This window comes from Pseudomonas sp., assembly GCF_030683065.1.
GTDB lineage: Bacteria > Pseudomonadota > Gammaproteobacteria > Pseudomonadales > Pseudomonadaceae > Aquipseudomonas.
The window spans coordinates 1-114,662 of the sequence record NZ_JAUXMX010000024.1; the positions used below are offsets into that span (position 1 = coordinate 1).

111 protein-coding genes, 1 tRNA gene and 2 pseudogenes (1 of these 114 running past the window's edge) are annotated in these 114,662 nt (G+C 59.3%); 41 read left to right on the forward strand and 73 right to left on the reverse strand.

Annotated elements, in window-relative coordinates; translation table 11 throughout:
• Positions 1-445: 445 nt before the first annotated feature.
• Positions 446-778, reverse strand: a complete 333-nt coding sequence (locus tag Q8K09_RS05245) for a hypothetical protein (RefSeq protein ID WP_305253934.1) — start codon at positions 776-778, stop codon at positions 446-448.
• Positions 779-1,834: 1,056 nt separating this feature from the next.
• Between Q8K09_RS05245 and Q8K09_RS21230 the strand changes: the two are divergent.
• Both Q8K09_RS21230 and Q8K09_RS21235 read left to right on the forward strand, forming a co-directional pair.
• Positions 1,835-2,611 (forward strand): annotated as a pseudogene (locus tag Q8K09_RS21230) (PAS domain-containing protein); the annotation flags it as partial.
• A gap of 102 nt (positions 2,612-2,713) precedes the next feature.
• Positions 2,714-3,154, forward strand: a pseudogene (locus Q8K09_RS21235) (methyl-accepting chemotaxis protein); the annotation flags it as partial.
• A 45-nt stretch (positions 3,155-3,199) separates the two neighbouring features.
• On the opposite strand, the gene Q8K09_RS05255 reads toward Q8K09_RS21235, so the two are convergent.
• Positions 3,200-3,475 (reverse strand): hypothetical protein, encoded by a 276-nt coding sequence (locus tag Q8K09_RS05255; RefSeq protein ID WP_305253936.1) that lies wholly within the window; start codon positions 3,473-3,475, stop codon positions 3,200-3,202.
• Positions 3,476-3,860: 385 nt separating this feature from the next.
• Here Q8K09_RS05255 and Q8K09_RS05260 point away from each other — a divergent pair, with 385 nt between their 5' ends.
• The gene (locus tag Q8K09_RS05260; RefSeq protein WP_370869487.1) at positions 3,861-5,219 is read left to right on the forward strand and encodes a diguanylate cyclase domain-containing protein; all 1,359 of its coding nucleotides are present in this window, start codon (positions 3,861-3,863) and stop codon (positions 5,217-5,219) included.
• A gap of 84 nt (positions 5,220-5,303) precedes the next feature.
• Here Q8K09_RS05260 and Q8K09_RS05265 read toward each other — a convergent pair whose 3' ends face one another.
• Complete coding sequence (locus Q8K09_RS05265) at positions 5,304-5,450, reverse strand: hypothetical protein (RefSeq protein WP_305253938.1); 147 nt, start codon at positions 5,448-5,450, stop codon at positions 5,304-5,306.
• Positions 5,447-6,652 (reverse strand): alkane 1-monooxygenase, encoded by a 1,206-nt coding sequence (locus Q8K09_RS05270; RefSeq protein ID WP_305253939.1) that lies wholly within the window; start codon positions 6,650-6,652, stop codon positions 5,447-5,449. Before Q8K09_RS05270 ends, Q8K09_RS05265 begins: the two co-directional genes overlap by 4 nt.
• Positions 6,653-6,879: 227 nt before the next feature.
• Here Q8K09_RS05270 and Q8K09_RS05275 point away from each other — a divergent pair, with 227 nt between their 5' ends.
• Both Q8K09_RS05275 and Q8K09_RS05280 read left to right on the forward strand, forming a co-directional pair.
• The gene (locus tag Q8K09_RS05275) at positions 6,880-7,938 is read left to right on the forward strand and encodes an AraC family transcriptional regulator (RefSeq protein WP_305253940.1); all 1,059 of its coding nucleotides are present in this window, start codon (positions 6,880-6,882) and stop codon (positions 7,936-7,938) included.
• A gap of 133 nt (positions 7,939-8,071) precedes the next feature.
• Positions 8,072-8,758 (forward strand): GNAT family N-acetyltransferase, encoded by a 687-nt coding sequence (locus Q8K09_RS05280; RefSeq protein WP_305253941.1) that lies wholly within the window; start codon positions 8,072-8,074, stop codon positions 8,756-8,758.
• Between the two features lie 112 nt (positions 8,759-8,870).
• On the opposite strand, the gene Q8K09_RS05285 is transcribed toward Q8K09_RS05280, so the two are convergent.
• Positions 8,871-9,062: a CsbD family protein gene (locus Q8K09_RS05285; protein WP_305253942.1), complete on the reverse strand. Its 192-nt coding sequence runs from the start codon at positions 9,060-9,062 to the stop codon at positions 8,871-8,873.
• A 325-nt stretch (positions 9,063-9,387) separates the two neighbouring features.
• Between Q8K09_RS05285 and Q8K09_RS05290 the strand changes: the two genes are divergently transcribed.
• Positions 9,388-9,687 (forward strand): hypothetical protein, encoded by a 300-nt coding sequence (locus tag Q8K09_RS05290; RefSeq protein WP_305253943.1) that lies wholly within the window; start codon positions 9,388-9,390, stop codon positions 9,685-9,687.
• Between the two features lie 302 nt (positions 9,688-9,989).
• Here Q8K09_RS05290 and Q8K09_RS05295 read toward each other — a convergent pair whose 3' ends face one another.
• From Q8K09_RS05295 to Q8K09_RS05310, 4 genes are all read right to left on the reverse strand, one after another.
• Positions 9,990-11,099: an NADH:flavin oxidoreductase gene (locus tag Q8K09_RS05295; RefSeq protein ID WP_305253944.1), complete on the reverse strand. Its 1,110-nt coding sequence runs from the start codon at positions 11,097-11,099 to the stop codon at positions 9,990-9,992.
• 57 nt (positions 11,100-11,156) lie between these two features.
• Positions 11,157-11,750 (reverse strand): TetR/AcrR family transcriptional regulator, encoded by a 594-nt coding sequence (locus Q8K09_RS05300; RefSeq protein WP_305253945.1) that lies wholly within the window; start codon positions 11,748-11,750, stop codon positions 11,157-11,159.
• 283 nt (positions 11,751-12,033) lie between these two features.
• A complete protein-coding gene (locus Q8K09_RS05305) occupies positions 12,034-12,516 on the reverse strand; it encodes a glutathione peroxidase (protein ID WP_305253946.1) in 483 nt (160 codons plus the stop codon).
• Between the two features lie 329 nt (positions 12,517-12,845).
• The gene (locus Q8K09_RS05310; protein WP_305253947.1) at positions 12,846-13,331 is read right to left on the reverse strand and encodes a peptidylprolyl isomerase; all 486 of its coding nucleotides are present in this window, start codon (positions 13,329-13,331) and stop codon (positions 12,846-12,848) included.
• Between Q8K09_RS05310 and Q8K09_RS05315 the strand changes: the two genes are divergently transcribed.
• The 4 genes from Q8K09_RS05315 (at position 13,300) to Q8K09_RS05330 (ending at position 18,425) form a co-directional block, all read left to right on the forward strand.
• Positions 13,300-13,659, forward strand: coding sequence for a DUF3565 domain-containing protein (locus Q8K09_RS05315; protein WP_305254028.1), 360 nt, complete (start codon positions 13,300-13,302; stop codon positions 13,657-13,659). The two genes, Q8K09_RS05310 and Q8K09_RS05315, sit on opposite strands and share 32 nt — an antisense overlap.
• On the forward strand, positions 13,660-14,847 hold the full coding sequence (locus Q8K09_RS05320; RefSeq protein ID WP_305253948.1) for an acetate kinase: 1,188 nt from the start codon (positions 13,660-13,662) through the stop codon (positions 14,845-14,847).
• Between the two features lie 19 nt (positions 14,848-14,866).
• Complete coding sequence (pta, locus tag Q8K09_RS05325; RefSeq protein WP_305253949.1) at positions 14,867-16,960, forward strand: phosphate acetyltransferase; 2,094 nt, start codon at positions 14,867-14,869, stop codon at positions 16,958-16,960.
• Between the two features lie 538 nt (positions 16,961-17,498).
• A complete protein-coding gene (locus Q8K09_RS05330; protein ID WP_305253950.1) occupies positions 17,499-18,425 on the forward strand; it encodes an acyltransferase in 927 nt (308 codons plus the stop codon).
• Between the two features lie 131 nt (positions 18,426-18,556).
• On the opposite strand, the gene Q8K09_RS05335 is transcribed toward Q8K09_RS05330, so the two are convergent.
• Both Q8K09_RS05335 and Q8K09_RS05340 read right to left on the reverse strand, forming a co-directional pair.
• A complete protein-coding gene (locus tag Q8K09_RS05335; RefSeq protein ID WP_304864506.1) occupies positions 18,557-19,213 on the reverse strand; it encodes an OmpA family protein in 657 nt (218 codons plus the stop codon).
• Between the two features lie 113 nt (positions 19,214-19,326).
• The gene (locus Q8K09_RS05340) at positions 19,327-19,971 is read right to left on the reverse strand and encodes an MBL fold metallo-hydrolase (protein WP_305253951.1); all 645 of its coding nucleotides are present in this window, start codon (positions 19,969-19,971) and stop codon (positions 19,327-19,329) included.
• Between the two features lie 334 nt (positions 19,972-20,305).
• Between Q8K09_RS05340 and hsdR the strand changes: the two genes are divergently transcribed.
• The 11 genes from hsdR to nicB all read left to right on the forward strand — a co-directional run bounded on the left by hsdR (position 20,306) and on the right by nicB (position 32,456).
• Positions 20,306-22,669 (forward strand): EcoAI/FtnUII family type I restriction enzme subunit R, encoded by a 2,364-nt coding sequence (gene hsdR / locus Q8K09_RS05345; protein WP_305253952.1) that lies wholly within the window; start codon positions 20,306-20,308, stop codon positions 22,667-22,669.
• 175 nt (positions 22,670-22,844) lie between these two features.
• Positions 22,845-24,329 carry a class I SAM-dependent DNA methyltransferase gene (locus Q8K09_RS05350; protein ID WP_305253953.1) on the forward strand — a complete coding sequence of 495 codons (1,485 nt, stop codon included), beginning with the start codon at positions 22,845-22,847 and terminating at the stop codon, positions 24,327-24,329.
• The gene (locus Q8K09_RS05355) at positions 24,326-25,909 is read left to right on the forward strand and encodes a restriction endonuclease subunit S (protein ID WP_305253954.1); all 1,584 of its coding nucleotides are present in this window, start codon (positions 24,326-24,328) and stop codon (positions 25,907-25,909) included. The genes Q8K09_RS05350 and Q8K09_RS05355 overlap by 4 nt, the downstream gene beginning before the upstream one ends.
• The gene (locus Q8K09_RS05360) at positions 25,909-26,616 is read left to right on the forward strand and encodes a DUF3800 domain-containing protein (RefSeq protein ID WP_305253955.1); all 708 of its coding nucleotides are present in this window, start codon (positions 25,909-25,911) and stop codon (positions 26,614-26,616) included. Before Q8K09_RS05355 ends, Q8K09_RS05360 begins: the two co-directional genes overlap by 1 nt.
• A complete protein-coding gene (locus Q8K09_RS05365; protein ID WP_305253956.1) occupies positions 26,613-27,098 on the forward strand; it encodes a hypothetical protein in 486 nt (161 codons plus the stop codon). The genes Q8K09_RS05360 and Q8K09_RS05365 overlap by 4 nt, the downstream gene beginning before the upstream one ends.
• A 227-nt stretch (positions 27,099-27,325) precedes the next feature.
• On the forward strand, positions 27,326-27,874 hold the full coding sequence (locus Q8K09_RS05370) for a hypothetical protein (RefSeq protein WP_305253957.1): 549 nt from the start codon (positions 27,326-27,328) through the stop codon (positions 27,872-27,874).
• On the forward strand, positions 27,871-28,221 hold the full coding sequence (locus Q8K09_RS05375) for a hypothetical protein (RefSeq protein ID WP_305253958.1): 351 nt from the start codon (positions 27,871-27,873) through the stop codon (positions 28,219-28,221). Before Q8K09_RS05370 ends, Q8K09_RS05375 begins: the two co-directional genes overlap by 4 nt.
• A 45-nt stretch (positions 28,222-28,266) precedes the next feature.
• Complete coding sequence (locus Q8K09_RS05380) at positions 28,267-28,968, forward strand: hypothetical protein (protein ID WP_305253959.1); 702 nt, start codon at positions 28,267-28,269, stop codon at positions 28,966-28,968.
• A 59-nt stretch (positions 28,969-29,027) separates the two neighbouring features.
• On the forward strand, positions 29,028-29,417 hold the full coding sequence (locus Q8K09_RS05385) for a hypothetical protein (RefSeq protein ID WP_305253960.1): 390 nt from the start codon (positions 29,028-29,030) through the stop codon (positions 29,415-29,417).
• A 103-nt stretch (positions 29,418-29,520) separates the two neighbouring features.
• On the forward strand, positions 29,521-31,146 hold the full coding sequence (locus tag Q8K09_RS05390) for an MBL fold metallo-hydrolase (RefSeq protein ID WP_305253961.1): 1,626 nt from the start codon (positions 29,521-29,523) through the stop codon (positions 31,144-31,146).
• A gap of 347 nt (positions 31,147-31,493) precedes the next feature.
• A complete protein-coding gene (nicB, locus tag Q8K09_RS05395) occupies positions 31,494-32,456 on the forward strand; it encodes a 6-hydroxy-3-succinoylpyridine 3-monooxygenase (RefSeq protein WP_305253962.1) in 963 nt (320 codons plus the stop codon).
• 55 nt (positions 32,457-32,511) lie between these two features.
• On the opposite strand, the gene Q8K09_RS05400 is transcribed toward nicB, so the two are convergent.
• The 10 genes from Q8K09_RS05400 to Q8K09_RS05445 form a co-directional block, all read right to left on the reverse strand.
• Positions 32,512-32,832 (reverse strand): hypothetical protein, encoded by a 321-nt coding sequence (locus Q8K09_RS05400; RefSeq protein WP_305253963.1) that lies wholly within the window; start codon positions 32,830-32,832, stop codon positions 32,512-32,514.
• A 146-nt stretch (positions 32,833-32,978) separates the two neighbouring features.
• Positions 32,979-33,725, reverse strand: a complete 747-nt coding sequence (locus tag Q8K09_RS05405; RefSeq protein WP_305253964.1) for a TIGR00266 family protein — start codon at positions 33,723-33,725, stop codon at positions 32,979-32,981.
• A 455-nt stretch (positions 33,726-34,180) separates the two neighbouring features.
• The gene (locus tag Q8K09_RS05410) at positions 34,181-35,476 is read right to left on the reverse strand and encodes a flavohemoglobin expression-modulating QEGLA motif protein (protein WP_305253965.1); all 1,296 of its coding nucleotides are present in this window, start codon (positions 35,474-35,476) and stop codon (positions 34,181-34,183) included.
• A 153-nt stretch (positions 35,477-35,629) separates the two neighbouring features.
• Positions 35,630-36,181, reverse strand: coding sequence for a hypothetical protein (locus tag Q8K09_RS05415; protein ID WP_305253966.1), 552 nt, complete (start codon positions 36,179-36,181; stop codon positions 35,630-35,632).
• A gap of 318 nt (positions 36,182-36,499) precedes the next feature.
• On the reverse strand, positions 36,500-38,017 hold the full coding sequence (gene lysS, locus Q8K09_RS05420) for a lysine--tRNA ligase (RefSeq protein WP_305253967.1): 1,518 nt from the start codon (positions 38,015-38,017) through the stop codon (positions 36,500-36,502).
• A 153-nt stretch (positions 38,018-38,170) separates the two neighbouring features.
• Positions 38,171-39,266 (reverse strand): peptide chain release factor 2 gene (gene prfB, locus Q8K09_RS05425; RefSeq protein WP_305253968.1). Its coding sequence is split into 2 segments (ribosomal slippage): positions 38,171-39,193 and positions 39,195-39,266, totalling 1,095 coding nucleotides; the frame shifts between segments, so codons are not numbered across the junction.
• 114 nt (positions 39,267-39,380) lie between these two features.
• Complete coding sequence (locus tag Q8K09_RS05430) at positions 39,381-41,036, reverse strand: GMC family oxidoreductase (protein ID WP_305253969.1); 1,656 nt, start codon at positions 41,034-41,036, stop codon at positions 39,381-39,383.
• A 311-nt stretch (positions 41,037-41,347) separates the two neighbouring features.
• The gene (locus Q8K09_RS05435) at positions 41,348-42,076 is read right to left on the reverse strand and encodes a tellurite resistance TerB family protein (RefSeq protein WP_304864547.1); all 729 of its coding nucleotides are present in this window, start codon (positions 42,074-42,076) and stop codon (positions 41,348-41,350) included.
• 301 nt (positions 42,077-42,377) lie between these two features.
• The gene (gene recJ, locus Q8K09_RS05440; protein ID WP_305253970.1) at positions 42,378-44,090 is read right to left on the reverse strand and encodes a single-stranded-DNA-specific exonuclease RecJ; all 1,713 of its coding nucleotides are present in this window, start codon (positions 44,088-44,090) and stop codon (positions 42,378-42,380) included.
• 217 nt (positions 44,091-44,307) lie between these two features.
• Positions 44,308-44,847 (reverse strand): YaeQ family protein, encoded by a 540-nt coding sequence (locus tag Q8K09_RS05445; protein WP_305253971.1) that lies wholly within the window; start codon positions 44,845-44,847, stop codon positions 44,308-44,310.
• Between the two features lie 95 nt (positions 44,848-44,942).
• Between Q8K09_RS05445 and Q8K09_RS05450 the strand changes: the two genes are divergently transcribed.
• Together Q8K09_RS05450 and Q8K09_RS05455 are read left to right on the forward strand one after the other, a co-directional pair.
• Entirely contained in the window at positions 44,943-46,142 is a 1,200-nt protein-coding gene (locus Q8K09_RS05450; RefSeq protein WP_305253972.1) for a CaiB/BaiF CoA-transferase family protein, read from the forward strand.
• Positions 46,143-46,161: 19 nt separating this feature from the next.
• Positions 46,162-46,425, forward strand: coding sequence for a hypothetical protein (locus tag Q8K09_RS05455; RefSeq protein WP_305253973.1), 264 nt, complete (start codon positions 46,162-46,164; stop codon positions 46,423-46,425).
• 69 nt (positions 46,426-46,494) lie between these two features.
• Here the strand turns inward: Q8K09_RS05455 and thrC are convergent, their stop codons facing one another.
• From thrC to ffh, 8 genes are all read right to left on the reverse strand, one after another.
• A complete protein-coding gene (gene thrC, locus Q8K09_RS05460) occupies positions 46,495-47,904 on the reverse strand; it encodes a threonine synthase (protein WP_305253974.1) in 1,410 nt (469 codons plus the stop codon).
• Between the two features lie 74 nt (positions 47,905-47,978).
• Positions 47,979-49,283 carry a homoserine dehydrogenase gene (locus Q8K09_RS05465; protein ID WP_305253975.1) on the reverse strand — a complete coding sequence of 435 codons (1,305 nt, stop codon included), beginning with the start codon at positions 49,281-49,283 and terminating at the stop codon, positions 47,979-47,981.
• 119 nt (positions 49,284-49,402) lie between these two features.
• Positions 49,403-50,128 (reverse strand): DsbC family protein, encoded by a 726-nt coding sequence (locus Q8K09_RS05470; protein ID WP_305253976.1) that lies wholly within the window; start codon positions 50,126-50,128, stop codon positions 49,403-49,405.
• Positions 50,129-50,356: 228 nt separating this feature from the next.
• Positions 50,357-50,707: a 50S ribosomal protein L19 gene (rplS, locus tag Q8K09_RS05475; RefSeq protein ID WP_304864565.1), complete on the reverse strand. Its 351-nt coding sequence runs from the start codon at positions 50,705-50,707 to the stop codon at positions 50,357-50,359.
• Positions 50,708-50,749: 42 nt separating this feature from the next.
• Positions 50,750-51,502: a tRNA (guanosine(37)-N1)-methyltransferase TrmD gene (gene trmD / locus Q8K09_RS05480; RefSeq protein WP_304864566.1), complete on the reverse strand. Its 753-nt coding sequence runs from the start codon at positions 51,500-51,502 to the stop codon at positions 50,750-50,752.
• 5 nt (positions 51,503-51,507) lie between these two features.
• The gene (rimM, locus tag Q8K09_RS05485) at positions 51,508-52,044 is read right to left on the reverse strand and encodes a ribosome maturation factor RimM (protein WP_305253977.1); all 537 of its coding nucleotides are present in this window, start codon (positions 52,042-52,044) and stop codon (positions 51,508-51,510) included.
• 8 nt (positions 52,045-52,052) lie between these two features.
• Positions 52,053-52,304 (reverse strand): 30S ribosomal protein S16, encoded by a 252-nt coding sequence (gene rpsP / locus Q8K09_RS05490; RefSeq protein ID WP_305253978.1) that lies wholly within the window; start codon positions 52,302-52,304, stop codon positions 52,053-52,055.
• Between the two features lie 200 nt (positions 52,305-52,504).
• The gene (ffh, locus tag Q8K09_RS05495) at positions 52,505-53,878 is read right to left on the reverse strand and encodes a signal recognition particle protein (protein WP_304864572.1); all 1,374 of its coding nucleotides are present in this window, start codon (positions 53,876-53,878) and stop codon (positions 52,505-52,507) included.
• A 158-nt stretch (positions 53,879-54,036) separates the two neighbouring features.
• Between ffh and Q8K09_RS05500 the strand changes: the two genes are divergently transcribed.
• On the forward strand, positions 54,037-54,837 hold the full coding sequence (locus Q8K09_RS05500; RefSeq protein WP_305253979.1) for an inner membrane protein YpjD: 801 nt from the start codon (positions 54,037-54,039) through the stop codon (positions 54,835-54,837).
• Positions 54,838-54,846: 9 nt separating this feature from the next.
• The gene (locus Q8K09_RS05505; RefSeq protein ID WP_305253980.1) at positions 54,847-56,136 is read left to right on the forward strand and encodes an HlyC/CorC family transporter; all 1,290 of its coding nucleotides are present in this window, start codon (positions 54,847-54,849) and stop codon (positions 56,134-56,136) included.
• Between the two features lie 8 nt (positions 56,137-56,144).
• Here the strand turns inward: Q8K09_RS05505 and Q8K09_RS05510 are convergent, their stop codons facing one another.
• The 5 genes from Q8K09_RS05510 to Q8K09_RS05530 are packed head-to-tail and all read right to left on the reverse strand — an operon-like array spanning position 56,145 to position 59,484.
• Positions 56,145-56,900 (reverse strand): SGNH/GDSL hydrolase family protein, encoded by a 756-nt coding sequence (locus Q8K09_RS05510; RefSeq protein WP_305253981.1) that lies wholly within the window; start codon positions 56,898-56,900, stop codon positions 56,145-56,147.
• On the reverse strand, positions 56,897-58,078 hold the full coding sequence (gene purT / locus Q8K09_RS05515; protein WP_305253982.1) for a formate-dependent phosphoribosylglycinamide formyltransferase: 1,182 nt from the start codon (positions 58,076-58,078) through the stop codon (positions 56,897-56,899). The genes Q8K09_RS05510 and purT overlap by 4 nt, the downstream gene beginning before the upstream one ends.
• Before the next feature lie 48 nt (positions 58,079-58,126).
• Complete coding sequence (locus tag Q8K09_RS05520) at positions 58,127-58,318, reverse strand: DUF1289 domain-containing protein (RefSeq protein WP_304864899.1); 192 nt, start codon at positions 58,316-58,318, stop codon at positions 58,127-58,129.
• Entirely contained in the window at positions 58,315-58,839 is a 525-nt protein-coding gene (locus tag Q8K09_RS05525) for a gamma carbonic anhydrase family protein (RefSeq protein WP_305253983.1), read from the reverse strand. The genes Q8K09_RS05520 and Q8K09_RS05525 overlap by 4 nt, the downstream gene beginning before the upstream one ends.
• Positions 58,840-58,881: 42 nt before the next feature.
• Positions 58,882-59,484 (reverse strand): CoA pyrophosphatase, encoded by a 603-nt coding sequence (locus tag Q8K09_RS05530; protein ID WP_305253984.1) that lies wholly within the window; start codon positions 59,482-59,484, stop codon positions 58,882-58,884.
• A gap of 173 nt (positions 59,485-59,657) precedes the next feature.
• Here Q8K09_RS05530 and Q8K09_RS05535 point away from each other — a divergent pair, with 173 nt between their 5' ends.
• Positions 59,658-60,215: an NUDIX hydrolase gene (locus tag Q8K09_RS05535; protein WP_305253985.1), complete on the forward strand. Its 558-nt coding sequence runs from the start codon at positions 59,658-59,660 to the stop codon at positions 60,213-60,215.
• Between the two features lie 15 nt (positions 60,216-60,230).
• Entirely contained in the window at positions 60,231-60,734 is a 504-nt protein-coding gene (locus tag Q8K09_RS05540; protein ID WP_305254029.1) for a murein L,D-transpeptidase family protein, read from the forward strand.
• A gap of 46 nt (positions 60,735-60,780) precedes the next feature.
• Here Q8K09_RS05540 and Q8K09_RS05545 read toward each other — a convergent pair whose 3' ends face one another.
• The 3 genes from Q8K09_RS05545 to purL form a co-directional block, all read right to left on the reverse strand.
• Positions 60,781-61,098 (reverse strand): YqfO family protein, encoded by a 318-nt coding sequence (locus Q8K09_RS05545; protein ID WP_305253986.1) that lies wholly within the window; start codon positions 61,096-61,098, stop codon positions 60,781-60,783.
• A gap of 157 nt (positions 61,099-61,255) precedes the next feature.
• Positions 61,256-61,525: a CDGSH iron-sulfur domain-containing protein gene (locus Q8K09_RS05550; RefSeq protein ID WP_305253987.1), complete on the reverse strand. Its 270-nt coding sequence runs from the start codon at positions 61,523-61,525 to the stop codon at positions 61,256-61,258.
• Positions 61,526-61,543: 18 nt separating this feature from the next.
• On the reverse strand, positions 61,544-65,437 hold the full coding sequence (gene purL, locus Q8K09_RS05555) for a phosphoribosylformylglycinamidine synthase (protein ID WP_305253988.1): 3,894 nt from the start codon (positions 65,435-65,437) through the stop codon (positions 61,544-61,546).
• A gap of 224 nt (positions 65,438-65,661) precedes the next feature.
• On the opposite strand from purL, the gene mltF reads away from it, so the two are divergent.
• Positions 65,662-67,122 (forward strand): membrane-bound lytic murein transglycosylase MltF, encoded by a 1,461-nt coding sequence (gene mltF / locus Q8K09_RS05560; RefSeq protein WP_305253989.1) that lies wholly within the window; start codon positions 65,662-65,664, stop codon positions 67,120-67,122.
• A 303-nt stretch (positions 67,123-67,425) separates the two neighbouring features.
• On the opposite strand, the gene tadA is transcribed toward mltF, so the two are convergent.
• The 4 genes from tadA to guaB all read right to left on the reverse strand — a co-directional run bounded on the left by tadA (position 67,426) and on the right by guaB (position 72,689).
• Positions 67,426-67,908 carry a tRNA adenosine(34) deaminase TadA gene (gene tadA / locus Q8K09_RS05565; RefSeq protein WP_304864597.1) on the reverse strand — a complete coding sequence of 161 codons (483 nt, stop codon included), beginning with the start codon at positions 67,906-67,908 and terminating at the stop codon, positions 67,426-67,428.
• Positions 67,909-67,975: 67 nt separating this feature from the next.
• Positions 67,976-69,346 (reverse strand): multicopper oxidase family protein, encoded by a 1,371-nt coding sequence (locus tag Q8K09_RS05570; RefSeq protein ID WP_305253990.1) that lies wholly within the window; start codon positions 69,344-69,346, stop codon positions 67,976-67,978.
• A gap of 172 nt (positions 69,347-69,518) precedes the next feature.
• Complete coding sequence (gene guaA, locus Q8K09_RS05575; protein WP_305253991.1) at positions 69,519-71,099, reverse strand: glutamine-hydrolyzing GMP synthase; 1,581 nt, start codon at positions 71,097-71,099, stop codon at positions 69,519-69,521.
• 120 nt (positions 71,100-71,219) lie between these two features.
• Positions 71,220-72,689, reverse strand: a complete 1,470-nt coding sequence (guaB, locus tag Q8K09_RS05580) for an IMP dehydrogenase (RefSeq protein ID WP_304864604.1) — start codon at positions 72,687-72,689, stop codon at positions 71,220-71,222.
• Between the two features lie 169 nt (positions 72,690-72,858).
• Here guaB and Q8K09_RS05585 point away from each other — a divergent pair, with 169 nt between their 5' ends.
• Positions 72,859-74,976 (forward strand): TonB-dependent siderophore receptor, encoded by a 2,118-nt coding sequence (locus Q8K09_RS05585; protein ID WP_305253992.1) that lies wholly within the window; start codon positions 72,859-72,861, stop codon positions 74,974-74,976.
• A 40-nt stretch (positions 74,977-75,016) separates the two neighbouring features.
• Here the strand turns inward: Q8K09_RS05585 and Q8K09_RS05590 are convergent, their stop codons facing one another.
• Positions 75,017-75,568: a sugar ABC transporter ATPase gene (locus Q8K09_RS05590; protein WP_305253993.1), complete on the reverse strand. Its 552-nt coding sequence runs from the start codon at positions 75,566-75,568 to the stop codon at positions 75,017-75,019.
• A 107-nt stretch (positions 75,569-75,675) separates the two neighbouring features.
• On the opposite strand from Q8K09_RS05590, the gene xseA reads away from it, so the two are divergent.
• The 5 genes from xseA (at position 75,676) to leuA (ending at position 81,818) form a co-directional block, all read left to right on the forward strand.
• Positions 75,676-77,055 (forward strand): exodeoxyribonuclease VII large subunit, encoded by a 1,380-nt coding sequence (gene xseA, locus Q8K09_RS05595; RefSeq protein ID WP_305254030.1) that lies wholly within the window; start codon positions 75,676-75,678, stop codon positions 77,053-77,055.
• 51 nt (positions 77,056-77,106) lie between these two features.
• Positions 77,107-77,931 carry a peptidoglycan DD-metalloendopeptidase family protein gene (locus Q8K09_RS05600; RefSeq protein ID WP_305253994.1) on the forward strand — a complete coding sequence of 275 codons (825 nt, stop codon included), beginning with the start codon at positions 77,107-77,109 and terminating at the stop codon, positions 77,929-77,931.
• A 45-nt stretch (positions 77,932-77,976) separates the two neighbouring features.
• Positions 77,977-78,519, forward strand: coding sequence for an isochorismatase family protein (locus tag Q8K09_RS05605; protein ID WP_305253995.1), 543 nt, complete (start codon positions 77,977-77,979; stop codon positions 78,517-78,519).
• 78 nt (positions 78,520-78,597) lie between these two features.
• A complete protein-coding gene (locus Q8K09_RS05610; protein ID WP_305253996.1) occupies positions 78,598-79,845 on the forward strand; it encodes a mechanosensitive ion channel family protein in 1,248 nt (415 codons plus the stop codon).
• 302 nt (positions 79,846-80,147) lie between these two features.
• Positions 80,148-81,818: a 2-isopropylmalate synthase gene (gene leuA, locus Q8K09_RS05615; protein WP_304864614.1), complete on the forward strand. Its 1,671-nt coding sequence runs from the start codon at positions 80,148-80,150 to the stop codon at positions 81,816-81,818.
• A gap of 57 nt (positions 81,819-81,875) precedes the next feature.
• Here the strand turns inward: leuA and Q8K09_RS05620 are convergent, their stop codons facing one another.
• Positions 81,876-82,244 carry a winged helix-turn-helix transcriptional regulator gene (locus Q8K09_RS05620; RefSeq protein ID WP_370869488.1) on the reverse strand — a complete coding sequence of 123 codons (369 nt, stop codon included), beginning with the start codon at positions 82,242-82,244 and terminating at the stop codon, positions 81,876-81,878.
• Between the two features lie 121 nt (positions 82,245-82,365).
• Between Q8K09_RS05620 and Q8K09_RS05625 the strand changes: the two genes are divergently transcribed.
• Positions 82,366-83,466, forward strand: a complete 1,101-nt coding sequence (locus Q8K09_RS05625) for an alkene reductase (protein ID WP_305253997.1) — start codon at positions 82,366-82,368, stop codon at positions 83,464-83,466.
• A 39-nt stretch (positions 83,467-83,505) separates the two neighbouring features.
• Here Q8K09_RS05625 and Q8K09_RS05630 read toward each other — a convergent pair whose 3' ends face one another.
• The 21 genes from Q8K09_RS05630 to trmJ all read right to left on the reverse strand — a co-directional run bounded on the left by Q8K09_RS05630 (position 83,506) and on the right by trmJ (position 102,125).
• Positions 83,506-84,297 carry an amidohydrolase gene (locus Q8K09_RS05630; protein ID WP_305253998.1) on the reverse strand — a complete coding sequence of 264 codons (792 nt, stop codon included), beginning with the start codon at positions 84,295-84,297 and terminating at the stop codon, positions 83,506-83,508.
• Positions 84,285-85,433: a pyridoxal phosphate-dependent aminotransferase gene (locus Q8K09_RS05635; RefSeq protein WP_305253999.1), complete on the reverse strand. Its 1,149-nt coding sequence runs from the start codon at positions 85,431-85,433 to the stop codon at positions 84,285-84,287. The genes Q8K09_RS05630 and Q8K09_RS05635 overlap by 13 nt, the downstream gene beginning before the upstream one ends.
• Positions 85,434-85,554: 121 nt before the next feature.
• Positions 85,555-87,027, reverse strand: a complete 1,473-nt coding sequence (gene der, locus Q8K09_RS05640; RefSeq protein ID WP_304865563.1) for a ribosome biogenesis GTPase Der — start codon at positions 87,025-87,027, stop codon at positions 85,555-85,557.
• Between the two features lie 128 nt (positions 87,028-87,155).
• The gene (gene bamB / locus Q8K09_RS05645; RefSeq protein WP_305254000.1) at positions 87,156-88,307 is read right to left on the reverse strand and encodes an outer membrane protein assembly factor BamB; all 1,152 of its coding nucleotides are present in this window, start codon (positions 88,305-88,307) and stop codon (positions 87,156-87,158) included.
• Positions 88,300-88,944 (reverse strand): tetratricopeptide repeat protein, encoded by a 645-nt coding sequence (locus Q8K09_RS05650; protein WP_305254001.1) that lies wholly within the window; start codon positions 88,942-88,944, stop codon positions 88,300-88,302. The genes bamB and Q8K09_RS05650 overlap by 8 nt, the downstream gene beginning before the upstream one ends.
• Before the next feature lie 38 nt (positions 88,945-88,982).
• Complete coding sequence (gene hisS / locus Q8K09_RS05655) at positions 88,983-90,272, reverse strand: histidine--tRNA ligase (RefSeq protein ID WP_305254002.1); 1,290 nt, start codon at positions 90,270-90,272, stop codon at positions 88,983-88,985.
• A gap of 18 nt (positions 90,273-90,290) precedes the next feature.
• Positions 90,291-91,403 carry a flavodoxin-dependent (E)-4-hydroxy-3-methylbut-2-enyl-diphosphate synthase gene (gene ispG, locus Q8K09_RS05660; RefSeq protein WP_305254003.1) on the reverse strand — a complete coding sequence of 371 codons (1,113 nt, stop codon included), beginning with the start codon at positions 91,401-91,403 and terminating at the stop codon, positions 90,291-90,293.
• A gap of 1 nt (position 91,404) precedes the next feature.
• A complete protein-coding gene (locus Q8K09_RS05665) occupies positions 91,405-92,349 on the reverse strand; it encodes a RodZ family helix-turn-helix domain-containing protein (protein WP_305254004.1) in 945 nt (314 codons plus the stop codon).
• The gene (gene pilW / locus Q8K09_RS05670) at positions 92,349-93,107 is read right to left on the reverse strand and encodes a type IV pilus biogenesis/stability protein PilW (protein WP_305254005.1); all 759 of its coding nucleotides are present in this window, start codon (positions 93,105-93,107) and stop codon (positions 92,349-92,351) included. The genes Q8K09_RS05665 and pilW overlap by 1 nt, the downstream gene beginning before the upstream one ends.
• A 13-nt stretch (positions 93,108-93,120) precedes the next feature.
• Positions 93,121-94,284: a 23S rRNA (adenine(2503)-C(2))-methyltransferase RlmN gene (gene rlmN, locus Q8K09_RS05675; RefSeq protein ID WP_305254006.1), complete on the reverse strand. Its 1,164-nt coding sequence runs from the start codon at positions 94,282-94,284 to the stop codon at positions 93,121-93,123.
• Between the two features lie 24 nt (positions 94,285-94,308).
• On the reverse strand, positions 94,309-94,740 hold the full coding sequence (gene ndk, locus Q8K09_RS05680) for a nucleoside-diphosphate kinase (RefSeq protein ID WP_304865578.1): 432 nt from the start codon (positions 94,738-94,740) through the stop codon (positions 94,309-94,311).
• Positions 94,741-94,912: 172 nt separating this feature from the next.
• The gene (gene iscX, locus Q8K09_RS05685) at positions 94,913-95,113 is read right to left on the reverse strand and encodes a Fe-S cluster assembly protein IscX (RefSeq protein ID WP_305254007.1); all 201 of its coding nucleotides are present in this window, start codon (positions 95,111-95,113) and stop codon (positions 94,913-94,915) included.
• 17 nt (positions 95,114-95,130) lie between these two features.
• Positions 95,131-95,469 (reverse strand): ISC system 2Fe-2S type ferredoxin, encoded by a 339-nt coding sequence (fdx, locus tag Q8K09_RS05690; RefSeq protein WP_305254008.1) that lies wholly within the window; start codon positions 95,467-95,469, stop codon positions 95,131-95,133.
• Between the two features lie 2 nt (positions 95,470-95,471).
• Positions 95,472-97,337, reverse strand: coding sequence for a Fe-S protein assembly chaperone HscA (gene hscA, locus Q8K09_RS05695; RefSeq protein ID WP_305254009.1), 1,866 nt, complete (start codon positions 97,335-97,337; stop codon positions 95,472-95,474).
• A gap of 54 nt (positions 97,338-97,391) precedes the next feature.
• The gene (hscB, locus tag Q8K09_RS05700) at positions 97,392-97,913 is read right to left on the reverse strand and encodes a co-chaperone HscB (RefSeq protein ID WP_305254010.1); all 522 of its coding nucleotides are present in this window, start codon (positions 97,911-97,913) and stop codon (positions 97,392-97,394) included.
• Between the two features lie 12 nt (positions 97,914-97,925).
• Positions 97,926-98,249, reverse strand: coding sequence for an iron-sulfur cluster assembly protein IscA (gene iscA, locus Q8K09_RS05705; protein ID WP_304865588.1), 324 nt, complete (start codon positions 98,247-98,249; stop codon positions 97,926-97,928).
• A gap of 11 nt (positions 98,250-98,260) precedes the next feature.
• A complete protein-coding gene (gene iscU / locus Q8K09_RS05710; protein WP_304865590.1) occupies positions 98,261-98,647 on the reverse strand; it encodes a Fe-S cluster assembly scaffold IscU in 387 nt (128 codons plus the stop codon).
• A 41-nt stretch (positions 98,648-98,688) separates the two neighbouring features.
• On the reverse strand, positions 98,689-99,903 hold the full coding sequence (locus Q8K09_RS05715; protein WP_305254011.1) for an IscS subfamily cysteine desulfurase: 1,215 nt from the start codon (positions 99,901-99,903) through the stop codon (positions 98,689-98,691).
• A 49-nt stretch (positions 99,904-99,952) separates the two neighbouring features.
• Positions 99,953-100,444 (reverse strand): Fe-S cluster assembly transcriptional regulator IscR, encoded by a 492-nt coding sequence (iscR, locus tag Q8K09_RS05720; RefSeq protein ID WP_305254012.1) that lies wholly within the window; start codon positions 100,442-100,444, stop codon positions 99,953-99,955.
• A gap of 126 nt (positions 100,445-100,570) precedes the next feature.
• On the reverse strand, positions 100,571-101,353 hold the full coding sequence (cysE, locus tag Q8K09_RS05725; RefSeq protein ID WP_305254013.1) for a serine O-acetyltransferase: 783 nt from the start codon (positions 101,351-101,353) through the stop codon (positions 100,571-100,573).
• Positions 101,346-102,125, reverse strand: coding sequence for a tRNA (cytosine(32)/uridine(32)-2'-O)-methyltransferase TrmJ (trmJ, locus tag Q8K09_RS05730; protein WP_305254014.1), 780 nt, complete (start codon positions 102,123-102,125; stop codon positions 101,346-101,348). Before trmJ ends, cysE begins: the two co-directional genes overlap by 8 nt.
• Positions 102,126-102,270: 145 nt before the next feature.
• On the opposite strand from trmJ, the gene suhB reads away from it, so the two are divergent.
• Positions 102,271-103,086 carry an inositol-phosphate phosphatase gene (gene suhB, locus Q8K09_RS05735; protein ID WP_305254015.1) on the forward strand — a complete coding sequence of 272 codons (816 nt, stop codon included), beginning with the start codon at positions 102,271-102,273 and terminating at the stop codon, positions 103,084-103,086.
• An 87-nt stretch (positions 103,087-103,173) separates the two neighbouring features.
• Here the strand turns inward: suhB and Q8K09_RS05740 are convergent, their stop codons facing one another.
• The 6 genes from Q8K09_RS05740 to queA all read right to left on the reverse strand — a co-directional run bounded on the left by Q8K09_RS05740 (position 103,174) and on the right by queA (position 109,215).
• A complete protein-coding gene (locus Q8K09_RS05740) occupies positions 103,174-103,710 on the reverse strand; it encodes a glycine zipper 2TM domain-containing protein (RefSeq protein ID WP_305254016.1) in 537 nt (178 codons plus the stop codon).
• 106 nt (positions 103,711-103,816) lie between these two features.
• Positions 103,817-104,722 carry a protein translocase subunit SecF gene (gene secF / locus Q8K09_RS05745; RefSeq protein WP_305254017.1) on the reverse strand — a complete coding sequence of 302 codons (906 nt, stop codon included), beginning with the start codon at positions 104,720-104,722 and terminating at the stop codon, positions 103,817-103,819.
• A gap of 9 nt (positions 104,723-104,731) precedes the next feature.
• The gene (secD, locus tag Q8K09_RS05750; protein ID WP_305254018.1) at positions 104,732-106,600 is read right to left on the reverse strand and encodes a protein translocase subunit SecD; all 1,869 of its coding nucleotides are present in this window, start codon (positions 106,598-106,600) and stop codon (positions 104,732-104,734) included.
• Positions 106,601-106,663: 63 nt separating this feature from the next.
• The gene (gene yajC, locus Q8K09_RS05755) at positions 106,664-106,996 is read right to left on the reverse strand and encodes a preprotein translocase subunit YajC (protein ID WP_305254019.1); all 333 of its coding nucleotides are present in this window, start codon (positions 106,994-106,996) and stop codon (positions 106,664-106,666) included.
• 39 nt (positions 106,997-107,035) lie between these two features.
• A complete protein-coding gene (tgt, locus tag Q8K09_RS05760) occupies positions 107,036-108,151 on the reverse strand; it encodes a tRNA guanosine(34) transglycosylase Tgt (protein ID WP_305254031.1) in 1,116 nt (371 codons plus the stop codon).
• 14 nt (positions 108,152-108,165) lie between these two features.
• The gene (gene queA, locus Q8K09_RS05765; RefSeq protein ID WP_305254020.1) at positions 108,166-109,215 is read right to left on the reverse strand and encodes a tRNA preQ1(34) S-adenosylmethionine ribosyltransferase-isomerase QueA; all 1,050 of its coding nucleotides are present in this window, start codon (positions 109,213-109,215) and stop codon (positions 108,166-108,168) included.
• A 112-nt stretch (positions 109,216-109,327) separates the two neighbouring features.
• On the opposite strand from queA, the gene Q8K09_RS05770 reads away from it, so the two are divergent.
• The 5 genes from Q8K09_RS05770 to Q8K09_RS05790 all read left to right on the forward strand — a co-directional run bounded on the left by Q8K09_RS05770 (position 109,328) and on the right by Q8K09_RS05790 (position 113,036).
• Positions 109,328-109,412 (forward strand) — tRNA-Leu (locus tag Q8K09_RS05770).
• Positions 109,413-109,619: 207 nt separating this feature from the next.
• Positions 109,620-110,828, forward strand: coding sequence for an integrase arm-type DNA-binding domain-containing protein (locus tag Q8K09_RS05775; RefSeq protein ID WP_305254021.1), 1,209 nt, complete (start codon positions 109,620-109,622; stop codon positions 110,826-110,828).
• 89 nt (positions 110,829-110,917) lie between these two features.
• Complete coding sequence (locus Q8K09_RS05780; protein ID WP_305254022.1) at positions 110,918-111,727, forward strand: hypothetical protein; 810 nt, start codon at positions 110,918-110,920, stop codon at positions 111,725-111,727.
• A 93-nt stretch (positions 111,728-111,820) separates the two neighbouring features.
• Entirely contained in the window at positions 111,821-112,078 is a 258-nt protein-coding gene (locus Q8K09_RS05785) for an AlpA family transcriptional regulator (protein ID WP_305254023.1), read from the forward strand.
• Positions 112,079-112,514: 436 nt separating this feature from the next.
• Positions 112,515-113,036: a hypothetical protein gene (locus Q8K09_RS05790; protein WP_305254024.1), complete on the forward strand. Its 522-nt coding sequence runs from the start codon at positions 112,515-112,517 to the stop codon at positions 113,034-113,036.
• Positions 113,037-113,212: 176 nt separating this feature from the next.
• Here the strand turns inward: Q8K09_RS05790 and Q8K09_RS05795 are convergent, their stop codons facing one another.
• The 3 genes from Q8K09_RS05795 to Q8K09_RS05805 all read right to left on the reverse strand — a co-directional run.
• Positions 113,213-113,497, reverse strand: coding sequence for a hypothetical protein (locus Q8K09_RS05795; protein ID WP_305254025.1), 285 nt, complete (start codon positions 113,495-113,497; stop codon positions 113,213-113,215).
• Between the two features lie 75 nt (positions 113,498-113,572).
• The gene (locus tag Q8K09_RS05800; protein ID WP_305254026.1) at positions 113,573-114,541 is read right to left on the reverse strand and encodes a metallophosphoesterase; all 969 of its coding nucleotides are present in this window, start codon (positions 114,539-114,541) and stop codon (positions 113,573-113,575) included.
• Between the two features lie 23 nt (positions 114,542-114,564).
• Positions 114,565-114,662 carry the final stretch of a hypothetical protein gene (locus Q8K09_RS05805; RefSeq protein WP_305254027.1) on the reverse strand. The gene runs 160 nt beyond the window's last position, so only the last 98 of its 258 coding nucleotides appear in the window; the start codon falls outside the window, past its right edge; its stop codon occupies positions 114,565-114,567.

The following is a 114,662-nucleotide window of genomic DNA, read 5'->3' on the forward strand; positions in this document are numbered from 1 at the left end:
ATGAACCCTGCGAAACGCGCCACAAGGGCAAAACCATGCATTTGAAGGTGGCAAATGGCTTAGTTTTCGATTGAGACGCTGTTTTTTCGAGTTATTGAGGAAATCAGTCCGGGAAATGGCACTACTTCAGACCTTCCTTAGCCATGATAGTTCCTTAAGTGTGTCTATATTAAGTATATTAAATAGTTATTAGTCTATACCGCCAAGCATCTATTTATGAATCTAGAATAGAGCGAAACGAACCAATGTTCAACATGCACAACATAAAGACATAAAAGGCACTATTAAAAATTAAAGATACTGATAATTAGAAAGATTATCAAATAACAATGATTATGGTTATTAGCCTCTGCGGCTCCGCCTGAGTATGTCTAACAGCGCGCTAACAATCAGGGTGATTACAGTCAGTTGCCCAGCATGTAATTCTGCGATGGTAAACGTACAGCTAAACGCGGCTCCAGTGCTGGAAATGAATTCTGGGACTGTTCGCAGTATCTGAAGTGTCGTGGTGTCGTTCCGGGTAGAGCCCGATCGGCTCTTGGCCGAGCAGCTGACCGTCCGCGTCTTGGGTGGCGAACAAGTAGGCCTTCATATGGAAGCTGCTGCCGGCGCTTTCGTAGACGCGCACCTGGGCGCCGTCATCCTGCAGCAACATCAGGCTGCGCAGCGCTTCGGGGTCGGTGACGTCGAGGTAATCGCTGGTGACCACGCGCACCCGGGCGGGTAGCCCGCCCTCCTCGCCCGGCTTTAGCCGCGCCAGCAAATCGGGCAACAACAACGAAGCTGCGCACCGCCACAAGCTGACCGAAGTGCTGGCTGGCCAGCGCCGCCAGCGGGTATCGCTTCGAGAAAGCGCGCATACAACGCGCTCATGTCCACGGCGCTGGTATCGGCAAAAAACTGCTCGGCGTTCTGCTCATAGTAGCTGTGCGTGTCGCTCAAACTTCGCTTCTTTGTGCAACGACTAATACCGGGATGTCGAGGGTGCAGCGTACGTGATCGCCACTCGCTGAAGGCTGCCCTTTTAGCACAATGCGCATCGCCTGCTTAGCGCTTAGCCATCCGCATGCCTTGCTCAACCGTTGCCTCTGATTGCTTGCAGAGTGCCACCGCTTGCCTCCGGCGCTGGCCATAGACTCGGCGTAAAGCTGAGTCAGGTGGTCCTTAGTAGCAAGCCCAGGCCAGCTTTCTAATGAGCCATGCAAGCATGCGATGTCGTGATCCTGTACGCATCTAGAGTGTTTACTCGTACAGGTAAAGTTTTCGCACAGGTGCGGCAGGCCCCGAAGGGCTGCGCCTGAAGTATCTGGCTACTTGCTGGATCGGCCTGCATAGCGAGCCACACCGGTATGCACCGGCATGTACGTGCCTGCCGCGGAGAGCACCGCACTTGCGCGCACGAGGAGGTACTGGAATGGGCTCATATCGATTTCCCCCGTCGCCCGCCCCTTCTAAACATTGATCGTTCAGGCAGTCAGATGCACATGCCCTCTACGCCGCGTGCCTGCCTGTAAAACCACGGGTATTCCCGCTAGCATATCTGGGCTGGCATGCAGTTTTAAGGTAGCAGCGCGTCGTGATTTTCGACGATATTGGCGGGCGGCTGGCGCTAGGAATGTGCTGCAAGTTGGGCCGAGGTACAACGTGACTAAGCCCAAGGTGTGATGCCAGTGCCTACCGGGCTTCGCTACGCTCCATGCCAACCTACCCGTTGCCGCAATACCCAACAGCTGCACAGTCTAAAAATAATCTGCGGCTAGCCGATATGCTGCTCGTGACAATAAGAATTTATCTGCTGCGCCTTGGCAAAAGGGTGCGCTTTCGAGGCCTTTATATGTTCAATTCAACGCTTCGCAGTGAGTTACAACAGTGCCAACAGGAGTTAGCTGCGTACCAACAAGTGGTGGGGGCGATTCGCCACACATTTGCCGTGATCGAATTCACTGCTCAGGGCGAAATCCTGGATGCCAATCAACCCTTTCTCACGGTCATGGGCTATGGCTTGGACGAGCTTCGAGGCCAGCATCACCGCATGTTTTGCAGCCCAGAGCAGTCGGCCAGCGCTGCCTACGCGCAGTTCTGGCGACGCCTGGCCGGTGGCGAGAGTTTCAGTGATCGCTACATGCGTATTGCCAAGGGTGGCCGCGAGGTCTGGTTAGAGGCGCGCTACCTGCCGGTGCACAATGCCCAGGGGCAGGTGAGCCGAGTGATCAAGCTAGCAACCGATATCACCGAGCACATGCACGCTGAGTTTCAGCAGAAGAGTCATCTGAATGCGATCAACCGTTCAATGGCGGTGATCGAGTTCAACCTGGCCGGTGAGGTGCAAACCGCCAATGACAATTTCCTCAGCACCATGGGTTATCGGCTGGAGGAGATTCGCGGCAAACACCATCGCCAGTTCTGCACGCATGAAGAAGCCAGCAGCGAGACGTACCGTGGTTTCTGGCAGCGTTTGGGTCGTGGCGAAGTATTCTCTGGCCGCTACCAACGGGTCAGCAAGAGTGGCAAGGACGTTTGGTTGCGCGCGACTTACAACCCGCTGTTTGATGCCAACGGTCGTCAGTATGGGGTCGTCAAATTTGCCAGCGACATTACCGAGCAGGTTGAGCAGCGCGAAGCCGAATCAGCGGCAGCCCGTTTGGCCTATGAGATAGCCCAGCACACGGGCAGCAGTGCCGATGCTGGCAGCGAGACTGTCAGGGAGGCTGTGCATGTTGTGCACGGTGTGGCGCAGGAGCTGGTTGACGTGGCGCAGCGCATCGAAGCCCTGGGCGCGCAATCCGAACGCATCAGCAGCATTGTGCAGGTGATTCGAGGGATTGCCGAGCAAACCAACTTGCTGGCGCTGAACGCGGCCATCGAAGCGGCGCGAGCCGGTGAGCAAGGACGCGGTTTTGCCGTGGTGGCAGATGAGGTGCGTAACCTGGCGGCGCGTACCAGTCAGGCTACGGTTGAGATCAATGATGTAGTGCGCCTCAATCATGATCTGGCGTTGCAGGCGGTCAGTGGTATGGCTGGCAGCAAGGCGCAAGCAGAAAAAGGGGTGCTGCTGGTCAATCAGGCGGGCGAGATGATCCTGAAAATTCGTGAAGAAGCGCAGCGTGTAGTCGATGCCATCGGCCAGTTCAGTGACGTGGTTAAGGACGAATAACGTCTGCACCTAGACACCCTGGGCGGTTAACCGCCCGGCGTGACACTAGCCCCGGCCTGCCTCATTCAAAACCGCCTGCAGCAGCACAACCTTTCTCTGCAGTTGCGCCACATGCGCACGTTCGGCGCGGACGGCGCAACGCAGTTCCTGGTCGTTGCGCTGTAGCAGCTGCAGGCAGTCACTTTGCCGGGCGCTATGCCGGCACTGGGCGCCCAGCAGCGCTTGCAGATGGTTGCCGTGTACCAGCAGCACTGCGGCGAACAGGCCGAGCACCAGCAAGCCGCAGCCGGCGATCCCCATCAGTGCCCAGTTTGCTGTCATGCCTGCCCCTCCTGCAGCCGGGCTCTCACTTCAACCCGACACAATGCTATGTCGTGATTCTTTACGCATCTATATTGTTTACTCGTACAGGTAAAGTTTTCGCACAGGTGCGGCAGGCATGCAGCACAAGCAATCGGCCGTAGGCCGGGCACGCAAAGTACGGCAACGGGCCAACAGATCGGCGAGTAAACATCGACGGTATGCATGCAGCATCGGTTGAAGCGTTGCAGGTGAGTGGAGGGAGCGCTGACCGCGGGACAAGTAATACGTGGCAAACCACGCTTTCCATGAGGCGCTATTGCAGGCGTGAGTCTTGTGCCGGGTCACTGTGATCGAGAATCATCGTGCTAGCGAACCCTGATGGCATAACAGTATAGTCATTCGCATGACGTCAAAACTCCACCTGCCCCACGACAAACTACTGGACATGCTGCTGGACGTTGTCTGCGTAGTGGATAAAGAGGGTCGCTTTCTATCGGTAAGCGCGGCCAGCGAGCGCGTGTTTGGCTATCGGCCCGATGAAATGATTGGCCGGACCGCCTTTGAAATGATGCACCCGGACGATCGCATTTCCGGCCGGGCACTCGTAGAGCGCATTAATAGGGGCGAGCCTTCCCGCGATCATGAGAACCGTTATATTCATAAAGACGGTCATATCGTTCATATCATGTGGTCTGCCCAATGGCTTGAGACCGAGCAGGTGCGGGTGGGTGTGGCTCGGGATATTACCCAGCGCAAGCGTGCAGAAGCGATGCAAGCCGCGTTGTATGCAATATCGAACGCGACTCACTCGCCTGGCAATCTGCAGACGCTCTATCGGCGGGTGCACGAGGTGATTCGCCAGTTGCTGCCCGCCGAGAATTTTTTTTTGGCGTTATACGACGCGGCAGATGACCAGCTCAGTTTTCCGTACTTCGTTGATCAATTCGACGCACCGCTGCCACCCATGCCGCTGGCTTGCGGCACCTTCTGTGCCCAGGTGATTCGCTCCGCTGAAGCACTGTTGTTCACCGCCGAGCAGACGCTTGCAAAGACGGACACGGTGGCCGGTAAGCAGCCTCTGGACTGGCTGGGTGTGCCGCTGATCTCAGGCACGAAAACCATCGGTGCCCTGGTGCTCCAGAGCTATGCCGGGAGCGTGCACTACGACGAACAGGACAAGGAACTGCTGCAATTTGTCTCAAGCCAGGTGGCGGATGCGATTGAGCGCAAACGTACGCACGCTCGCCTGGAGTTTCTTGCGCAATACGACCAGCTGACTGAACTGCCAAACCGTGCGCTGTTCCTGGACCGCTTGTGCGGTTCTCTGCAGAGGGCGCAGAGAGGTTCCTTACGGCTGGCAGTACTTTATCTCGACATGGATAACTTCAAGCACATCAACGATACCTTTGGCCACACCACAGGCGACCATCTGCTGCGCGAAGTCGCTGAACGCCTCAGGCGCTGCGTACGTGAGTCCGATACTGTTGGCCGTTTGGGCGGTGATGAATTCGCCGTTCTGCTGGACAGCATCAACAGTCAGGAAGACGCCACCGTGGTGGCCGAGAAAATCCTTGTCGCCCTGAGTGACCCCTACGTGCTGGAAGGCAAAACGTTGATTAGTGCGCCAAGCCTGGGTGTCGCGGTATACCCCGAGCACGGCCAAAGTGATCTGCATCTGATTCGGCACGCAGATGAAGCCATGTATGTGGCCAAGCGCAGCGGGGGCAAGCGCTATATTGTTGCCAAGATGCCTGCACAGTAATCAACGCAGCGCCTGGCCTTGCGCTGCAACGGCTGCGAGCAATCACGGCACATAGGGTTTTACCCTTCAGGCCGCGAGGCGATGTCAGCCGGCGCTATCTTCGTCGAGTGCGATGAAGTCCGGCTTGTCGCGCACGCAGCACTGCGGGCAGTTGTAGTCTTCGATCGGCAAACGGGGTGGGGTGTCACCGTGCTGGCTGTCATATACATAACCACACTCTGGGCGGTTCATGCGCCCGCCTGCTGCTGGGCAGCCGGTTCTGCCTGCAGGCCGTATTGGCGAATCAGTTGCCGGCGTTTGGCGGGCAGGAAGTTGATGCGCTGGACATCGCCCTGCACAGCGGCGATCAGGCGCGGATTCATCACGCGGAACCACAGTGGCGGGATGTAGGCCGCGATAAACATGCCGAAATAGCCAGACGGTAGGCGCGGCAGGTCGGTGAAGTCACGCAGCGACTGGTAGCTGCGTGTCGGGTGAGCGTGGTGGTCGGAATGACGCTGCAAGTGGAACACCACCAGGTTGGAGATGATGTGGTTGCTGTTCCAGGAGTGACGCGGCAGGCAGGGTTCGTAGCGGCCATTGGGCAGTTTTTGCCGCACCAGGCCGTAGTGTTCGATGTAGTTGGCCGAGGTCAGCTGGAAGGCGCCCCAGAAGGCAACCAGCAGCAACACGGGCACCATCGCCGAGCCGAACAGGGCAATCAAACCACCGTAGAGGGCCAGGGTGACCAGGCCGGCCTGGACGATTTCGTTGTGCAAACTCCAGCTAGAGCGGCCTTGGTGCTGCATACGCTCGGCTTCCAGATCCCAGGCACGGAAGAAAGCACCCGGCAGTTCACGAAACATAAAGCGGTAGATGCTTTCGCCCATCTGCGAGGAGGCTGGGTCTTCCGGGGTGGCCACATGCCGGTGATGGCCGCGGTTATGTTCGATGGAGAAATGCCCGTAGCCGCCCAGCGCGGTGTTAAACAGGCCGATCTTGCGCCCCAGCCAGTCCTTCTTGTGCCCAAGTTCATGGCTGAGGTTGAGGCCGAAACCGAGTATCGAGCCTGTCACCAGCACCGTGGCCAGCCAGCTGTACCAGGGCAGCTCATGGGTGGCCAGGAAGATGCAGTTGAACAGCATGCCAAACCACAGCACCGGCACCACCGCATAGTTGATTGCGCGGTAATAGCCGTCTGCTTCCAGGGCCGGCACAGCAGACTCCAGCGGGTTGCTCAGGTCTTCTCCCAGCAACTTGTCCAGCAGCGGCAAGCCGATGTAAAACACCCCCAGCGCGACAAAAAACCACAGTTGGCTGGTCGCTCCCAGCAGATGAGCCAGCGGGCCAATGGTGACGCCAAGCGGCGCGAACACCGACAATAACCAGGCATAGCGTTTGCGGTCGCGGTAAACCGCTTGTTCAGTTACGGCGGTGGGCATTACGGCGCTCATACACGTTCCCTCAGGGTTTGCTGTGGAACCAGCATGACCGCAAGGATTGTCGGACAATACCGTTTACGCGGGCAGATAATCGTCATATGGTGCCAACGCGCCTCGTGGCGTTGAGCACGCCAGATGCCTGCGCTGCGGGCACAAACGTTTACTGGGCTGGATCATCGATTTTTTACCCCCGCCGACCGCTGACACTGGCGGCGGGCGATGCGTGCAGGAGCAGCCCCATGTCCAATGCCCAAGCCTGGCTTCAACCCTGTCTGCACCCGGTGTATGCACGCTTGCTGTGCGCCGAGTTGCGCCGCTGCGGTTTTGCACCGCAGCAGATCTTGGATGGCACGCGCCTGGACTGGACGGCGATGCACACGGACAACCGTTTTCTCAGCTTTGCCCAGTTTCGCCGTCTGGTGCTGCGTGGGCTGGAGCTCAGCCAGTGCCCATGGCTGGGGCTGCGCGTTGGTGCCAGCACCCAGCTGTCGACCCACGGCGCGCCTGGCGTACTCGCCATGGCCAGCCCGAACGTGGCGCAGGCACTGCTGGCCATGCAACGCTTCGTCAGCCTGCGCGAGAATCTGGGCACCTTTAGCATCGAGCATGCAGACAATCTGACGCTGCAACTGCACGAGAGCGTGCACAGCGACGATGTCCGCGAATACGTGCTGGGGCATATCCTGGCAGGCACGCTCAACCTGCTGCAAACCGTCAGCGGTCAGGCCTTGCACAGCCAGGCCATGATCCGCTGGCCCTTCGCCGAACCGCCCTGGGCGCACGCCTATCGGGAGCTGTACCCGCAGTCGACCTTCAATGCCCCGCGCCTGCAGGTGCAACTGCCCCTGGCGTTACTCGACTGCCCGAGCCTGGGCTGCGACAGCGAAGCCCAGCGCCTGGCCCTGCGCGACTGCGAGCATCAGCTCAAACAATTGAAGAGTGGCAGTCTGAGCCAGCGGATTCATCAGCGGCTGCTGGCCTGCGATGGCCACTACCCGAGCCTCGACCAGATGGCAGCCGTTGAGTGTATGGCGCCGCGCACCCTGCTGCGTCACCTGAGCGAGGAAGGCGTCAACTATCAGCAATTGCTCGACAGCGTGCGCGAGGAGCTGGCCTGCTGGCTGTTGCTGCAAACCCCGTTGAGTGTTGAGGCCATCGCCGAACGCCTGGGTTATCAGGACACCTCCAACTTCAGCCGCACCTTCAGGCGCTGGCTGGGCGTGACCCCACGCGCCTTTCGCCAAAGGGCGATAGACGACCCACAAGGTTTTCGCGGCCCCGGCGGCGCGGTCATTTAACGATTAAAATTCACCGCCGCACTTTAGTCTTTTGCATTCAGCACCCGTATGGGAACGATCAAACCAGGCGAGCGTTACAATGCCGCCAACGCCGATTCCCCCAATCGGGCCTGCCCCCGGAGCCAGACTCACGATGTTCACCCTTGTACACCTGAACACCCCGCCGCCCGAGTCACTGAAAGCCCAGGTCCTGCAAATGGTCGTGGACTACCTCAGCGACATCAGCCCGGTGTCGCTGAGACCCAGCAATCCCCTGTATCAGCTGTACCAGTACGTCATCGGCTACGAGATGCATCTTTATCTACAGGCGATGGACAGTGCCTCGGACACTACGGCGCAGCTGATCCTGGCCCTGGACGATCTGGACCCCTCCCAGGTGCTGGGCTTTGCCCTGTACCTGCCGGCCAAGGATTACCCAGAGGCCTGCACCCTGGCCTATATGGCTGTGCACGCCAGCCAACGCCGGCAGGGCGTTGCCCGGGCCATGCTGGGAAAAATCATCACGCGCCGCCCCCATGCCGAACTGGCCTGTGTGGCCAGTAAAGTGCCGTATTTCGAGGCCATGGGTTTTAAGGTACTGGCTGCGCGGGGGCCGCAGGTGCTGATGAGTACTCGCAGCCGTGGTTCGGACGGCATGGTGGCGGTGCAAGACCTGGCGCCGATCTACCAATCCGAGGAAGTCCGGCAGATCCACACCTACCTGCTCAAGCAGCACGGCAAGAAGGCCATGAGCGAGGCGGAAAAACAACGCGACCGCCAGCTCGACCAAATGGCGCAACACGCTCAGGCACTGGTGCGCGAGCGCTTTTCTATTAATTAATTTCTATATATATCAGCTGCTTGGGTAGATCAATCGCCGGACCAGGCAGCCGGCAGCCAAGCTGCCGCGCAACACCTGTCCGCCGGCCATTGGTGACCATGGCCGGGATCGATCAGGCCTTGTCGACGCCGTCCTTGATTACGTCTTTGACGTCACCCTTGAGCTGTTGCGCCTTGCCCTTCACTTGCTGGCCAACACCTTCGCCTTCAAGCTTCGGATTGTCGGTGGCCTTGCCGATAGTTTCTTTCACTTTGCCGATGGCTTCGTTGACGTTACCTGTGATCTTGTCTTTTGTGCTGCTCATGGCTCACCTCATTTCGATGGGTTACAGAGAGTGGAACGCTGCGCGGCGTTATCGTTCTATTTATTTGACGTGTGAATTACCCACACGGGTCTGTGGGGCGGGCAACGCGTTGCGTGCCCCTTAGCAGGCCCGCGACCTGTTTGGCGGCGGAGCAGCTCGATCGACGTCGCGGCGCAGGTCGCGCATTCCTGGGGTGCTGGGCTGTGGTTGCTGGCGTCTGCCCGCCCACACACATGGTCGCGACCGCCCCTGAGGCAACGGAACCTTCGCGGCTTTTTTGGCACTAAACCGGCAACCTTTTCTCCATATGCCGGGATACTCTGCCATGCGCACCACCGTCCGCCTGCTCCTGCTGAGCACCGCTGCCCTGACATTATCCGCCTGCTTCAATAGCCCCCCACCCATCGACCTGAGTGGCCTGTGCACCTTCAACACCGATCCCCAGGCGGAACGCTGCAAGCCCGGCCAGATGGCCTGGTTCCGTCCGGATCAGGGCGCGTTGATCAGCGAGGAAATGGCCCTGAGCGTGGCGGCGGCCTACTGCGACTTCAACCATCCAGTGATGCACAACCGCGCCGGCGTGCTCTGCGTATTCACCGACCAACGCCTGGCCGTCGCAAAATAACCGCGCGGCCCATGTCCACGGATTACCCCCGCGACGGTACTCCGACGATCCTTGCAGATAAAAAGCCCAACGAGAGGTGCAATGCTGTTCACTTAAGCAGCCATCTCTGGGCGCCTGCCGTAGCCATGCACCCACCCGTAGCCCGGAAGCAATCCGGGAGCGATTATCAAGCGCCAGACTTGCCCCGGATTTCATCCGGGCTACAAAAAAATGCTGCTCACTTGGCTTAAGTGAACAGCATTGCCGATACGTCGGGGCTTAGCGGGTGTTGCGCCGTTGTGCGGCGCGCACTTAAACGTCAATCAGACCAGGGTGGCCAGCGCACTGCGACTGAACGGCAGGATGTCCTGCTCGCGACCTTCGCGTACCTTGACGGCCCAATCCGGGTCGACCAGTAGCGCACGGCCCACGGCCACCAGATCGAACTCCTGATTGTTCAGGCGCTCCAGCAGGTTTTCCAGGCTGGCAGGCTCGGCTACTTTGTCGGTGTTGACCATGAACTGCAGGAACTCGCCGTCCAGGCCGACGCTGCCGACGGTGATGGTCGGTTTGCCGGTGAGCTTGCGCGTCCAGCCGGCCAGATTGAGGTCGGAACCTTCAAATTCCGGCTCCCAGAAGCGTCGGGTCGAGCAGTGAAAGATATCCACCCCAGCCTCGGACAGCGGCTTGAGGAAAGCGCCCAGCTCTTCCGGGGTTTGCACCAGACGGGCGCTGTAGTCCTGCTGCTTCCACTGCGAGAAGCGGAAGATGATCGGGAAGTCCGGGCCGACTGCGGCGCGCACGGCCTGGATCAGTTCGATGGCGAAGCGCGAACGCTGGGCCAGGTCGCCGCCGTATTCGTCAGTACGCTGGTTGCTGCCTTCCCAGAAGAACTGGTCGACCAGGTAACCATGGGCGCCGTGGATTTCCACGCCGTCCATGCCGATGCGCTGGGCATCCTTGGCGGCCTGGGCGAAGGCTGCGATAACCTCCTGGATATCCTCGTGAGTCATGCCATGGACCACAACAACGTCATCCTTGATCTTCTCGCTCGGGCCATAGCCCGGCACGCTGGCATCCGGCTCGGTGCCCAGCTTGCGCACATTACCCACGTGCCACAGCTGCGGAACGATCTTGCCGCCTTCGGCATGCACCGCCTCGACCACTTTCTGCCAGCCGGCCAGGGCATCTTCGCCGTAAAAACGCGGCACATTGGGGTAACCGTTTGCGGCCTTGTGGTCCACGGTGGTGCCTTCGGTGACGATCAGGCCAACGCCCGCTGCGGCACGGCGACGGTAATACTCAATGACCTTGCTATTGGGTACGCCGCCCGGCGAAAAGGAGCGGGTCATGGGCGCCATCACCACACGGGTTGGCAACTCCAGGGAACCGAGGCTGAAGGGTTGAAACAGCGCTTTTACCGGGTCGTTCATGATCATTCCTCTAGCCGGCCATATGACCGGTCGTCTACTTGATAGATTTTTAAAAAATCAGGGCTGCAGCAACAACCGTAAACGCTGCATGAAGTCTTCCAGCACGCGGGTATTGCTCGACACTTTCAGGCGGGTCAGAGCACCCTGCCAGGCGCTGGCAATAAAACTCGCAAGGTTGGCGCAATCTTCCTCGGCGGCCAGTTCACCGCTGCTTTGCATCTGCTCCAGACAAGCCTGCAGAATGTCTGCCGAGCGCTGCAAGATGGCGTCGACCTCGACACCGAGGCTCGGCGACAACTCGGCCATTTCGAAGCTCAGGCTGCCGATAAAGCAGTAGTACTCGCGTTTTTCCTGGCGCGTGAAATGCTCAACCAGCTCGCCGTAGTAATCGAGAATGCGCTGACATGGACTCAAGGCCGGGTTCGCCAGAGCCTGGGCATAACGCTGCAGTCGCGGCCCGTAGACCTGTTGCAGGGCCTGCAGGGCGAAGTCTTCCTTACTCGCGAAGTAATGGTAGAAAGAGCCCTTGGGCACACCGGCGGCCTGGACGATTTCCTGCACGCCAGCGCCGTGATAACCGCGACGGGCCATCACCTCGGCGCCTTTGGCGAGGATCAGGTCACGCTTATCGAATCGTTGGGTAACAGTCATACCAGCAAGGATATGACCGGTCGTCTCGCCCCGCCCAGCACTATAGGTTTGCGTGATGAGCGGCTACAACGAAGGAATGGAGAGGCAGTCCATACAAGGTCTGCCGCATCGTAGGGGGGATGACGCTCTATCCATCCACCAATAGCGCTAGGGGATGACAAAGGCGTCAGCTACTCGCCCCGATCTACCCTACATCGCTCCCGTAGCCCGGATGCAATCCGGGAACCGTATCCGGCGCACGGTATTCCCCGGAATGCATCCGGGCTACGGGACTTGAGGCCTTTCAGCCCAAGGCTTTTTCGATGGCCTGGATCACTGCAGGGTCATCCGGCGCAGTCCGTGGCGAGAAACGCGCCAGCACCCGGCCGTCCTGACCGACCAGGAATTTCTCGAAATTCCAGGTGATATCACCTGGAAATTCCGCCCCCTCACCGGCCAGCAGGCGGTACAGCGGATGACGATCAAGGCCATTGACCTCGATCTTGCTCCCCAAGGGGAAGCTCACCCCATAGTTGAGGCTGCAAAACTCGCGAATCGCCTCTTCGCTGTCAGGTTCTTGCTCGGCAAACTGGTTGCACGGCAAGCCAAGCACGGCAAACCCTTGCGCATGGTATTGCTGATAGAGTTTTTCCAGCCCAGCGTATTGCGGGGTCAGGCCACACTTGGAGGCGACGTTGACCACCAGTACAACCTGCCCGTTGAATGGTGCCAGCGGTAAATCCTGACCATCCAATGCACGCAGATTGAGGTCGTGAAAGGCACTCATGACTAGCTCCTTGAAAACACTTCGAATGACCTGAAAAAGACAAAAAAGGCGCCTTCATGAAGGCGCCTTTGTTGTTTAACTCAGCTTAGCAGCCGACGGCACAGTTGCTACGACCACAAGTCGTTTTAAGCAAGCGGCCAAAACCTGATTCACAACATCGCGAGCTGGTGCCAGGCAAGGCAGGCAGCACGAGCTAACAGCTTGCCTGGTCGACGACGCGAGCCAGATTGACTCGCTTCATTCGCCCTGCGGGTCAGCTTTCGCCGTTGCTTGGCGTCGCCAGGTTGCAACGCAACATGGCCGACGCGCAGCAAGTCGTGAGCGGGTTCTCAGTGCTGGTGACCGCCTTCGCCATGCACGTGACCATGAGCCACTTCTTCGTCACTGGCATCACGTATGTCAACCACTTTGACCTTGAAGCTTAGGCGCTGGCCGGCCAAGGGGTGGTTGCCGTCGACGATCACGTCGTCGCCTTCCAGCTCACGAACGGTAACGATCTGCATGCTGCCGTCCGGGCCGGAGGCGTGAAACTGCATACCGACTTCCATTTCGTCGACGCCTTCAAACATGCTGCGGTTGAGCGTTGCGACCAGTTCGGCGCTGTACTCGCCGTAAGCGTCTTCCGGCTCGACTGTTACGTCCAGCTCGTCGCCAACTTGTTTGCCAAGCAGCGCTTTTTCCAGACCAGCAATGATGTTGCCGGCACCGTGCAGATAAACCAGCGGCGCGCCGCCAGCGGAACTATCTATCACCTCACCGGCATCGTTGGTCAGGGTATAGTCGATAGAGACAGCCTTATTGAGGGCGATCAGCATGGGGCGAGACCTTCTGCGTAGAAATAAAGAACGGACAAGTTTAACCAAGGGTGCGCGCGAAAGCGAACCCAGTGCTGACCGACGGCAGGAGGTGTCCTTGGTGCGACTGATTGACTTTGGTCAGGACGCAGACGGCCATTGGCTGGCAATCTTGTCCTGTGGTCATACTCAACACCTACGCCATCAGCCGCCTTGGCAAAATCGCGCGTGGGTACTCGACGCCAAACAACGCAATATTCGCCTGGGCCAGCCGTTCGCATGCGGCTGGTGCACGGCAGCTGTCGCGTCCGACGCAGCCAACCCGAGCGACACAGACAAGGAACGGTAAATGCCGGCACGCAATATTCTGGTAATCAACTGCGGCAGTTCGTCGATCAAATTCGCCCTGGTTAATGAAGCCCACTCGCAACCCACGCTCAGCGGCCTGGCCGAACGCCTCGGCAGTCATGATGCAGTGTTGCACTGGCAGCGCGGCGGCGAGAAAGACAGCCTGATGATCCCCAATGGCGATCACCGTGCAGCCCTCGCCCAATTATTGCCGCTGGTACAGGGTGCTGCTGGCGGCAAGCTGCACGGTATCGGCCACCGCGTGGTGCATGGCGGCGAACATTTCACCGCGGCCAGCCGCCTGGATGACGCCACCTTGCGCGCCATTCGCGCCACCGCACCGCTGGCGCCGCTGCACAACCCGGCCAACCTGCAGGGCATTGAGGCGGCGATCAAGCTGTTCCCCAACCTGACCCAGGTGGCCGTGTTCGACACTGCCTTCCACCAGACCCTGCCCGAACACGCCTTTCGTTATGCGCTGCCAGACAACCTCTATCGCGAGCACGGCGTACGCCGTTATGGCTTCCACGGCACCAGCCATCGTTACGTCAGCCACCGCGCAGCGGAACTCGCCGGCCTCTCGGTGGGTGACAGCAGCTGGCTGGTGGCGCACCTGGGCAATGGCTGTTCGACCTGCGCCATCGTCAATGGCCAGAGCCGCGATACCAGCATGGGCTTGACCCCGCTGGAAGGCTTGGTGATGGGCACCCGCAGCGGCGATGTCGACCCCAACCTGCACGGCCACCTGGCCCGCACCCTGGGCTGGAGCCTGGAGCGCATCGATCAGATGCTGAACCAGGAAAGCGGCCTGCTCGGCCTGTCCGGGCTGTCCAACGACATGCGCAGCCTGGAGCAAGCCCGTGAGCAGGGCCACGTCGGCGCCACCCTGGCCATCGAGGTGTTCTGCTACCGGCTGGCCAAATCCCTGGCCGCCATGAGCTGCGCACTGCCGCAGTTGGACGGGTTGATCTTCACCGGCGGCATCGGCGAGAACTCGCCGCTGATCCGCAGCAAGACCGTGGCTCACCTCAAACTGTTCAACCTGGCCCTGGACAAGGAAGCCAACGCCCGCAGCGTGCGCGGCGTAGGCGGCCCGATCCAGGCCTATGGCCACCCACGCGTGCTGGTAGTACCAACCAACGAAGAACGCCAGATCGCCCTCGACACCCTGGCCCTGCTCAACGCCTGAGCGCCCCACCGGAGACACCATGCACACCTTCTTTATCTCGCCCACCGGCTTTGGCGTCGGCCTCACTTCCATCAGCCTCGGCCTGGTTGGTGGCCTGGAGCGCGCCGGCCTCAAGGTCGGCTTCTTCAAGCCGATCGCCCAGCCCCACCAGGGCGACGATGGCCCGGAACGCTCCAGCGAGCTGATTGCCCGCACCCACGGCCTGCACTCGCCAAAACCGCTGGCCCTGGCACACGTCGAGCGCATGCTCGGCGACGGTCAACTGGATGAACTGCTCGAAGAAATCATCAGCCTTTACCACCAGGCTGCCGCCGGCAAAGATGTGGTCATCGTCGAAGGCATGGTGCCCACTCGCCAGGCCAGTTATGCGGCGCGGGTCAACTTTCACCTGGCCAAGAGCCTGGATGCCGACGTGATTCTGGTCTCGGCACCGGAGCAGGAAAGCCTGAGCGAACTGTGCGACCGGGTGGAAATCCAGGCGCAACTATTTGGCGGCCCGCGAGACCCGAAAGTGCTCGGCGTGATCATCAACAAGGTGCGCAGTGAAGATGGCATCGAGGCTTTCTGCGAGCGGCTGATGGAGCATTCCCCGCTGCTCAAGAGCGAAGACTTCCGCCTGCTCGGCTGCATCCCCTGGCAGGACGAACTGAACGCCCCGCGCACCCGCGACATCGCCGACCTGCTCGGCGCGCGCGTGCTCAATGCCGGCGACTACGAGCAACGACGCATGCTCAGAATCATGCTCTGCGCCCGCGCCGTGGCCAACACCGTGCAACTGCTCAAGCCCGGCACGCTGGTGGTGACCCCCGGCGATCGTGACGACATCATCCTCGCCGCCAGCCTGGCGGCAATGAACGGCATGCCGCTGGCCGGCTTGCTGCTGTGCAGCGATTTTGTGCCCGACCCGCGGATCATGGAACTGTGCCGTGGCGCGCTGCAAAGCGGCCTGCCGGTCATGACGGTACGCACCGGCTCCTACGACACCGCCACCGACCTCAACCGGTTGAACAAGGAAATCCCGGTGGACGACAAGGAGCGCGCGCAGAAAGTCGCCGACTTCGTCGCCAGCCATGTCGACCACGACTGGCTGCGTACCCGTTGCGGCACCCCACGGGAATTGCGCCTGTCGCCCTCCGCGTTTCGCTATCAGTTGGTCCAGCGCGCCAAGGCCGCGGACAAACGCATCGTCCTGCCAGAAGGCAGCGAGCCACGCACCATCAAGGCGGCTGCCATCTGCCAGGCGCGCGGCATTGCTCGCTGCGTGCTGCTGGCCAAACCGGAAGAGGTGCATGCCGTGGCCCAGGCTCAGGGCATCGAGCTGCCGGCAGGGCTGGAAATCCTCGACCCGGACCTGATCCGCGAGCGCTATGTCGAATCCATGATCGAACTGCGCAAGGGCAAGGGCCTCAACGCACCAATGGCCCTGGCGCAACTGGAAGACAACGTGGTGCTCGGCACCATGATGCTGGCCCTGGACGAGGTCGACGGCCTGGTCTCCGGCGCCATCCACACCACCGCCAACACCATTCGCCCGGCCCTGCAGCTGATCAAGACCGCACCGGGCTACAACCTGGTGTCCTCGGTGTTCTTCATGCTGCTACCTGACCAGGTACTGGTCTATGGCGACTGCGCGGTCAATCCAGACCCAACTGCAGCACAACTGGCGGAGATCGCCGTGCAAAGCGCCGCCTCGGCCACGGCCTTCGGCATCGAACCGCGGGTAGCGATGCTTAGCTACTCCACTGGCGACTCGGGCACCGGCGAAGAGGTCGAGAAAGTCCGCGAGGCCACCCGCCTGGCCAAGCTGATAAACCCGGACCTGTTGCTCGACGGCCCGCTGCAGTACGACGCCGCAGCGATCGAAAGCGTAGGCCGGCAGAAGGCGCCAAACAGCCCGGTAGCCGGCCGCGCCACGGTATTCGTGTTCCCCGACCTGAATACCGGCAACACCACCTACAAGGCGGTGCAGCGCAGCGCCGACTGCATCAGCGTCGGTCCCATGCTGCAAGGCCTGCGCAAGCCGGTCAACGACCTGTCCCGCGGCGCGCTGGTCGACGACATCGTCTACACCATCGCCCTGACTGCCATCCAGGCAGCCGACTTGCCCAAGTAGCCTGTCTCATTGAGCTGCGTCGCGTTGCGCCTCAGGCAACGCGACCCGGTTTATCGCCTCGCAACCGTTAACGGGTTTCATCCAAAGCTTCGCGGACAAGTCCCCTCCCACAAGGTCACCGCACAACCTCGTAGGAGGGGCAATGCTGTTCACTTAAGCCAAGTGAGCAGCGTTTTTTGTAGCCCGGATGAAATCCGGGGGAAGTCTGGCGCTTGAAAATCGCTCCCGGATTGCATCCGGGCTACGGGTGGGTGCATGGCTACGACAGGCGCCCAGAGATGGCCGCTTAAGTGAACAGCATTGCCGTAGGAGGGGACTTGTCCGCGACAGCAATCGCCGGCGCGCCGTCGTTCATGCACGCTTGCACCCCAGCCTGGATTTCAAGCCGCCTTCGCCCAAGCATGACCAGACGGTCAGCTCCAGCACTTGCAGTCCGGTGCTCAGGCGCTAACCTGTGCGCCGAACGACCCACGGTGGAGCACCCTGGGCTATAAACGATCCGGGGCAAATGCCCCCCTTTGCGGAGGCATTTGCCCCCATGCTGCATTTTCTGCCCGCCGCCCTGCGCGGCCTGATTGGCGCAAGCCTGCTGGCCCTGAATACGCTGTTCTGGTGTTGGCCGCTGTTTTTCCTCGCCCTGCTCAAACTGCTGCTGCCGATACCCGCGCTACAGCGCCGGCTGCGCGACCTTATGCATGGAATTGCCGAGGCGTGGATTTCCAGCAACAAGTGCTGGATGGACCTGCTTTCCCAGACCCGCTGGCACATCCAGGGCATCGAGCGTTTCGACAAACAGCACACCTACCTGGTGACGAGTAACCACCAGAGCTGGGTCGACATTCTGGTGCTGCAATATCAACTCAACCGCCGCATGCCGCTGCTCAAGTTCTTCCTCAAGCAGGAATTGATCTGGGTGCCTGTCATCGGCCTGTGCTGGTGGGCGCTGGAGTTTCCCTTCATGAAGCGCTTCAGCAAGGAATACCTGGCCAAGCACCCGGAAAAGCGTGGCCAGGATCTAGCAACCACCCGCAAGGCCTGCGAGCGCTACAAAACTAACCCGGTGTCGGTCTTCAATTTCCTCGAAGGCACACGCTTCACCCCGGCCAAGCATGCCGCGCAGGGTTCGCCATTGCGCTACCTGCTCAAACCCAAGGCGGGCGGCATCGCGTTCGTGCTCGACGCCATGGGCGAACAACTGCACAGCATCGTCAACGTCACCATCCACTACCCGCAGGGCATCCCGGGCTTCTGGCAACTGCTCAGCGGCGAGATCGGCGAGGTTGTGGTGAACTTCAATGAATTGCCGATCCCGCAACAGTTCATCGGCCGCAACTATGATCAGGACGACGCCTACCGCCTCAGCTTTCAGCAATGGGTCAACCAGTTGTGGCAAGACAAGGACGCCGAGTTGGAGCGCCTGCATCAGCAGTACCCCGACCGTCGCACCAAGCCCCAGAGCCGGTAAGGCATTACGAGAGCGCCGACACCGCTGGCACAACGTAAAAGGCTATGTAGCCGTTAGCTGTTGCAGCACAAAAAAAGGCCCCCTGCTGCAGGAGGCCTTTTTGTTGTGCGTCACATCAGAACAACTGGCTACTACAGCGGGCGCAGGTTGATCTCGACGCGGCGATTCTGCGCACGGCCGGCTTCGCTGGCATTGCTGGCGATGGGCTGGTTCGGCCCGGCACCGTAGGAAGAAATCCGCGACTGCATTACGCCATTGGCGGACAGGTAGGAAGCGACGCTTTGCGCGCGGCGATTCGACAGGTTCTGGTTCAGCTCCAACGAGCCGGTGCTATCCGTGTGACCGACGATATCGATACCGTTCTTGTCAAATTCCTTGAATACCGTGACCAGGGAATTGAGGGTCGGGTAGAAGCCGCTGGAAATATCCGCCGAGTTGCTGGCGAAGGTGATATTGCCCGGCATGATCAATTTCAGGTCATCGCCGTTGCGCTGTACCTGCACGCCAGTACCTTGCAGGGTCTGACGCAGTTTGGCTTCCTGGGTGTCAACGTAGTAGCCATAACCACCACCGGCGGCACCACCCACTGCTGCGCCGATCAAGGCACCTTTGGCCCGGTCTTTCTTGCTCGACGTCGCCGCACCAATCACCGCACCGGTTACCGCGCCAACACCACCGTAGATCCCGGCTTTACCGGCTTCACGTTCGCCAGTGTAGGGGTTGGTGGTGCAGCCAGCGAGGAAGGTAATGCCCACTGCTGCAAATGCCAGATTGCGCCATTTAGTCATGCTTGTTCCTTTATTTTTTCGTGTTGTGACAGATCTTTATCCGGGTTTTCGAACCTGAATCAGACGTTAAGTTCCGATCCAGCTTAGCAATATCTGCCAGGAATATTTGCCAATCATGCCCGCACGAATGGGTTCTCGCGCATTTCATCGCCCAGACGGGTGTCGTCGCCGTGGCCGGTGACGACCGTGGCGTCCTCGTCCAGGCGGTACAAGCGCTGCTTGATCGAACGCTCGATGGTCTTGTAGTCCCCACCCCACAAATCGGTGCGACCGATACCACGCTTGAACAGGGTATCGCCGGCAATCAGCAGCTTGTCCTGGGGGAACCAGAAACTCATCGAACCCGGCGTATGCCCCGGCGTGTGCAGCGCGACCCCGCAACCGCAATCCAACGCCTGATCATCGCTCAACCATTGATCCGGCGCCGGCACCGGCACATAGGGCACGCCGAACATGCTGCATTGCATCTCCAGATTGTCCCAGAGGAACTGATCTTCCTTGTGCAGGTGCAGGGTCGCGCCGGTCTTCTCCTTCATCTGCCCGGAAGCGAGGAAGTGATCCAGATGGGCGTGGGTATGGATGATGCTCACCACCTTGAGGCCATGAGCCTCCAGGCGCGCCATGATCAACTCCGGATTGCCACCCGGATCGACCACAATCGCCTTCTTGGTCAGCGGGTCGCCGATGATCGTGCAGTTGCACTGCAAAGGCCCGACAGGGAAGGTTTCGCGGATTAGCGCGGGTTGAGAGGCTTGCATAGAGGCTCCACGAGGTTGAATGGCACAATTTTGGCACGCTCGGCCTGAAAAATGCCAAGCAAGTAAGGCCCGATCAGCGGCATACCACAGCAGATGCAAAGGGTGACCCCAACAACCCCACGTATTCAATAGCCCGACGACAATCCTTGAGCGTGCCCGCCCGGCGGCGACGACTGCCCAGCCGACCGAAGGAGCAAGACAAGAATCGAGAATGGTCGCCCCTGGGCAAGACGCCCCGCCCAATCAACGTCAAACAGGGTACATTTACGCCCATCGAGCACGATCAGCAGTGCCGGGATAGAGCGACATACCGGTTTTAAAGGGAATTGGAGTTATGGACAAGAAGTCGCTTTCCGAGCGGGACATCTGCAGCAAGTACATCGCCCCAGCCGTCCAGCAAGCTGGCTGGGACATGCACAAACAGGTACGTGAGGAAGTCAGCTTTACCAAAGGCCGCATCATCGTCCGCGGCAAGCTGCACAGCCGGGGCGAATCGCGGCGTGCCGACTTCATCCTCTATCACCAGGCCAACCTGCCCATCGCCGTGATCGAGGCCAAGGACAACAAGCACACTGTGGGCTCCGGCATGCAGCAAGCCCTGGGCTATGCCGAGGCGCTGGATGTGCCGTTCGTGTTCTCCAGCAATGGCGATGGCTTTCTGTTTCACGACCGCAGCGGCACCGGCGCGCAGGTCGAAACCGAGCTGCGCCTCGACCAGTTCCCCAGCCCGACTGAACTCTGGCAGCGCTACTGCCAATGGAAGGGCCTGGATAACGCAGCCCAGCACAAAATCGCCGCGCCCTATTACGACGACGGCTCCGGGCGCCTGCCGCGCTACTACCAGAGCAACGCCATCAACCGCACGGTCGAGGCCGTGGCGCGCGGGCAGGATCGCGTGCTGCTGGTCATGGCCACCGGCACCGGCAAGACCTACACCGCCTTCCAGATCATCTGGCGGCTGTGGAAATCCAAGCAGAAGAAACGCATCCTGTTTTTGGCCGACCGCAACATCCTGGTCGACCAGACCAAGAACAACGACTTCAAGCCGTTCGGCCAGGCGATGACCAAGATCGCCAAACGTCAGATCGACACCTCCTACGAGATCTACCTGTCGCTCTATCAGGCCGTCACCGGCGCTGAAGAAGAGATGAACATCTACAAGCAGTTCTCCCGCGACTTCTTTGACCTGATCGTGATCGACGAATGCCACCGTGGCAGCGCCGCCGAGGATTCCGCCTGGCGCGAGATTCTCGACTATTTCTCCAGCGCCACCCATGTCGGCCTCACCGCCACGCCGAAGGAAACCAAAGAGGTATCGAGCATCACCTACTTCGGTGACCCGGTGTACAGCTACACCTTGAAGCAAGGCATCGAAGACGGCTTTCTCGCCCCCTACAAAGTGGTGCGCATCGACTTCGACAAAGACCTGCAAGGCTGGCGGCCGCCCAAGGGCATGCTCGACAAGAACGGCGAGCTGATCGAAGACCGCATCTACAACCTCAAGGACATGGACCGCACCCTGGTCATCGAGGCGCGCACCCAACTGGTGGCGCAGAAGGTCACCGAGTTCCTCAAGGCCACTGATCCGTTCCAGAAAACCATCGTCTTCTGCGACGACATCAACCACGCCGAGCGCATGCGCCAGGCCCTGGTCAACCTAAACCCCGAGCGTGTGGCCGAGAACCGCAAATACGTGATGCGCATCACCGGCGATGAGCAAGAGGGCAAGGCCGAGCTGGACAACTTTATCAACCCGGAAGCGCGCTACCCGGTCATTGCCACCACCAGCAAGCTGATGACCACCGGCGTCGATGCACAGACCTGCAAACTGATCGTGCTCGACCAGCACATCAAGTCGATGACCGAGTTCAAGCAGATCATCGGCCGTGGCACCCGCATCAACGAGGACTACGGCAAATACTGGTTCACCATCATGGACTTCAAGAAGGCCACCGAGCTGTTTGCCGACCCGGCCTTCGACGGTGACCCGGTGGTGGTCTATGCCCCCGAGGGCGATGAGCCGCCCGTGCCGCCTGACGATTTACTCGAAGGCGATGGCATCAGTGCCGGCAGCGATGCCGAGGGCGATGACCTGGAATTTACCGGAGATGACGGCGGCAAGAAGCGCATCAAGTACGTCATCGACAGCATCCCGATCTACGTCATCGCCGAGCGCGTGCAGTATTACGGCCCGGATGGCCGGCTGATCACCGAATCGCTGCACGACTACACCCGCGCCTGCGTGCAAAAACAGTTCGCCTCGCTGGATGACTTCCTGCGCCGCTGGAGTGATGCCGAGCAGAAGAAAGCCATCATCGACGAAATGGCCGCCCAGGGCGTGATGTGGGAAGCCCTGGCCGAAGAAGTGGAAAAGAAACAGGGCAAGCCCCTCGATCCGTTCGATTTGATCTGCCACGTCGCCTTCGACCAACCACCACTGTCGCGTAAAGAGCGCGCCGAGCAGGTGAAAAAGCGCAACTACTTCGCCAAGTATTCCGGCGCAGCCCGCCAGGTGCTGGAAGCGCTGCTGGATAAATACGCCGACACCGGCATCGAGCATATCGAGGACATCAAGATCCTCCAGCTCGACCCCTTCAGCCAGATCGGTGCGCCCATCGAACTGGTCAAGGCCTTTGGCGGCAAGGCCGGTTACAACCAGGCCATCCATGAACTGGAAGACGCGCTTTACGCCAGTTAGCCGAACGCTTGTAGGGTGCGCCGTGCGCACCAGGGCCAGTTCGTAGGATGGGTCGGGCCGCGCAGGTTGAGCGCAGCGATACCCATCAAAGGCTACCCCAAGGTGCCCATGCAACCCATAACGGCTAAATAGCCTTTACAATCCCCCGCTTTGCCGCACCCACCGAGAATTCGTCATGTCGATCAGCTCCACCATCAAATCCATCCAGGACATCATGCGCAAAGACGTCGGCGTCGATGGCGACGCCCAGCGCATTGGCCAGTTGGTCTGGCTGCTGTTCCTGAAGATTTTCGATGACCGCGAGCTGGAATGGGAGCTGATGGACGACAGTTACCAATCGCCGATCCCCGAGAGCTGCCGCTGGCGCACCTGGGCCGCCGACCCGGAAGGCATGACCGGTGACGACCTCAAGGGCTTTATCGACAACAACCTGTTCCCGCAGCTGCAGAACCTGCACGAGTACAGCAACACGCCATCGGCCTTCGTGGTGCGCGGCGTGTTTGAAGATGCCTACAACTACATGAAGTCCGGCCAGCTGCTGCGCCAGGTGATCAACAAGATTCAGCAAGGCGTGGACTTCAACAAAGCCCAGGAACGCCACGAGTTCGGCAATCTCTACGAGCAACTGCTGCGCGACCTGCAAAACGCTGGTAACGCCGGTGAGTTCTATACCCCGCGCCCGGTCACCGAATTTATGGTGCGCATGGTCGACCCCAAGCTGGAAGAAAAGGTCATGGACCCGGCCTGCGGCACCGGCGGCTTTCTCACCTGCGCCATCGAGCACAAGCGCAGCCGCTATGTAAAAACCGCCGAGGACGAACGCACCCTGCAAGCGAGCATCTTCGGCGTGGAGAAAAAGCCGCTGCCGCACCTGCTGGCCACCACCAATATGATCCTGCACGGCATCGAGGTGCCGAGCCAGATCCGCCACGACAACACCCTGAGCAAACCGCTGATCAGCTGGGGCCCGAGTGAGCGCGTGCACTGCATCGTCGCCAACCCGCCGTTCGGCGGCATGGAAGAAGACGGCATCGAAACCAACTTTCCCGCCACCTTCCGCACCCGCGAAACCGCCGACCTGTTTCTGGTGCTGATCATGCAGCTGCTCAAGGACGGTGGCCGTGCCGCCGTGGTGCTGCCCGATGGCTTCCTGTTCGGCGAAGGCATCAAGAGCCGCATCAAGGAAAAGCTGCTGACCGAGTGCAACCTGCACACCATCGTTCGCCTGCCCAACGGCGTATTCAACCCCTACACCGGCATCAAGACCAACCTGCTGTTCTTCACCAAAGGCACGCCGACCAAACAGGTGTGGTTCTACGAGCATCAGTACCCGGCCGGCGTTAAGAACTACTCGAAAACCCGCCCCATGCGCATCGAAGAATTCGCCGTGGAACAAGACTGGTGGGGCAGCGAGGCCGATGGCTTTGCCGCACGGGTGGAGAACGAATTCGCCTGGAAGGTCGGCGTCGAAGAGCTGCAAGCGCGCAACTGGAACCTGGACTGCAAAAACCCGCATATCGGCGAACAGATCAGCCACGACCCGGACGAGTTGCTGCGCAACTACGCCAGGCTGCAAGGCGAAATCAGCGAGCTGCGCGACCAGCTTAAGGCGGTGCTGGCTGAAGCCCTTGCCTCTGATAAAGAGGAGCGCCAGGTATGACAGCGCTGCTCACCGAAAATCTGCCGCTACTGGCCGGTGCGCCTAATGGCATCAAAAAGCTGCGTGAGCTGATTCTGGAGCTGGCGGTGCGGGGCAGGTTGCTTGAGCAGAACTCCAGTGGTGAGCCTGCCAGCGAGCTGTTGGAAAGTATTGCGAAAGAGAAAACGTTACTCATTGAAAATAAGACCATTCGAAATGGAAAGCCGTTACCCGATATCGAACAAGATGAAATGCAGTTCAAGCTACCCATTGGCTGGGAATGGGTACGACTAGGTCAGATCGGTGATTGGGGGGCTGGGGCAACTCCTGCTAGAGGGAACTCAAGTTACTACGGCGGTGAAATGCCTTGGTTCAAATCGGGCGAGCTGGTTGCAGACTTCATTTCAGATTCGGACGAGTCGGTAACTGATCTAGCGCTTAAAGAGTGCTCATTGCGTCGAAATAAACCGGGAGACGTACTCATTGCAATGTACGGCGCGACCATTGGTAAAACGGCAATCTTGAGCGTGGAAGGCACAACAAATCAGGCTGTCTGCGCCTGCACGCCGTTCAATGGTGTGTTCAATAGATATTTGCTGCTTACCCTCAAAGCGCTTAAATCGAACTTCATTGGACAAGGCGCTGGTGGAGCGCAGCCAAACATCTCACGAGAAAAAATCGTCGCCACGGTAACAGGACTTCCTCCTCTCGCCGAACAACACCGCATCGTCGCCAAAGTCGATGAACTGATGGCCCTCTGCGACAGCCTGGAAGCCCAGCAGGCCGACGCCGAAAGCACCCATACCCAACTGGTGCAAGCGCTGCTCGACAGCTTGACCCAAACCAGCGACGCCACCGAGTTCGCCACCAACTGGCAACGCCTGGCCGAACACTTCCACACCCTATTCACCACCGAACCCAGCATCGACGCCCTCAAGCAAACATTCCTTTGCTTAGCTGCCGATGGACGCCTGGTTAGTTCAGATGTGCCTGCAGCTCATTTGTCTCTTTCAGATGTGATTGATGGTGACTCGCTGAACGGTTCGTCCAAAAAGCCACAAGACACACCAAGCGCTGTAGAAATTCTTCGAATAAGCGCAGGCACCGGAGTTGCGGACTTCCTTACTGATGAATACGAGCACAAGTGGGCAGACGTTACGGAGGCGGAAATACAAAAATTCCTTTTGGCTAAAGACGATCTCCTAGCCTGCCGATTCAATGGAAACCTTCACTACGTCGGAGCTTTTTCCCTCTACTGCGGCAACAGAGGTGTGCCTCAAATTTTCCCAGACAAACTCATCCGATTCCGGGCTGACCGCAATAAAGCTTCGCCTCATTACCTCAAATACATATTGAACGCAGCTCCTGCGCGAGCGCAGATTGAGTCGTTTTGCGCGACCACCGTCGGAAATATCGGTATCAGTGCCAAGAATCTAAAAACGATAAAACTACGCCTGCCCTCGCTGGAAGAACAAAGCAATATTGTTAACCGTCTAGATCAGCTTATGGCCCTCTGCGACCAACTGAAAACCCGCCTAACCCAGGCCCGCCAGCTCAACGAACAACTGGCCAGCACCCTGGTCGAGCAGGCGGTGGCGTGATGAGCGAAACCTTCAATATCTACTGCGACGAGTCCTGCCATCTGGAGAACGATGGCCAGAAGGCCATGGTACTGGGTGCCGTCTGGTGCCCGGAGGCCAAGCGTCTGGAGATTGCCCAACGTCTGCGTGAAATTAAGGTCAGGCACAAGCTACCGGCGGATTTCGAGATCAAGTGGACCAAGGTGGGTTCGACCAAGCTGCAGTTCTACCTGGACTGCATCGACTATTTCTTCGATGACGACGATCTGCATTTCCGCGCCCTGATCGTGGCCGACAAGGCGCGCCTCAATCATCAGCAGTTCCGGCAGAGTCATGATGACTGGTACTACAAGATGTACTTCTCGATGCTCAAGACCATCTTCGAGCCAGATGCCGGTTATCACGTTTATATCGACATCAAGGACACCCTGGGGCATGAGAAGGTCGCCAAGCTCCATGAGGTGCTGGCCCACAATGCCTATGACTTCTCGCGCAGGGTGATTCGCCGGGTGCAACGCATCCACTCCCATGAAGCCGAACAACTGCAGCTGGCTGACTTGCTGATCGGCGCGCTGTCCTATCTGCATCGCGGGCTTGCCGGCAGCGAAGCCAAGCAGCGCCTGATCGAACGTATCCGTGAGCGCAGCCGCTACAACCTGAAGCAGAACACGCTGCTGCGTGAGTCCAAGTTCAACCTGTTCCTTTGGAACGGGAGCAATGGGGTATGAGCCTGCCGGGATGGCTGCCGCCACTGGAGGAGTTTACGGATTACGGGGGCGATTTTGCTCGTTACCTGGACGCCATCTACCAGGTCTTCTGTGCCGACTTCGTTGAGTCGAAACCTGTGTTTGCCGGTAAGCGCTTGGGCTTGAAACGCCACCCGATCATCCAGGGCAAGGAGGCCACCTTCTGGCACATGATTTCCGAAGGCAACGACGAGGCGGAGCGCCTGCCCGACTTGAGACGCTGTGAGCGCATTCGTTGGCCCAGACCGATTATCGAAAATGCTGCAGACGCCGCGCTCAAGGTCTGGCGCGAGCCAAACGGTTCAGGTCATCGCGTGCTGATCTGGTTTGCAGAAGCCAAATACCTGGTGGTACTGGACGAGCGCAAGGACTACATCCTGCCGTGGACGGCCTACCCGGTTGAGCGGGAGCATCAGCAGAGAAAACTGGAAAGGCGCTGGGAGCGGCATAGCGGGGGGAATTAGGCTGGCCGCGCCCTCCGCAGGAGGACGGGGCCGTTACTCCTTCTACGCTGACACCCGAAGGCTGGTAGATGAGCTGGTGCGAACAGTAGGCGCTACCGGGCACAATTTCAAGTCACGTTACGTTAATTCAGACGACCGTTGCGCCTGCACCGACTATCTGGTCGAACTACCTGCTGATGGGGTAGGCATTAATGAAATCCCCCAATAGACACATGCAAGGAGCACTGATGCAATCCACCGAACTCTCTCTGGCCGGCAAGCTGGATAACGGACTGACCAAAGGCCTTTGCCTACTACTGCGAGGGTTGAAGACAGCCTGTTTGTGGCTGGCCGGCCTGCTAACGCTGGCATCGCTACCTTTGCTGATCTTTGAGTATGGCGAGGGCCTCGCTGACCTCTCCCTCTTGGAGTGGGCGTTTATGCCGTTGCTGGTTTTGTTATTGTGGCGGCATATCCACTACTGCCAACACTTCGCCATGGGTTTCTGGCGAGGGTTGAGTTGTCTACTGATAGCCCAGGGGATCATGGCTGCCCTGAGCATGGTGCTATTTGGTGCATATGCAGCTTGGCTTGCGCAGACCGAGCATCCAGATGAAATACTTCGTCTGCTGACACAGGAAGACCCTCTCGACAAGCTTTTGGCCTTCGGCATGGTCTTGCTGGCCCTCTATCTCGCTATACCCAAGTCTGCGTCCAACACCCTCCTGCAACCTGCAACCGTGCACGCACGGGTTGAACCCGAAATATTCACCCCGGCCAAGGAGGCCAGCCTGTGAACACTAGAACACTGACCATCGTTTGCCTGTGCCTGCTGCCCAGCCTGGTTTTACCTACGGCACAAGCCAACGACAACCCAGAACATCTGATTCAGAGCTGCAAGGAGTTGGTGGGTATCTATGCCAAGCGTGACCAGCAGCATCTCTTAGCGGGCCTTACGACCTCATCCTCTGAAGCTCTGCGGGCAGGTTACTGCCGGGGCGTCCTCGACGAGTACCGACGCAGTGGTGGTTTCTGCGCCCAGAGTGACTGGTATGCTCAAGCGGATCGCATCGCAAAGTACCCAGCGTACGCAGAGGAACTTCCGCCAGTAGAAACATTGTTGAAGCAATCCTGTGCGCTCTAATTCAAATCAGTGGCCCGAGCACACGGTGGTGCTGGAGCGGCTGCTTTGCCCGCCGCTATCGCCCCCCTGTCTCAGAAGCAGTACGGGGGCCTCAGAATCGCGCTAAACACGCTGATTGAAGCTCTGGCTAGCGTAACGGTGAAGGGACGCAGCGCGCTCAAAACGACACTGCCGTCACTTATAACGATGAAGCGCAGCAGAGCCGATGGGCCAGGTGCTTCAGGTAGCCGTGAGCATTGGTATCTCAATCCTGCCGATGAGGTGCTGATCTGGAACGCAATCGTATTGCAGGGTCTATTTGGCGTACCAAAAATTGCGGTCATGCTGATCAGGGATCGTTCGGAGCGGCAGGCTTATGTGGATTGGGCCAAACAGCTATTTCTGGATCGACAGTCCGTTGCGGGGCTTGGACTGTTACGCAAAGAGCTGAACATTCTGCTTGCTCAATTGGCAGATGCGGATCTTTCCAAAGAAAAGCTGCCCAATCCATTTGCGGATGCATTGCCACAAATGGGGCTCGGCCCGCACCAAGGTAATCTGCTTAAAACTCTGGCGAGTCAGACAGCAGCACTGTCGGTGGGCGACAGCATGATGGCGCACTACCTCAATGGTGAGTTGAAGCAGGCTTACGACAAGGCAACCGAAGTTGTTACAGATAATGCCCTGCTGCTGAAATACCGCGATCTGATCATCACTGAATATCAGGACGCGAAGGAATTTGATGTTTTATTGGATTTTCTTCGCTGACCTGTTGGTTGTGGAATCCACACATCGAAACTGGCTCCGTCATCACAGAGGAGCCAATCATGACAAACCATCAATCCCTCCCCATCGATCCCGCTATCGAGCAATTGGATCTGCTTGCCCTGCACTTCGCCCCCCAGGTGCAATGCCTGGACTGGGCCAAGGCTGAGCGAGAGTACCGGCGTTTTCTTAGCCTGAAGAAGTGCTATCCCAATCAACTGCTGATGCCGTCTGGTTCTGCCTGGCAGTTGTGGCAGGCGCACATTCTGGACACTCGGCGTTACCGCAGCGATTGCGAACGCCTGTTTGGCCGTTTTATCGACCACTTCCCCTACCTTGGCTGTGACAGCACGGCTGACCGGCGTGAAAGGCATTTCGCTGAACAGCTGTACCAAGGGCTCTATGCCCGGCACTTCCCGGTTCCAGCTGGTGCATTGGCGTTGAACGACTGACGTTCAACACGCTTTCGCTACAACCGCAAAAACTCAATTCAGACAGCTCGGCTCAGTTGCCTATGAGCAGTGGCCGCTGTCGTCCAGAACAAAGGAAAAGATCATGTTGAAGATTAAATTTGTCGGCGCAATCGAAGGTGTCAGCGGCTCGTGCACCTGGCTGCATCACACTGACTCCGATACCCAGTTTCTGGTGGATTGCGGCATGCATCAGGGCAATGAGCGCGAGGAATGGGCCAATCGCCAGGCGTTTCCATTCCAGGCTGCGCGCCTCAAGTATGTGTTACTGACTCATGCGCATATCGATCACTGCGGCCTGCTGCCCCGGCTGGTGCGTGAAGGCTTTACCGGCCAGGTGTATGCCACCCGCGCGACCCGCGAACTCACCGAGCTGATGCTGCTGGACGCTGCTCGGGTAAGTGGCATGTTTACGGAACAGGAGGTGAAGCAGATTCACTGGAGCATTCTGGATGATGACCAGGGCTTCAAGTGGGGGCGCAGCATGCGCTTGGCTGAAGGCGTCTGGATGGCCTACTTGCGCAGTAGCCATATCCTAGGAGCCTGCCTGATCAGCATTGCCTGGAAAGTGGGTGGGGAGAATCGCTCCATCTGCTTCAGTGGTGACGTAGGCTGTCAGACCGATGAGAACGCTTACCTGCCATTGATGAAGAGCGGCCAACATCCCTTTGCCGACACGGACTACATCGTTGTCGAGTCCACTTATGGCGGGCGCGTGCGAGCACAGGAGCATCAAGATTCGCAACTGCGACTGGCACGCCTGGCTGAAGTCATCGCCCACACCTTGTTCGTTAAAGGCGGCAAGGTCTTGATGCCCGCCTTCTCGCTGCATCGTGCTCAGGAATTATTGATGGACGTATTGCAGTGGATGAAAACTAACCTGCCAGCACACGAACAAGGACGCGAGCTGAGTCGCTACGACGATGACTTCCCCTTGGTAGCGAATGTCCATGCGCCACTGGGTCACGCGGTGACTCAGGTGTATGCCAAACACCTCTGCAGCAAGTCGCCCAACGGCAAGTTCAAATACCTGAACGCTGAGCTGTGTAAGTCGCTGGCGATGGATGCCGACGCCATTCAAGGCATGCTGCAGCGTTTGGTCGAGCATGGGAGTTTCAAAGTGACCGCCGAGCGCTACCTGAGCATGACCAAGCCCAAGCAACCCTCCAACTTTGACGCCGATATCGTGATTGCCAGCGCAGGCATGTGCGACAACGGTCCGGTGGTCAGTTACCTGGAGCGCTGGGGGAGCGATCCGCGTAACACCGTGATCCTCACGGGCTATCAGTCTGCCGGCAGCAAAGGTGCAGAGCTTATGCCGCGTGCTACAGCATCCCCTGCGCCCATGGATAGCCTTTCAGCTGGCCAGGCAGAGGTGATTGATATGTCGCCGTATTACTCGGCACATGCCGATCAACAGATGCTGCTGGATTTCCTGTTCCGTACCGATGGCTTTGACTGTAAGAAACCCGCGACGCTGCTGATCAACCACGGCAACCCGGAGAGCAAATACGCGCTGAGCAAAGCCGTTCAGATGCGTGCGGACAGTCGAAAGGATAATGATCGTCAAATCAAAGCAGTGAGGATTGCAGATGCACGCTGGCTGAACCTCGACAGTGGCGAGGTGATTGAGCAAAGCCATAGTGAGCAACAATTGCTGAGCGAACTTGAGGCTTTGCGATTGCAGGTCAAGCGCCTCAGCGATAGCTAAGTGCTCGGCAGTCAATCGCACGCCTCAAAACTGCAGTAATTGAGTACGACAGGCTCTGCACCTAAGCCTGTCGTACGTTCAGGCACAGTAGGCGCTTATCAAGCGTGATGGCTTGCCTGTTCTTGTGACCCAGACCTATCCCAAACCCAAATTCCGCAAAGAGGAGAAGAGGCAGGCCTACCCAGTGACCGGCTGTAACCCCATCTTTATAAAAGGTTGACGGTCCCGTCATGCCCTATTAGCCTCTTTCCCAACAACTAACCCTCACGACCGGCGTGGCTTGACCATCTGGTTGGAGGGGGGAAAAGCCGGCACTAGCCGGTTTTTTCGTTTCTGGAGTACAAGAAATGCTAGGCGCGCCTCAGCGAGTGCCTCTGCGTGCCCGCACCTACATCGACGGATACAACTTCTACTACGGCTGCCTGCGTGGCACTCCCCACAAGTGGCTGGATCTGCTGCCCCTCTTCGTAAAACACATCCTGCCGTCTGCGCTGGTCAAGGATGGCGATGGCCATATCCGGCAATCGACCCTGCTCCCCTCCCCCTCGATCAAGTTCTTCACCGCGAAGATCATCGAGTCCGTTGCCCGGGCTCCCGACTCTATATCGTCTCAGGCGCGCTACCACACCGCGCTGCGCAAGCTGCATGACGGTCGAATCGAGCTGATCGAAGGCTACTACGCCGTCAACAAGATGAAGGTGAAGATCGTCGACGCCGAGGATCCCGACAGGGCTCCCCGCGAATGCCAGGAAATCCAAGCCTGGAAGGTCGAGGAGAAGCAAAGCGACGTGAACTTGGCCCTGCAGGTCTACCACGACGCGATCACCGGGCAGATCGATCATGCTGTCATCGTGACCAATGACACGGACATTGCGCCGGCACTGGAGATGATCAGAGCCCATACCAATGTGTTGATCGGCGTGGTTGTGCCGACTACCGACCACACGCGCCCGCCAAACACCGACTTGGTGAAGCTGGCCCATTGGACTCGCCGGCATATCAACGCCAATGAGCTGGCTGCCTGCCAATTGCCCCGAGTCATCCAGGGCAAGCGCCCGACAACCAAACCTGAATCCTGGTACGGGCAACCGGAGCTGCTGCGGGAGATCCTGGAACTGGCAATCCCGGTACGAGGCAACAAGGCGGCAGCCTTCAAATGGATGGAGCAGCCTAACCAGTACCTGGATGGCGAGCGCCCGATCGAGCTCGCTGAGACAGTCGAGGGCGCGAACCGCGTGCTGGAGTACATTCGGAACTGGATTGCGCAGCAGGCGCAACCGGGCGCACCGGATGAGCAAAACATGCGCTAATCACCGGGTAGCTTTCACAACTTCTGATAGCTGTTCGCAGGGCCGCGCTGCACGGTCACTGCCCAGCCGGTACACCTTCGGCCACGCAGCGCACGGCGCGCTTGCGCTGGTCGACCAGTACGCCACTGAGGCCTTTCTGTTCCAGGTCGAACAGCACCACGACACCGTCGATGCACTGGGCCACCTGGCTGGCCGGTTTGACCGAGACTTTGTAGTCCTCGCCGGGAACGGTCTTGAGCATGGTGTATTCGGCGAGCAGCAGGGCATCCTCCGGCTGGGCGATGTGCAGGTAGCCGTAGTAGCCGAGGGCGGCCACGGTGGCGCAGATGCTGCCGATGCCGGTGAGGATCAGGGGGATGGGGTTCAGTTCGCTCATTACAGGCTCTCGAGGTTGGACGTTTCAGCAAAAAATAGGGATCTATCGAGCCAGATCGCTCACTGACAGGCAAGCGAACAATTGGCACAGGCGGTATCCATAGGCGGCGCAGCTTGATACATAAGTGGGCGCTTGCCCAGCCTCGATCATTTACCGCCGGCGCGAACTTGCTCGCGGGCCTTGAAGGTCGCTTCATAGATGCGTTCGGCCAGGCGCGAGAACGGCAGGCTCTGTACCCAGACCGTGCCGGTGCCTTTGAGGGTCGCCAGGACGATGCCTTCGCCACCGAACAGCATGCTTTTCAGGCCGCCGGCCAGGGCGATGTCGTACTCGATACCGCGGGTGAAGGCCACCAGGCAACCGGTGTCGAGGCGCAAGGTCTGGTTGTTGAGTTGCTTGCGGATTACCGTACCGCCGGCGTGCACGAAGGCCAGGCCGTCGCCTTCGAGCTTTTGCAGGATGAAGCCCTCGCCGCCGAAGAATCCGGCGCCCAGGCGCTTGTTGAAGCTGATGCCAACTGCCGTGCCGTAGGCGGCGCAGAGGAAGGCGTCTTTCTGGCAGATCAGGCTGCCGCCGTGCTCGGCCAGCGAGATCGGCACCACGGTACCCGGATAGGGCGCGGCAAAGGCGACTCGCGCCTGGGTTTTGCCGGCGTTGGAGAAGTGCGTCATGAACAGCGATTCGCCGGTGAGCATGCGCTTGCCGGCACTCCACAACTTGCCCAGCACGCCGTTTGCCGCGCCATCACCCATGCGCGTTTCAAAACGTATGCCGTCAGTCATGTAGTTCATTACCCCGGCTTCGGCGATCACCGTCTCGCCGGGATCGAGGATGATTTCCACACTCTGCGCCGAGGCGCCGAGAATTTCGTAGTCGAGTTGATGGCTGGGCATACAGGGCTCCTGGCGGTTCGAGTGGGATGCTTGCCCGGATTGCATCAGGGCTACGGTTCACAGCAGCGGGCATCGGCAGTGCCATGTGTACCAGCCTTGGTGCGCGCGGCGCACCCTACGCGGGCAGTGCCATGTGTACCAGCCTGGGCAGTGCCATGTGTACCGGCCTTGGTGCGCACGGCGCACCCTACGCATCGGCAGCGCCATGTGTACCAGCCTTGGTGCGCGCGGCGCACCCTACGCGGGCAGTGCCATGCGTGCCGGCCTTGGTGCGCACGGCGCACCCTACGCGGGCAGTGCCATGTGTGCCAGCCTTGGTGCGCACGGCGCACCCTACGCATCGGCAGCGCCATGTGTGCCATGTGTGCCGGCCTTGGTGCGCGCGGCGCACCCTACGCGGGCAGTGCCAGGCGTGCCTGCATTGGTGCGCACGGCGCACCCTACGACGTGCAGCTTTACAGGATGTTGGAGTAGTCGGCTTCGATCCGGTCGAGGCTCAGGTGATTGAGGAAGTTGGAAAAGCACATCCAGGCCGACAGGGCATTCAGGTCCTGGAACTGCTGCGGCAGGTACTTGGGCGGTTGCACCAGGCCTTCGTCCACCAGTTTGCGCAGGGTGCGCATGTCTTCCAGGGTGGTCTTGCCGCAGAACAACAAGGGGATCTGTTCCAGCTTGCCTTTGCGCACGGCCAGCTGGATGTAGTTGTAGATCATGATGAAGCCCTTGAGGTAGGACAGATCCTTGGTGAACGGCAAACCTTGTGGCACCGAGCCGCGGAACACCCGGCTGGCGTTGCTGTAGCCGTCTTCCAGGCCATAACCCTGCTCGCGGAAGAACTCGAACACGTCGAGAAAATCGGCGCCCTCCTCGGCCATGTGAATGGCGCGGGTGCGGTTGGTGAGCTTGCGCAGGCGGCTCGGGTAGGAGGCAAAGGTGATCACTTCCATCAGAATCGCCAAGCCTTCCTGGGTCACGGTGGACGATGGCGGCCCCTTGGACAGGAAGGTGCAGATCGGCTGGTTCAGGCCATTCAGGGTGGTGCCGACATGCACCAGGCCTTCATGCACTTCCAGCGCCCGCACGTCACGTTCATTGAACATGGCGTCGCTGCGAATCTTGATGTAGTCAGCGCCGGCGGCGGCATCGGCGAGAATGCCATCGGACTCGAACACCCGGATGGTGCTCTCCGCTTCGCCGAACACCTTATTCAGGCGACTCTGCAACAGGCTGACCGCGGTCTTGGCATTGAGGGTTTTCGCTTCGTCCTTGAGGTCGCCACGGTCGGCGATGTTGTTCAGGTAGTCGGACAGCATCAGGCCCAGGTCGGACAGGGTCGGATCACCGGCATGAAAGGCATCGGAGGCGGCGCCGTAGAGATCCTGGGAGATCAGGCCGAATTCGGTGGTGCCCCGCGCGTCGAGCATGCGGATAACCATGCGGTATTCGCGACACATGCGCCGCATGATCTGCCCAACGGGATTGAACTGTCCAAGCTGGCGAGTGACATCGCGTTCGATGTTCTGGAACTCGAGCTTTTTCGCGCTGGAGTCAAAGCCCAGTGGCCGGCTCAGGTAGTAAGCCTGGTCGACCGCCGGCAGCACCTTGCCCTTGGCCTTGAGAAAACCCTCGCGAATGCTGTCGTCCCACTTCACCGCGTCCAGTATGCGGATCGGCGTCTGCGCCTCGACAATCCGCTCAGATAACGCCCGCACGATCAGTTGATAGTCGTCCAACCCGCTGTGACTGTTCATCGATCCCTCATGGTTTCTGACATTGACTGGGAGGCTGTGAAAAAAACCCACCTACTGCGACTGCTTTAACATCGGTAGCCCGTTCAGCGCGCAGCGACAACCCGCCCTGAGCCACGGTGCATTGCCTGCGACGAGTGACACCCTTCGCGCCGGCTATGGGCCGACGCGCTGATAGCGCGCGACTTCGATAAATACATCGGAATTGGCCTGGTCGTCGAGGTAGGCGAATACTGCGTCCAGCGGGCTGGAAATCAAAACGCCCTCTCCCTCCTGCGTATCGACGGGCTTGCCTTGCAATGTGCCCGCCTCAAGTTCCTGCAGGATGCGATCGACGTCGAGGGTGTAGACCACCAGCTCATTGCCGGTGGTCAGCTCAAAGCCGGCGATGGCGAAGTTGCCGCCCAGGCGTTGCGGCAAGCCAGCCGACAGGTACCAGCGGCGTCCGTGGTGGGCGACGGTAAAGCCGTACCTTTCCAGGCTGTCCAGGTTATCCGGGCTGCCTTGGTAAGTTCTGGCCTCGTAGAGATTGGAGCCGGCACGGGTGATGTCGAGAAACAGCCACTCGCCCCATTCATTCTTGCGCGACCATTCGCCGAGCAGCGGCATGGGCGCCGCTTCATTGGCTGGAATCGGGTCGTTGAATGTCACCAGACAGCCACTCAAGAGCAGCAGGGACAAGACGATTACTGCGCGCCACGCGTTCATTTCGCTCTCCGTGTGAAAACAGGTCGAGGATCCCCATCGGGACGTACCACCGCAAGCGCACATCCCAGAGGTGCCAACAGTACATCGGTGCAGCGTTTAAGAATGATCAACGTGTCACCCAACTGCACGATCCCGCCATGCCAGCCTTGATATTCCATCCCGACGATAATCGCCGTCAACAGCCTGGTTTCCTGCCCCTTGGCCTGGGATGGCGTGCGAGCGGACAAACATCACGCACACAGCGACCTTGCCAAGCCGTATTGCGCAGAATAAATCCGCAGCCAGACAGCAAAAAGCCGCCCGAAGGCGGCTTTGGTTTTACGCTTGCGGGCGCATGTGCGGGAAGAGGATCACATCGCGGATCGACGGCGCATTGGTCAACAGCATCACCAAACGGTCGATGCCGATACCTTCACCGGCGGTGGGCGGCATCCCGTACTCCAGGGCGCGGACGAAGTCGGCATCGTAATGCATGGCCTCGTCGTCGCCGGCGTCCTTGTCGGCCACCTGGGCATGGAAGCGCTCGGCCTGGTCTTCCGCGTCGTTCAACTCGGAATAGGCGTTGGCGATTTCACGACCACCGATAAACAGCTCGAAACGATCGGTGACGTTCGGGTTGTCATCGTTACGGCGAGCCAGCGGCGATACTTCAAACGGGTATTGGGTAATGAAGTGCGGCTGCTCCAGTTTGTGCTCGACCAACTCTTCGAAAATCATTACCTGCAGCTTACCCAAGCCTTCAAAACCGAGCACCTTGGCGCCGGCCTGCTTGGCGATGGCGCGGGCCTTGTCGATATCGTTCAGGTCGTCGGCGCTCAGCTCGGGGTTGTACTTGAGGATCGAGTCGAACACCGACAGGCGCACGAACGGCTCGCCGAAATGGAACACTTTGTCGCCGTAGGGCACGTCGGTCGAACCCAGCACCAACTGCGCCAGCTCGCGGAACAGCTCCTCGGTGAGGTCCATGTTGTCTTCGTAATCGGCGTACGCCTGATAGAACTCCAACATGGTGAACTCGGGGTTGTGCCGGGTCGACACGCCTTCGTTACGGAAGTTGCGGTTGATCTCGAAGACCCGCTCGAAGCCACCGACCACCAGACGCTTGAGGTACAACTCCGGCGCGATGCGCAGGTACATGCCCATGTCCAGCGCGTTGTGGTGGGTCTCGAACGGCTTGGCCGCAGCGCCGCCGGGGATGGTCTGCAGCATCGGCGTTTCCACTTCAAGGAAATCGCGCTGCATCAGAAACTGGCGAATGTGCGCGATCACCTGGGAGCGCACACGGAAGGTGTGGCGCACGTCTTCGTTGACGATCAGGTCGACGTAGCGCTGGCGATAGCGCTGCTCGGTGTCGGTGAGGCCGTGGTGCTTGTCCGGCAGCGGGCGCAGCGACTTGGTCAGCAGGCGCACGCTGGTCATTTCCACGTACAGATCGCCCTTGCCGGAGCGGGCCAGGGTGCCTTCGGCGGCAATGATGTCGCCCAAGTCCCAGTGCTTGACCTCGGCCAGTTTTTCTTCCGGCAGGGTCTTGCGGTTGACGTAGACCTGGATGCGCCCGCTCATGTCCTGAATAACCATGAAGGAGCCGCGATTGAGCATGATGCGACCAGCCACCTTGACCGGGATAGCGGCTTCGGCCAGCTCTTCCTTGGTCTTGTCGACGTACTGCTTCTGCAAGTCGGCGCAGTAGCTGTCGCGGCGGAAATCATTGGGGAAGGCATTACCCTGCTCACGCGCAGCCGCAAGTTTTTCCTTGCGCAGGGCAATCAGCTTGTTTTCTTCCTGCAGCCGGTCTTCGTGGGAGAGGGCCTGGTGGTCGGATTGTTGGTCGCTCATGGTCTTTTCTATCTGCCTGGCGTGTAGTGCGATCTGGGTAGGAGCCAGCTTGCTGGCGATGCTCTTTCGTGGCGAATCGGCGGAATGTCAGGTCGCCGGATCGCCGGACCACAGCAAGGACTAGGCGTCCCCCTGGCTCCTGGATAATTAGGTTTACAGCCCCTGTTTCAGGCTGGCCACCAGGTACTCGTCGATATCGCCGTCGAGCACGTTGACACAGTCACTGCGCTCGACGTTGGTGCGCAGATCCTTGATCCGCGACTGATCGAGTACGTAGGAGCGAATCTGATGCCCCCAACCGATGTCCGATTTGCTGTCTTCCAGCACCTGCGAGGCGGCGTTGCGCTTCTGCACTTCCTGCTCGTACAAGCGCGCCCGCAGCATCTTCATCGCGGTGTCTTTGTTGGCGTGCTGGGAGCGTTCGTTCTGACAGCAGACCACGGTATTACTTGGCACGTGGGTAATGCGCACGGCCGAGTCGGTGGTGTTTACGTGCTGCCCGCCGGCCCCGGAGGAGCGGTAGGTATCGATGCGCAGGTCCGACGGATTGATATCGATCTCGATGTTGTCGTCGATTTCCGGCGAGACGAACACCGCGGTGAACGAGGTGTGACGACGGTTGCCGGAGTCGAACGGGCTCTTGCGCACCAGGCGGTGCACGCCGATCTCGGTGCGCAGCCAACCAAAGGCGTACTCACCCTTGATATGCAGGGTCGCGCCCTTGATCCCGGCGACTTCACCGGCGGACAGCTCCATGATGGTGGCGTCAAAACCGCGTTTGTCAGCCCAGCGCAGGTACATACGCAGCAGCATGTTGGCCCAGTCCTGGGCTTCGGTGCCGCCGGAACCAGCCTGGATGTCCAGGTAGGCGTTGTTGGCATCCATCTCGCCGCTGAACATGCGGCGGAACTCCATCTTCTCGAGAATCCCGCGCAGGCGCTCAATCTCGGCCGCGACATCGTCGACGGCGCCCTGGTCTTCCTCTTCGGCGGCCATTTGCAGCAGGTCGCGTGAGTCGACCAGGCTGCCGTCGAGGTCGTCGATGGTGTCGACGATCAACGCCAGAGAGGCACGCTCACGCCCCAGATTCTGGGCGTATTCGGGGTTGTTCCAGACGTTCGGGTCTTCGAGCTCGCGGTTTACTTCAACTAGCCGATCATGCTTTTGATCGTAGTCAAAGATACCCCCGAATAGTCAGGGTGCGCTCGGAGAGGTCCTTGATGCTGTTCAGGATCGGGTTGATTTCCATGGCTGGCGGCACTCGCAGGTGAAACTTTCGGAAAAGCCGGCGAGTATACCGTAATCGCAGTAACTCTGGCAGCCTGCGCCCCCACGATTGGCCAAACGGCAGGCTCGTCATTGCTCAGCCAGCAACACCCTCGCCCACCGGCAGCGCTACCGTCGCCCCTGAGCGGGACGGCGGTGTGAGGATCAGTTCGGCGGCTTTCTCGGCGATCATCAGCACCGGCGAACAGGTGTTGCCGGAAACGATGGTGGGCATGACCGAGGCATCGGCGATGCGCAGCCCCGGCACGCCGTGCACACGCAGTTGCGCATCGACCACCGCATCCCGCCCCTGGCCCATCTTGCAGGTGCCGACCGGGTGGAAAATCGTGGTACCGATCTCCCCCGCCGCCCGCTGCAGGTCTTCCTGGCTCTGGTAACTCGGCCCCGGTTTGTATTCCTCGGGCTTGAATGCCGCCAGTGCCGGCGCGGCAACGATGCGTCGGGTCAGGCGAATGGCGTCGGCGGCCACCCGCAGATCGCGTTCATCACTCAGGTAATTGGGCTGGATCAACGGCGCCTGCGCAGCGTCCAACGAGCGGATTTCGACCTTGCCACGACTGTACGGACGCAGGTTGCACACCGAAGCGGTGAAGGCAGGGAAGCTGTGCAGCGGCTCGCCAAAACGTTCCAGCGACAGCGGCTGCACATGGTATTGCAGGTTGGCCGACGGCTGCTCGGCACTGGAACGGGCGAACGCGCCCAACTGGCTCGGCGCCATGGCCAACGGGCCGCTACGTTTGAGCAGATACTCCAGGCCCATACCCAATTTGCCCCACAAGCTGCCGGCGATCTGGTTGAGGGTCGGTACACCGCTAACCTGGTAGATCAGGCGCAGTTGCAGGTGATCCTGCAGGTTCTCGCCCACACCGGCCAGCTCATGCTGCACGGCGATGCCGAGGCGCTGCAATAGCGGACGCGGGCCGATCCCCGAGCGCTGCAACAACGCTGGCGTGCCGATCGAGCCAGCACACAGAATGATCTCACGGCGCGCGCGGATCAGCCGCTCACTGCCCTGCCAGCGCAAACTCAGCGCGTCGGCCCGGCCCCCTGCAAGAATTACTCGCTGCACCTCGGCATCGGTCACTACGCGCAGATTGGGGCGCTGGCGAATATCGCGCAGGAAGGCTTTCGATGCATTCCAGCGCACGCCACGGCGCTGATTGACCTGAAAGTAGCTGCAACCCTCGTTATCGCCCGCGTTGAAATCTTCGATACTGGCAATACCGCTCTGCCCAGCCGCCTGACGGAAGGCCTCCAGCACCTGCCAGGACAGACGCTGGCGCTCGACCCGCCACTCGCCTGCCGCGCCATGCACCTCGCTGCTGCCGGCGAAATGGTTCTCCGTGCGCTTGAATAGCGGCAACACATCACCCCAGGCCCAGCCCGGATTGCCCGCCGCCGCCCAAGCATCGTAGTCGCGGGCCTGGCCGCGCATGTAGATCATGCCGTTGATTGACGAGCTGCCGCCGAGCACGCGGCCCCGCGGGTATTTCAACGCACGCCCGTTCAACCCGGGCTCGGCCTCGGTTTCATAGCACCAGTCGGTACGCGGGTTGCCAATGCAATACAGGTAGCCGACCGGGATATGAATCCAGGGGTAGTTGTCACGCCCGCCCGCCTCCAGCAGCAACACCCGCACCGCAGGGTCTGCCGACAGTCGATTGGCCAACAGGCAACCGGCCGGCCCGGCACCGACGATCAGGTAGTCGTAACTGTCATCGAGTTGCTGCATCGGCGACCTCGCTCTAGCCATTGCTGTTCGAAAGAAAACAGCCTAGCCGCCCGGCTAGCCGAGCAGTATGGTCTTTTGGTCTGAGATGGATTCAGCTGTAGAGCTGTAGATCCTATGTTCGTATGCAAGGTCTGCGGAATCGTAGGGTGGATGACGCCTTTTTCATCCACCAATAGCGATGGCGGATGCAAAAGGCGTCAGCTACACGCCCCCATCCAACCTGCACCGCTCTCGTAGCCTGGATGAAATCCAGGGACGATGCGCCAGGAAAGGGCGCTGCCCCGGATGGCATCCGGCTACAGGGGCGCATTTCAGCCGGCGTTCAGCTCCACGCGCACCTGGGCTTCCAGCTCACTTTTCAGCGCAGGGTCGAGCTTGAGCTGACGGGCCAGTTCTTCCAGGTAGGCGCGCTCCATGAAGTGCTCCTCATCGACCATCAGCACGCTGGCGATATACATCTCGGCAGCCATTTCCGGACTGGTCGCCGCGCGCGCCACGTCGGCTGGATCGAGCGGTTTGTTGAGCTCGGCCTCAAGCCAGCGCTGCAACTCGGCGTCATTGGTCAACTTGGCCAACTCGCCTTCGATGAGTTGACGCTCACGCGCATCGACATGCCCGTCCGCCTTGGCTGCGGCCACCAACGCCTTGAGAATGCCCTGGCTATGCACTTCGACCTGCGGCGCCGGCAAGCGGTCGAGGGTTTGCGGTTCGCCCTGCGGTGCTTGTGCCTGCTGCGCTTGCCAATTGCCGTAAGCCTTGTAGGCAATCACCCCGAGCGCAGCCAGGCCGCCATAGGTCAGCGCCTTGCCGCCCAGCTTGCGGGCGCTCTTGTTACCCAGCAGCAAACCCATGGCGCCGCCCGCCAAAGCGCCGCCACCGGCACCGGACAGCAGGCTACCCAACCCACCCGCAGCCCCACCTGACAACAAACCGCCTAAACCACCCGCAGCGGAGCCCTTGCCGGGGTTCTGTCCAGCCTTGTTTTGCAGCAAATCCTGGCCGGATTTGAGTAGCTGATCGAGCAAACCACGCGTATTCATCAACACGTCTCCTAGGTAGACAAAGTGAAAATATGACCGCCAGAGTAAATCGAAAATCCCCGCAATTGCCGAAGGATTGCGTCGAGATATTGCAGGGTTTTTCACGCTGCCGAGCGGCAAAAATGCCTCGCCCAATCAGTTAGCCGACGTACGACTGCAGCCACGCCCAGCAGGCTGCAGATGACCTTGAGCAATCCGCAATCCGTAGGGTGCTACTCGCCGCAAGCAGTGCAGCAGAATTCATCGGCGCAGCACAAACGTTGGCGGACGGCCGCCCCACTGGCAGGCAGCGGGCGACACCTCAACGTGGCGCCAGGTGCGCCACCATCAGCTGCACGCTTTCCCGACCGCGGAATTCGTTGACGTCGAGTTTGTAGGCCGCCTCGACCCAGCGCACAGTGGGGTTGGGCCAGATTTCGCGATCTACATTGAAGGCGATACCGTCCAGAGTCTGGCCGCCGCATTCGGTCTTCAGCACCATTTTGAGGTGTTTGTCGCCGACCAGACGCTGCTGCACCACCTGGAACACGCCATGGAACAACGGCTCGGGGAAGTGCTGGCCCCAAGGGCCGGCATTGCGCAGTTCCTTGGCCAGAGGCAGGTGAAACTCTTCGACCGACAAGCTGCCGTCGGATAGCAGGCGCCCGGTCAGGTCATCTTCATCAAGCTGGCGCCGCACCTCGGCATCGAAGGCCGCGGCAAAGGCACCGAAGTTGGCCTCAGGCAGGGACAAGCCCGCCGCCATGGCGTGACCGCCGAACTTGCTGATCAGCTGCGGATGCCTGGCGGCAACAGCATCCAGCGCATCACGAATATGAAAGCCCGGCACCGAGCGCGCCGAGCCCTTGAGCACGCCGTCGCCGGCATCAGCAAAGGCGATGGTCGGCCGGTGGTAACGCTCCTTCATGCGCGAAGCGAGAATGCCGATCACACCCTGGTGCCAATCCGCGTCGAACAGGCACAAGCCGAACGGCATGTCTTCCAGCGGCAGGTCCTTGAGCTGGGCCAGGGCCTCGCGCTGCATGCCCTGCTCGATGGCCTTGCGGTCCTGGTTGAGCTGATCCAGCTCCACCGCCATGTCGCGGGCCAGGGCTTGATCTTCGCAGAGCAGGCACTCGATCCCCAGACTCATGTCGTCCAGACGCCCGGCCGCATTCAGGCGCGGGCCTATGATAAAGCCCAGGTCGGTGGAGGTGATGCGCTCCGGCTGGCGTCCCGCCACGTCGAGAATGGCGCGCAGGCCCGGCCTTGCACGGCCGGCACGAATCCGCGCCAGGCCCTGATGAACCAGAATGCGGTTATTGGCATCCAGCGGCACCACGTCGGCGACGCTGCCCAGCGCCACCAGGTCGAGCAGCTCGGCCAGATTCGGCTCCGGACGCTGAGCGTTGAACCAGCTCAGCTCACGCAAGCGCGCACGCAACGCCAGCAGCACATAGAAAATCACCCCGACCCCGGCCATCGCCTTGCTCGGGAACTCGCAGCCCAGCTGATTGGGATTGACGATGGCATCCGCTGCCGGCAGCTCGGCTCCCGGCAAGTGGTGGTCGGTGACCAGCACCGTCAGCCCCGCCGCCTTGGCTGCCGCCACGCCTTCGACGCTGGAGATACCGTTGTCCACGGTAATCAGCAACTGCGGCTGGCGCTGCAGCGCTACTGCGACGATTTCCGGGGTCAGGCCGTAGCCATACTCGAACCGGTTCGGCACCAGATAGTCGACGTGGGCCGCGCCGAGCATGCGCAAACCGAGCATGCCCACCGTGCTGGCGGTGGCGCCATCGGCGTCGAAGTCACCGACGATCAGCATGCGTTGGCCTTGTTCCAGCCCCTGCACCAGCAGTTCGACCGCCGCCTCAATGCCCTTGAGCTGCTGATAGGGCAGCAGACGCGCCAGGCCCTTGTCCAACTCGGCCACCGACTGCACGCCACGGGCGGCATACAGACGGGTCAACAGCGGCGGCAGATTGCCCAGATCGGGCAGGATGGCGGGTAGCGGGCGGGCTTCAATGCGCATGTTCATTCTTTTTCGTGTAGGGCGGGTGCAACCCGCCGGGTTCCTTGCTTGGCGGGTTGCACCCGCCCCACGGCAATAAAACCTGTTCTCAACGCGTCGTGAGCGCAGGTTAGGCAAGGCAAAAGCTGGCGAGGAAGCGGAGTTTACGGCTGTAAATGAGCATTCCGAGCCAGCTTTTAACGCCGCATAACCAAGCGCAACAGCGTTGAAACAGGTTTCAGCGCTGGCCGATCAGCCACTCGATGGGCACTTCATGCTGACCGCGCTCGTCGGTGACGAACAGCTCGCCATCACTGATCATCACGCTCCAGCTCAGCGCGCGCGGCATGTCGAGGGCCAGGCTGGCCAGGGCCTCCTGGTCCAGCGCCACCACATTGATGTTCTTCAGGCTGCGCACCGGATCAAGCGCCTTGGCCTGCCACACGCGCAGATTGCCGTAGGCGACCAGGCTGAATTTTTCGGTACGGCGCGAACACCAGGTCATGCGGTCGCTATCCGGCTGACCGACCTCGATCCAGTGCAGCACCCGACCATCCAGGCTCTTCTCCCACAACGCCGGCTCGTCCACGTCCGACAGGCCGCGACCGAACGCCAGGTGCTCGTGATAGAACAGCGCATAGCCAATCAACCGTGCGGCCAGGCGTTCTTCGGTTTCTGACGGGTGCTTGGCCACAGTGAAACGCAGGCTTTGATAGATGCTGCGGTCGATGTCGGTGAGGTTCAGATCGATCTTGTAGGTGGTGGACGGCTGGGCCATGGGGGCTTCTTGACTGGGCAAATAGCTGGCAAGTCTACCCGATGCCGCTCCACTCACGTTAGAGTCGCGACCATCCCCAGATAGATGGACGCCCCATGAGCCTGCCCAGCAAACCCCTCGCCGGCCTGAAAGTGATCGAACTCGGCAGCCTGATTGCCGGCCCCTTCGCCGCACGTATCTGCGCCGAATTCGGTGCCGAGGTAATCAAGGTCGAATCGCCAGACGGCGGCGACCCACTGCGCAAGTGGCGCAAGCTGTATGAAGGCACTTCTTTATGGTGGTTCGTGCAGGCACGCAATAAACAGTCGATCACCCTCAACCTCAAGCATGCCCAAGGGCTGGAGGCACTGAAAAAACTCCTGGCAGGCGCTGACATCCTGATCGAAAACTTTCGCCCTGGGGTACTGGAAAAACTCGGCCTGGGCTGGGACGTATTGCACGCACTCAACCCCAAGCTGGTGATGGTGCGCCTGTCCGGCTTCGGCCAGAGCGGGCCAATGAAGGACCAGCCGGGCTTCGGCGCGGTGGGTGAAGCCATGGGCGGGCTGCGCTATATCACCGGCTTCGAGGACCGCCCACCGGTGCGCACTGGAATCTCCATCGGCGATTCAATTGCCGCGCTGTGGGGTGTGATCGGTGCATTGATGGCGCTGCGGCACCGCGAGGTCAACGGCGGCCAGGGCCAGGTGGTCGACGTGGCGCTGTATGAAGCGATCTTCGCGATGATGGAAAGCATAGTGCCGGAGTTCGACGTGTTCGGTTTCATCCGCGAGCGCAGCGGTAATATCATGCCCGGCATCACCCCGTCCTCGATCCACACCAGCCACGACGGCAAACACATCCAGATCGGCGCCAACGGCGATGCGATCTTCAAGCGCTTCATGCAGGCCATCGACCGCCATGACCTGGCCGACGACCCTACCTTGACCAGCAACGACGGCCGCGATGCGCGCCGCGACGAGCTGTACGGGGTGATCGACCGCTGGGTTGGCTCACTGCCGCTGCAGCAGGTGCTGACGACCCTGACCCAGGCCGAAGTACCTGCCAGCCGCATCTTCAGCGCCGAAGACATGTTCAGCGACCCGCAATACCTGGCGCGCGAGATGTTCCTCAGCGCCACGCTGCCGGATGGCAAGCCGTTCAAGATGCCCGGCATCGTGCCTAAGCTGTCCGACACCCCGGGTGGGGTCGAGTGGACCGGGCCGCAACTGGGCGAACACACCGAGCCAGTGCTCACTGCGTTAGGCTACACACGTGAGGCTATTGCCGAACTGCGTCGCAACGGCGCCATTTGACCCCAGTCAGGAGCAGAGCATGCTTGCCAATGCACCAAGACTTCCAAAAGACGTAATGCTGGTTTTGCAGCAGGACAGGCGCGCAGATGCCATCGAACTGCTGCAGGCAGACCAAAAAATAAGTGCGCAAGAAGCCGAAGAACGAATCAACCGCTACCTGGAGGAAAACCCACCGATTCGCCTGCGCGGCGCTGGGGTTGTTGCCTTCAGCAAGCTCAATGCGCTGATCTGGCTGGGCCTGATCGTCATCATGGTCTTGGCCTACCTGCTGCTGGCTGGCTGAGGCCGCAGCCACGCCCACGAAAAAGGCCGGCAACCTTGCGGTGACCGGCCTTGAGTTAAGCGCCTAGGCTTAGAGCGGCTTGCCGCGATTGCCGTGCTGGGTGACAAAGCCCTGCACCGTTTTCAGGTCATTAGCCAATACCGTGCAGCGCTCTTCGCGCTCGAACAGGTCAGCCAGGTGCGGCGGCAGTGCCGGAGCCTGGCCGACGCCGGCCTTTTCCACTGCCTCGGGGAACTTCACGGGGTGTGCAGTACCCAGGATCACCATGGGCGTGGCCAGGCTGCGGCGACATTCGCGAGCCGCACGCACGCCGATGGCGGTGTGCGGGTCGAGCAGCTCGCCACACTCGGCCAACACATCGGCGATGGTTTCGCAGGTCTGCGCATCGTCAACCGCAAGGGAATCGAACAGCTTGCGCGCCTCGATCCAGCGGTCTTCGTCGACGCTAAAACCGCCGCCTTGTTTAAAGGTGCTCATCAGTTCGGCAACGGCCGCACCGTTACGCCCGTGCAGGTCGAACAACAGGCGCTCGAAGTTGGACGAGACCATGATGTCCATAGACGGCGACAGTGTCGGGTGCAGGCCGCCCTTGACGTACTGATTGCCGCTCATGAAGCGATGCAGGATGTCGTTACGATTGGTCGCAACGATCAGCTGGCTGATCGGCAAGCCCATGTTGCGGGCCAGGTAACCGGCGAAGATGTCGCCGAAGTTACCGGTCGGCACCGAGAACGCAATGGAGCGAGCCGGACCGCCAAGCTGCAGCGCCGCATGAAAGTAGTAGACGGTCTGGGCCATGATCCGCGCCCAGTTGATCGAGTTGACCGCCACCAGACGTGTGCCTTTGAGGAAGCTCTGGTCGGCAAAGCTGTCCTTGACCATCTCCTGGCAGTCGTCGAAGTTACCTTCAACGGCGATGTTGTGGATGTTCTCGCCGAGAATGGTGGTCATCTGCCGGCGCTGCACCTCAGACACCCGGTTGTGCGGATGCAGGATGAAGATGTCGACGTTGTCGCAGGCCTTGCACCCCTCGATGGCCGCCGAACCGGTGTCACCCGAGGTGGCGCCCATGATGACCACACGCTCGTTGCGCTTGGCCAGTACATAATCAAGCAAACGACCGAGCAGTTGCAGGGCGAAGTCCTTGAACGCCAGGGTCGGGCCGTGGAACAGTTCGAGCACCCACTCGTTACCGTTCAACTGACGCAGTGGCGCCACTGAACCGTGGGCGAATACCGAGTAGGTTTCTTCGAGAATCTTCTTGAAGTCGGCATCCGGAATGCTGCCGGTAACGAACGGGCGCATCACCCGGAACGCTAGCTCGTGATAGGGCAAGCCAGCCCAGGAAGCGATTTCTTCCTGGGTAAAACGTGGCAGGTTTTCCGGTACATAGAGACCGCCATCACTGGCCAGGCCAGCCAGCAGAACGTCTTCGAAATTCAGGGCCGGTGCCTGGCCGCGGGTACTGATATAGCGCATGTTTGGCAAACCTTCGGTTTGAGCTGCAAGCGGTAAGCCACACGCGCCTGCTGCGCGTGCGGCCTGCTGTGGGGTTAGTTCAACTGTTCAACACGGATACGCATGACTTTGCCGACGACATCGTCAAGCGCTTCCAGGGCGGCCAGCGCCTCGTCGATACGCGCCTCGATTACCCGGTGGGTGACCAGGATCATCGGCACCAGGCCGTCATGTTCTTCGGCTTCCTTCTGCATGATCGACTCGATGTTGATGCCGCGCTGCGACAGGATGCTCGCCACCTGAGCCAGCACGCCGGGATGATCCTTGGCCTGGATACGCAGGTAGTAGGCGCTCTCGCACGCTGCGATCGGCAGAATCGGGTGATCGGACAGCGAATCCGGCTGGAAGGCCAGGTGCGGCACACGATTGGTCGGGTCGGTGGTCAAGGCGCGAACCACGTCGACCAGGTCGGCGATGACCGAGGAAGCGGTCGGTTCCATGCCGGCGCCTGCACCGTAGTAGAGGGTCGAGCCTGCCGCGTCACCATTGACCATCACCGCGTTCATCACGCCGTTGACGTTGGCGATCAGGCGGTCGGCCGGGATCAGAGTCGGGTGCACGCGCAACTCGATACCGGCGTCAGTGCGCCGCGCCACGCCGAGGTGCTTGATGCGATAGCCCAGCGCTTCGGCATAGTTGACGTCAGCCGTGGTCAGCTTGGTGATGCCTTCGGTGTAGGCCTTGTCGAATTGCAGCGGAATGCCGAACGCAATGGACGCAAGAATGGTCAGCTTATGCGCCGCGTCGATGCCTTCGACATCAAAGGTCGGATCCGCCTCGGCATAACCCAGGGCCTGGGCTTCCTTGAGGACGTCATCAAAGGCACGGCCCTTCTCGCGCATTTCGCTGAGAATGAAGTTGCCAGTGCCGTTGATGATCCCGGCCAGCCAGTTGATGCGGTTGGCTGCCAGCCCCTCGCGGATCGCCTTGATCACTGGAATGCCGCCTGCAACAGCCGCCTCGAACGCCACTATCACGCCCTTCTCGCGCGCCCGGGCGAAGATTTCGTTGCCATGCACGGCGATCAGCGCCTTGTTAGCGGTGACCACGTGCTTGCCGTTGTCGATGGCCTGAAGCACCAGCTCCTTGGCCAGGGTATAGCCGCCAATCAGCTCGATAACGATGTCGATCTCGGGGTTGTTCACCAGCGCGAAAACATCGCTGGTCATGCTAATACCGGTCGTGTCGTACTGCGGCTTGGGCGAGCGAATGGCAATCTGGGCAACTTCAATACCACGCCCTGCACGCCGGGTAATTTCCTCGGCGTTACGCTTGAGTACATTCAACGTACCGCCACCGACGGTACCGAGCCCACAGATGCCTACTTTGACCGGTTTCACACTGAATTCCCCATCTGCACTGCGTAAAACGGCCGGAGCTAGCTCCGGCCGCAGAAAAGAAAAAAGAGCCGCACCTTACGAAGCGGCTGTTTATTAGTCAATCGTCCAAACCCAGCAAATTAGTTGGCTTCCAGCGCCAACTTGGCCAGTTGCGCCGCCGGCTGGTAACCGGGTATCAGCTTGCCGTTGGCTAAAACGATGGCCGGCGTACCACTAACCCCGATCGTCTGCCCCAGAGCGTATTGCTTGGCCACCGGATTGTCGCACTTGGCCTCGGCAACGGGCTGGCGCAATTTGGCCTGCGTCATCGCTGCATGGGGGTCCTTGGCGCACCAGACACTGACCATTTCCGTGTAGACCTTGCTTTGCAAGCCCTGACGCGGGAACGCTACATAACGGACATCGACGCCCAGGCGATTGAGCTCGGCAACTTCGCTGTGCAGTTTTTGGCAGTAGCCGCAATCGGTATCGGTGAACACGGTAATGTGGGTCTTGGGCTGCTTCGCCGCGAAAATCACCATTTCCTTGGCCGGAATACTGTTGATCTCTTTGGCAATTTCTTTGGTTTCGTGCAGTTCAGTCAAGTTGACAGCCTGGCCGTCCTTGATCTGGAACAGGTAACCCTGCAGAAGGAACTGACCGTCGCCGCTGGCATACAACTGACGGCCACCCTTAAGCTGGATCTGATACAGGCCAGGCATCTGACTCTCGGCAATTGCTTCGATAGGCAGGTCTGGCTGGATCGATTGCAGGCTCTGGCGGATAACCTGATCGGGGTCAGCGGCCAGGCTCAAGCTGCTGGCCAGGCCGAGGGCCACGGCTGCAAAAATGCGGGTCACACGCATGGATACTCCTAACGAGCGTCGGACAAACAAAGGTGGCGACAGCCTACCATAGATGCCCGCAAAGGCAGACCACAGCAGGTCGGGCGAGCATTCACAATGCTGCCAGCGCAGCCCAGGCAAGAAGAAATGCAGCGCCCGGCCAATCCCAGCCCGACAAAGGCATAATTTCTCCAGCCCCAGAAACGCAAAAAGCAGCCCGAAGGCTGCTTTTTGTAAGGAAGCTGAGGCTTAGCCCAGTTTTTCCTTGATACGTGCTGCCTTACCGGACAGATCACGCAGGTAGTACAACTTGGCTTTACGTACGTCACCGCGACGCTTGACGGCCAGGCTGTCGACCAGCGGGCTGTAGGTCTGGAAAGTACGCTCTACGCCAACACCGTTGGAGATCTTGCGAACAGTGAACGCACTGTTCAGACCACGGTTACGCTTGGCAATTACTACGCCTTCGAATGCCTGCAGACGCTCACGGTCGCCTTCCTTAACTTTTACCTGGACGATGATGGTGTCGCCCGGGGAGAAGGGAGGGACTACTTTGCCCATCTGCTCAGCTTCGATTTGCTGAATGATCTTGTTGGTCATGCTGCGCTCCTAAGACCAGCCGTCTGGCCGATCATCGATACATTAACTATCGTCCCGCTGGCGGATGTATTCCTCCAGCAGCTTTTTCTCTTCCCCAGAAAGCGAGCGGCTATCCAGAAGATCGACACGGCGTTCCCAGGTCCGACCGAGGGACTGCTGCAAACGCCAGCGCCGGATGTGTTCGTGGTTGCCGCCAAGCAGCACCTCAGGAACACGTTTATCCGCATACACCTCCGGACGAGTGTAATGCGGGCAGTCGAGCAGGCCATCCGTAAAGGAGTCCTCCTCAGCCGAACTTGCATGACCCAGTGCACCAGGCAAAAGGCGCGTTACCGCATCGATCAGCACCATGGCCGGCAGCTCACCGCCAGACAGGACGTAATCCCCAATCGACCATTCTTCATCGACATGCGCTTCAATGAAACGCTCATCGACGCCTTCGTAGCGCCCGGCAATGAGGATTAAAGCTTCCTCGTTCGCCAATTCGCGTACGGCTGACTGCGTCAGCTGACGACCCTGCGGCGAAAGGTAAATTACCTTCGCTTTTACACCTGCGGCCTGCCTGGCATCGAGCAAGGCATCCTCAAGCGGCTTGATCTTCATCACCATGCCCGGACCGCCACCAAAGGGCCGGTCATCCACAGTGTGGTGACGGTCCAAGGTGTAGCTCCGCGGATTCCAACAGGTCAATTGCAGCAAGCCCTGTTTCACCGCGCGGCTGGTGATGCCGTAATCACTGATTGCGGCAAACATTTCCGGGAACAGCGTAATGACTTCAACGCGCAGATTTGGCATCAGGCTTAGAAGTCCGCATCCCAGTCGACCCGCATTTCGCCAGCACCAAGGTCAATCGACAACACGCATTGCTCCGTATAGGGCAACAAGCGTTCACGATCATCCAGGCTGTCGGTGCAGGGTTTGACCATAATCACATCGTTGGCACCGGTCTCGAACAAATGGTCGATCTTGCCGAGCAACTGCCCTGCCTGATCGATAACCTTGAGACCTTCCAACTGATACCAGTAGAACTCGCCTTCGCTCAGATCAGGTAACTGGCTGCGTGGCACACAAATCTCGAAACCGGCGAATGTACGTGCTACTTCGCGATCATCGAGACCTTTGAGCCTTGCTACCAGGACCTTGCCTTGCAGGCGTCCACTGGCCACTTCGACTTGCTTTACCTCGTTGTCACGCTTAAGCGTCCAGCGAGGGTAATCGAGCACGTTGGTCAAAGGATCAGTAAAGGAAAAAACCTTCACCTCGCCTTTTATGCCATGCACCGAGACAATCTTGCCAAGAACCACTAAGTCCTCGGCGGGAGCTGGCGTCATGCTCATAGGATTGCTTAGGCAGCAGCCTTAGCAGCTTCCTTGAGCAGCTGAGCAACACGCTCAGACGGCTGTGCACCCTGACCGAGCCAGTAAGTGGCACGCTCTTGGTCAACGGACAGTTTGATTTCAGCACCCGAAGCAACCGGATTGAAGAAACCAATACGCTCAACGAAACGACCATCGCGCGGGTTGCGGCTGTTGGTCACGGTGAGATGGTAGAACGGGCGCTTTTTGGAGCCGCCACGGGCAAGACGGATGGTTACCATTGAACTTCTTTCCTGTAGTCGGTGCTGCAAACTAGAAAATGCAAGCATAGGGCACTAGGCCCGAAAGGCCGCATATTCTAAGGATTATCGGTACTTTTGCAAAGCCTTTTTCCGAGAAGGAGAAAAGCCCCGGCAAACTGCAAGCCTCAAACTAGTAAGCGGCACGTTCACCGCTCTGGCTTACAGCCTTGCCGCTCACGTTACATCTTCGGCATACCGCCCGGCATCATACCGCCCATGCCGCGCATCATCTTGGCCATGCCGCCTTTGGCCGTGAATTTCTTCATCATCTTCTGCATCTGCTTGTGCTGCTTGATCAGACGCCCAATGTCCTGCACCTGAGTGCCGGACCCCATGGCAATGCGTCGCTTGCGCGAGCCACTGATGATCTCAGGATCACGTCGCTCGCCTGGCGTCATCGAGTTGATGATGGCTTCCATCTGCTGGAATTGTTTCTCTGCAGCACCTTGGGCATTGCCCATCTGCGCCAGATTGACACCACCCATCTGTGGCAACTTGTCCATCAGGCCGCCCAGACCGCCCATATTCTTCATTTGCTGCAATTGGTCGCGGAAGTCTTCGAGGTCAAAGCCCTTGCCCTTCTTCAGCTTCTTGGTCAGCTTGTCGGCTTTTTCGCGATCGAGGGTCTGCTCGGCCTGCTCGATCAGGCTGAGCACATCGCCCATACCAAGAATGCGCGAGGCAATCCGATCCGGATGGAACGGCTCCAGCGCATCGCTCTTCTCGCCCATGCCGATGAATTTAATCGGCTTGCCAGTGATATGCCGCACCGACAGAGCCGCACCACCGCGCGCATCGCCATCAACCTTGGTCAGCACTACACCTGTCAGCGGCAAGGCATCACCGAAGGCCTTGGCGGTGTTGGCGGCATCCTGACCAGTCATGGCATCGACCACGAACAGGGTTTCCACCGGATTGATCGCAGCGTGCAGCGCCTGGATCTCCGCCATCATCTCGGTATCGATGGCCAGACGACCGGCGGTATCGACGATGACCACATCAATAAACTTGAGCCTGGCTTCCTTGATCGCCGCCTCAGCGATATCCACCGGCTTCTGACTGAGGTCGGAGGGGAAGAAGGTCACGCCAATATCATTGGCCAGGGTTTCCAGCTGCTTGATCGCCGCCGGACGGTATACGTCAGCCGACACCACCATCACGGTCTTCTTCTTGCGCTCTTTAAGGAAGCGCGCCAGCTTGCCGACCGTAGTGGTTTTGCCCGCACCCTGCAGACCGGCCATCAGCACTACGGCTGGCGGCACGGCACTCAGCGCCAGATCTTCGTTGGCTGCGCCCATGAGCTCTTCCAGCTCGGCACGCACGATCTTCACGAAGGCCTGGCCCGGCGTCAGACTTTTCGACACCTCGGTGCCGACTGCACGGTCCTTGACCTTGTTGACGAAGTCCTTGACCACCGGTAGCGCGACGTCAGCTTCGAGCAACGCCATGCGCACTTCACGCAAGGTGTCCTTGATATTGTCTTCGGTCAGCCGGGCTTTGCCGGTGACATTGCGCAGCGTCTGCGAGAGGCGGTCGGTAAGATTTTCGAACATGCACGTTCCTTTCAGGCTCCTATAGAGCCGAGGGTGGGCTTGCAACAAGCCGGTGATTATATCGGAGACTCCCAACCACCGACACCATCAGCAGTCTTTCGTGAAATGCCCGTTGTATGCCACACTCAGAACCTTCCGGGCTTGCTTAACAAGGATTTATGCACCCTCTGCTTCCCAGCCTCGCTGCTGCCGGCCTTTATGCCGGCGCCACCGTCTACCAAGGCCTGCGCCTCAGTCAGCGCAACGCACCCGACAAACGCCTTCTGGCGCTACTTGGTGTGCTTGCCCTGATCTGTCATGGCCTCAGCCTGTTTTTACAGATGAGCCAATCATCCGGCCTGGCGCTCGACTTCTTCAATGCAGCCAGCCTGATCGCTTATGCCGTGATTATGCTGACCTTGCTCGCCTGCATCCGCATCCCGGTGGAAAACCTGCTGTTGCTGCTATTCCCGCTAGGCTGTCTGACCGTGTTGCTGGCGCAGTTCGTGCCATCCGGCACCCTGCAGCCGATCAACGAAGCCCAGGGCATCGTCGCCCACATTCTGTTGTCGATCATCGCCTACGGCATGCTCACTATCGCCGTGTTCCAGGCGCTACTGCTGCTCCTGCAGGATCATCAACTCAAGCACAAACACCCCTCCGGACTGATCAAAAACTTCCCCCCGCTACAAACCATGGAGAGCCTGCTGTTCGGTTTTCTCTGGACGGGCTGGATCATGCTGTCGCTGTCCTTGCTGTCCGGCGCGATATTCATCGACGACCTGTTTGCTCAGCACCTTGTGCATAAAACCATCCTTTCCAGCTTTGCCTGGATCGTCTTTGCCATTCTCCTTTGGGGCCGCTTTCAACTCGGCTGGCGCGGACACAAGGCGATCCGCTTGACGCTGGTTGGCTTCTGCCTGCTGATGCTGGCGTACTTCGGCAGCAAGCTGGTTCGCGAATTCATTCTACATATCTAGGCCCTTTCCGTGGACAACGCTCACCCTGGCTTTCTGATTGGCCTGCTGATCTTCCTGCTCGCCTGCTCGGCTTTTTTCTCTAGCTCTGAAACCGGCATCCTCAGCCTCAATCGGTACCGTCTGCGCCATCTGGCCAAAGAAGGGCACCGCGGTGCCAAACGGGTCAGCGACCTGCTGAGCCGCCCGGATCGCTTGCTCGGCACCATCCTGATTGGCAACAACTTCGTCAACATCCTCGCCTCAGCCATTGCCACCGTGCTGGCCATTCAGATCTGGGGCGAAGCCGGGATCGCGATAGCCACCATAGGCCTGACCTTGGCACTGCTGATTTTCGGTGAGATCACGCCCAAGACCCTGGCCGCCCTGCACCCGGAAAAAGTCGCCTACCCATTCAGCCTGCCGCTGCTGATTCTGCTCAAGCTGTTCTACCCGCTGGTGATCCTGCTCGGCTGGATCAGCAACGGCCTGCTGAGACTGCTGGGCGTCGACCCGGCCAGTAAAAACAACGACAGCCTGACCACCGAAGAGCTGCGCAGCGTGGTCCGAGAGTCGGGCCATGAGCTGCCGAAAAATCGCCAGAACATGCTGCTGGGCATTCTCGATCTGGAAAATGTCACGGTCGATGACATCATGATCCCGCGCAACGAAGTCACCGGCATCGACCTGGAAGATGACATCGAAACTATCATCAACCTGCTCACCACCACGACTCACACACGTCTGCCGGTTTTTCGCCACGATATAAATCAGGTCGAGGGCATCGTGCACATGCGCCAGATAGCGCGCCTGATGAGCCAAAACCAGCTGACCAAGGACGACTTGCTCGCTGCCTGCAACGAGCCCTATTTCATCCCGGAGAACACCCCGCTTTCGACCCAACTGATCAACTTCCAGAAGCAGAAACGCCGTATCGGTATTGTTGTCGATGAGTACGGCGATGTGATCGGTATCGTCACCCTGGAAGATATCCTCGAAGAAATCGTCGGCGACTTCAGCAATCAGAACACCCTGCGCAGCCCGGACATTCACCCGCAAGAAGATGGCACTCAAGTAATTGACGGCGCCGCTTACGTGCGCGAAGTGAACAAGACACTCGGCTGGCACCTGCCCTGCGACGGCCCCAAAACCCTCAACGGCCTGATCACCGAAGCCTTGGAAAGTATTCCCGACAGCGCCGTATGCCTGAAAATCGGCCCTTATCGCCTGGAAATCCTACAGTCGTCGGAAAATAGGGTGAAAAGTGTACGCGTCTGGCAAACCAGCGCTGCTGCGCCGAACGAGTCACCAGCAGACCAGTGACCCCTGCACTATGCTGGCTCGCACTCAGCAACTGCGGACCGACCTAACAGGTCGCAAGCAACCAGCCCTTCGGCCCAGACCCGATAACCGAGACTTGATGGGTGGTAGCCGTCGAGTGCCAGGTAATCTGCGGAAAACTTCAGGCTTACCGAGTGATGACCTGCCCCAAGGCAACCCGCGAGCTGGCGCAGGCTAGCATCCAGCAAGGCCGCACGCAGGCCTAGCACACGCCGCAACAACCAGGGCAAGGCACTGAAATGCTGTAGCGGCGGCACACCACTGAACGCCACCTGAGCACCCCGCAAAGCCAACGCACCAGCCATGCTGCCAAGCGAGACACGCCAGCGCCGCAGCGAAGTCAGGTGGGTGGTGTCGTTGACGCCGAAGACCAACAGCGCCAGATCGAACGGCTCATCAAGCACCTGCGGCAACAACCGCTCACAGGCCTGTGCGGCGGTGATGCCATTCTCACCACAGGCACGCCAAGCCACTGGCCTGGCATAGCGAACGGCCAGCGCTTCGGCCAACTGCCCCACCAAGGCCGAGCGCAGACACGTCACTCCAACACCCACCACGGTAGACTCGCCTAGCACCAGCACACGCAATGGCTCACCCGGCAACTCAGCCCCGGCCAATCCGCACCGTGGCCCCGCGGCGGGCGGCAGCCTTAGCGCCCGCCTGCGCGTATGCACGGCCTGCAGTACCAGCACCGGCGACAGCACAACCACCGCCAGCCACCAGGCACAAGCAAGCACGCGATTCAAAGCTCGATACTGACCGCCTGCGCTGCGCGAGTTGCCTTGGCCCGCGCCGCCGGCAGCGACTCATCGCGCGCCAGGGCCACGCCCAGACGCCGCTGCCCGCTGACCTCCGGCTTGCCAAACAACCGCAGCGCCGTGTCCGGCTCGGCCAGCGCCACAGCAAGATTGGAAAAGCTCACCTGACGCGACTCACCCTGCACCAGCAGCACCGCCGAAGCCGAGGGGCCAAGCTGGCGAATTAGCGGAATCGGCAGACCGAGAATGGCCCGCGCATGCAGGGCAAACTCGGACAGATCCTGAGAAATCAGGGTAACCAGGCCGGTATCATGCGGCCGCGGCGACACCTCGCAGAACCAGACCTGATCGCCCTTGACGAACAACTCGACGCCAAACAGACCACGGCCACCCAGCGAATCAGTGACGGCCAGCGCAATGCGCTCGGCCTCGGCCTGAGCCTTGGGGCTCATCGCCTGCGGCTGCCAGGACTCCTGATAATCACCCTTTACCTGGCGATGGCCGACTGGCGCGCAGAAGCTGGTGCCGCCCGCATGCCGCACGGTCAGCAGGGCAATCTCATAGTCGAAATCGATAAACCCTTCAACGATCACCCGTCCCTTGCCAGCGCGACCACCCGCCTGGGCATACTCCCAGGCAGCCGGCAAGTCATCGATGGTTTTCAGCAGCGACTGACCTTTACCAGAGGAACTCATGATCGGCTTGATCAGGCAGGGAAAGCCGATCTGCTGCACCGCCGCCTGGCACGCCTCAAGCGAGTCGGCGAATTGGTAAGGCGATGTCGGCAGGCCCAGCTCTTCGGCCGCAAGGCGACGGATACCCTCCCGGTTCATGGTCAACTGCGCGGCACGCGCGCTGGGGATAACGGTAAACCCTTCGCTCTCCAACTCAACCAACGTCGCCGTGGCAATTGCCTCGATTTCGGGAACGATGTACTGCGGCTGCTCCAGCTCGATCACCGCACGCAACGCCGCGCCATCAAGCATGTCGATCACATGACTGCGGTGCGCCACCTGCATCGCTGGGGCATTGGCGTAGCGGTCCACGGCGATTACTTCAACGCCGAGGCGCTGCAACTCGATCACCACTTCCTTGCCCAGCTCACCAGCACCACAGAGCAAGACACGCGTCGCACTCGGCGACAATGGGGTTCCGATACGGGGCATGAGGATTCCTCGGTCTAACAGGGATAAAAAACCAGCGAAAGGTGAACGCTAGAGCAACACACCCTTGGCCTGTGCACGCTCGTGACAGAGCAGCAGCACCTGGCGACGCTGGATATTGTCCATGCGTCCCCAGTGGGTGATTTCGGCAACGTTACGCTGGCAACCGATACAGATGTCGTCATCGTCCAGCGCACAAACCTGCACGCAGGGCGAAGCAACGGGGCGTTCGTGCGCCATCAGTCGTCCTGCGGAGCGAGGTCGCGGGCATAACGCTGGGCGTTATGCACATAGTGGGCAGCACTGGCTTCGAGCATTTTCTTCTGCGCCTCAGTCAGCTCGCGCACCACCTTGCCTGGCGAGCCGACCACCAGCGAGCCGTCAGGAATTTCCTTGCCTTCGGCAATCAGCGTATTGGCGCCGATGATGCAGTACTTGCCAATTTTTGCGCCATTGAGCACCACTGCATTGATGCCGATCAGGCTGTAATCGCCCACTGTACAGCCATGCAGCATGGCGTTATGGCCAATGGTCACACCCTTGCCGATGGTCAGCGGAGAACCCATGTCGGTGTGCATCACGGTGCCGTCCTGCACGTTGCTCTGTTCGCCGATATGGATCAGCTCGTTATCGCCGCGCAATACCGCACCGAACCAGACGCTGGCGCCCTGCTCCAGCCTGACCTTGCCGACCAGCGTAGCGTTCGGTGCCACCCAGCTCTCGGGATGGACGTCGACACAGGATTGCCCCAGGCGATAGTTCATTGGTTGACCCTCGTCTCGCGATTGATGTCCGCGCTTGCGTGATTAACGCAGCGTGATGAAATGCTCAGGTGGCAGGTGCAGATTGATGTCGGCGTCATAGACCAGGTTGACCAATTCCACCAGCATGATCGCAGTAAGCCCCCATATTTTGTATTCGCCATAACGGTAACTCGGGACGTACCAGCTCTGCCCGAGGTAGTCGATACGGTGGGTCAGCTCACGCGGGTCAGCGCGAAAAAACGCCAGTGGCACCGAGAATACCGAGGCAATTTCGTCATCGTTGGCCAGGTACTCGACGTAATCCGGCACCAGCCCGACGTAGGGGGTAACCTGAATGCCGTGACGTGACACCAGGGTACTGAGCGGCCCAACCACTTCAACCAGCCCAGGCGGCAGGCCGATTTCCTCCTCAGCCTCGCGCAGCGCCGTACGAATCAGATCGGCATCTTCAGGGTCCCGCCGGCCACCGGGAAAAGCCACCTCACCGCCATGCGTGGACAGCCCGCTGGCGCGCAAGGTCAGTACCACTTCCGGCTCTTCACTGCGGGTGAGCGGAACCAACACCGCCGCTTCGGGGAAGTTACGGTCGGTCCCCAGAAGGCGCGGACTGTGACCGCGCACGCGTAGGAGTAGTTCGTCCAGCATGGAGATTCTCGGTCTTTTATTCTGCCTTCGATCATGGCACAAAAACAGCGCACGGCCCAAGCCCCGCGCCATCAGCGGCAATCATTCAGGCGCGGGATAATCCGACCAGCCAGACCGCTTGCCGAGCAGCTGAAATGCGCGCCAAGATAGCCAACACGCAGCGAGGGTCTGGCATGAAGTTCTGTAGCAACTGTGGCGGCGCGATCAGCCGCATCATCCCGCCGGGCGACAACCGCCTGCGCCACGTCTGCGCGCAGTGCCAGACCGTGCATTATCAAAACCCACGGATCATCGCCGGCTGCCTGCCGGTGTGGGGCGAGCAGGTGCTGTTGTGCCGGCGCGCCATCGAGCCGCGCCACGGTTACTGGACCCTGCCGGCCGGTTTTATGGAGAACGGCGAAACCCTGGAACAGGCCGCCGCCCGCGAAACCCATGAGGAAGCCTGCGCACGGGTGCGCAGCCTAAGTCTCTATACCCTGTTCGACCTGCCGCACATCAATCAGGTGTACATGCTGTTTCGCGCCGAACTGGTCGACCTGGACTTTGCCCCCGGCGAAGAAAGCCTGGAGGTGCAGCTATTTCACGAACAGGACATTCCCTGGTCAGAGCTGGCTTTCCCGACTATCGGGCGTACCTTAGAATGCTACTTCGCGGACCGCCTGCAGCAGCACTATCCGGTCCGTAACGAGCCGCTTGAAGCCTTGCGCGCACATTACAAGAAAGCCTTTTGATCCATGGGAATTACGATGCGCTGGTTGTTCGCCCTGCTCTGCCTGACCGTTGCCCTGACTGGCCACGCCAGTACCACACCGACCCTTAATGGCAAGACCATCGACAAAGTGCTGGTGGTTAAATCCGAACGCAAGCTGCACTTGATCAGCCGCGGCGACACGCTCAAGTCCTACCGTGTATCTCTGGGCAAGCAGCCTGAAGGGGCAAAACAACGTGAAGGTGACCTGCGCACACCGGAAGGTCTGTACTGGATCGATTGGCGAAAAACCAGCGAGAAATACCAGCTATCCCTGCACATTTCCTACCCCAATGCCCGCGACCAGGCGCAAGCCCGCGCCAAGGGCGTACCGGCCGGCGGCATGATCATGATCCACGGCACGCCGCTGGACGAAGAATATCCGGAGTGGTTCTTTCACACCCTGGACTGGACCGAAGGCTGCATCGCCATGAAAAATGACGACATGCGTGAGATCTGGAGCCTGGTCAAAGACGGCACGCTGATCGAAATCAGACCCTGATCGACAGGCATAAAAAAGGCGCCTTCATGGCGCCTTTTTTTATGAGTTAGAACTGAATATCCGAAAGCCGCCACACCTCAAAAGCCGGCGTCTCGTAGGGATGGCTCGTCTTCAGGGCCTTGACCGCGTCATGAATAAGCTCGTCGGCCACCACCATCTCGACTTTCCACTCTGCCACCTGCTCGACCTGCCCAGGCTGACCGAGAAATGGCTGACTGCCTTCCAGAGCGCGGAACTGGCCCTGACCCAGGGTCTGCCAACAACACTGATCATAATGACCAATACGTCCGCCACCGGCGCTGAATACTGCGCTTTTCACGGCATCCAGATGAGTTTCAGGCACATAAAAACACAGCTTGTACATCGAAGTCTCCGCCGGCAAGACTGATAAAAACAGTTCGATAATGATGCCACGCAATAATGGCATTTTGCCTTATCGGGTATTCGCGCAGCCCATCACACTTGCACCTATGACCGGATAATGTGCTGTGTGTTCAACGTATTAGCTTAATAAGCCCAGGCTACAAGCCACGCCAGAATCGCCGCCAACGGGCCTTGAAGCCGGTTACCGGCTGGTTATGGCTACCATCACAGCAAGGTAGACGTTGCGAGCGAGCGCAACGGCAAAGCAGCAGAATCTGCTCACGCTCAGGCTGCAGTTCAAGCACATCAGGGCAGGCGGCAACACAATCGGGAAGCTGGGACGAACGCCCGCAGCGGCACAGCAGCAAGGTATCGCCAGGTTTGACCTGGCGCACCTCAGGCAGAATCGGCGCAGGCTTACTCGACATAAGCCTACGCCAACCGGATCAGTCCACCCACACGCGAGCATTGCGGAACATACGCAGCCAGCCAGCATCTTCCTGCCACTCGTCTGGCTGCCAGGAGTTCTGTACGGCGCGGAACACCCGCTCTGGGTGCGGCATCATGATGGTCACCCGGCCGTCGCGGCTGGTCAGGCCAGTAATCCCGCGCGGTGAGCCATTCGGGTTGGCCGGATAGCTTTCGGTGACCTTGCCGTGGTTGTCGATAAAGCGCATGGCCACGCAACCGGACAGGTCAGCCTCGAGCAGGGCTTCCTCGTTCTCGAACTCGGCATGACCTTCACCGTGGGCGATGGCGATCGGCATACGCGAGCCGGCCATGCCCTGGAGGAAGATCGAGGCCGACTCCTGGACCTGGACCATCGCCACCCGCGCCTCGAACTGTTCGGAACGATTGCGCACGAAGTGTGGCCAGAGCTCGCTGCCGGGGATCAACTCGTGCAGGTTGCTCATCATCTGGCAACCGTTGCACACGCCGAGGGCGAAGCTGTCATTGCGCTCGAAGAAGGCCTGGAAGCCATCACGGGCACGGGCATTGAACAGGACCGACTTGGCCCAGCCCTCACCGGCACCAAGCACGTCGCCGTAGGAGAAGCCGCCACAGGCGACCAGACCTTTGAACTCGTCGAGGCTGACGCGACCGCTGAGGATATCGCTCATGTGTACGTCGATCGCACTGAAACCGGCACGATCGAAGGCGGCGGCCATTTCCACCTGGCCATTGACGCCCTGCTCACGCAGCACGGCAATTTTCGGACGCAGGCCCTTCTTGATGTAAGGCGCAGCGATGTCCTGATTGACGTCGAAAGCCAGCTTGATGCCAAGGCCCGGATTGTCTTCCTCGAGCAGCGCGTCGAACTCCTGCTCGGCGCACTGCACGTTGTCACGCAGGCGCTGGATCTGGTAGCTGGTTTCGCTCCACTGACGCTGCAACAAGCGGCGCTGACCAGTGAATACGAGCTGATCGTTGAAGCTGATGCGCACCTCGCCATTGTTGACCGGCTTGCCGATCACCGCCACGCAATCAAGCCCCGCCGCGCTGAACTGGGTCAGCACCTGCGGCGTGGCGTCCTTGTGCACCTGGATCAACGCACCCAGTTCCTCGTTGAACAGCACTGCCGCCAATTCGTCCGGGCTGCCGGCCAACGAGTCGAGCGACAGATTGAGGCCGCAGTGACCCGCGAAGGCCATTTCCAACGCGCTGACCAGCAGGCCGCCGTCGGAACGGTCATGGTAGGCCAGCAGGTGACCATCGGCATTCAGCCCCTGGATCACCGCGAAGAACGCCTTGAGGTCTTCGGCGTCGTCGACGTCGGGAGCCTGCTTGCCAATCTGCCCGTACACCTGGGCCAGAATCGAGGCGCCCATGCGGTTCTGCCCACGACCCAGGTCAATCAGGATCAGATCGGTTTCGCCCTTGTCCATACGCAGTTGCGGGGTCAAGGTCTTGCGAATATCGCTGACCGGGGCAAAGCCGGTAACGATCAACGACAGCGGCGAGGTGACACTCTTCTCCGCGCCGTCATCCTGCCAGCGGGTTTTCATCGACATCGAATCCTTGCCCACCGGGATGGTGATGCCCAGCTCCGGACACAACTGCATGCCGACGGCCTTGACCGTGTCGTACAAGCGCGCGTCTTCGCCCGGATGGCCTGCGGCGGCCATCCAGTTAGCGGACAGTTTGATGTCGGAAATCTTCTCGATCCGCGCCGCAGCCAGGTTGGTCAGGGTTTCGCCAATGGCGATACGCCCCGATGCGGCCGCATCCAGCAAGGCCAGCGGCGTGCGCTCGCCCATCGCCATGGCTTCGCCGGTATAGACGTCGAAGCTGGTCGCGGTGACCGCACAATCGGCCACTGGCACCTGCCACGGACCGACCATCTGGTCGCGCGCAACCAGACCGGTAATGGTGCGGTCACCGATGGTGATCAGAAAGCTCTTGCTGGCCACGGCCGGGTGATGCAGCACACGGGTAAGCGCGTCGTCGATGGCTAGGCTGCTGGGATTGAAGTCATCACCCACTTCGGTTTCGTGGCTGGCTGAGCGGTGCATGCGCGGCGCCTTGCCGAGCAGCACGTTGAGCGGCATGTCCACTGGCTTATTGCCGAAATGGCTGTCAGCCACCGTCAGGTGTGGCTCCTCGATCGCCTCGCCGACTACCGCGAACGGGCAACGCTCACGCTCGCAAATCGCCTTGAAGCGCTCAAGGTCGGCAGCGTCAACGGCCAGTACGTAGCGCTCCTGGGATTCGTTGCTCCAGATCTCATGGGGCGCCATGCCCGGCTCGTCATTGGGCACGTTGCGCAGTTCAAAGCGCCCGCCCCGGCCGCCATCGTTGACCAGTTCGGGGAATGCATTGGACAGGCCGCCGGCGCCGACGTCATGGATGAAGCTGATCGGGTTGCGCTCGCCAAGCTGCCAGCAACGGTCGATCACTTCCTGGCAGCGCCGTTCCATTTCCGGGTTTTCGCGCTGCACCGAGGCAAAGTCCAGGTCAGCCGAGCTGGTACCCGTAGCCATCGATGAGGCGGCACCGCCGCCCAGGCCGATCAACATGGCCGGGCCACCGAGCACGATCAGCTTGGAACCGATGGTGATCTCACCTTTCTGTACGTGATCGGCGCGGATATTGCCCATGCCGCCAGCGAGCATAATCGGCTTGTGGTAACCACGCACTTCGAGACCGCGCGGACTATCGACCGCCTGCTCGAAAGTACGGAAATAGCCGGTCAGCGCCGGACGGCCAAATTCGTTATTGAATGCCGCGCCGCCCAGCGGGCCTTCGATCATGATGTCCAGCGCGGTGACGATGCGCTCAGGTTTGCCGTAGGGCACTTCCCACGGCTGCTCGAAGCCGGGGATCTGCAGGTTGGATACGCTGAAACCGGTCAGCCCGGCCTTAGGCTTGGCGCCGCGCCCGGTAGCGCCTTCGTCACGGATCTCACCACCGGAACCGGTGGCTGCGCCCGGGAACGGCGCGATAGCGGTCGGGTGGTTGTGGGTTTCAACCTTCATCAGGATGTGCACCGGCTCCTGATGAGCGCCGTACTGGCGGGTTTCCGCGTCCGGGTAAAAACGCCCGGCCGTGTGGCCGACGATCACCGCGGCATTGTCTTTATAGGCCGACAGCACGCCTTCGCTGTGCAGCTCATGGGTGTTCTTGATCATGCCGAACAGCGATTTTTCCTGGCTTTCGCCGTCGATGTCCCAGCTGGCATTGAAGATCTTGTGCCGGCAATGCTCGGAGTTGGCCTGGGCGAACATCATCAGTTCGATGTCGTGCGGATTGCGCCCCAGATCATTGAAGCTGCTGACCAGGTAATCGATTTCGTCTTCGGCCAAAGCCAGGCCCAGCTCCACATTGGCCTGCTCCAGGGCCGCGCGGCCGCCACCGAGCACATCTACTGCGGCCAACGGCCGGGGCTCGGCGTGACGAAACAACGCCGCAGCGCCTTGCACATCATTCAATACCAGCTGGGTCATGCGGTCATGCAGCAAGCCTGCGACCTGCTGCATCTGAGCTTCGTCCAACTCGCCGGCAACGTAGTAGGCGATGCCGCGCTCGATGCGCTGAATCTTCGCCAGACCGCAGTTGCGCGCAATGTCGCTGGCCTTGCTCGACCAGGGCGAGATGGTGCCGAAACGCGGAATAGTCAGCAGAAGACGACCACTGGGCTCCTGCACGGGCACACTCGGGCCGTACTTCAGCAGACGGGCCAGCACCTGCTCTTCATCGGCGCTGAGCACCCCGGTGACATCGGCAAAATGCGCAAACTCGGCGTACAGCCCAGTCACAGCGGGTACTTTGCTGGTCAGTTGCTCGAGCAATTTACCGTGGCGGAAAGCAGAAAGGGCGGGAGCGCCGCGCAGGATCAACATGGAGAACAGCCTCTGAGAAGGGGGTGTACGTCGAACTGTCCCGGGTCTGCTGCGCGTCGGCGGCCGGTGTAGCAAGCGAACTCTAGATCGCGAGCGCCAGAACAGGTTCTTGGAGGCCGCATATTCTAGCCTAAAGCGCAGACCACGGCACCCGTAGCGACGCCAGAACTATTGCCTGCACTGTCGATATATGGCGAGCAGCACGCTTTGCGTATACTGCGGCAATGTTTGCCCAATCTGCGTTCCGCACACGCTGCGCTCACTGGCTGTCAGCGATCGGAATCCTCCTGCTACTCGCCAGCTGCGCTGAAGCCCCTAGCGCCCTAGAGCGCGTCAAGGCGGAGGGTGTACTGCGGGTGATCACCCGCAATAGCCCGGCCACCTATTTCCAGGACCGCAACGGCGAAACCGGCTTCGAGTACGAGCTGGTCAAACGCTTTGCCGACGACCTGGGTCTGGAATTGCAAATCGAGACTGCCGACAACCTCGACGAACTATTCACCAGCCTAAGCAAGGAAAATGGTCCGGTGCTGGCCGCCGCCGGACTGGTCGAAAGCGACGGACGGCAGCAGGTTGCTCGCTTCTCCCTGCCTTACCTGGAAGTCACTCCGCAAATCATCTATCGCAACGGCCAGCGACGGCCCACTCGCCCCTCCGAGCTGATCGGCAAGCGCATCCTGGTACTCAAGGGCAGCAGCCACGCCGAGCAACTGGCCGAGTTAAAGGTTGAAATGCCAGAGTTAGAGTACGAAGAATCGGCAGAGGTAGAAGTGGTCGACCTGCTGCGCATGGTCGACGAAGGGCAAATCGACCTGACCTTGGTCGACTCCAACGAATTGGCAATGAACCAGGTGTACTTCCCCAATGTGCGGGTGGCTTTCGACCTCGGCGACTCGCAGAACCTGGCCTGGGCCGTCGCCCCCGGCGAAGACAGCAGCCTGCTCGACGAGGTCAACCGCTTCCTTGACCGCGCCCAACAGAATGGCAGCCTGCAGCGCTTGAAAGAACGCTACTACGGCCATGTAGATGTACTCGGTTACGTCGGCGCCTACACCTTTGCCAAGCACCTGCAACAACGCCTGCCCCGCTACGAGAAGGATTTCCGCCTGGCGGCGCAGGCCAATCAGGTCGACTGGCGCCTGCTGGCAGCCATGGGCTACCAGGAATCACTCTGGCAACCAACCGCCACCTCGAAAACCGGGGTGCGCGGCCTGATGATGCTGACCCTGCGCACCGCCCAGGCCATGGGCGTGTCCAATCGGCTCGACCCTAAACAGAGCATCGACGGCGGCGCCAAGTACATCGTCTACGTCAAGGACCAGCTACCCAAGAGCATCGAGGAGCCAGATCGTACCTGGTTCGCCCTGGCCGCTTACAACGTCGGCGGCGGCCACCTGGAAGATGCGCGCAAACTTACCGAAGCCGAGGGCCTCAACCCGAACAAATGGCTGGACGTGCAGAAGATCCTGCCGCGCCTCTCACAGAAACAGTGGTACAGCAAAACCCGCTATGGCTATGCCCGCGGCGGCGAGCCGGTGCATTTTGTGCGCAACATTCGCCGCTATTACGACATTCTCACCTGGGTCACCCAACCGCAGCTGGAGGGTGGTCAAATGGCCGCTGGCAGCCTGCATACGCCCGGGGTAAACAAGACGCCGCCGCCCGAAGAACTGGCGCCGCTGTAGCGCATGCCGGATGAAGCCCCCGCATTACCTGCCCGCAGGTTCTAGCGGCTCGTAGCGTGCAATCCGCATGCATGACTACCGATGGGTATCGCTGCGCTCAACGCCATCCTACGGAGCGGCGATGTCGGGCTCTTGTAGGATGTGGCGGGCCGCGTAGGTTTGAGCGCAGCGATACCCATCACGGCGAATCGCACCGACTGGGTAGCCCGGACTCCATCCGGGGTAGCCTGCGCCTGCCCATCCCCGGATTGCGCTTAGGCTTATTCGGGCTACACGCCGACTGGCTGCAGCGCTGAGAGCGCTCTAGCGGGCGGCGCGGCGCGCTTTGAAAAACTCGCTGAGCACCGCACTGCACTCATCCGCCAGCACCCCACCCTCGATCATCACCCGATGATTGAGAAACGCCTGACTGAAGAACTCGCCACGACTCAACGCCACCCCGGCCTTGGGCTCGGTGGCGCCATACACCACTCGCTGAATGCGTGCATGGACGATCAGCCCAGCGCACATGCTGCACGGCTCAAGGGTCACATACAGGGTACTGCCCGGCAGGCGGTAGTTGTCGACCGCCTGCGCAGCGGCGCGGATCGCCACCATTTCGGCATGGGCGCTGGGGTCATGACTGGAAATCGGGCAATTGAAGCCACGCCCGATGATCACGCCATCCTGCACCAGCACTGCGCCGACCGGCACCTCGCCCAGGACTGCACCCTCGGCGGCCAAGGCCAGGGCCTCGCGCATGAAATCAGCGTCGCGACTACGGTCGATGATGTGTAGTTTTTTCATAGTCTCGTCAGGCCAGCCCTTGCGCCAATCCTTGCAATGGTGCGCACGGCGCACCCTACGGAAATGCTCACGCCACCTCGATGGAAGCCATTAGGCCGGTTTCCATATGGTCGATCACGTGACAGTGAAACATCCACATCCCGGGATTATCAGCGACCAGCGCCACCCGTGCGCGCTCGTTTTTGCCCAGCAGGTAGGTATCGGTGAAGTAGGGAATGATTTTCTTGCGGTTCGAGGCCAGCACCTTGAAGGTCATGCCGTGCAAATGAATCGGGTGCTGATACTGGCTGAGATTGCGCAGCTCGAAGATATAGCTCTTGCCCAGTTGCAGGCTGGCAATCGGCCGATCAGCACAGGTCTTGTCGCTGATATCCCAGGCCTGGCCATTGATCTGCCAAAAACTGTGCGCCGCACCCTGCTCCAACCCCACAGAAACGGCCCCGGCCCACTCGAAGTTGAAGCTCAGGGTTTCGGCAGCGGCCAAATCCGGTTCGGCAATCGGATTGGCCGGCAGCGCTGGCGGCCACTCACCCGCGACATCAGCGCTTGGCACCGCGCGCAAGGTAGCCAGGCGCAACGGACCATTACGCAGCGATAACTCAACACCAGCCGCCGGCACTTTCAGCCCCAGCTCAATACGCATGCCTGGCCCCAGCCAATACTCATCGCCCAGCGGCCGCGGCTCGACCGGATTACCATCCAGCGCATAAATTCGCGCGTCCGCGCCGGGCAGATTAAGACGATAGGTCAGCGTGTTATCCAGATTGAGCAAGCGCAGACGCACCACCTGCCCCGCAGGCAGATCCAGGGTCGGAGCGTGCACACCATTGACCGTACTCAGCCGCCCCGGCGTGCCACCCCGCGCGGCTTCACGCGGTACGCTGAACGCGGTAAACCCACCCCGCTCATCGATATGCCAGTTTTTCAGACTCAGCGTGTGGTCATGGCGAAAGCCCGTCGGCTCACGCTCATCGACAATCAAGGCACCGACCAGACCGCGACCCAGTTGCTCGCCGCTGGCGACATGCGGGTGGTACCAGAAGCTACCGGCATCCGGGGTAATGAAGTCGTAATCGAAGTATTCGCCCGGCAACACCGGCAACTGCGACACATAGGGCACGCCGTCCATCGCCAATGGCAGGCGAATGCCGTGCCAGTGAATGGTGGTCGGCACTTCCAGCTTGTTAATAAAGCGCACGCGCAAGCGCTCGCCCTGACGGCAGCGCAGCTCCAACCCCGGCGCCTGACCACCGTAGGCCCAAGCCGGCGTGACATGCCCCGGCACTAGCTCAAGATCCAGCGGCGCGGCGATCAGCTCATAGTCATGGGTCGCCACATTCTCAGGACGGCCCAGCCAGTAGCGCACGCCGCCGGCACCAAGCCCGGCGACGCCAAGGCCACTCAGGCCGATAAGGATTTGCCTGCGGGTAAAGGACATAAGGGTTCCCGTAGCCCGGATGCACTCCGGGAAGATATCAATCCAGCCTTAAGCCGGACTACCAATTGCAATATCTTCTCATTTAAACAACGGGACTGACGACCCCGAAAAACGGACAGAATGCCGCAGCACAGAAACAACAAGGGCAGCCTGGGCTGCCCTTGTTTTCAGATCATTCCCACTCAATCGTCGCTGGCGGCTTGCTCGAGACGTCGTAGGTGACGCGGGAGATGCCTTCGATTTCGTTGATGATGCGGCCGCTGACGGTTTCCAGCAGCTCGTAGGGCAGGTGCGCCCAGCGCGCGGTCATGAAGTCGATGGTTTCTACCGCACGCAGGGCCACGACCCAAGCGTAGCGACGGCCATCACCAACCACGCCCACCGATTTCACCGGCTGGAACACCACGAACGCCTGGCTGACCTTGTGGTACCAGTCGGCCTTGCGCAGTTCTTCGATAAAGATGTGGTCGGCGCGACGCAGGATGTCGGCGTATTCCTTTTTCACTTCACCAAGGATGCGCACACCCAGGCCAGGGCCGGGGAATGGATGGCGGTAGACCATGTCGTACGGCAGACCGAGTTCGAGACCCAGGCGACGCACTTCGTCCTTGAACAGTTCGCGCAGCGGCTCGACCAGTTTCAGGTTCATTTCTTCCGGCAGGCCGCCCACGTTGTGGTGCGACTTGATCACATGAGCCTTACCGCTTTTCGCGCCGGCCGACTCGATCACGTCCGGGTAGATGGTGCCCTGGGCGAGAAACTTGATGTTATCCAGGTTGCTGGCCTGGGCGTCGAAGACATCGATAAAGGTACGACCGATGATCTTGCGCTTCTTCTCAGGGTCCGCTTCGCCGGCCAGGTTGCCGAGGAACTGCTCTTCGGCATTGGCACGGATCACCTTGACGCCCATGTTCTCGGCGAACATGGCCATCACCTGCTCGCCTTCGTGCAGGCGCAACAGGCCGTTGTCGACGAACACACACGTCAACTGGTCGCCAATGGCCTTGTGCAGCAGCGCGGCGACGACCGAGGAATCTACCCCGCCGGACAGGCCGAGCAGCACGTTGGCGCTACCAACCTGGGCGCGCACGCTGGCGATGGCGTCTTCAACGATATTCGACGGTGTCCACAGGGCCTGGCAGCCGGCGATGTCGAGGATGAAACGCGAAATAATGCGCCCGCCCTGCTTGGTGTGGGTCACTTCCGGGTGGAATTGCACGCCGTAGTAGCCGCGCGCGTCATCGCACATCCCGGCGATCGGGCAACTCGGGGTGCTGGCAAGAATATGGAACCCTTCTGGCAGCTCGGTAACCTTATCGCCGTGACTCATCCAGACGTCCAGACCAAACACGCCGTCGTCGTCGACATGGTCTTCGATGCCCTGCAACAGGCGGCTCTTGCCAACGATGTCGACGCGCGCATAACCGAACTCGCGCACATCCGAGCCCTGCACCTTGCCACCGAGCTGTTCGGCCATGGTCTGCATGCCGTAGCAGATGCCCAATACCGGCACGCCAAGCTCAAACACCGCATGCGGTGCACGCGGGCTGTCGGCTTCGTGTACCGACTCAGGGCCACCGGCGAGGATGATGCCGCGCGGCGCGAAGGCGCGAATGTCCTCATCGCTCATGTCGAACGGATGCAGCTCGCAATACACACCGATCTCGCGCACACGACGAGCGATCAGCTGGGTGTACTGGGAACCGAAGTCGAGGATCAAAATGCGGTGGGCATGAATGTCAGGATGAGCCATGGCCGTCTCTCGTAGCGGAATTCACAAATGACACGGGGCTGAATCGAACAGCCCCGTGACTAGATATTTTTCAAAAATCGATTTGCCACGTCGCGAGCGCAGCAGCGGCAAATCGAATTTTCAGCCGACGCGGTAGTTCGGTGCCTCTTTGGTGATCTGTACGTCATGCACGTGGGACTCGGCCATGCCGGCACCCGTGATGCGCACAAATTCCGGCTTGCTGCGCATCTCTTCGATGGTCGCGCAGCCGGTGTAACCCATGGAGGCACGCAAGCCGCCCATCATCTGATGAACGATAGCGCCCATCGCGCCCTTGTAGGGCACACGGCCTTCAATGCCTTCCGGCACCAGCTTCTCGGCACCGGCGGAGGAGTCCTGGAAGTAGCGATCCGAGGAACCCTGAGCCTGGGACATGGCGCCCAGCGAGCCCATGCCGCGATAAGCCTTGTAGGAGCGACCCTGGAACAGCTCGACTTCGCCCGGCGCTTCTTCGGTACCGGCCAGCATCGAACCGATCATTACGCAGGAGGCTCCGGCAACGATGGCCTTGGACAGGTCACCGGAGAAGCGGATACCGCCGTCGGCGATCAATGGAACGCCTGTACCTTCGAGTGCCGCAGCCACATTGGCCACTGCGGAAATCTGCGGTACGCCAACCCCGGCAACGATACGCGTGGTGCAAATCGAGCCTGGACCGATACCGACCTTGACCGCATCGGCGCCAGCCTCGACCAGGGCCTTGGCGGCATCGCCGGTGGCGATGTTGCCGCCGATCACCTGTACGTCAGGGAAATTCTGCTTGACCCAGCGCACGCGGTCGATCACGCCCTTGGAGTGGCCGTGGGCAGTGTCGACGATGATTACATCGACACCTGCCGCCACCAGCGCAGCAACCCGGTCGCCGGTATCGGCGCCAGTACCGACCGCAGCGCCAACGCGCAGACGACCTTGGTCGTCCTTGCTGGCCAGCGGATAGGCCTTGGCCTTCTCGATATCGTTGACGGTCATCATGCCTTTAAGGCGGTACTGGTCGTCGACGATCAGTACGCGCTCAATGCGATGTTTGTGCAGCAGCTTGCGCACGACCTGGGTGTCTTCGCCTTCCTTGACCGTGACCAGACGCTCTTTGGGCGTCATCACGTCGCGCACCTTGGCGCTCATGTCGGTCTCGAAACGCACGTCACGGCTGGTGACGATGCCGACCAGGTCACCGTGGTGCAGCACCGGCACGCCGGAGATGTTGTTCTGCCGAGTCAGGTCGAACAGATCGCCAACCGTGGCAGCCGCCTCGATAGTGATCGGGTCTTTAACCACGCCAGACTCGTAGCGCTTGACCTTGCGCACCTCGAAAGCCTGCTGCTCGATGGTCATATTCTTATGAATAATGCCAATGCCACCTTCCTGAGCCATGGCAATCGCCAGACGGGCTTCGGTAACAGTGTCCATTGCAGCGGAAAGCAGCGGGATATTCAGTTCAATACCGCGAGTCAAGCGAGTCTTGAGATTGACATCCTTCGGCAGAACATCGGAGTAACCAGGAACAAGTAGAACGTCGTCGAAGGTAAGAGCTTCTTGACTGATACGCAGCATGGCGGGGGCTCCCGAGCGGGAAATTGGAAGCGCGCCATTATACTCAGCAGAGCCACCTCACTCAATGCAAAGAATGCCTTGCGCGCACACGCATTTCAGCGCACTGGTCGTAATAGGAGCAATACGCATAAAATAATGATTCTCACTAATGAAAAATCCCGAGACACCAATGCCCCCTACCTTCGCAAATCTCGCCGCCCTCGGCCGTAAATCTGCCCTGATTGCGTTCGGTTTCCTACCCACAGCACAGTCGTTGGCGCAACAGACTGCGGCAGAACTGCAACTGCCCAGCCAGGAAATCGTCGCGCCACGTACAGTCGAGCAAGGCTACCAGGCAAAAACCGCCAGCACCGCGGGCAAATCCTCGGTACCACTCAAGCAAGAAGCGCAATCGGTGCAAGTGGTGACGCCGCAAGCCATCGAGGATTACCAGGTGCGTTCGCTGGACGATGCAATGAAATTCGTCAGTGGCATCACCCAGAGTAATACCCTGGCCGGCACCCAGGACGGCTTCGTCAAACGTGGTTTCGGCAGCAACGCCGACGGCTCAATCCTGCGTGACGGCATCCGCTCCAGCCTGTCGCGCAACTTCAGCGCCACCAGTGAGCGCGTAGAAGTGCTCAAGGGCCCAGCCTCCCTGCTCTATGGCGCACTGGAGCCCGGCGGGTTGATCAACGTGCTCAGCAAGCAACCCGAATACCATCGTTTTAGCCAAGTGAGCGGCGAACACTCCAGCTTTGGCGGCGGCAACCTGTCCTTCGACACCACAGGCCCCTTGGGCGACAGCGGCTTCGCTTACCGCCTGATCACCGAACGGCAGCACGAGGACTACTGGCGCAACTTCGGCACAGACAGCCACACCCTGATCGCGCCCTCCCTGAGCTGGACCGGCGATGACCTGCGCGTCACCCTGGCTTACGAGCACAAGGAATACTCGACACCGGTGGATCGCGGCACGGTGATCGTCAACGGCAAACCGGCGAAGACCACCTACAACGCGCGCTTTAACGAGCGCTGGTCCAAAGCCGAAGGCACCGATGAGCTGTTTACCGCCAAGGCCGAGTACCAACTCAACCCGGACTGGCTAAGCCGCCTGACCTACGGCTGGAACAACGAGCGCTACGACTACGCCGAAGCGCGGCCCAACGCGCTTAACGCCACCACCGGCGCACTCAGCCGCCGCGCCGACGGCAGCGAACACGACAACCAGACCCAGTATTTGGCCTGGGACTGGATCGGCAACGCCAACGTGTTAGGCCAACAGCATGACCTGCTGCTGGGCATGGACACCGAGCGGGTCGACAACTTCCGCGGCGATACCTACCGCGGCCCGGCGGTTAGCGGCTTCAATATCTACCGCCCGGTCTACGGCAACCTTGCCGAGCCGTCGCTGATCAGTAACGTGCAGAGCGACAGAAGTGATGAACTGCACTCGCGCTCGTTGTATGTGAAGGACAACTGGCATCTCGATGAGCAGTGGATTCTGGTGGCCGGTGGCCGTTACCAGCACTTTGAGCAACGGGTCGAACAAGGCCGCGGCGACAACTACGTCAAGACCACCGATCGCCAAGACAGCACGCTCCTGCCGTTCGGTGGCCTGGTCTATCAGTTCAATCAGCAGGTCTCGCTGTACGGCAACTACAGCCGTTCATTCGTGCCCAACGCCTCTGACGCTGACACTGGCCAGGCGTTCGACCCGGAACAAGGTCGCAGCTATGAACTGGGCATCAAGCTCGACCTGGGCAACGCCCTCACGGCCAGCGCCGCAGTATTCGACATCGAGAAAGACAACGTTGTGGTCAGCGACAACGGCACCTCGCTGGCGGCCGGCAAGGTCGGTTCGCGGGGCGTGGAAATCGACATCAGCGGGCGCATTGCCGAGCGCTGGGAGCTGCTCGGCACCTATGCCTACACCGACACGGAAATCCTCGACGACCCAGCCAACCAGGGCAACCAGCTGGTCAATGCTGCGCAGAATATCGCCAGCCTGTACCTGACCCACCACCTGGCGCTGCCCAGCGACGCCGGACAATGGCGGGTTGGCGGCGGCGCGCGTTACGTAGGCGAACGCGCAGGCGATAACGCCAACAGCTTCTGGCTGGACAGCTACAGCGTGGCCGATGCATTCATCAGCTGGGAAAGCCAGCTACTGGGCGACAAGACCCGCCTGCAGCTAAACGCGCGCAACCTGTTCAACCGAGAGTACTACCCCTCCAGCGGCGGCAACCTGCGCGTCGCCGTCGGCGAGCCACGTGAGTTGCGCTTGTCGGCCAGCGTCGATTTTTAATCGCGCGTCCGGCAAGGTTTTGACTCAAGGACGAGTCCCCTCAAAGGTCGACACGCACCACAGAAACCGGATAGCCCAGACGCGCGGCGAATTCGTCGAGAAAACCCTGTGTGAAAGCCGCCTCCGCCCAGTTGTTGAAGATAAAACCCAGATTGGAAAAGCCGCAGGGCTGTAAAAACAGAAAACCGTTGATGTCGTCTTCGTGACCGCAGAGCGGGCAGGTAAATGTGTCGGTATGGCCGGGCATCCATTCCTCCAGACGATCGAACAGTTCGACACCGATCTCTTTGCGACACTGCGGGCAACCGGCCTCTTCATGAAAGTCATGCAGCGGGGTGTAGATGCTGCGCTTGTAGACAATCTCCAGGCCATTGACGGGCTGAGCGAAAGGCAACAGCTGCGGCTGCTCGACTACCCGCCGGGCACCCGGCGCAATGCCATACGCCATTTTGTTGAACGTGCGGCCGCACGTGCTCAACTGCTCCTCGATGACATTCTGCTGCACCAGCCAGCGCACGATTGCCCGCGCCCTGGCCTCATGCCCGGGGAAGCTGGAAATTTTCGGCACGATGATGGCTTGCTGATCGCTCATGACAGGACTCTGATCGTGGGTAAAAACCGCGCAGCTTAATGCCCAAACGCCACGGGTCAAGGCAAACAGCCTATGGCCGGCCCGGCAAAGCCTTTATCATGCCGCACATGATCAAAGACCCGTTCCAACGCCTGAACCTCGACCGTGAAGTGCTCAGCGTCAGCCAGCTCAACAACCGCGCACGCCTGTTGCTTGAAGATGTGTTCTCCGGGATCTGGGTCGAGGGGGAAATCTCCAACCTGGCCAAGCCAGCCTCCGGGCATATTTACTTCACCCTTAAAGATAGTCAGGCCCAGGTGCGCTGCGCTCTGTTCCGACAGAACGCGGCCAAAGTCCGTCAAGCCTTGCGCGACGGTCTGGCGGTCAAGGTTCGCGGCAAGGTCTCGCTGTTTGAAGGACGTGGCGATTACCAGCTGATTCTCGACAGTATCGAGCCGGCCGGCGACGGCGCCCTGCGCCTGGCCTTCGAAGCCCTGAAGGAAAAGCTCAGCGCCGAGGGCCTGTTCGCCACTGAGCGCAAAGTCGCCCTGCCGGCGCACCCCAAGCGCATCGGCATCATCAGCTCGCCCACCGGCGCAGTGATTCGCGACATCATCAGCGTGTTCCGCCGCCGCGCCCCGCAGATCGAACTGACCCTGATCCCCACTGCCGTGCAAGGCCGCGAGGCCAACGGGCAGATCATCCGCGCCCTGCAGTTGGCCGACCGCCAGGGCTTCGATGCGCTGATCCTGGCCCGCGGCGGTGGTTCCCTGGAAGATCTCTGGAGCTTCAACGAAGAAACCGTGGCGCGTGCCGTGGCTGCCTGTAACACGCCCATCGTCAGCGCCGTGGGTCATGAAACCGACGTCTCCATCTGCGACTTTGTCGCCGACGTGCGCGCGCCAACCCCCTCGGCCGCCGCCGAACTGCTGGCACCCGACACCAGTGAGCTGGTGCAACGCCTGCACAGCCTGCAACGCCGCTTGATCATGCGCATGCAGCACCGTCTGGAGCGTGAGCGTATGCGCCTGGAAGGCTTACAGCGGCGCTTGCGCCATCCAGGTGAACGCCTGCGCCAGCACGCCCAGCGCCTGGATGACCTGGAAATGCGCCTGGCGCGGGCCTTCGAGCGCCAACTCAACAATCGCCGCGAACGCCTGGCCCGCCTGCAAACCAGACTGACTGGCCAGCACCCCGAGCGCACGCTGCAGCTGTTGCGCCAGCGCCTGGGCAGCCTCGCCGAACGGCTGCCGCGGGCGATGCGCGAAGGCTTGAAGGAGCGCCGCCTGCAACTGCAGGCCCAGGTGCAGACCTTGCAGGTAGTCAGCCCGCTGGCGACCCTCGGTCGCGGCTACAGCATCCTGCTCGACGAACGCGGCCGGGCTGTGCGCAGCGCCGCCGACACCCACCCCGGCCAGCGCCTGAAAGCACGGCTGGGCGAAGGCGAGCTGGATGTGCGGGTCGAAGACAACCATCTGCAGCCGGTAACCCTGTCGCTGCTCGACTGACCTTTTTATACCAGTGGATACGCTTCGCGTTAGCCACCCTACGGATATTCAATGCGCCTGTTCACTCTACTCACTCTGCTCTGCCTCGCCCTGCCCGTCCACGCCGAAGGCTTTATCAGCCGACTGCTCAACAAACCCGTGCCCGGCGGCGTGGCCGTGGTTGATCTGGGGCCTGCAAGCAGCACACCCACGGTTCGCTATCAAGGCAAACCCGTGCTGGTGATCCATGAAGATCAGCAGCGCTGGATCGCCATCGTCGGCATCCCGCTGAGCAGCAAACCCGGCAGCCAGCAGATCAGCGTCAACGGCAGCCAGACCCTGAGCTTCCAGGTGGGCAGCAAGCATTATGTCGAGCAGCGCATCACCATCAAGAACCAGCAGCAGGTCAACCCCAACCCGGCCAACCTGAAACGCATCGAGCGCGAACTGACCGAACAGACCCGCGCCTACCAACAGTTCAGCGCCCGCCAGCCGAGTAACCTGCTGTTCGACAAGCCGGTCAACGGGCCGCTGTCCAGCCCCTTTGGCCTGCGCCGCTTCTTCAATGGCGAGGAGCGCAACCCGCACTCCGGGCTGGACTTCGCTGCTAACCGCGGTACGCCGATCAAGGCGCCGGCGGCTGGCACGGTGATTCTGATCGGCGACTACTTCTTTAACGGCAAGACCGTGTTTGTCGACCACGGCCAGGGCCTGATCAGCATGTTCTGCCACCTCTCGGAAATCGGCGTGAAGCTCGGCGATGAACTGCCGCGCGGCGGTGTGCTCGGCAAGGTCGGTGCCACCGGCCGCGCCACCGGCCCGCACCTGCACTGGAACGTCAGCCTGAATGATGCGCGCATCGACCCGGCGATTTTTATCGGTGCCTTCAAACCCTGAAACATGAACGTGTTCCAGTGACTTATCCATAACGAGGGACTGCCGATGCGCATTAAAGCCGAGACTTCAACCCTGCTGATTATCGACATTCAGGCCCGTCTGTTTCCGGTCATCCATGACAACGCCGCACTGGCTGCAAATGCCCTGTGGTTGCAGCAGGTGGCGCAGCACATCGGCGTGCCCGTGCTCCTCACCGAGCAGTACAGCAAAGGGCTGGGGCAAACGATCCCCTCCTTGCGCGATGGCCACCAGGCCTCGGCCATCATCGAGAAGCTGCATTTTTCTGCAGTCAGCGAAGGCGAGCTGCTCCAGCGCCCTGGCGGTGAACGTGCGCAGTTCGTGGTGTGCGGCAGCGAAGCGCATGTCTGCGTACTGCAGACGGTACTCGACCTGCTTGCCCAGGGCCGTCAGGTCTTTGTCGTCGCGGAGGCCGTCGGCTCGCGTCAGGCCTCTGACAAAACCCTGGCCCTGGCGCGCATGCAGCAAGCTGGCGCGAGCATCGTGTCGCGGGAAATGGTCGCCTTCGAATGGCTGGAACACGCCGGCAACCAACTGTTTCGTGAAGTGAGCAAGACCTTCATTCGCTGATACGTACAGGTGCTCGCCTGCATCCTGTTCACCGCAGGCTGCAAGGCGCGCACCGAAACCTGCACCTGGAGTTGAACCATGGGTAACGAATTCAATAGCTGGCTCGACTGGCTGAACGCTCACCCAGAACTGCAAACCCTGACGTTTTCTGTCCTGCTGATCATTGCGGCATGGCTGTCCAACTGGCTGGTCAAGCGCATTCTGGTGCGCGGCCTGTACCACCTGCTGCGCCAGGCCAGCGATGCCCAGGCGCAGGACTTCGGCATTATCAAGCGCCTGTCGAACATTGTCCCGGCACTGGTCTTGTCTGCGGGCGTCGCCGCCATACCCGGCCTGCCGGAGGCTGCTGTAGCGGTGGTGCGCAACGTCTGCAGCGGCTTTATCGTGCTGACCATCGCCCTGGCCCTGAGCGCGCTGCTGGACATCGCCAACTTGCTTCATCAGCGCCGCAAGGATGCTCACCTGCATCCGATCAAAGGCTACCTGCAGGTGGTCAAGATCATCCTGTATGTGGTCTCCAGCATCCTGATTATCGCCACCCTGATCGACCGCTCGCCGCTGATCCTGCTCTCCGGCCTTGGCGCCATGGCCGCCGTTTTGATGCTGATTTTCCAGGACACCATCCTGTCACTGGTAGCCAGCGTACAGATCTCCTCCAGCGACATCATCCGCGTCGGTGACTGGATAGAAATGCCGCAACTGAATGCCGACGGTGACGTGATCGACATCGCCCTGCACACCGTCAAGGTGCAGAACTGGGACAAAACCATCACCAGCATCCCGACCAAGCGCTTTATCAGCGATCCATTCAAGAATTGGCGCGGCATGCAGGAGTCCGGCGGCCGGCGGATCATGCGCAGCCTGTACCTCGACCAGACCAGCATCGGCTTTCTTAGCCCCGAGGAAGTCACGCGCCTGCAACGCATCAGCCTGCTCAGGCACTACCTCAAGCACAAGCACAGCGAGTTGCTGAGCTGGAACAGCGCCCTGGCCGAAGACGCCGAGGAGCCAGCCAACACCCGCCGGATCACCAACATCGGCACCTTTCGCGCCTACGCAGAACATTACCTGCGCCAGCATCCGGGCATTCATCAGGAGATGACCCAACTGGTGCGTCAACTCAGCCCGACCGCCGATGGCCTGCCGCTGCAGCTGTACTGCTTCACCAACACCATCGCCTGGGGCAGCTACGAAAGCATCCAGTCGGACATCTTCGACCACCTGCTGGCGATCCTGCCCGAGTTTGGCTTGCGCGTATTCCAACACCCGAGTGGTGCAGACATGCGCGCACTGAAGGCCAGCCCCGTCGCCCTGCCTGCGCTGTAAGCCGAGGACGACTCATACTGAAAGCCAGTGCGATTGATTGCGCAATCAGCGCTCAGCCGCGCAGGCTTACGCGCAAATAAATTGCTCCTATTGGCTAAAAACGCGCTTTATCACCATTTTTTTCCAGTTACTTGCCAGCTTTGACCTCACTGGTTACGGTTGACGCCATGAGCACAACCCGCACCCACATTCTGCTGCGGCAACACGCCCGTCTTTGCCTGGTCAGTCAACGACTGCGCCTGCCTCACTTACTCGATTTCGCCTGGCCACCCATCTGCGGCCGCCGCTAAAAGGACTGCACCATGAGCATGCTCAAAGACCCATCCAGCAAATACCGCGCCTTTGCGGCGATCAACCTGCCCGATCGCACCTGGCCATCGAAGACCATCACCGAGGTGCCGATCTGGTGCAGCTCGGACTTACGCGACGGCAACCAGTCACTGATCGAGCCGATGGATGCGGCGAAGAAGATGCGCTTCTTCAAGACCCTGGTGCAGGTCGGTATCAAGCAGATTGAAGTGGGCTTCCCCTCAGCCTCACAGACCGACTTCGACTTCGTCCGCGAGCTGATCGAAGGGGGTCACATCCCTGACGACACCACTATTCAGGTACTGACCCAGGCCCGCGAAGACCTGATCAACCGCACCTTCGAATCGCTGGTCGGGGCAAAGCAGGCCATCGTCCACGTCTACAACGCCACCGCGCCGAGCTTCCGCCGTATCGTCTTCAACCAGGACAAGGCCGGCGTGGTCGCTATCGCAGTGAATGCCGCACAGCTCATCAAGAACCGCGCCGAGCAGCAGCCGGATACCCGCTGGTCCTTCCAGTACTCGCCGGAAATCTTCACCTCCACCGAGCTGGAGTTCGCCGTGGAGGTCTGCGATGCGGTGCTTGACGTGTGGCAGCCGACCCCCGAGAACAAGGTGATCCTCAACCTGCCGGCCACCGTGGAAGTTTCAACGCCGAATATCTATGCCGACCAGATCGAATGGTTCGGCCGCCATATCAGCCGCCGCGACAGCGTGCTGATCAGCCTGCACACCCACAACGACCGCGGCACCGGCGTGGCCGCCAGCGAACTGGGCCTGATGGCCGGTGCCGATCGCGTCGAAGGCTGCCTGTTCGGCAACGGCGAGCGCACCGGCAATGTCGACCTGGTCAATCTGGCGCTGAACCTCTACACCCAGGGCATTCATCCGGGCCTGGACTTCTCCGACATCGACAACGTGCGCAAGGTGGTCGAGGAGTGCAACCAGCTGCCCGTGCATCCACGCCACCCCTATGTCGGCGACCTGGTACACACCGCCTTCTCCGGCTCGCACCAGGACGCGATCCGCAAGGGCTTCAGCCAGCAAGACCCGGACGGCATCTGGGAAGTGCCCTACCTGCCCATCGACCCGGCCGACATCGGCCGCAGCTACGAGGCGGTAATCCGCGTCAACAGCCAATCGGGCAAGGGCGGCATCACCTACCTGCTGGAACAGGAATACGGCATCTGCCTGCCGCGGCGCATGCAAATCGAGTTCAGCCAGGTGGTGCAGAAGGAAACCGATCGCCTCGGCCTGGAAATGAGCGCCGCGCTGATCCACCAATTGCTTGACCGCGAATACCTGCAAGCCACCGCACCCTACGCCCTGAAAGGCCATCGCCTGCAGGAAGAAAACGGCACCAGCGCGGTGGATGTCGAAGTCGTCAATGCGGGTGAAACCCAGCACTGGCGCGGCATCGGCAAAGGCCCACTGGAGGCTTTGGTGGCCGGTCTGCCGGTGACCGTGGAGATCATGGACTACAGCGAACACGCCATCGGCGCCGGCACCAACGCCAAGGCGGCTGCTTATATTGAGCTGCGCGTTAACGGCGGCCGCGCACTGCATGGCGTCGGCATCGATGAAAACCTCACTACCGCCAGCTTCCGTGCGCTGTTTAGCGCCTTGAACCGCGCCATTGGCCAGGCCGCCGAACAAGCTGCCTGAGTGACGCAGGTCGCTATCGACGCCTGCCCGATAGCGACCTGAAATAGCCCATCAGCCTCATTCGCCCTGCTGTTGGCAGTGACTACGACCCCACTCACACATGGCGGCCAGTACCGGCTGTAATGTGGCTCCGTGCTCGGTCACGCAATACTCCACCCGCGGCGGCACCTCAGCAAAAACCGTGCGGGTCAGCACGCCAACACGCTCCAGTTCGCGCAGCTGCTGGGTCAGCATCTTCTCGGTGATATCCGGCACCAAACGCTTCAACGCTGAAAAACGCAGCGGACCGTTAAGCAGCCGATACACCAGCAGCGCCTTCCACTTGCCGCCAATCACTTCCAGGGTGACATCCATTGGCGTGCTGTAGACCTTATCACCCCGCACCAGGCACTTGCTTTCAACCCCTTCAGATCGCTGCTCGGCCATCATTGGTTACCTTTAAGTAAGTTACAGCCTTTATCGTACGTACTTCCCAAAAAGATTGCCACGCGCATAATAGCTGCCATGGCTTATCACAGCCCCCTGGACAATTCTGCACGGAGATTTCATGTCGATTAAGCACCTGTTCACGCCACTGCAACTGGGCGCCCTGACCCTACCCAACCGGCTGGTGATGGCACCCCTGACGCGCCAGCGCAGCCTGGCGGGCAATGTTCCAGGCGAGCTTAATGCCAGCTACTACGCCCAGCGTGCCAACGCAGGCTTGATCATCAGTGAAGCCAGCCAGATTTGCCCTGAAGGCCAAGGCTATGCGTGGAGCCCAGGCATCCACAGTGATGCGCAAGTGGCAGGCTGGCAGCACGTCACACAGGCGGTGCATGCGGCCGGGGGGCATATTTTCTTGCAGCTCTGGCATGTCGGTCGCATTTCCCACCCCTTACTGCAACCCAACGGGGCAGACCCGGTCGCCCCGTCGGCGATTCAGGCCAATGCCGAATGCTATGTGGTTGAAGCCGATGGCAGCCATCATAAAGCCGCTACGGCCATGCCGCGCGCACTGCAGTTGAACGAACTACCGGGCGTTGTGGCGGCTTACGCCCATGGCTGCGCCAACGCCATCAAGGCCGGCTTTGATGGCGTGGAAGTGCACGCCGCCAACGGCTATCTGCTAGACCAGTTCCTCTGCTCCAACAGCAACCAGCGCAATGACGTGTATGGCGGCTCGGCAGAAAACCGTGCGCGGCTGGTGCTGCAAGTCGTGGACGCTGCAGTAGCGACAGTGGGTGACAGCCGCAAGGTGGGCATTCGTATTTCGCCCATGGGAACCTTTGGCGACGTGAGTGACGCCAACCCGCTGGAAACTTTCAGCTACCTGGTTGAGCAACTCAACAGCCGCAACCTCGCTTACCTGCACGTCAATCGTCCCGATTGGCTGGGCGGCTCTTTTGAAGGTTTTGATGCCTTACTGCGCGCCCTGCGCGATCTGTATACCGGCACCCTGATTTTGGCAGGCGGGCAAACAGCTGAAAGTGGTGAGCAAGCCATCACGGAAGGGCTGGCTGATTTGGTCGCCTATGGCCGCCCCTATATTGCCAACCCGGACCTGCTCGCCCGCTTTAAGGCGGGCGCCGAGCTCAACCCGCTAGACGGCGCTACCTTATATGGCGGCGGTGCCGCCGGTTACACCGACTACCCCGCCATGAGCTAACGACTCAAGCAAAGCGCTGGGCACTGCCCGGCGTTTTGCTCAGCTCAACGTGAAGTCATCTGCATCCAGGTAGGCAGCAAAGCGCTGCCGGTAGGCTGATAACTCGGCCGCATGGAGCCTCACACGGAAGACCCCATTTTTGGCCTGGGCAGCCAGCAGGCTATCACCCTGAAAATCCAGCACCTGGCTATCACCGCTGTAGGCGTGGCCCTTGCCGTCCTCGCCGATGCGGTTAACCGCCGCCACATAACACAGGTTTTCGATGGCCCGCGCCGGCAGTAGGCGGTTCCAGTGATTGCGCCGCGTCGCCGGCCAATTAGCGGTGTAGAGCAGCAGGTCGGTGGTCTGTGGATCGCGACTCCACACCGGGAAACGCAGGTCGTAGCAGATCAGCGGGCGCACCTGCCAGCCGTTGACCTCCAGCAACACCTGCTCAGTGCCGGCGCTGTAGTGCTTGTGTTCACCTGCCATGCGGAACAGATGACGTTTGTCATACTGCGCCACGCTACCATCCGGCCGCGCCCAGATCAGGCGATTGCGGTACGAGCCATCGGCGGCCTGGATAATCAGGCTGCCGGTGACCACGGCCTGCAGCGTCTGGGCCTGTTCGCACAGCCACTGGCTGGTCGGGCCATCTTCAGGCTCAGCCAACGCCACGCAATCCATTGAAAATCCCGTGCTGAACATCTCCGGCAGCACGATCAGATCGGCACCGCGCGCCTGCTCCAGCAGGCAAGCGAAATGCGCACGATTGGCGGCCGGGTCCTGCCACGCCAGCGTGGTCTGGATCAGCGCCAACTCAAGGTCAGGCAAGCCGCTTATATCGCGCATAGTTTCTCCGCCGCCTGCCCCAGGGTGTCTTCACGTTTGGCAAAGCAGAAGCGCACCAGGCGCAAATCCGCAGGCGGGCTCTGGTAGAACACCGATACCGGAATCGCCGCCACGCCATGCTCGCGGGTCAGCCACTCGGCCATGGCGACATCATCCAGGTCACTGCGAATAGCCGAATAGTCGGCCAGCTGAAAATAGGTGCCAGCGGCGCGGGTGAAGGTAAAGCGCGAGGCGGCCAGCAGGTCGCAGAACAGATCACGTTTGGCCTGGTAGAACGCTGGCAATTGCTCGACGTGCTCAGGATGCTCGGCCATATAGTCGGCCAGCGCCCATTGCAGCGGCGTCACGCCGCAGAAGCTGACGTACTGATGCACCTTGCGCAGCTCAACGCTTAAAGCTGGCGGCGCCACCACATAGCCGGTCTTCCAGCCGGTGACGTGATAGGTCTTGCCGAACGAGCTGACTACGAAGGCACGCTGATACAGCTCGTCGTGGCCAAGGATGCTGGCGTGTTCGACGCCATCGAACACCAGGTGCTCATAGACCTCGTCACTGATCAGGTAGATATCGCACCCACGGATCAGCGCCGCCAACTGGTCCAGCTCAAACGCCGAGATCAGCGCGCCACTGGGGTTGTGCGGACTGTTGAGAATGATCAGGCGGGTCTTGTCACTCAGGGCATCAGCCAGCCGCTGCCAGTCAATGGCGAAGTCCGGCAGCGCCAGTGGCACATGCACGCAACGACCACCGGCAAGCTCGACCGAGGGTTCGTAACTGTCGTAACAGGGATCGAAGACGATGACTTCATCGCCCGGCCGAATCAGCGCCTGGATCGCACAGAAAATCCCCTGGGTCGCCCCCGGCGTGATGGTCACTTCAGTGTCGGCGCTGACACGACGGCCGTAACTGCGGGCAATCTTGGCCGCTACCTGCTCGCGCAAGGCCGGCAGGCCGGTCATCGGTGCGTACTGGTTATGCCCGGCGGCGATATGCCGGCCGACCGCCTCGCGCAGCGCCTGGGGCCCGTCGAAATCCGGAAAACCCTGGGACAGGTTGAGCGCGCCGGTTTCCACGGCGAGCTGCGACATGCGAGTAAAAATGGTGGTGCCTACGTTGGGCAGTTTGCTGATGATCATCGCTGACGATATCCCTGGATCAAGCGCCGAGCATGAGCGCTACTGATGCGGCAGGATAGCCGATCGACCAGAGACGCAAAAGGCACCCGAAGGTGCCTTTATAGAGGGTAGCGCAGCAAGCCTAGCGCTTGTCCTTGCGCTTCTTCTCGGCCTTCTTGTGGTGCGTCATCATCCGGCGTTTTTTGTTCACCTGACGGTCGGTAAGGGTGTTCTTGTTGCCCTCGTAGGGGTTCTCGCCGCCCTTGAACTCGATGCGGATCGGTGTACCGACCAGCTTGAGTACACGCCTGTAGGTGTTCTCCAGATAGCGCACATAGGACTTGGGCACCGAATCGACCTGGTTGCCGTGGATCACGATCAGCGGCGGGTTGGCGCCACCGAGGTGAGCATAACGCAGCTTGATCCGGCGATTGTTGACCATAGGCGGCGCGTGATCGCCAACCGCGTCCTCAAGAATCTGGGTCAGGCGGTTGGTCGGCCAGCGGGTGATTGCCGACTTGAACGAGTCCTGCACCGACTTGTACAGATGTCCGACGCCAGTGCCATGCAAGGCCGAGATGAAGTGAATGTCGGCGAAGTCGACGAAGAACAACCGACGCTGCAGCTCAACCTTCACATAATCGCGCTCGCTAGGCTCCATGCCGTCCCACTTGTTCAGTGCGATGACCAGAGCGCGACCGCTTTCCAGCACGAAGCCAAGCAGGTTGAGGTCGTGATCGACCACCCCTTCGCGGGCATCCATAACGAATACCACGACGTTGGAGTCCTGGATCGCCTGCAGGGTTTTCACCACCGAGAATTTTTCTACCGCTTCGAAGATCTTGCCGCGACGGCGTACGCCGGCAGTATCGATCAGGGTGTACTTTTCGTCGTCGCGCTCGAACGGAATATAGATGCTGTCGCGGGTGGTGCCAGGCTGGTCATAAACGATCACTCGGTCTTCGCCGAGCATGCGGTTGACCAGGGTCGACTTACCAACGTTAGGCCGGCCGATGATCGCCAGCTTGATGCCGTCCTTCTCGCTCGGGCCGGGAATACGCTTGGCTTCCTGGCCTTCGAGGACAACTTCCTCTTCCTCGCCTTCTTGCAGTTCGGAGTCATCCTTGGGGAAGGAGCCCAGCACGGCTTCGAGCATCTGGGTGATGCCGCGCCCATGAGCGCCGGCAATCGCCAGGGACTCGCCCATGCCCATGGAAGCAAATTCGGCGCGCGCCAAATCCGGGTCGATATTGTCGACCTTGTTGATCACCAAAAAGCTCTGCTTGTTGCGTCGGCGCAGGTGCTCGCCAATCATCTGGTCCGAGGCCGACAAACCGGCACGCGCGTCAACCATGAACAGCACGGCATCGGCCTCTTCGATGGCCTGCAGCGACTGCTCGGCCATCTTCGCGTCGATACCTTCTTCGTCACCGGAGATACCGCCGGTGTCGATGACGATATAGGTTCGCCCCTGCCACTTGGCCTCGCCGTATTGGCGATCTCGGGTCAGACCGGACAGGTCGCCGACAATCGCGTCGCGGCTTTTGGTCAAGCGGTTAAATAAGGTGGACTTGCCGACGTTAGGGCGGCCCACCAGGGCAATTACGGGAACCATTAGGCTCTCCACTTCGTTATTTCAAAAAATACAAAAGCCGCTGCAGGTGCAGCGGCCGGAATTCACAGCTCGACGTGGCGAGCTACACCGCCTTGCGGTGCAGCAGAGCCACGCCGGCTAGCAGTGGGTCACTTGATCGTCAACGCGACTAGTTTGCCACCATTACCAAAGGCATACAGCCAATTACCGACCACCAGCGGGCGAGCGCGCAGGCCATCGCTATCAATGCGCTCACGACCGACAAAGCGTCCATCTACCTGACTGATCAGGTGCAGATAACCTTCCAGATCGCCAAAGGCCAGGTAGCTGGAGAACACTTCGGGCGCCGACAGCTGACGACGCGCCAGGGCATCGTTGCTCCACAGTGCCGAAGCGGAACGCTCGTCGATGCCTTCTACAGTACCGTTGGCCAGGCTGACGTAAACGTTGCCGAAGCCTTGGGCTACGCCCACAGAACTGGATGCTTCACGCTGCCACAGCACTCGCCCGCTTTCCATATCCAGCGCAGCAACACGGCCCTGATAGCTGACAACATACAGATTGCCACCCGACAGCAGCAAGCCGCCGTCGATGTCTACAACCCGCTCAAGCTCGGAGCGCCCTTGTGGAATCGCTACGCGCTGCTCCCAAACCGGGATGCCACGCCGAGCATCGAGTGCAATGACCTTGCCACTGGAAAGGCCCGCAATTGCCAGGCTATTGGTCAGCACTGGGCTGCCAGTGCCGCGCAACGTCAGGACTGCCGGGGTGTTTTCAAAGATCCAGCGCTGGCTACCGGTGTCGGCATCCAGGGCAATCAAACGATCATCCTGAGTCTGTACCAGTACGATATCGCCATTGATCGCCGGAGCTGACAGTACTTCGCTGGTAACCCGCGAGCGCCACTTTTCTTCACCGCTGCTGGCATCCAGGGCAATGATCTCGCCCTTCAGAGTACCGACAACCACCAAGCCGTAACCGCTACCAACTGCGCCAGAAACCGGCAGATCCAGGTCTTCTTTCCAGAGAACCTTGCCGGTCATGCGGTCGAGCGCCATTACCAGGCCTTCGACATCGGCGGCATAAATGCTGTCGCCCTCGATAGCGGGGACCAGCATGTTGAATGTCTTACCCTGGCCCTTGCCAATTGAGCGGCTCCACTCCTTGTTCAGCTGCACCTCTCTCTCGAACTTGGGCAGCTCGGCCGGGGGAAGTTCCTTCTTACTGTTGCTGCTGCAACCCACAGCCAAAACGGCCAGGGCCAGCAGTGCGGCATTTTTCCAACGCATCACGTCACGCATCCCCTTTGGCCAAATCGTCAAGCTTCATTTGCAGACCGCCGACAGCAGCCTCTTCGTCGAGCGCTGCCTTGGCTTTAACATAGGCCGCATGGGCATCATCGTTACGCCCCAACTGCACCAACAAGTCGCCTTTAAGCTCTTCACGACTGGCGAGATAAGCCTGATCGGCATCACCCTCAAGCAGCGTGAGTGCTTCTTCAAGTTTTTCCTGCGCGGCCAGAACACGGGCCAGACGCTGGCGGGCCAATTCAGCCAAGGTGTCGTCCACAGGCTTATCGACAATCGCTTGCAACTCGGCCACAGCGTCATCCAGCTTGCCGGATTCGACCGCCACTTTGGCAACGAACAGGCTGCCGTATTGGGCATAGTGAGTGCCGGCAAAATCGCTTTTGAGCGTATTGGCCAGTTCGATAACCTTGGCCGGATCAGGCTGGCCACTCGGGTTCAACGCAGTTTCCAGCAATTGCTGATAAACCATCGAAGCACCATGAGACTGGTTAGTCTGGTATTTCTGCCAGCCCTGCCAGCCAAACACCACTACCAGCGCCAATACGCTGCCGGTGAGCAATGGCTTGCCGTTGCGCTGCCACCACTCCTTGACTACCGCCAGCTCTTCATCATCGGTACGCGAAACCACCCCAGTTACTCCTATTCGCTAAAACGCTTAACAGCCTGTCAGGCCTGCAAGACGCAGGACGCCAAATGCTCGGCTAATGCCGCCCAGGCGATGCTTTGTTGTTCACCCTGGCCGCGCAGCGGCTTGCAACCTACCACTTGCTGGGCCAGTTCGTCTTCACCCATGACCAAGGCGTAAAGGGCGCCGCTCTTGTCGGCCTTTTTCAATTGACTCTTGAAACTGCCGGAGCCCGCATTGACCTGCAAGCGCAGACCCGGCAGCTGATCACGCAGACGCTCGGCCAGGGTCAACGCCGCCAGTTCCGCCGGCTCACCCAGCGCACACAGGTAGACATCAACCTGTCGGGCGATTTCTGTCGGCACTTTATCCAGGGTTTCGATCAGCAGCACCAGGCGCTCGATACCCATGGCGAAGCCCACGCCCGGCGTCGGCTTACCGCCCATTTGCTCGACCAGGCCATCGTAGCGACCACCCGCGCAGACGGTGCCTTGGGCGCCAAGCTGATCGGTCACCCACTCGAACACCGTCTTGCTGTAGTAATCCAGGCCACGCACCAGCTTGGGATTGATCACATAGGGAACGCCAGCCGCATCAAGACGCGCCCTCAGGCCATCGAAATGCACCTGCGATTCAACGTCCAGGTAATCGGCCAGCTTCGGCGCATCGACCAGCAACGCCTGGGTCTGCTCATTCTTGCTATCGAGCACACGCAGTGGATTGCTGGTCATGCGCCGACGGCTGTCTTCGTCGAGCAGATCAGCTCGGGCCGTGAGGTACTCGACCAGGGCATCGCGATAGATCGCCCGCGCCGCGCTGGTACCCAGGCTGTTCAACTCCAGGGTGACCGCATCACGAATACCCAGCAGGCCCCATAGGCGCCAGGTCAGAATGATCAACTCGGCGTCGATGTCCGGGCCATCGATATTGAAGACTTCGACACCGATCTGGTGGAACTGACGATAGCGCCCCTTCTGCGGGCGCTCGTGGCGAAACATCGGCCCGATGTACCAGAGCTTCTGGGTCTGCCCGCCGCCGGCCAGGCCGTGCTCAAGCACTGCGCGCACACAGGCGGCGGTACCTTCCGGACGCAGGGTCAGGGAGTCGCCGTTGCGATCCTCGAAGGTGTACATCTCTTTTTCGACAATATCGGTGACTTCGCCGATCGAACGCTTGAACAACTCGGTGAACTCGACGATCGGCATACGGATCTGCCGATAGCCATAGCCATCCAGCAGGCACGCCACGCTGTCTTCAAAGTAACGCCAGAGCGGAGTCTGCTCGGGCAGGATATCGTTCATGCCACGGATGGCTTGCAGGGACTTGCTCAATTCATTTCCTTAACAGGGTTAGCTGCGCACGATAACCGCGGCGTCAGCAGCGACCTTCTCGGCCGCCTTCTGGCGTATCAGCTTTTCCAGCTCATCCACCAGGTTGTCGTTGCCCAGCTTCTGTGACGGCTTGCCATCGATATAGATCAGGTTGCTCGGCGAGCCACCAGTCAGGCCGATGTCCGCCTCTTTGGCTTCGCCCGGGCCGTTGACCACGCAACCGATAACCGCTACATCAAGCGGTACCAGCAGATCTTCCAGGCGATTTTCAAGCTCGTTCATGGTCTTCACAACATCGAAGTTCTGCCGCGAGCAGCTTGGGCAGGCGATGAAATTGATCCCGCGCGAACGCAGGCGCAGCGACTTGAGAATATCGAAGCCGACCTTGATCTCTTCCACCGGGTCAGCGGCCAAGGAGATACGGATGGTATCGCCAATCCCCTCGGCCAGCAGCATACCCAGGCCCACAGCCGACTTCACCGTGCCGGAACGCAGCCCACCAGCCTCGGTGATGCCCAGGTGCAACGGTTGTTCGATCTGTTTGGACAGCAACCGATAAGCCTCCACGGCCATGAACACATCGGAGGCTTTGACGCTGACCTTGAAGTCCGGGAAATTCAGACGATCCAGATGCTCGACATGGCGCAACGCTGACTCAACCAAGGCTTCTGGGGTCGGCTCGCCGTACTTTTTCTGCAAATCTTTCTCAAGCGAGCCCGCGTTGACCCCGATGCGAATCGAAATACCGCGATCACGCGCCGCCTCGACCACCGCCTTGACCCGGTCTGGGCGGCCAATGTTGCCTGGATTGATGCGCAGGCAATCAACACCTAGCTCGGCAACCCGCAGAGCGATCTGGTAGTCGAAGTGGATATCCGCCACCAGCGGCAGACTGACCAGTTGCTTGATCCGGCCAAAGGCTTCGGCAGCGTCCATGTCCGGTACTGATATGCGCACGATATCGGCGCCGGCATCTTGCAGGCGACGAACCTGAGCCACGGTTGCGGCCACATCGTTGGTATTGGTATTGGTCATGCTCTGAACAGCAATAGGCGCGTCACCACCCACCGGGACCGAGCCAACCCAAATCTTGCGCGTCAGGCGACGCTTGATCGGCGATTCGCAATGCATGCTACTGACCACCCAACTTTATGCGTGCGGTTTCACCCGTGGTAAAGGCCGCCAAGTCGACGGCCTGGCCGTTGTAGCTCACTTGCGCGCCACGGGCAAAGCCCAGCCGCAGCTCTAGGGGGGCCTTGCCGACCAGTTGCAGGCTCTCGCCCTTGCGCTTGAGCGCACTGAACAGCACCGTGCCACCGGCATCAGTCACCTGGGCCCAGCAGTCAGCAACAAAATTGACATCGACCCTGCCCTCGCCCGCAGCAATAACAGGCGAATCACCCGTGCCTGCAGGCACAGCAACTGGTTCGAGTTGCGCCACCCCTGCAGCCGGTTCAACCGCGGCAGCTATCGGCTCGGCTGCGCTGTTCAGCTCTGCGGTTTCTTCAGCAGTGGCAGGTGCGAGACTCAACTCAGTCGTGCCCTGGGCTGCAAGCACGGCCTGGTCTTCCGGCTCATCCAGGGGGTGAACTTGCGTCGTGCCATCGGCACCCTCCACTTCAAACTGTTCAAAACTGGCGACCGGGGACTCATTGGCATGGCGCTCGGCCTGGCCTTGCCACCAATAGAAGCCGACCACAGCAAGCACCACCAGGGCGGTAAAGCTGACGAAGCGCAGAATGCTTTGCGAGTAGCGTACTGGCTCTTCAATATGCCCCAGGCTATGCACATCGCTGCCCACAGCATCGCTGCCGGTAAACTGATCGAACTCCATTACCAGACGTTCCTGATCCATGCCGAGGATTTTTGCATAAGCACGGACATAGCCACGGGCAAAGGTATTGCCCGGCAACTTATCGAACGCTCCAGCTTCGACCTGACTCAAGCGCAGTGGCGTGAGGTTGAGCTGAGCGGCCACTTCATCGACGGTCCAACCCTTGCCCTCGCGGCTCTCGCGCAGTGAGTCACCGGGATTGACGCGCTGGGCAGTTACAACTTCAGGATGCGCCGCTTTCATCATTGCTCCGACAGATATTGCTGATATTCCGGCGTACCGGGATAAAGACGCTTCAATTGCAGGCCCAGGCTGGCAGCCTTGTCGCGATCCTCGAAAATGGTCGCCAGGCTCGCACCGAGCAACAGGCTACGCGCATTCTGCTCGGCCAGCAGGCTGTAACTGTCGTAATACCCACGGGCCGGCACATATTGCCGCTCCTCGAAGTGAATCACGGCCATTTCGAGCAACGCCCTTGGTTGGCGGCTATTGAGGCGCAGCGAGCGCTCCAGGTAAGCCTTTGCCTGCTCTCGCTGGTTGAGCTTCATGGCCGTCAAGCCAAGGTTCTCGAACACCCGCGAACGCTCTGGGTACAGCGTATCGAGGGACGCTTTCTGATAATGCTCAAGCGCCTCCTGGTAACGCTCCTGCTCGAACAGAAAACCACCATAATTATTCAGCAGCCGGGCATCGCTACTGCGCTGAGACAGCGCCTTGCGGTAATGCTCATCGGCCAGCTTGTATTCCATTTCGCGCTGAAACACCAACGCCAGCGCGGCATGCGCATCAGCGCTGGATGGATCAAGGTCGAGTGCTTTTTTCAACGGCACCTTGGCGCGTTCGCCAGCGCCTTGCTGCAAATAGCCGATCCCCAGCTGGATGTAGGCATCACGCGCATCATCACGGCCCTTGCCGGTTCTCATCGGGTCGACGTTGCCTGTCGACACACAGCCAGCCAACAGGCTGGCGAGTAACAAGAACAGCGCTGGGCGCAGGGTCATGGGCATCCTCACTTCAAGATTGATTGGCGGCGGGACTCGGCGTTTCAGCCTCGCTACCGAGATCGAGCAGTGCCAGTTCACGCACTGCAATGTAGCGTTCGCTGCGACGAGTACGGTCCATCACCTGACCGACCAACTGGCCGCAAGCAGCATCGATGTCTTCGCCGCGCGTTGTGCGCACGGTGACATTGTGCCCGGCTTTATGCAGCAGATCCTGGAAACGGCGGATTGCATTGTTGCTCGGCCGCTCGTAACCCGAATGAGGGAAGGGATTAAACGGGATTAAATTAATCTTGCAAGGCACATTTTCGAGAAGTGCGATCATCTCTTCAGCATGCCCAGGCTGATCGTTGATGTCCTTGAGCAAGGTGTACTCGATTGTAAGTACACGTTTCTCACCGAGGCGCGATACATAGCGCTGGCAGGCCGCCAGCAACATCGCCAGCGGATACTTCTTGTTGATCGGCACCAACTGGTTGCGCAACTCATCGTTCGGCGCGTGCAACGACAGCGCCAGGGATACGTCGATGACTTCGCCCAGTTTATCGATCATCGGCACCACGCCCGAGGTGGACAAGGTCACCTTGCGCTTGGAGATGCCATAGCCGAGGTCGTCCATCATGATTTTCATGGCGGCGACCACGTTGTCGAAATTCAGCAACGGCTCGCCCATCCCCATCATCACCACATTGGTGATGGCACGGTCGACCCTGGCCGGCACACTGCCGAATGACTTATTGGCGATCCACACCTGACCGATCACTTCGGCAGCCGTCAGATCGCTATTGAAACCCTGCTTGCCAGTGGAGCAAAAACTGCAATCCAGTGCGCAACCAGCCTGTGACGACACACACAGGGTGCCACGCGAGCCTTGCGGGATATACACGGTCTCCACACAACTGCCTGACGCCACTCGCACTACCCACTTGCGCGTGCCATCAGTCGAAATATCTTCGCTGACCACTTCCGGGCCACGAATTTCAGCACAGGTCTTGAGCTTTTCACGCAAGACCTTGCTGACATTGCTCATGACATCGAAATCATCGACGCCAAAGTGGTGAATCCATTTCATCAACTGACCGGCACGGAAACGTTTTTCCCCGATGTCCTCGAAGAATTGTTCCATTTCTGCCTGAGTCAGACCCAGCAGATTGATTTTTCCGGTAGCTTCAGTCATGGCTTCACCCTCGCACGCGTCGCCTTAGCGAATGCGCGCGCACACCTCGGTAGCGGAGAAGAAGTAGGCGATTTCACGAGCGGCGGACGCCTCGGAATCGGAACCGTGTACCGCGTTCTCGTCGATCGATACTGCGAAATCGGCACGGATAGTGCCAGCAGCTGCTTCTTTCGGGTTAGTTGCGCCCATCAGCTCGCGGTTTTTAGCGATGGCATCTTCGCCTTCCAGCACCTGAACGATAACCGGACCCGAAACCATGAAGGACACCAGGTCTTTGAAGAAGCCGCGCTCGCTGTGCTCGGCATAGAAACCGCCAGCTTCGCGCTCGGACAGTTGCACCATCTTCGAGGCAACAACCCGCAGACCGGCTTTTTCGAAACGGCTAACGATCTCGCCGATAACATTTTTGGCAACAGCGTCGGGCTTGATGATGGAGAAAGTACGTTGAACAGCCATGTGTAGCTCCAGAAACGTTGAGTAATACGAAAAATTAAACCCGCGAATTATACGCGGGTTCTGGTTAAAAACATAAGAGCAGCGCCAAGCGACAAACCGTAAGGGCTAAACCAGAGCCCGAGCAAACAGCTGTCATGGCCCAATCACTAGCACCTTACAGCTTAAAGCGACTTCACTCTGCCTCTTCAATCCAGGCCGCCTGAATCGCTTCCAGCACTTTCTCACCACCACGCTGCGGGTCGTCGATAAAGTTTGGCAAAGCCAGCACCCAGCGATGCAGATCGACAAAATTGACGAAACGCGGATCGACCTCGGGCTTGCCTTCAGCCAGCTGGATTGCAATCTCCAGCACATCGGACCATTTGAGACTCATGACCTACCCCCTCGCCCTCAGTGCCCCTCGGACACTTGATTGATGGTGTACCTGGGAATTTCTACCACCAGATCCTGATCATCCACCACTGCCTGACAAGACAGCCGCGAACTAGGCTCCAGACCCCAGGCCTTGTCCAGCATGTCGTCTTCCAGCTCATCGGATGGCTGCAGCGAAGCGAAGCCTTCGCGAATGACCACGTGACAGGTGGTGCAGGCACAGGACTTCTCACAGGCATGCTCGATGTGGATACCGTTGCGCAGGGCAACGTTGAGCACGGTTTCGCCCGACTGCGCCTCGATAACCGCCCCCTCAGGACAATGGTCGGCGTTGGGCAGAAAGATCACCTGCGGCATGCTTATTCCTCAATCTCATTAAGACTACGACCAGACAATGCAGCCTTGATCGTGGCATCCAGGCGACGAGCGGCAAAGGCATCGGTCACCTGGGCCAACCGTTTGCTTTGCTGCTCGATGGCCAGGCCATCGCGCCCGGTCAGCAGCCCGCGCAACTGCTGGATTTGCGCATCGATGGCCAGGCGCTCATCGGCATTCAGCAAACGCTCGCCATCGAGCTGCAAGGCTGCCTCTACCGCTTCCAGCAGACGCTGCGCATCCACCTGCTGCTCACGCAGCACCCGGGCAACCTTGTCATCGCTGGCGTTCTGGAAAGAATCCTGCAGCATGCGTGCGATTTCGCCATCGGTCAGCCCGTAAGACGGTTTGACCTGAATACTCGACTCCACCCCAGATGCCAATTCACGGGCCGCCACACTGAGCAAGCCATCGGCATCGACCTGAAAGGTCACGCGGATTTTCGCCGCGCCTGCAACCATCGGCGGAATACCGCGTAACTCGAAGCGCGCCAGGGAACGACAATCACTGATCAACTCGCGTTCGCCTTGCAGCACATGAATCTTCATGGCTGTCTGGCCATCTTTATAGGTGGTGAAGTCCTGAGCACGCGCCACCGGGATGGTGGTGTTGCGCGCAATGACCTTCTCCATCAACCAGCCCATTGTTTCCAAGCCAAGCGACAGCGGTATTACATCCAGCAGCAACAATGCCTCGCCATCACCACGCTTGTTACCTGCGAGGGCATCGGCCTGGATCGCGGCGCCAATGGCCACCACCTGATCGGGGTCGATATCGGTCAAGGGCTGCCGCGCGAACATCTCGGCGACCGCCTGACGCACCCGCGGCACGCGAGTCGAACCACCCACCATGACCACCGCCTCGACCTCCTCAAGCTCGATGCCGGCATCACGCACCGCCCGCCGACAGGCCTTGAGGCTGCGCGCCAGCATTGGCTCGATCAATGCTTCGAATTGCTCACGGCTCAACTGCCCCTGCCAAGCCCCGTAATTGAGCTGGGCCTCGGTACAAGCGGTGAGTGCTTCCTTGGCCACGCAGGCGGCCTGCAGCAGGGTACGCTGCACGCCGGGACTGAGGTCGGCAGACAAGCCGGCCTGCTCGACTATCCAGCCCGCAATCGCGTGATCGAAGTCATCGCCGCCCAGGGCGCTGTCACCACCAGTGGCCAACACCTCGAACACACCGCCGGTCAGGCGCAGAATGGAAATATCGAAGGTACCGCCACCGAGGTCATAGATTGCCACCACACCCTCGGCATGCTGATCCAGGCCATACGCCACGGCGGCGGCGGTCGGCTCATTGAGCAGGCGCAACACATTTATGCCGGCCAGGCGCGCAGCATCCTTGGTGGCCTGGCGCTGGGCGTCATCGAAGTAGGCCGGGACTGTTATCACCGCGCCGACCAGCTCGCCACCCAGGGTTGCTTCGGCACGCTGACGCAGCACCCTGAGGATATCGGCAGACACTTCAACAGGGCTTTTCGGCCCCTGCACGGTATCGATGAAGGGCATGTGCGACTCGCCCTCGACAAAGCGGTAGGGCAACTGCTCGCCCAACTGCTTGACATCAGCCAGGCCACGCCCCATAAGACGCTTGACCGACAACACGGTATTCAACGGATCTACCGAGGCAGCCAACCGGGCGGTCTCGCCGACTTCGACGCGACCAGGGTGATAGCGCACCGCCGACGGCAGGATCACTTGCCCCGCCGCATCACCGAGCGGCGCAGACAAGCCACTGCGCACGGCAGCGACCAGCGAATTAGTGGTGCCCAGATCAATGCCCACTGCCAACCGACGCTGGTGGGGCTGGGGGCTCTGTCCGGGCTCAGCGATCTGCAGTAAGGCCATGGTTAATAAATGCTTATCTGTATATCAAGCGCGCCAGATTGGCTGCGCGAGCGATTAATCGTCGAGGCGCTCTTCCAGCTGGCGCACTTCATGGGAAAGCTTGTCGAGAAACTGCATGCGGCGCATCAGGCGCTCGGCCTCTGCGCGGTGCGGCGCAGCATCCCAACAAACGGCAAAGCGCTCGTTCAACTCATCCTGAGCACTCTTCAGGCGCCGCTTGAATGTCGCTACGCCCGGCGAGTCGGCGCTGTCCTGCAGATCTTCCAGCTCTTCACGCCACTGCATCTGCTGCAGCAGGAAGTCCGGGTCTTGCACGGTGACCTCCAGCGGCAACTCCGGCCCGCTCAGCGCAAGCAGGTATCGCGCGCGCCTGGGTGCGCTTTTCAGCGTGCTATAGGCTTCGTTGAGACCGGCAGAATGCTCCAGTGCCAGACGCTGTTCACGGTCGGAGGCATCGGCAAAACGATCCGGATGGACAGTGCGCGCCAGCTCGCGATAACGCACGGCCAACTGCTCAAGGTCCAGACGGAAGCTCGGCTTAAGCTCGAACAGGGCAAAGTGACAGGGACTACCCAAAAGACAAACGCCTCAGATATTGAAGCTTTCGCCGCAGCCACATTCGCCGCGCACGTTAGGATTGTTGAACTTGAAACCTTCGTTCAAACCTTCCTTGACGAAGTCCAGCTCAGTGCCATCGAGATACACCAGGCTCTTGGGATCAATGATCACCTTAACCCCGTGACTCTCGAACACCTGATCTTCACTCGCGGACTCGTCGACAAACTCCAGCACATAAGCCAGGCCCGAACAGCCTGTAGTGCGCACGGCCAAGCGTATGCCGTCGCCCTTACCGCGCCCTTCAAGCGAGCGTCGCACATGCTCAGCGGCGGCTTCGGTCATGCTGATCGCCATCGACAACCTCCTTAGAGCAGACCTTTCTTCTGCCGGTAATCACGCACAGCCGCCTTGATAGCGTCCTCAGCGAGTACCGAGCAATGGATCTTTACGGGCGGCAACGCCAATTCTTCGGCGAGCTGGGTGTTCTTGATGGTTTCTGCTTCATCCAGCGTCTTGCCTTTCATCCACTCGGTGGCGAGGGAGCTGGATGCAATCGCAGAACCGCAACCATAGGTCTTGAACTTGGCGTCTTCAATGATGCCTTGCTCGTTGACTTTGATTTGCAAACGCATCACATCACCACATGCTGGCGCGCCGACCATGCCGGTACCGACATCCGGGTCTTCGGCATCCATCTTGCCGACGTTGCGCGGATTCTCGTAATGATCAATGACCTTTTCACTGTAAGCCATGCTGCTATTCCTCTTTCATCAGGGGCTGCTAAACAGCAGCTTTAGTGTGCAGCCCACTCGACTTTTGACAGATCCACACCCTCTTTGAACATATCCCACAGCGGCGACAGCTCGCGCAGCTTGGTGACCGCCTCGCGAACTTTCTGCGCGGCGTAGTCGATTTCCTCTTCGGTGGTGAACCGACCAAAACTGAAGCGAATTGAACTGTGCGCCAGCTCATCGTTACGACCCAGCGCGCGCAAGACGTACGACGGCTCCAGCGAAGCTGAGGTACAGGCCGAACCCGACGATACCGCCAGATCCTTGAGCGCCATGATCAGCGACTCGCCCTCGACATAATTGAAGCTGAGATTGAGGTTGTGCGGCACTCGCGAGGTCATGCTGCCGTTCACGTACAACTCTTCAAGGCCATCTACCTGCGCGAAGAAACGCTCACTCAGCGCCTTGACCCGCAGGCTTTCCTGGATCATTTCTTCCTTGGCAATCCGGAAGGCTTCGCCCATACCGACGATCTGGTGAGTCGCCAGGGTGCCAGAACGCATGCCACGCTCATGGCCACCGCCATGGGTCTGGGCCTCCAGGCGCACACGCGGCTTACGGCGCACATAGAGCGCACCAACACCCTTGGGGCCGTAGGTCTTGTGTGCCGAGAAAGACATCAGATCGACCTTGAGCGCGTCCAGATCGATTGCCACTTTGCCCGTGGACTGCGCAGCATCAACATGGAAGAACACACCGCGCGAGCGGGTCAACTCGCCGATACCCGCAATGTCATTAATAGTGCCGATTTCGTTGTTCACATGCATGATCGACACCAGAATGGTGTCTTCACGCAGTGCCGCCTCAACCATGGCCGGGGTAATCAAGCCGTCTTCGCCAGGCTCGATATAGCTCACTTCAAAGCCTTCGCGCTCCAGCTGACGGGTGGTGTCCAACACCGCCTTGTGCTCGATCTTCGCAGTGACGATGTGCTTGCCCTTGCCGCTGTAGAAGTGCGCAATGCCCTTGATCGCCAGATTGTTCGACTCAGTGGCACCGGAGGTCCAGACGATTTCACGCGGGTCAGCGTTGACCAGCTCAGCGACCTGACGACGACCGAGCTCAACCGCCTCCTCAGCCTTCCAGCCAAACACATGGGAGCGCGACGCCGGATTTCCGAAGTTGCCATCGACCAACAAGCACTCACTCATCTTCTGCGCCACACGCGGATCGACCGGGGTAGTGGCGGAATAATCGAGGTAAATCGGTACCTTCATTGATCTTCTCCTAATCAGGTTTCTGGCCACATGGGCCGGCATCCCGCGCTTAATCGACGGCGGATGCTTCGATCTTGTCCAGATAAGGCTTCCTGCCGTTGCTGCGCCGCTGATTCTGGCACTGCGCTATTTCCTGCACCTCACGGCGCATCACAAGATCAGCCAAACTGATACCGCTGAGAAACTCATGAATCTGCTGGCTGAGGTCGCACCACAGGTGATGGGTCAAACAGGTGTCGCCGCCATGACAGTCACCCTGCCCCTGACAGCGCGTAGCATCGACCGATTCATTGACCGCATCGATCACCTCGGCGACCTGGATTGCTTGCATGTCGCGGGCCAGCTGATACCCACCGCCGGGGCCACGCACACTGGATACCAGGGTGCTGCGGCGCAGCTTGGCGAACAGCTGTTCAAGGTACGACAGAGAAATACCCTGGCGCTCGGAGATATCAGCCAGAGACACCGGACCATGCTGGGCATGTAGCGCCAAGTCGAGCATGGCGGTAACGGCGTAACGGCCTTTAGTGGTCAGTCGCATTAAGGATTACCACGCAGTCACAATTTGCGCCGATTATGCAATTCCCGAGTATTTACGTCAACTATAAGACCTTATAATTTACTCGGGATTAGCCCCGGCTAAAGGCCGCCCAGCATAACAAACCGCTCAGCCAGGCGCGGGCTTGTCATCCTGCTCCTTGCACACGCCGACGAAGTCTTCAGTGCGCAGCGCCGGCAGCTCCTTGGCACAGTAGTCACTGCCCAGTTCGTTAAGCGCCTTGCACATGCCCTCCAGTCGCCCATCAACCGCCTGCAAGTGATCAAGCAGCTGCCCAATGGCACGCGCTACCGGATCCGGCATGTCCTGACCGACGCCATAGGCATCGAAACCCAGTTTCTCAGCCATGGCTTGACGCTTGGCCGCCTGCTCGTCGTCCACTTTAGCGATGATTCGCCCAGGGATACCCACTGCAGTCGCCCCTGCCGGCACCTCCTTGGTCACCACTGCATTGGAACCAATCTTGGCACCTGCACCCACCGTGAACGGCCCAAGCACCTTGGCGCCAGCACCTACTACCACACCATCGCCAAGCGTCGGATGGCGCTTGCCCTTATTCCAGCTGGTACCACCCAAGGTCACACCCTGATACAGGGTGACATCGTTACCAATCTCTGCCGTCTCACCGATGACAACACCCATGCCATGGTCAATGAAGAAGCGCCGGCCAATCTTTGCCCCGGGGTGGATCTCGATCCCGGTCAGCCAGCGCCCAAGGTTGGACACCACGCGCGCTAACCACTTCCAGCCGGAAGCCCACAACGCATGCGCCAGACGATGCAGCCAGACTGCATGCAGACCCGGATAGCAGGTGACCACCTCAAGCGTATTGCGCGCCGCCGGATCTCGGTGAAATACGCCCTGGATATCTTCCCGCATACGCTCAAACATCAGTTTTCCCCTGCTTATGGTGCTCACCACGCGCGGCCTTGACGGTCTCTGTCAAAATGCCACGCAAGATATTCATTTCCAGCTTACTGACTCCGCTACGCCCATAAAGGCGCCGCAAGCGACTCATCAAGTGCCGCGGCTTAGCCGGATCAAGAAAGCCAATTTCTACCAGCGCAAGCTGTAGATGCGCATAAAAAGACTCCAGCTCATCCGTCGTGACTGGCTGGGAACTCTGGATCGCCGTAGTTTCCAGCTTGAGCGTCTTGGTCGGCTTATTCTGCGCTGCCAGCCAGGCCATGCGTACCTCATAGGCCAGCACCTGGACCGCCGCCGCCAAGTTCAGCGAACTAAACGCCGGGTCGGAGGGAATATGCACATGGAAGTGACAACGCTGCAGCTCCTCGTTGGTCAGACCCGCGTATTCACGACCGAACACCAGGGCCACTTCGCCCCCCTGCAGCGCCTGCTCGCAGGTGGCCAGCCCGCACTCACGCGGATCAAGCAACGGCCAGGGAATACGCCGATCGCGCGCACTGGTACCCAGCACTAAACTGCAGCCGACCAGCGCCTCTTCAAGCGTGCCAACCACCTGCGCAGCGTCAAGTACATCAGTCGCACCGGAGGCTCGCGCCACCGCATCGCCGCTGGGAAAATCAATTGGGTCGACCAGCACCAAACGCGACAGGCCCATATTTTTCATGGCGCGCGCAGCGCCTCCGATATTGCCGGGATGACTGGTATTGACCAGAACCACTCGAATATTTTGCAGCAATGCAAGCGCTCACATGGGTAGTCAAGGGCAGCAAAGCTTACAGAACCGTCCAAGGTAATGCCATGCGGGACACAGACGGCACTTCTTCAAGCAGTCTTTTCTGCTAATATGGCCGGCTTTCTTTAACGACCCAGGTGAATCATCCATGCAGCCCATGCTGAATATCGCCCTGCGCGCAGCCCGCAGCGCCGGTGAAATGATCTTTCGCTCGATCGAACGCTTGGACGTCATCTCGGTCGACGAGAAAGATGCCAAGGATTACGTAACCGAGATTGATCGCTCTGCCGAGCTACTGATCATCCACGCACTGCGTAAGGCTTACCCGACCCACAGCTTTCTCGGCGAGGAAGGCGGCCTGATCCAAGGCAGTGGCGATGGCAAAGACTACCTGTGGATCATCGATCCACTGGACGGTACCACCAACTTTATCCGTGGCGTGCCGCATTTTGCCGTCAGCCTGGCCTGCAAGTACCGCGGCCGACTGGAACACGCCGTAGTCATCGACCCCGTGCGCCAGGAAGAATTCACGGCAAGCCGCGGCCGTGGCGCCGCCCTCAACGGCCGCCGCCTGCGCGTCAGCTCACGCAAGAGCCTGGAAGGCGCGCTGCTCGGCACCGGCTTCCCGTTCCGCGATAGCCAACTCGACAACCTGGAAAACTACCTCGGCATGTTCCGCAACCTGGTTGGCCAGACTGCCGGCGTTCGCCGTGCCGGTGCCGCCAGCCTGGACCTGGCCTACGTGGCCGCTGGTCGTTACGATGCCTTCTGGGAGTTCGGCCTGTCCGAATGGGACATGGCTGCTGGCGCCCTACTGATCCAGGAAGCAGGCGGCCTGGTCAGCGACTTCACCGGCGGCCACGAATTCCTCGAAAAAGGCCAGATCGTCGCCGGCAACACCAAGTGCTTCAAGGCAGTGCTGACGGCTATCCAGCCGCACCTTTCCGCCTCAATGAAACGCTGATTGCGCGATCAATAAAAAACCGGCCATGTGCCGGTTTTTTATTAGCCAGAAAAAAGCGCCCCGCAGAGCGCCATTTTATCTGCAGAGTTACTCGGCCGCGTCGACCAATACCAACTGCCCGTCTTTAGCCGGAATTCGGCTACCAGGGTCATTGTCCATGCGCACGCGCCCCTCTTCACCGTCCAGCTGATACTTCACGTCATAACCGACCACTTTCTCGCTGGTATCGGTGACGGTACGGCAACGGTTTTCAGTGGTGGTGTAGGTATCACCCGCCTGCATGTTTTCCTGCACTTTGTTGCCGGCGTAACCGCCACCAACAGCGCCGGCTACGGTCGCAATCTTCTTGCCAGAGCCGCCGCCTACCTGGTTACCCAACAAGCCACCGACCACCGCCCCGATTGCCGTACCGGCAATCTGATGCTGATCCTGCACCGGCTTCTGCCGGGTCACGGTAACGTCCTCGCAGACTTGGCGCGGCGTCTTGATCGTCTCCTTGACCGGCTGCACAGCCAAAACTTCGGCGTACTCGGAACCACCCATAAGACTATAAGTGGCTACCGCACCGCCCGCTGTCACACCGACGGCACCCAGCACAGCACCAACGAGCATTGACTTGTTCATGGAAACTCCTGATTTCGCTTATTGGGTGCCTGGCACCTTGTGTCCGAAGGTATGACAGGAGCAATGCGCCACTAGTTCAACTGCCGCACAAAGCCCCCAAGCCAACTCAGGGGCGCTCATCGACCTCTTCGGTCGCCACTGGCGGAATCAGGTCATCGACCGTTAGGTCAAGCCAGACCAGCGCGGCGTTGGAGATATAAATCGACGAATAGGTACCCACAAAGATGCCCACGAACAGCGCGATCGCAAAACCGAACAGGTTATCGCCACCAAAGACCAACAAGGAACCAACCGCCAGCAAGGTCGAAATCGAGGTGGCCAGGGTGCGCAGCAGCGTTTGCGTAGTGGAGATATTGATGTTGTCGATCAGGCTGGTCTTGCGCAGCACCCGAAAGTTTTCGCGCACCCGATCGAAGACCACAATGGTGTCGTTCAACGAATAACCGATGATCGCCAGCAGTGCCGCCAGCACAGTGAGATCGAACGTAATCTGAAAGAACGACAGAATACCCAGGGTGACGATGACGTCATGCACCAACGAGATGAAGGCACCAGCGGAAAACTTCCACTGAAAGCGGAAAGCCAGGTACAGCATGACCCCGCCCAACGCCAGAAGCATACCCAGGCCGCCCTGATCGCGCAGCTCCTCACCCACCTGCGGCCCGACGAACTCGACCTTTTTCACTTGCAGCTTGTCGCCCGCCTGCTGCAGCACGGCGGCAACCTTGTTACCCAACTCCGCATCATCGCCCTGCATACGCACCACCACCTCAGTGGTAGCACCAAAGCTCTGCACCACGGCATCGCCATAGCCGGCGCCGGACAAATGCTGGCGAATACTGCTGAGGTCTGCCGGCTGCTCATAGGCCAGCTCGATCTGCGTACCGCCGGTAAAGTCCAGGCCGAAGTTAAGGCCTTTGGTAGCCAGGCTACCTAGTGCGATAACGGTCACGAGCAGGGTGAGGGCCAGCGCAATCTTGCGCACGCCCATGAAGTTAATTACACGATTCATCTCAGCCCCTTAAATCCACAACTTCTTCAGGTCACGCCCGCCGAAGCTCAGGTTGACCATGGCTCGCGTCACCAGAATGGCAGTGAACATCGAGGTGAGAATGCCCAGCGACAGTGTCACCGCAAAGCCCTTGACCGGACCGGTACCCATGGCGAAGAGAATCCCGCCCACCAGCAAGGTGGTCAGGTTACCGTCGATAATCGCCGAGTAAGCACGGTCAAAGCCCTCATGAATCGCCCGCTGCACTGACATGCCATTGGCGATTTCCTCGCGAATCCGCGAGAAGATCAGCACGTTGGCATCCACCGCCATACCCATGGTCAGCACGATACCGGCGATACCCGGCAACGTCAGGGTGGCGCTCAGCAACGACATCAGCGCCAGCAACATCACCATGTTCAAACCCAGGGCAAGGGTTGCCAGCACACCAAAGAAGCGGTAGATCACAATGATAAACAGCGAGACGAACAACATGCCCCAGAGGGCAGCATTGACACCCTTGGCGATGTTGTCTGCACCCAGGCTCGGACCAATGGTTCGTTCCTCGGCGAAATACATTGGCGCCGCCAGGCCGCCAGCGCGCAACAACAGCGCCAGTTCGGTCGACTCACCCGGACCATCGAGACCGGTAATCCGGAACTGACCACCCAGCGGCGACTGAATGGTGGCCAGACTGATGATCTTCTTCTCTTCGACGAAGCTCTGGATCGCGACTTCCTTCTCGACGCCATCAACCACCTCGCGCATGTAGCGCACAGTCGGCTTTTGCTCGATAAAGATCACCGCCATGCTGCGCCCGACATTGCTGCGCGTTGCACGGTTCATCAACTCGCCGCCATGACCATCCAGACGAATGTTCACCTGCGGGCTGCCATTCTCATCAAAGCTGGCCTGGGCATCGGTCACCTGGTCACCGGTGATAATCAGCTCACGCTCCAACTCGGCAGGCGGACGCCCCTCCTCGCGGAACTCGAAGGCCTCAGTCGAGGCTCTCGATGCATCGGGACCGGCAGCCAAACGAAACTCAAGGTTGGCCGTCTTGCCCAGAATACGCTTGGCTTCTGCGGTGTCCTGCACGCCCGGCAACTCAACCACGATGCGATTGGCACCCTGGCGCTGAACCAGCGGTTCGGCCACGCCCAACTCGTTGACCCGATTGCGCACAGTGGTCAGGTTCTGCTTGATCGAGTACTCACGAATTTCTGCGAGCTTGGCCTGGGTCAAGGTTAAACGCAGCACCTGCAAACCGTTACGCTCGAGCGCATTCAACTCAAAGTCGGAGAATTCCTTGCGAATCAGACTCTCGGCCTTCTCCAGAGTAGCCTCGTCGGCGAAACCCAACTGAATGGCGTCATTGAATTCAGGCAGGCTGCGGTAGCGCACACGCTCTTTGCGCAACACGCTCTTGACCTCACCCTCATAGACCTTGCGCCGCGCATCCAGGGCCTTATCCATGTCCACTTCCAGCAGGAAGTGCACACCACCGGACAAGTCCAGGCCTAACTTCATCGGCCCAGCACCCACATTACGCAGCCAGTCAGGAGTGGTTTGCGCCAGGTTCAGCGCCACCACAAACTCCTCGCTCAACGCGCGCCGCACGACATCCTTGGCTGGCAGCTGATCAGCCTTGTGCATCAAGCGGATCAACCCGGCGCGACCCTGCGCAGCAACCTCAAGAGCTTTGACCTCGATACCGGCCTCGCCCAGGGCACGCCCGGCACGCTCGAGATCGGCCTGCTCGACCTGCATGGCAATATTACTGCCACTGATCTGGATCGCCGGATCATCTGGGTAAAGGTTGGGCGCGGAATAAAGAAAGCCGATCGCCAGCACAGCCAGGATCAGCAGGTACTTCCAGAGGGGGAACTTATTGAGCATGACGCCGCCCGTTATGAAGCGGGGCGCATTAAGCGCCCCGTCGAATGGTAGAAAGTCTGCTACTTAGATCGCTTTCAGCGTGCCCTTAGGCAGGGTCGCGGCGATGGCCACTTTTTGAATCTTCAGCTCAACGGTGTCGGACACTTCCAGTACCACGAAGTCATCGCTGACCTTGGCCACTTTGCCGGCGATACCGCCGCTGGTCACAACCTCGTCACCTTTCTGCAGGGTACCAAGCAAGTTCTTGTGCTCTTTGGCACGCTTGGCCTGGGGGCGCCAGATCATCAGATAGAAGATGACCAGAAAACCAACCAGAAACACCCACTCAAAACCGGAACCAGCCGGACCAGCTGGCGCAGCGGCATCGGCATAAGCCATCGGGATCAAAAAGCTCATGTAACACTCCTATTGAAAGCTATTTAAGAACGTTGATTATCAGCCCAGTGGCGGGACCTGCAGGCCACGCCGGGCATAGAAGGCATCGACAAAGGCGGCCAATGTACCCTGTTGGATAGCCTCGCGCAAACCAGCCATTAGCAGCTGATAGTGACGTAAGTTGTGGATTGTATTCAGCATACTGCCCAGCATTTCGCCGCACTTATCCAAATGATGCAGGTAGGCACGGGAGAAATGTTTGCAGGTGTAACAATCACAGGTCGCATCCAGAGGTGAATCGTCATGCCGGTGCACTGCATTACGAATCTTCAACACCCCGGTATCGACGAACAAATGCCCATTGCGTGCATTACGGGTCGGCATTACGCAGTCGAACATGTCCACGCCGCGGCGCACGCCCTCGACCAAATCCTCTGGCTTGCCAACACCCATCAGGTAGCGCGGCTTATCCGCAGGCAACTGCGCCGGCAGATAATCCAACACCTTGATCATCTCGTCTTTCGGCTCGCCGACCGATAGACCGCCAATGGCGTAACCGTCAAAGCCGATCTGCTCCAGCCCATCAAGGGAGACCTTGCGCAATTCTTCATGCATGCCGCCCTGAACGATGCCGAATAGCGCCGCCGTGTTTTCGCCATGCGCCTCTTTCGAGCGCTTGGCCCAACGCAGCGAGAGCTCCATGGAGCGTTTGGCGACATCGAATTCAGCCGGATAAGGCGTGCACTCGTCAAAGATCATCACCACATCCGAACCCAGATCGCGCTGCACCTGCATCGATTCTTCAGGCCCCATGAACACCTTGGCGCCATCTACCGGCGAGGCGAAATACACGCCCTCCTCCTTGATCTTGCGCATCGCCCCCAGGCTAAACACTTGAAAACCGCCGGAGTCGGTCAGAATCGGCCCTTGCCACTGCATGAAATCGTGCAGATCGCCATGCTTTTTGATTACCTCGGTGCCCGGGCGTAGCCACAGATGGAAGGTGTTACCGAGGATCATCTGCGCACCCGTCGCCTCAATGTCGCGCGGCAACATACCTTTGACCGTGCCATAGGTGCCCACCGGCATGAAGGCCGGCGTCTCGACCACGCCACGGGGGAAGGTAATGCGTCCGCGCCGCGCCTTGCCATCGGTCGCCAGCAATTCAAAAGACATCCGGCAGGTGCGCGTCATACGTGATCCTCTGGCCCGCGTGGCGCGGGGTTGCGGGTGATGAACATGGCATCACCATAACTGAAGAAGCGATAACCTTCGGCGACCGCGCTTTTATAGGCAGCCATGGTTTCCGGGAACCCGGCAAACGCCGATACCAGCATCAACAAGGTCGATTGCGGCAAATGGAAATTGGTCACCAGCGCATCGACCACATGCAGCGGCCGACCCGGGTAGATAAATATATCGGTGTCACCACTAAACGCCTTGAGCACGCCATCGCGCGCCGCGCTTTCCAGCGAACGAACGCTGGTGGTGCCCACCGCCACCACACGCCCGCCACGGGCACGGCAGGCAGCAACAGCATCGACTACATCCTGACCGACCTCCAGCCACTCGCTGTGCATGTGGTGATCTTCGATGCGCTCGACCCGTACTGGCTGAAAAGTACCCGCCCCGACATGCAGGGTCACAAAGGCACTTTCAACCCCCATCTCGGCAATGCTCGCCAGCAACGCCTGATCGAAATGCAAACCTGCGGTAGGCGCCGCCACCGCACCGGCACGCGCGGCGTAAACGGTCTGGTAGCGCTCGCGATCGGCTGCATCGTCCGGACGGTCTATATAAGGAGGCAGCGGCATGTGACCCACCCGCTCGAGCAGCGGCAAAACCTCTTCGGCAAAACGCAACTCGAACAGCGCGTCATGCCGCGCCACCATCTGCGCCTCACCACCGCCATCAATCAGAATCGTCGAACCCGGCTTGGGCGACTTGCTCGAACGCACATGAGCCAGGACTCGATGACTGTCCAGCACCCGCTCGACCAACACTTCGAGCTTGCCGCCAGAAGCCTTCTGGCCGAATAGACGCGCAGGAATCACCCGGGTGTTGTTAAACACCATCAAGTCTCCGGGGCGCAAATACTCCAGCAGATCACTGAACTGACGGTGCGCTAGCGCACCACTGGGCCCATCCAGCACCAGCAAACGACTGGCACGGCGCTCAGCAAGCGGGTGGAGGGCAATAAGAGCGTCAGGCAGCTCGAAATCAAAGTCGGCAACGCGCATTTTGGGAGGGAGTCATCTAACAGGGCGGCAAAGCTTACCGGAAATAGTGCAATCTGGCCACGCAAGTGGATTGACCAAGCCCCAATGCATCCCTATACTCCACCGCCATTGTGCCCCGGTGGCGGAACCGGTAGACGCGGCGGATTCAAAATCCGTTTTCGAGAGAAGTGGGAGTTCGAGTCTCCCCCGGGGCACCATACAAACTTATCAGGACGTACCGAAACGACCTGAGACACTAGAGAACCGGCCATCTGAGCCGGTTTTTTATTGCCTACAATTCCCAACCCTTCCCTTGAAAGCCCAGAATTATGTGAGTAGATTTGTGAGTAGAGCTAGTAAGGTCTAACAATCTACTCACACCAAGAGCCACAAGCCTAGAGTGGTGTGACCTGCAAGGGATCGCTATGCCGCTGACAGATACCACCATCCGCACCGCTAAGCCCAAAGAAAAGCTCTACCGGCTAACAGACGCCAACGGACTCTGCGTCGAAGTTAATCCGAGCGGATCGAAATTATGGCGCTACCGCTACCGATTCAACGGCAAAGCAAGGATGCTGGCTTTAGGCGCATATCCCAACATCACGCTTTTGAAAGCCAGGCAGCAACGCGACGCAGCCCGACAGCTACTGAACGACGGCATAGACCCGAGCGAACAGCGCCAAGCCGTGAAAATAGCGCAAAAGATGGAAGGCCTGACATTCGAGGTACTGGCTAAAGAATGGTTCGACTACAAATCACCGCGCTGGGCAGTGCCGACTGCTAATAAAGCTGCCGCGTATCTTGCGTCTGATATTTTGCCAGCCTTAGGCAAACGCCCTGTTAAGGCCATCACCCGGCCGGAACTGGTCGACCTACTGCGTAAGATCGAAGGTCGCAAGGCCTTTAACGTGGCGAAAAAAACGCGTCAATGGTTAAGTCAAATATTCCGTTACGGTTTAGCTAAGGGTGTTGTTGAAGGTAACCCCGCTACCGATCTAGATGTAGTGGCTGCCCATGCCCCCCGCACCGTCCACCATCCGCACGTGACATTTGCCGAATTACCAGAGCTGCTGGAAAAACTCGAAGCGAGTAAATGTCACGTCTTGACCCATTACGCAGTGCGCATGCTGGTACTCACCGGCGTACGCCCCGGCGAAATGCGAAACGCGCAGTGGTCAGAGTTCGACCTTGCGGCAGCTACTTGGACAATCCCCGCCGAACGCATGAAAGCTCGCCGGATGCATCTGGTGCCCCTGCCCGATCAAGCCCTGATCATCCTCAGCCAGATACAAGAGATCACAGGACGCTACTCACTAGTTTTTGCTGGTGCTAACAATCCAGAGCGGCCCATGAGCGAGAACACTGTTAATAAAGCGCTCAAGCTAGCAGGCTATGAAGGTCGACAGACTGGTCACGGCTTCCGACATCTGCTGAGCACAGAGCTTAATGGACGTGGATACAACAAGGATTGGGTCGAACGCCAGCTCGCTCACGGCGATAGCGACGACATGCGCGCGACATACAACCACGCAGCCTACCTTGATCAGCACCGGAAGATGATGCAGGCATGGGCTGACTCAATTGAGAGCACTTGCAGCGACGCCAACCTCGCGAACCTCAAGCACAGCGGCTAAGTTTTTTGGCTGAGTTTAACTGAGACGAAGTCATTTCCTGCGCCAGCGGTGCCGCATCTATTTTAAAATTACGTTTGAGAAATAAGCATATGAGCAAGATGCTGAAGTTCAAGAGATACCTCACCTCTGGCGACGCAGCCGAATACCTGACAAAAAAGCTAGAAGAAGAGATAACAACTCTCGATGTAGAAAGACTTTTACTGGATGGGCACATTGCGGCTTCAGTCATTACTAACGAATGGCATTGTTTTTATCTAAAACCCAAAGACACCAACAACGCAGCGAAAAGCAAACACTTTGCTCACTGCCCGACTCCGGGTGAAACGCCAGACAAAATCATTAATGGCATATATAACATTGATATTGCAGAGCTTGACTCAACCAACAACTACATAACAATTAAATTGGAAACAGACATCAAAGCTGCCTGTTATGAGATAGATCGCACAAAATACACACGTGTAATTAGCAACATCTCCGACGGAGAAGCCCCCAACAAGAGCCTATCGATGCTCGAGAAACTACAACAATCACTTAGTTCCATACCCATGACTGCTGACCCAGCCTCTCCCGGGCACGCATACCAGAAACCGTCTATTAGTTCGGCGAATTTAGTTATCAAACCAGCTGACCTTGAAGCATTCGTTACTATGACTAATGACGACAAGCCTATGCAGCTGGAAAAGCCGCTAGATTATCGTGAGCGAGCAAGCATGGAGCGAATCATTCTGATCTTAGCTAAGGAGTCTGATTACGATTTAAGCAAACCGTTTAAGGCAGCGGAAATTCTACAGGCAGCAGCAGCGCGGTTTGCAGTCGAGGCACCAGGAAGTAAAGATACCATAGCAAAACATCTAAAAGCAGCTGCCCTCCACGACACACTAAAGCGCAAACCCTAATAGAGCTAAAGCCAATCCTAGTAGGACAAAGTTCTTGCTTCAAACTATATCTTATGAGCCATGTTCTTAACGCAGCCAAAGGAGGCCGCAAACATGGCACGCACCACCCTACCTACCCAAAAAAAAATCGAACAACCCTCCGCAGTTGTAACTTCGCTACGCATCTTTATTAAACTGGCTGAAGTAAAAGTACTTACCACCCTCTCCACGTCCGAAATCTACCGCCGCATAGCAGCCGGAACCTTCCCTAGACAAGTCGCACTCGGGCCTAAATCTGTTGTTTGGATCGAGTCTGAAATTTTGGCATGGTGTGACGACTGCATCAGAGTTAGCCGTAAAAATGCTGCTTGAATTTAGCACCAATCATTAATTCGGCAAAACCAATAGCCAGCACCCTTCTTAAACTGCAAGAGTTATATTGCGAGCTTGATATCACCCATCTTAAGTGAAAGCGGTACTGGGACTATAAACTGCATACGCAGTTACAGACTGGTGGTTACTTAATACCATAACCGGTTAGACCTTCAGTCATTTTGCCACTACCACCTACGATCACTCCAGGCAGCGAGCCAAATAGCACTCAAGATCTAATCAATTTAGAAACCACATACCTATAAATAAAAGCATAGATACAAGCAAGTCAAGGCCCCGGCATTGTCTGGGAAGGGTTTAACGCTATAGGCGACTCTCTGCGGTTTAACAACCATGTCTGAGCTTGTGAATAAAGGCAGCGAGAGTGCCTTGGTTTAATTGTGTCTGAAATAAAAATCACATAAACGAGTCAACAATGAACAAAACAATATTTGATATAGCAGCGATTAAAAGATTGAAATTAGAAACAATTAATACCCTCAACAGGCAAGACTTTCGCTTCTTTATTACCCTTAATTTTAATGGCGTGAAAGATGACCTGAAGGCTCAGGATTTGATTAGAAAATTCCTAAACTTGCTTAATGCAGAGGTTTTTGGAAAAAGATCAAGTAAAAGTGTGGTGATCGCGTGCTCGTTAGAAAAGCATAAGTCGGGAAATTATCACCTTCACATTATTTCAGAAGATCCCACCAGCAGAATTTTGAGCGAGAGTCGTAAATTGAATTTTAATTACAGAAATATTATTAAAAAATGCTGGGAAGCCACGGATATCAGAATGGCGCGAATATCCATTTCATGCCCAGATAAAAGCAGTTGGTTTAAAGAAATATACGACCAAGAAGGTGTGATTGAGTACATATTAAAAGAATTTGATCGCGGGCGCACTGATGTCATTCAGTGGGATCTTTCAAATTTTCACGGGGATAGAATTTTATGAGTATAGAATTGATTAGCCTTTCCATGGTTTTTGCCTATGGGTACACAATGCTTTTGTGTGCTATATTTATTCGATAGCGCACTATTTTTTATTAAAGCCATACTCAATTAATTGCACAGCGTGCAATTAATTGCTTTTTTGTGCTTAGGTCTCGATTGATTTGGCTAGGCGGGCGGTTAGCTTACTTCGAAATTAAAATTAGCAAAAGTAAATCCATGCTCTGCTCTTGAAAATGTAATTTGCGAGCCTAATTTAATAAGCGATGACGATTTGACCAAGGCCTCAATCTCATGATTGCTCAAGTTCGAAATGTCGTCATTAGCAAAGACAAGACTTTCAGCAGTAATTCCATCCCAACGCCATTTTTGATAAAGCACTTCATAGTGACCCAGTCTTGTTTCTGTCTGGGCCACTATGTGGGTGTCTATATCTGTGGGAACACCTGAGAATTTTCCGCTCACATTTACTCCAGATGAATAGAGCCACTAGTGCATACAAACTGGAACCTGCTGATTCCTCTCAGTCAGCGCCTATCATTACCGAGCATTTACTATGTCGCCTTGATGGTTTACTGAAATGAAATTTTCAGTACACAGTAACTGCTCACCACTCCAACGATACGCGCAAAGCTTGCGATTATCGATGCCATTTTTCGGCGGTTTGGCTGCAATGCTATAGTCCAAACATGCAATATATTCATTTAATGGGGCAGGATCGGTATTCAACCAATAATGACCAAGAAAAACCGGCTTATCGTTTGCGTAGCTTGATAGCAAACCATCTGAAATAGGCTCATGAGGAATAAGCTCGATAATTTCTAGCGGAACCATGGCTATATCGCGATAGGTGACGGCCTTAGAGTCCCACCATTTAGTCCTTATATGCTGGCGACGATGGCCGTCCTTGTCAGCAAAGTCAACGCCTTCAGGAAGTGGGATTTCTAGACCTTTCAGTACTATCTCGAGCGCCTCGAAACCTGCTGAACCCTTGCGCGTCAATTCCGCCCACGCCTCTGGCAGAATGCAGTTTTTATCATCGGTATGGTGCTTTAATTCTTGCAGCGATGCCGGCTGCCAGCAGGCATGTACGACTCGTAGCCCTTCAAGGTCTAAGTACAATGGCAGCGTTTTAAACCAAGCAATTATTTCTTCATGTAGCTCAGAGTCTGCGTTTACTTGTGTTAGAAACTCGACATGCTGGTTATGGTTTTTGTCACTATGAATACGTAAATACTCGCCTTCGATCTCAGCATTAGGCGTTGCCCAAGCTACTGCATTGAACTCATGGTTACCCATCACCGCTTGGGCATGGCCATGCTCTACCATTGAGCGAGCGATGCGAATAACCTCAAGCTGTTCAGGCCCTCGATCAACAAAATCACCTAAAAAAATCACAGTGCGCTCTAGGTGTTGCCACACGCCATCTTGCTCAAAATAATCCATGGCCTTGAGCAGCGCCTTGAGTGGTGCCGCATGCCCGTGAATATCGCCAATAAGATCGTACATCCACTACTCCAATGCTTAACGAATTAATCCTGAGCGCGAGACTCAAGGGCTTGTACCACGCTGGCGATCACCAGCGGGTCAACTGATTCAACCTCGAACCACTCGATCAGCGTGTCCCTGA

Coding starts and splice junctions, on each gene's coding strand:
- Q8K09_RS05255 (WP_305253936.1), bottom strand. CDS start 3,475: ATGACAGCAAACTGGGCACTGATGGGGATCGCCGGCTGCGGCTTGCTG.
- Q8K09_RS05260 (WP_370869487.1), top strand. CDS start 3,861: ATGACGTCAAAACTCCACCTGCCCCACGACAAACTACTGGACATGCTG.
- Q8K09_RS05265 (WP_305253938.1), bottom strand. CDS start 5,450: ATGAACCGCCCAGAGTGTGGTTATGTATATGACAGCCAGCACGGTGAC.
- Q8K09_RS05270 (WP_305253939.1), bottom strand. CDS start 6,652: ATGAGCGCCGTAATGCCCACCGCCGTAACTGAACAAGCGGTTTACCGC.
- Q8K09_RS05275 (WP_305253940.1), top strand. CDS start 6,880: ATGTCCAATGCCCAAGCCTGGCTTCAACCCTGTCTGCACCCGGTGTAT.
- Q8K09_RS05280 (WP_305253941.1), top strand. CDS start 8,072: ATGTTCACCCTTGTACACCTGAACACCCCGCCGCCCGAGTCACTGAAA.
- Q8K09_RS05285 (WP_305253942.1), bottom strand. CDS start 9,062: ATGAGCAGCACAAAAGACAAGATCACAGGTAACGTCAACGAAGCCATC.
- Q8K09_RS05290 (WP_305253943.1), top strand. CDS start 9,388: ATGCGCACCACCGTCCGCCTGCTCCTGCTGAGCACCGCTGCCCTGACA.
- Q8K09_RS05295 (WP_305253944.1), bottom strand. CDS start 11,099: ATGAACGACCCGGTAAAAGCGCTGTTTCAACCCTTCAGCCTCGGTTCC.
- Q8K09_RS05300 (WP_305253945.1), bottom strand. CDS start 11,750: ATGACTGTTACCCAACGATTCGATAAGCGTGACCTGATCCTCGCCAAA.
- Q8K09_RS05305 (WP_305253946.1), bottom strand. CDS start 12,516: ATGAGTGCCTTTCACGACCTCAATCTGCGTGCATTGGATGGTCAGGAT.
- Q8K09_RS05310 (WP_305253947.1), bottom strand. CDS start 13,331: ATGCTGATCGCCCTCAATAAGGCTGTCTCTATCGACTATACCCTGACC.
- Q8K09_RS05320 (WP_305253948.1), top strand. CDS start 13,660: ATGCCGGCACGCAATATTCTGGTAATCAACTGCGGCAGTTCGTCGATC.
- pta (WP_305253949.1), top strand. CDS start 14,867: ATGCACACCTTCTTTATCTCGCCCACCGGCTTTGGCGTCGGCCTCACT.
- Q8K09_RS05330 (WP_305253950.1), top strand. CDS start 17,499: ATGCTGCATTTTCTGCCCGCCGCCCTGCGCGGCCTGATTGGCGCAAGC.
- Q8K09_RS05335 (WP_304864506.1), bottom strand. CDS start 19,213: ATGACTAAATGGCGCAATCTGGCATTTGCAGCAGTGGGCATTACCTTC.
- Q8K09_RS05340 (WP_305253951.1), bottom strand. CDS start 19,971: ATGCAAGCCTCTCAACCCGCGCTAATCCGCGAAACCTTCCCTGTCGGG.
- hsdR (WP_305253952.1), top strand. CDS start 20,306: ATGGACAAGAAGTCGCTTTCCGAGCGGGACATCTGCAGCAAGTACATC.
- Q8K09_RS05350 (WP_305253953.1), top strand. CDS start 22,845: ATGTCGATCAGCTCCACCATCAAATCCATCCAGGACATCATGCGCAAA.
- Q8K09_RS05355 (WP_305253954.1), top strand. CDS start 24,326: ATGACAGCGCTGCTCACCGAAAATCTGCCGCTACTGGCCGGTGCGCCT.
- Q8K09_RS05360 (WP_305253955.1), top strand. CDS start 25,909: ATGAGCGAAACCTTCAATATCTACTGCGACGAGTCCTGCCATCTGGAG.
- Q8K09_RS05365 (WP_305253956.1), top strand. CDS start 26,613: ATGAGCCTGCCGGGATGGCTGCCGCCACTGGAGGAGTTTACGGATTAC.
- Q8K09_RS05370 (WP_305253957.1), top strand. CDS start 27,326: ATGCAATCCACCGAACTCTCTCTGGCCGGCAAGCTGGATAACGGACTG.
- Q8K09_RS05385 (WP_305253960.1), top strand. CDS start 29,028: ATGACAAACCATCAATCCCTCCCCATCGATCCCGCTATCGAGCAATTG.
- Q8K09_RS05390 (WP_305253961.1), top strand. CDS start 29,521: ATGTTGAAGATTAAATTTGTCGGCGCAATCGAAGGTGTCAGCGGCTCG.
- nicB (WP_305253962.1), top strand. CDS start 31,494: ATGCTAGGCGCGCCTCAGCGAGTGCCTCTGCGTGCCCGCACCTACATC.
- Q8K09_RS05400 (WP_305253963.1), bottom strand. CDS start 32,832: ATGAGCGAACTGAACCCCATCCCCCTGATCCTCACCGGCATCGGCAGC.
- Q8K09_RS05405 (WP_305253964.1), bottom strand. CDS start 33,725: ATGCCCAGCCATCAACTCGACTACGAAATTCTCGGCGCCTCGGCGCAG.
- Q8K09_RS05410 (WP_305253965.1), bottom strand. CDS start 35,476: ATGAACAGTCACAGCGGGTTGGACGACTATCAACTGATCGTGCGGGCG.
- Q8K09_RS05415 (WP_305253966.1), bottom strand. CDS start 36,181: ATGAACGCGTGGCGCGCAGTAATCGTCTTGTCCCTGCTGCTCTTGAGT.
- lysS (WP_305253967.1), bottom strand. CDS start 38,017: ATGAGCGACCAACAATCCGACCACCAGGCCCTCTCCCACGAAGACCGG.
- Q8K09_RS05430 (WP_305253969.1), bottom strand. CDS start 41,036: ATGCAGCAACTCGATGACAGTTACGACTACCTGATCGTCGGTGCCGGG.
- Q8K09_RS05435 (WP_304864547.1), bottom strand. CDS start 42,076: ATGAATACGCGTGGTTTGCTCGATCAGCTACTCAAATCCGGCCAGGAT.
- recJ (WP_305253970.1), bottom strand. CDS start 44,090: ATGCGCATTGAAGCCCGCCCGCTACCCGCCATCCTGCCCGATCTGGGC.
- Q8K09_RS05445 (WP_305253971.1), bottom strand. CDS start 44,847: ATGGCCCAGCCGTCCACCACCTACAAGATCGATCTGAACCTCACCGAC.
- Q8K09_RS05450 (WP_305253972.1), top strand. CDS start 44,943: ATGAGCCTGCCCAGCAAACCCCTCGCCGGCCTGAAAGTGATCGAACTC.
- Q8K09_RS05455 (WP_305253973.1), top strand. CDS start 46,162: ATGCTTGCCAATGCACCAAGACTTCCAAAAGACGTAATGCTGGTTTTG.
- thrC (WP_305253974.1), bottom strand. CDS start 47,904: ATGCGCTATATCAGTACCCGCGGCCAGGCACCGGCCCTGAATTTCGAA.
- Q8K09_RS05470 (WP_305253976.1), bottom strand. CDS start 50,128: ATGCGTGTGACCCGCATTTTTGCAGCCGTGGCCCTCGGCCTGGCCAGC.
- rplS (WP_304864565.1), bottom strand. CDS start 50,707: ATGACCAACAAGATCATTCAGCAAATCGAAGCTGAGCAGATGGGCAAA.
- trmD (WP_304864566.1), bottom strand. CDS start 51,502: ATGCCAAATCTGCGCGTTGAAGTCATTACGCTGTTCCCGGAAATGTTT.
- rimM (WP_305253977.1), bottom strand. CDS start 52,044: ATGAGCATGACGCCAGCTCCCGCCGAGGACTTAGTGGTTCTTGGCAAG.
- rpsP (WP_305253978.1), bottom strand. CDS start 52,304: ATGGTAACCATCCGTCTTGCCCGTGGCGGCTCCAAAAAGCGCCCGTTC.
- ffh (WP_304864572.1), bottom strand. CDS start 53,878: ATGTTCGAAAATCTTACCGACCGCCTCTCGCAGACGCTGCGCAATGTC.
- Q8K09_RS05500 (WP_305253979.1), top strand. CDS start 54,037: ATGCACCCTCTGCTTCCCAGCCTCGCTGCTGCCGGCCTTTATGCCGGC.
- purT (WP_305253982.1), bottom strand. CDS start 58,078: ATGCCCCGTATCGGAACCCCATTGTCGCCGAGTGCGACGCGTGTCTTG.
- Q8K09_RS05525 (WP_305253983.1), bottom strand. CDS start 58,839: ATGAACTATCGCCTGGGGCAATCCTGTGTCGACGTCCATCCCGAGAGC.
- Q8K09_RS05530 (WP_305253984.1), bottom strand. CDS start 59,484: ATGCTGGACGAACTACTCCTACGCGTGCGCGGTCACAGTCCGCGCCTT.
- Q8K09_RS05535 (WP_305253985.1), top strand. CDS start 59,658: ATGAAGTTCTGTAGCAACTGTGGCGGCGCGATCAGCCGCATCATCCCG.
- Q8K09_RS05540 (WP_305254029.1), top strand. CDS start 60,231: ATGCGCTGGTTGTTCGCCCTGCTCTGCCTGACCGTTGCCCTGACTGGC.
- Q8K09_RS05545 (WP_305253986.1), bottom strand. CDS start 61,098: ATGTACAAGCTGTGTTTTTATGTGCCTGAAACTCATCTGGATGCCGTG.
- Q8K09_RS05550 (WP_305253987.1), bottom strand. CDS start 61,525: ATGTCGAGTAAGCCTGCGCCGATTCTGCCTGAGGTGCGCCAGGTCAAA.
- purL (WP_305253988.1), bottom strand. CDS start 65,437: ATGTTGATCCTGCGCGGCGCTCCCGCCCTTTCTGCTTTCCGCCACGGT.
- mltF (WP_305253989.1), top strand. CDS start 65,662: ATGTTTGCCCAATCTGCGTTCCGCACACGCTGCGCTCACTGGCTGTCA.
- tadA (WP_304864597.1), bottom strand. CDS start 67,908: ATGAAAAAACTACACATCATCGACCGTAGTCGCGACGCTGATTTCATG.
- Q8K09_RS05570 (WP_305253990.1), bottom strand. CDS start 69,346: ATGTCCTTTACCCGCAGGCAAATCCTTATCGGCCTGAGTGGCCTTGGC.
- guaA (WP_305253991.1), bottom strand. CDS start 71,099: ATGGCTCATCCTGACATTCATGCCCACCGCATTTTGATCCTCGACTTC.
- guaB (WP_304864604.1), bottom strand. CDS start 72,689: ATGCTGCGTATCAGTCAAGAAGCTCTTACCTTCGACGACGTTCTACTT.
- Q8K09_RS05585 (WP_305253992.1), top strand. CDS start 72,859: ATGCCCCCTACCTTCGCAAATCTCGCCGCCCTCGGCCGTAAATCTGCC.
- Q8K09_RS05590 (WP_305253993.1), bottom strand. CDS start 75,568: ATGAGCGATCAGCAAGCCATCATCGTGCCGAAAATTTCCAGCTTCCCC.
- xseA (WP_305254030.1), top strand. CDS start 75,676: ATGATCAAAGACCCGTTCCAACGCCTGAACCTCGACCGTGAAGTGCTC.
- Q8K09_RS05600 (WP_305253994.1), top strand. CDS start 77,107: ATGCGCCTGTTCACTCTACTCACTCTGCTCTGCCTCGCCCTGCCCGTC.
- Q8K09_RS05605 (WP_305253995.1), top strand. CDS start 77,977: ATGCGCATTAAAGCCGAGACTTCAACCCTGCTGATTATCGACATTCAG.
- Q8K09_RS05610 (WP_305253996.1), top strand. CDS start 78,598: ATGGGTAACGAATTCAATAGCTGGCTCGACTGGCTGAACGCTCACCCA.
- leuA (WP_304864614.1), top strand. CDS start 80,148: ATGAGCATGCTCAAAGACCCATCCAGCAAATACCGCGCCTTTGCGGCG.
- Q8K09_RS05620 (WP_370869488.1), bottom strand. CDS start 82,244: ATGGCCGAGCAGCGATCTGAAGGGGTTGAAAGCAAGTGCCTGGTGCGG.
- Q8K09_RS05625 (WP_305253997.1), top strand. CDS start 82,366: ATGTCGATTAAGCACCTGTTCACGCCACTGCAACTGGGCGCCCTGACC.
- Q8K09_RS05630 (WP_305253998.1), bottom strand. CDS start 84,297: ATGCGCGATATAAGCGGCTTGCCTGACCTTGAGTTGGCGCTGATCCAG.
- Q8K09_RS05635 (WP_305253999.1), bottom strand. CDS start 85,433: ATGATCATCAGCAAACTGCCCAACGTAGGCACCACCATTTTTACTCGC.
- der (WP_304865563.1), bottom strand. CDS start 87,027: ATGGTTCCCGTAATTGCCCTGGTGGGCCGCCCTAACGTCGGCAAGTCC.
- bamB (WP_305254000.1), bottom strand. CDS start 88,307: ATGCGTGACGTGATGCGTTGGAAAAATGCCGCACTGCTGGCCCTGGCC.
- ispG (WP_305254003.1), bottom strand. CDS start 91,403: ATGCATTGCGAATCGCCGATCAAGCGTCGCCTGACGCGCAAGATTTGG.
- Q8K09_RS05665 (WP_305254004.1), bottom strand. CDS start 92,349: ATGAAAGCGGCGCATCCTGAAGTTGTAACTGCCCAGCGCGTCAATCCC.
- pilW (WP_305254005.1), bottom strand. CDS start 93,107: ATGACCCTGCGCCCAGCGCTGTTCTTGTTACTCGCCAGCCTGTTGGCT.
- rlmN (WP_305254006.1), bottom strand. CDS start 94,284: ATGACTGAAGCTACCGGAAAAATCAATCTGCTGGGTCTGACTCAGGCA.
- ndk (WP_304865578.1), bottom strand. CDS start 94,740: ATGGCTGTTCAACGTACTTTCTCCATCATCAAGCCCGACGCTGTTGCC.
- iscX (WP_305254007.1), bottom strand. CDS start 95,113: ATGAGTCTCAAATGGTCCGATGTGCTGGAGATTGCAATCCAGCTGGCT.
- fdx (WP_305254008.1), bottom strand. CDS start 95,469: ATGCCGCAGGTGATCTTTCTGCCCAACGCCGACCATTGTCCTGAGGGG.
- hscA (WP_305254009.1), bottom strand. CDS start 97,337: ATGGCCTTACTGCAGATCGCTGAGCCCGGACAGAGCCCCCAGCCCCAC.
- iscA (WP_304865588.1), bottom strand. CDS start 98,249: ATGGCGATCAGCATGACCGAAGCCGCCGCTGAGCATGTGCGACGCTCG.
- iscU (WP_304865590.1), bottom strand. CDS start 98,647: ATGGCTTACAGTGAAAAGGTCATTGATCATTACGAGAATCCGCGCAAC.
- Q8K09_RS05715 (WP_305254011.1), bottom strand. CDS start 99,903: ATGAAGGTACCGATTTACCTCGATTATTCCGCCACTACCCCGGTCGAT.
- iscR (WP_305254012.1), bottom strand. CDS start 100,444: ATGCGACTGACCACTAAAGGCCGTTACGCCGTTACCGCCATGCTCGAC.
- cysE (WP_305254013.1), bottom strand. CDS start 101,353: ATGTTTGAGCGTATGCGGGAAGATATCCAGGGCGTATTTCACCGAGAT.
- suhB (WP_305254015.1), top strand. CDS start 102,271: ATGCAGCCCATGCTGAATATCGCCCTGCGCGCAGCCCGCAGCGCCGGT.
- Q8K09_RS05740 (WP_305254016.1), bottom strand. CDS start 103,710: ATGAACAAGTCAATGCTCGTTGGTGCTGTGCTGGGTGCCGTCGGTGTG.
- secF (WP_305254017.1), bottom strand. CDS start 104,722: ATGAATCGTGTAATTAACTTCATGGGCGTGCGCAAGATTGCGCTGGCC.
- secD (WP_305254018.1), bottom strand. CDS start 106,600: ATGCTCAATAAGTTCCCCCTCTGGAAGTACCTGCTGATCCTGGCTGTG.
- yajC (WP_305254019.1), bottom strand. CDS start 106,996: ATGAGCTTTTTGATCCCGATGGCTTATGCCGATGCCGCTGCGCCAGCT.
- tgt (WP_305254031.1), bottom strand. CDS start 108,151: ATGTCTTTTGAATTGCTGGCGACCGATGGCAAGGCGCGGCGCGGACGC.
- queA (WP_305254020.1), bottom strand. CDS start 109,215: ATGCGCGTTGCCGACTTTGATTTCGAGCTGCCTGACGCTCTTATTGCC.
- Q8K09_RS05775 (WP_305254021.1), top strand. CDS start 109,620: ATGCCGCTGACAGATACCACCATCCGCACCGCTAAGCCCAAAGAAAAG.
- Q8K09_RS05780 (WP_305254022.1), top strand. CDS start 110,918: ATGAGCAAGATGCTGAAGTTCAAGAGATACCTCACCTCTGGCGACGCA.
- Q8K09_RS05785 (WP_305254023.1), top strand. CDS start 111,821: ATGGCACGCACCACCCTACCTACCCAAAAAAAAATCGAACAACCCTCC.
- Q8K09_RS05790 (WP_305254024.1), top strand. CDS start 112,515: ATGAACAAAACAATATTTGATATAGCAGCGATTAAAAGATTGAAATTA.
- Q8K09_RS05800 (WP_305254026.1), bottom strand. CDS start 114,541: ATGTACGATCTTATTGGCGATATTCACGGGCATGCGGCACCACTCAAG.